This window comes from Paraburkholderia phenoliruptrix, assembly GCF_902859825.1.
GTDB lineage: Bacteria > Pseudomonadota > Gammaproteobacteria > Burkholderiales > Burkholderiaceae > Paraburkholderia > Paraburkholderia phenoliruptrix.
Genome location: NZ_CADIKB010000012.1, coordinates 57672 through 173014 on the forward strand (window position 1 = coordinate 57672; position 115343 = coordinate 173014).

A 115343-nucleotide genomic window follows, 5' to 3' on the forward strand; every position below is an offset into this window, starting at 1 on the left:
GCGAAGAGTGATCGCGACGACACGTCGATGCGCGCCAGCGTGCGGCGCAAGAGGCCGATCGTTTCGCGCACGAACCAGTGGTCCTTGTGCTGCATCAACACCGCGTCCACGGCGAGCACGTTGCGCGCGTCGCCTTCGGTGCGGAACACCCAGGTGCCGACTTCGAGTTCGTTCGTGCGCAGCGAAAGAATCGCGTCGTCGAGTTCGCGAGCGAATCGCAGCGGCCACCAGTTCGCGCCTGCAGCGACGATTGCATCGACATCGGTGGGCTGTTCGCCTTGCGGCGCTCTGGCGGTGAAGGTCGCGATGCGCTTCGCGCGGTCGATCGTCACGTCGAGCGTGTGATAACCGAGGCCGTCTTCGCGATCGGTGCGCTCGATGCGCGTCAATGTCACGCCCTGCGCGTCGGACGGACGGTCGCTTCGTGCGGCGAGTTCGAGCGCCCGGGCCTGAATGGCCGCATCGAACTGATTGGGCTTCACCACTTCGTCGACGAGACGCCACGCCTTCGCACGCTCGCCGCGAATGCCTTCCACCACGGTGCAAAAGATGTCGGCGCGATCATGGCGCACCTTGCGCTTGTCAGTGACGCGCGTGAGACCGCCCGTGCCGGGCAGCACGCCGAGCAACGGCACTTCCGGCAGCGACACCGACGACGAGCGGTCGTCGACCAGATAGATTTCGTCGCAGGCGAGCGCGAGTTCATAACCGCCGCCTGCGCACGCACCATTTACCGCCGCGAGAAATTTGAGCCCCGAATAACGCGACGAGTCTTCGAGGCCGTTACGCGTTTCGTTGGTGAACTTGCAGAAATTGACCTTCCACGCATGCGACGACACACCGAGCATGAAGATATTCGCACCCGAGCAGAACACGCGGTCCTTCAGGCTCGTCACCACGACGGTTTTCACTTCCGGATGCTCGAAGCGGATGCGCTGAACAGCGTCGTGCAGTTCGATATCGACGCCAAGGTCGTAGGAATTGAGCTTCAGCTTGTAGCCGTCGCGGATGCCGCCGTCTTCCGCGATATCGATACCCAGCGTCGCGACGGGGCCGTTGAAACTCAGCTTCCAATGCTTGTACTGCGAGGGGTCGGTGCGGTAGTCGACCGGGGCGATGGCGGTTTCTGCTGTGGACATGGGCGTCTCCTGACTGGACGATGCAAGTTGTTTATAGAACAATAGTGCATCGTCACTTCCATGTAAAGCATTTTAATGCATGTTACCGCGTAAACCCCGATGCCCGAGTGCAGTTCAGCTAGCCGGCGCTTCGTCCGGCGACTCGGACGCGAGCCGCGCGGCCAGGCGATCGCGCAGTTGCAGATAGGCGTCGGCCAACGTTTTCTCGCTGGTGTCGAACGTCATGTCGGCACGGCCGTACAGCTCGCTGCGGCCCGCGAGAATCCGCTTCAGGTCGTCCATCGCCTCCTTGTTGCCGGACATGGGGCGCAAATCGCCTTGGGCGACGACCCGGCGCATGTGCTCTTCCGGCGCCGCCTGCAGCCACACGGTGAAGCAGTGCGACAACAGCGCGTTGAAGGTGCCGGACTCCGACACGAGGCCGCCCGGCGATGCAATGACCGCGCGCTCGTGCTCCTGTATGACCGCCTCCAGCGCCCGGTGCTCGTAGCGCCGGTAAGCGCTTGCGCCGTACAGCGAGTGAATCTCCGCGGGCGGGCATCCGGCGAGCTGCTCGATCACCCGCGTGAGCTCGACGAACGGCACCTTGCGCTCCTGCGCGAGCATCCGGCCGAGCGTGGATTTGCCTGCGCCGCGCAGCCCGATCAGCGCGATCCGGTCCTTGCGATGCGGGTCGCGCGGCGCCTGCGCGAACATCTCGGCAAGCGCCATGCGCGCACGCTGCAACGCCGCCTGATCGCGCCCATGCAGCAGTTCGCGAATCAGCAGCCATTCGGCCGAAGCCGTCGTCTCATCGCCGATCACTTCGGCGAGCGGGCAGTTCAAGGTTGCCGCGATCTGCCGCAACACGAGAACCGAGGCATTGCCGACCCCCGACTCCAGATTCGCGAGATGCCGCTCGGAGAGGCCGGTCTCCGCGGCCAGCGTCTTGCGCGTCATGCCGCGCCGCGCGCGCAACAGCCGCACGCGCTCGCCCATCGCCGTGAGGAACGGGTCGCGCTCCTCCCGCTCGCCGGTGCGCTCGGCCCGCTCCGGGCGACCCGCTTGCTCATCGACCGCGTGAGGCGATGGCGGGCTGGACGGCAGCTCGGTGTAATTCCGGTTCATATTCTATACCTCCCAAACCACAATACATGTACTATAGTGCTTGACACACACCCTGTGAACGGTTAATTTTCGCCCAACATTGATCTATATACAAAGACTGCCGCGATTTTTCGCGCGGCATCACGGAGACCGCGTAGCGCGTCACATGCATTAACGTGCGTGCGCACAGCCCGGAGGCTTGCATGTCCCCAACCCATTTTCAGCGGCTGATAGCCGATGTCACCGCCCAGCTGCCCGGCCGGCCGCTGGACGCCGAACTCGCCGCCTGGCTTAACAGCACCTATGCCGCCCACAGCCCGGCCTTTCGCGATCTGGTCGACGCCTGCCGCGCCGGCGTCGCCGAAGGCTGGCTGTGCAACCGCGAGGCCGGCGGCATTCGCTATGGCCGCATTTTCAAGGCGCTGCCGGACACACACGGCTTTTCCGTCGACGTGGTCCACATGAAGGACATAGCCGGCCCGCATCACGTTCATCCGCATGGCGAGATCGATCTCATCATGCCGCTGACCGAAGGCGCGACTTTCGACGGCCACCCGGCGGGCTGGTGCGTCTACGGGCCGGGGTCCGCGCATCGCCCGACCGTGGCGAACGGCGAGGCACTCGTGCTTTATCTCCTGCCGCAAGGCGCAATCGAATTTACCGCTGCGTGAGCACTGTCATGGCCGAACTGTTGAAGAACCACGTCGCGGGCGAATGGGTCGCGGGCGCCGGAGCAGGCGTCACGCTGCGCGACCCGGTGACGGGAGAAGCGCTCGCGCGCGTGTCGAGCGAGGGACTCGACCTCGCGAACGCCTTCCGTTTCGCACGCGAAGAAGCCGGCGCGGCACTTCGCGAACTGACCTATGCACAGCGCGCTGCTCGCCTTGCCGATCTCGTCAAGCTGCTGCAAGGCAAGCGCGACGACTACTACGCCATCGCCCTCGCCAACTCGGGCACGACGCGCAACGATTCAGCGGTCGATATCGACGGCGGCATTTTCACGCTGTCTTACTACGCGAAGCTCGGCGCGGCGCTCGGCGACGTGCATGCGCTGCGCGACGGCCACCGAGGCGCGCTCAGCAAAGATCAATCGTTCAGCGCGCAGCATGTGCTGACGCCGACGCGCGGCGTCGCGCTATTCATCAACGCGTTCAACTTCCCCTCGTGGGGCTTGTGGGAAAAAGCGGCGCCCGCGCTGCTTTCGGGCGTGCCCGTTATCGTGAAGCCTGCCACTGCGACGGCGTGGCTCACGCAGCGCATGGTCGCCGATGTGGTCGACGCAGGCATTCTGCCGCGCGGCGCGCTCTCAGTGATCTGCGGCGGCTCTGCGGGCCTGCTCGATCAGATCCAATCATTCGATGTCGTGTCCTTCACCGGCTCGGCGGAGACGGCCGCGACCTTGCGCGCGCATCCGGCCTTCGTCGCGCGCGGAGCGCGGCTCAATGTCGAGGCGGACAGCCTGAACAGCGCGATTCTCTGCGCCGATGCCACGCCGGACACGCCTGCGTTCCAACTGTTCATCAGCGAAGTCGTGCGCGAAATGACCGTGAAATCCGGACAAAAATGCACCGCGATCCGGCGCGCGTTCGTGCCGGACACGGCGCTCGAGGCTGTGGTCGATGCGCTCAAAGCGAAGCTGAGCAAAGTTACCGTCGGCAATCCGCGCAACGACGCCGTGCGCATGGGCTCGCTCGTGAGCCGGGCGCAATGCGAGAACGTGCTGGCAGGAATCGCCGCCTTGCGCGAGGAAGCGGTGCTCGCGTATGACGGCTCGTCAGCAGCCCTTATCGATGCGGACGCAACAATCGCGGCTTGCGTGGCCCCGCATCTGTTCGTCGTCAACGATCCAGATAGCGCGACCTTGTTGCATGACCTCGAAGTATTCGGCCCCGTGGCGAGCGTCGCGCCGTATCGCGTCGCGAGCAATGCCGGTAGTCTGCCCGAAGCGCATGCAGTTGCCCTTGCGCGACGCGGGCACGGCTCGCTCGTCGCGTCGATCTATTCGAACGACGACGCACATCTCGGCAGGCTGGCGCTCGAACTCGCCGATTCGCATGGCCGCGTGCATGCGGTGTCGCCGTCCGTGCAGCAAAGCCAGACAGGCCACGGCAATGTGATGCCGATGTCGCTGCACGGCGGACCGGGACGCGCGGGCGGAGGCGAAGAACTCGGCGGTCTGCGCGCACTCGGCTTTTATCACCGGCGTGCCGCGGTTCAGGCGTCGGCAGCTGCGCTCGAAGCACTCGGCCACGTCACTTCTTTGCCCGCGGCCTGACGATGTCCGCTACGTCTGCAATAACCGCCAGGAAGCACGAGATGAGCGCCCTCTAACGCACCAGCGCACCAGCGCACCAGCGCACGCAAGCATTGAGCGGATCATGAGCACATAACAGCCGGACCGCCCCCACTCGATGGAGGAGACATATGGAAGCCCTGTTCGAACCGGCTGCAAGCCAACCCGCCGTAACGGCCGAGCCGCCGCCCGCGCGCTTCAATTTCGCGGCTCATCTGTTTGCATTGAACGCGTCGCGCGCCGCCAAAGCCGCTTATATCGACGATAGCGGGACGACCACCTACGGCGAACTCGAGGAACGCTCGCGGCGCTTCGCGACTGCATTGCGCGACTTGGGAGTGCATCCTGAGGAGCGCGTGCTGCTTGTCATGCAGGACAGCGTTGCACTGCCGATCGCTTTTCTCGGCGCGCTGTATGCCGGCGTGGTGCCGGTGGTGGCGAACACGCTGCTCACGCCCGCGGACTATGTTTATATGCTCACGCACAGTCATGCGCGCGCGGTGATCGCGTCGCGCGCGCTCGCGGTGCATGTCACGCAAGCCATGGAGACGGCCGAGCACGACGGCTGCCAGCTTATCGTTTCCAGACGCGCATCGGCCGCAGTAGAAGACACTCCGCTCGCCGCGCCCGTGTTCGAAGACCTCGTCGATGCCGCGGAGCCTGCCGCCAGGCCCGCTGCAACCGGCAGCGACGACATCGCGTTCTGGCTGTATTCGTCGGGCTCGACCGGCAAACCGAAGGGCACGGTGCATACGCACGCCAATCTCTACTGGACTGCGGAGCTCTATGCGAAGCCAGTGCTCGGCATCGTCGAGAACGATGTGGTGTTTTCCGCGGCCAAGCTGTTCTTTGCCTACGGTCTCGGCAACGCGTTGACGTTCCCGCTCTCGGTCGGCGCCACTGCGATTCTGATGGCGGAGCGCCCTACCGCCGACGCTGTCTTCGCACGTCTCACGCGCCATCGGCCGACCGTTTTCTACGGCGTGCCGACGCTCTACGCGAGCATGCTCGTCTCGCCGAATCTGCCCGCGCGCGAGGACGTCGCGATGCGCATTTGCACGTCGGCGGGCGAAGCCTTGCCGCGCGAAATCGGCGAGCGCTTTACGAAGCACTTCGGCTGCGAAATTCTCGACGGCATCGGCTCCACGGAAATGCTGCATATCTTCCTGTCGAATCGCGCGGGCGCGGTCGAATACGGTACGACGGGGCGCCCTGTGCCCGGCTACGAGGTCGAGCTGCGCGACGAGAGCGGCCATGCGGTCGGCGACGGCGAAGTGGGCGACCTGTACATCAAAGGGCCCAGCGCGGCCCTTATGTACTGGAGCAACCGCGAAAAGTCGCGCGCCACGTTTCTCGGCGAATGGATCCGCAGTGGAGACAAATACTGTCGCCTGCCGAATGGCTGCTATGTTTATGCGGGCCGCAGCGACGATATGCTGAAGGTCAGCGGCCAATACGTATCGCCGGTCGAAGTGGAAATGGTGCTGGTCCAGCACGACGCGGTGCTCGAGGCCGCAGTCGTGGGCGTCGATCACGGCGGTCTCGTCAAGACGCGTGCGTTCGTCGTGTTAAAGCGCGAGTTCGCCGGGTCTGAGATACTGGAGGACGAATTGAAGGCCTTCGTGAAGGAACGGCTCGCGCCGCATAAATATCCGCGCGACATCGTGTTCGTCGACGATTTGCCGAAAACCGCCACCGGCAAGATTCAGCGCTTCAAGCTGCGCGAACTATCATAAGGTGATACATGCAGAGCCCCGCCGTCGGCAGGCCGACCCTCCATTTCGCCGAGTTGCCTGGAAGCGCTTCGCGCGAGCCGCTGCGCATCGAATACCGTTGGCTCAACCCCGCGGCGGCCGGTGCGCCACTGGCGGTCTTTCTACACGAAGGACTCGGCTCGACCGCCATGTGGCGCGACTGGCCACAAGCGTTATGCGAGCGACTCGGCCTGCGTGGGCTCGTGTATTCGCGCCCCGGATACGGCTGGTCGACACCGCGTGAGCATCACGTCAAATGGCCGGTGGATTTCATGACGGACCAGGCGCGCGATATTCTGCCGGCGCTTCTGGACGCGCTCAGCGTCGACATGCATGAACGCCGGCGCATGTGGGTGATCGGCCATAGCGACGGCGGCTCCATCGCGCTGCTCTATGCGGCGCTCTTTCCTGGCGCGCTTGCGGGTGCGGTGGCCATCGCGCCGCATCTGTTCGTCGAAGACCTGTCGGTGCAAAGCATCGCGCAAACGAAAGTGCTTTACGAAACGACTGATCTGCGCAACAAGCTCTCGCGCTACCACGCGGACGTCGATTCTGCTTTCTACGGCTGGAACGATGTCTGGTTGAATCCGGCGTTCCGGCAGTGGTCGATTGCAGAGCAACTCGCGTCGATCGACAAACCGCTGCTCGCCGTGCAAGGCTATGACGACAACTACGGCACCATGGCGCAGATCGACACGATTGCGCGGTACGTCGCGCATGCGCAGCTCGCGAAGCTCGAGGCTTGTGGACATTCGCCGCATCGCGACGCCCCGGATCGACTGAACGACGTTATTGCGGCGTTCGTGTCGCGGCATGTCTAGCCGCAAACTCTCCCATCCCCAACAATTCCCCAATCCTCATCAATTCCTCAAATTTCCAAAACTTCACAAAAGTTACACAGGTAAGCGGATATTCTTTTTGCACCGCTGACCTGGGCATGCCGATGCCCGCGCGTTTCCCGTGCAGGAGAAATCGCCATGTCCTTTGTGTGGAAGCCGTGCATTGCCTCGCATGCCAAACGTTTGGCGATAGCGCTCATGACGCTGCCGCTGTGCGCACTGCTCGGCGCATGCGGCAACGACGACGCGAAGGCGCCTGAACCAGGCCAGCCTGGCCTCGTCGACAACAGCAACACCGGTGGCAACGCAAATGGCAGCCCCGGCGCCCTATCGGCCAATCCGTCTTCCGTAGCGCCCGAGCCCGCCGCCGTCACGATTCAAAGCCCTGCACTACCCGCATCAAACGCCGACCCGGCATTGTCCGCAGCCGCTTCGGCGCCGCTCGCCACACCTGTTGTCCATACCGTTGATTGAGTTCCGCGCTTCACGCAACGCGCGGCTCAGGGTCGCGCGCCGCGGGGAGTGTTCCCCCTCGAAGACCTGAAGGCTCATACCATGACCTCAAAAAATCGCCGTGATTTTCTACGCTCGGCCGCGCAGGCGGCAGGTTCCTTCACCGCGTTGAGCATGCTGCCGGCCGGCATCCGCAACGCACTCGCCATTCCGGCCAACAGCAAGACGGGCACGATCCGCGACGTCGAGCACATTGTCGTGCTGATGCAGGAAAACCGCTCGTTCGACCACTACTTCGGCACGCTGCGCGGCGTGCGCGGTTTCGGCGATACGCGCGCGATCAATCTGCCGAACGGCAAGCCGGTCTGGTATCAGCCGCTCGCCGCCGATGCCGGCTACGTGCTGCCGTTTCGTCCCAGCGCGCCGAACCTCGGCCTGCAATTCCTGCAAGACCTCGCGCACGACTGGAACACCACACACGCCGCCTGGAACGGCGGCCGCTATGATCAATGGGTGCCCGCCAAAAGCGCGACCACGATGGCCTACCTCACGCGCGAGGACATTCCGTTTCACTACCAGCTCGCCGACGCGTTCACGATCTGCGACGCGTATCACTGCTCGCTGATGGGCCCGACCGATCCGAACCGCTACTACATGTGGGCGGGCGGCGTGGGTAACGACGGCACGGGCGGCGGTCCGGTGATCGACAATTCGGAGCTCGGCTACGGCTGGTCGACGTACCCGGAAGTACTGCAAAACGCCGGCATTTCGTGGAAGATCTATCAGGACGTCGGCACGGGTCTCGATGCGAACGGTTCGTGGGGCTGGACCCAGAACGCGTACATCGGCAATTACGGCGATAACTCGCTCCTTTATTTCAACCAGTACCGCAACGCGCAGCCGGGAAATCCGCTGTACGACAATGCGCGCACCGGCACGAATGCCTTGAAGGGCGACGGCTATTTCGACATCCTCAAGCGCGACGTGCAGAACAACGCGCTGCCGCAAGTCTCGTGGATCGTCGCACCGGAAGCCTATTCCGAGCACCCCAACTGGCCGGCGAATTATGGCGCGTGGTACATCGACCAGGTTTTGCAGATTCTGACCTCGAATCCGGATGTCTGGAGCAAGACCGTACTCCTCATCAATTACGACGAGAACGACGGTTTCTTCGACCATATGGTGCCGCCGTGCGCGCCCAGCTCCAGCGCGAACGGCCTGTCCACCGTCGACACGGTCAACGAGATCTATCCGGGCGACGCAAAGAACGTCGCCGCGCCGTACGGCCTCGGCCCGCGCGTGCCCATGCTCGTCGTCTCGCCGTGGTCGAAAGGCGGCTACGTGTGCTCGCAGGTGTTCGACCATACGTCCGTGATCCGCTTTATCGAACAACGCTTCGGCGAGCAGCACAATCTTGGCGAGTCGAACATTTCGCCATGGCGTCGTGCGGTGTGCGGCGATCTGACTTCGGCATTCAACTTCAGCAATCCGAACGATGCGTTCCCCACACTACCGAGCACGAGCGGCTATGTGCCCGCGGATAAGAACCGTCATCCCGACTATGTGCCGTTGCCGCCTGCGATTCAGGCGGTGCCGCGTCAGGAACCGGGCGTACGCCCCGCTCGCGCGCTGCCGTATGAGCTCTTCGTGCGCGTACACGGCGAAGGCGCGGAGAAAACCGTGACGCTGCGCTTCGTCAACACGGGCAACGCGGGTGCGGTATTTCAGGTCTATCGCGCGAATAGTCCCGACGCGCCGTGCACCTACACCGTGGAAGCCGGCAAGCGCCTGCAGGACGAGTTCGCGCTGAACGCAGACGGCACCTACGATTTCACCGTGCATGGTCCGAACGGATTCTTGCGCCGCTTTACGGGGCGGCCGGTTGCTCGCAGCTGGTGGAACGGCTCGGATATCGCGCGTCCGGAAGTGCTCGAAGGTTACGACGTCGCGAACGGCAATCTGCAATTGCGGCTCGAGAACGTGGGCAGTGCGCACTGCAAGTTCACCATCGTCAATGCGTACGACCCGAAGCATGCGATCAAGCGCGTGGTGCGCGGCGGCGATACGGACGAGCTTTATCTCGATCTTCGCAATGCGCACGGCTGGTATGACCTGGCGATCACGGTCGACACCGACCCGCTCTTCGCGCGCCGCTTTGCGGGCCATGTGGAGACGGGCAAGAGCAGCATGAGCGATCCTGCACTGGGCGCGTGATGGTCGACTGAATTTTCATGTTGTCATGCAACGGTCGCTGCGATAGACGCAGCGGCCGTTCTTTCATGCTGCCACGGTCGCGTTTTCTCGGAACGGATTGCAATCATCAGACGTATTGCAATCTCAGGAGCGTGCGCCAAGTCCCGCGTAAACAGGGAGAAACGCGAACTCAAGTCTTTGCGCACACGAGCCGTATACAGCGTGTGAGGCGCCCGCCTCATCGACCACGACTCATTGCTCATCCGAAAAACTCCCACCATGTTCTCTTCCATTCGCGCGCGGATCGTTGCGCTGTGCGTCGCCATCGTTGTCGTTGCGCTCGCAACTAATGCGGTTCTCAACTATCTCGTCGCCAATTCGTATAACGCCGATGCCATCGACAGCAGCCTGACCGCCGTCGAGAGCGGCCATGCGGCAGGTATCAGCGACTGGGTCGCGGCCAATAGCCAGATGATCGACTCGCTGCAGGACGCCGTGCTGCAACCGGACCCCTCGGCGGCGCTCAAGCAGATCGCCGCCGCCGGCAAGTTCACCAATGTCTATGTGGGCTACGCGGACAAAACGGCAAAGTTTTCCGACCCGACCGGCATTCCCGCCGACTACGATCCGACCGGGCGTCCGTGGTACAAGCAGGCTGCGGCGGCGGGCAAACCGGTGGCGACGCCGCCCTATGTCGACGTCGGCTCTGGCAAGCTCGTGGTCGCGTTCGCCGCGCCCGTGGTACGCGACGGCGCCGTCAAAGGCGTGGTCTCGGGCGACGTCGCGATGGACAGCGTGATCGCCAATGTGAAGTCGATTCATCCGACCCCCGCGAGCTTCGGCATGTTGATCGACTCGAGCGGTCAGATCGTCGCGCATCCGGATGCAAAGCTCACATTGAAGCCGGTGTCCGACCTGGTGACGGGGCTCGCGGGCGAGAAGCTCGCGGCGCTCTTTCACGCGGAACGTCCGATACAGATGCAAGTGAACGGCAGCGCCAAGTTGTTGCGCGCGCAACCGATTCCGGGCACCGACTGGTACGTGGTCGTCGCGCTGGACAAAGCCGAAGCCACCGCCGGCATGCGCTCGCTGCTGACCGCCTCGGTCATCGCGCTGGTGCTGATTGCCGGTATTGCAGCGGCGATCGTCGCCGCCGTCACCGCGGTCTCGTTCCAGCGCCTGTCGAAAGTGCGCGATGCCATGGACGACATCGGCTCCGGCGAAGGCGACCTGACGCAACGCCTGCCCGCCGTCGGCAACGATGAAGTCGCGCAGATCGCCCGCTCGTTCAACACGTTCATCGACAAACTGAGTCACGTCATGCGGCAGATTCGCGACGCGAGCGAATCGGTGCGTGTAGCATCGAATGAAATCGCCGCGGGCAACGTCGATTTGTCCGGCCGTACCGAATCGGCCGCGGCGAGCCTGCAGGAAACCGCGGCGTCGATGGAGGAGATCACGTCGACCGTCACGCAATCGGCGAGTGCCGCAAAGCAGGCGGACACGACGGCCGTATCGGCATCGCAGGTCGCGTCGCGCGGCGGCGCCGTGATTTCCGAAGTAATTACGACGATGGCCGAGATCCAGCACGCGTCGGTGAAGGTCTCGGACATCATCGGCGTGATCGACGGCATTGCATTCCAGACCAACATTCTTGCGCTGAACGCCGCGGTGGAAGCCGCGCGCGCCGGCGAACAGGGTCGCGGTTTCGCGGTCGTGGCGGGCGAAGTGCGCAGCCTCGCGCAGCGCAGCGCGCAGGCGGCGAAGGAAATCAAGGCGCTGATCGAAGCCACCGTCGCAAGCGTCACCTCGGGCTCGAGCCAGGTGCGCCAGGCCGGGGAAACGATGAGCGAGATCGTCAGCAACGTCGCGAACGTGACGACGATCATCTCCGAGATCACGCAAGCGGCCAACGAGCAGACGCGCGGCATTCAGGAAGTGAACCGCGCAGTGAGCCAGCTCGACGAAATGGTCCAGCAGAATGCGGCACTCGTCGAACAGTCGACGGCCGCCGCCGCCGCTTTGCAGACCCAGGCCGTGAGCCTTGCCGGCGCGGTCACCCAGTTCAAGCTGGACTAGAACGCCGGCGCACAACCGCCAGTCAAACGCAGCGCGCGGGCTTACGACTCGAAGTCGAGCCCACCGATCAGCGCGACGGGCTCCGCTTGCGTATGCGACGCAAAATCGAGTTCGCGCGCGTGACGCCAGGCCGCGAGCTTGCGCGGCAGCGCCGCCAGATAGCGGGCAAATCGCGCTTGCCCTTCGTCTTTCATCAGCCGCTCGATCTCGTCGCTGTCCCACGTCAGATACAGATTCAACGGATGCGCGTAGTGAGCAATATTCACGAGCGGCGCCGCGTGAATGTGGAGTCGCGTGGGACGGCCGGGACCGCCGTACGGCAGCACTTCGGTATGCACCGTCGTGGCAAAACACGCAGCGATGGCCTCGGCAATGCGAGGCGCGAACTCTTTGTCGAAACGGTCGGCAGTGTCTGGGCGCATCTGATTCTCCGGCGTGCTGCGCAATGCAGCGGAGCATCGTAGCACGCAGGGTGCGCGCCGGCGGGCGCACTTTCTGGCAGGCGCTATCCGACGCGCTTGCCTCTTTGCGCCCGAGCGTTGCGCCTGCGAATCACAAAACTGATGAGCGCGGCAAACGCAGCCGTCGCTGCATAACCGGCAAGGCGAATGGCCTGCTCGGCCGGCAGGCGCGCCATCAGCAGCGCCGCAACCGCGCTCGCGAGCACAGCGAGCATGATGAGCAAGGCAACGGTCCACTTCATTCTGGTCTCCCCTGACGTTTCGACGTGCTGCCGGACGGCGCGTCTGCGCTCTTGTTCACAGCATACTGGGGGCAGGCAGGCGGCGGCGCAATTGTCCATAACCCGCAAGCCGCGCCGAATACTCGCAGTAAACCGCGCCCGCCACCAGCCGAAACCCTGCGAAACCGCAAACTAGGCCGCGCCGCCTCTTCCGCTCGCGCGCGCCTGTTCGAGAATGAATTCGATGAACGTCGCCGCCGCCCGCGTGTGATGGCGGTTCGGCATGTACAGCATGTACATGTTCGTGCCGAAGATGCTCAGGCGCCACTCGTCGAGCGTCGTCACCACGTCGCCTCGTTTCAGATCGTCATGCACCACGTAGTCGGGCACGATGCCGACGCCGAGACCCGCCAGCACCGCCTGCCGCAGGAACAGAAAATTCTCGGAGATGATGGTCGGTTCGAGCAGCACCTCATGACGCTCGTCGTGCAGATAAGCGGCGACGCGCAATTGCCGCCCCACCACGGCTGCCGTGATCAGCGGCGCGGTGCGCAGATCGTCGAGCTGGACCGGCATGCCGTGGCTGTCGGCGAACGAACGCGAAGCGCAGGCAACGTAGCGCACGGACCCCATATCGCGCGCGACGAGATTTTGCGGCGGCTCGGACATGATCCGCACGGCGATGTCGACTTCGTCGCGCATCAGATCCTCCACGCGGTTCTCGAACAGCACATCCAGCACAATGCCGGGATAGCGCCGCTTGAATTCGATCAACCACTCGGACATGACGAGCTGGCCGTAACCGCTCGGCACACTTAAGCGCACGCGCCCTTGCAGGCTTCGCCCCAGCGTCGTCACCGATTCGCGCGCGGCGAGCAGCGCGTTCTGGATCGCGCGGCCGTGCTCGTATAACTGCAGACCGATCTCCGTGGGCTCGACGCGGCGCGTGGTGCGCCGAACGAGTTGCAAGCCGACCGAGCGCTCCAGCTGATTCAGGTGATAGCTCACGTTCGCGCGGCTCATTTTGAGTCGCCGCGCGGCTTCGCTCAGGTTGCCCGCGTCCAGGATTTCCACCAGGAGGGTCAGCGAATTGACGTCCACGAAAAGGCCTTTGTCAAAATTACTTTGACAGTCTGTCAACCGTTCATGTGATTGTCAATGAACCTTGACCGCTCCACAATCGGCAGCATTCGCGCGAAGCGGCATCGGCGCGCGCCGACTATCAGCCAGGAGACGACACGCATGACCCCTACCCCTTCAGTCGACGTCGTGACGCGCGAATTGCGCGGCAAGGTGCTGCTCGTGACGATCGACCACGCGCCCGTCAACGCCCTTTCCGCGGACGTGCGGCGCGGCCTGCTGGCCGCGATCGAAGCCGCGGACAGCGAGCGCGCGGTGGAAGCGGTGCTGCTCGTCGGCGCGGGCCGTAACTTCATCGCCGGTGCGGATATTCGCGAGTTCGGCAAACCGCCCGTGCCGCCCTCGCTGCCGGACGTGTGCAACCGCATCGAGGCGTGTACGAAGCCGGTCGTCGCGGCGATTCACGGCGCGGCGCTCGGCGGCGGTCTGGAAGTCGCGCTGGCGGCGCACTACCGGATTGCCGTCGAAGGCGCGAAGCTCGGGTTGCCCGAAGTGCAACTCGGCCTGCTGCCCGGCGCGGGCGGCACACAGCGCACGCCGCGCCTGATCGGCGCCGCGGCCGCACTCGATCTGATGTTGAGCGGCCGCCACGCGAGCGCGAAAGAAGCCCTCGCGCTAGGCCTCGTCGACCGGCTCGGCGCGAGCGGCGACATCCTCGCTGAGGGCCTCGCCTATGCGCACGCGCTGCTGGCCGCCCATGCAACAGCACGCCGCACGCGCGACGCCGCCGCATTGAGCGACCGCGCGGCCAGCCTCGCGGCGCTCGCCGCGGCGCGTACGGAAACGGAAAAAAAGTCGCGCGGTCTGTTTTCGCCGCTGAAGATCGTCGATGCCGTCGAGGCCGCCGTCACGCAGCCATTCGAAGAAGGTTTGCGCGTCGAACGTCAACTCTTTCTGCAATGTCTCGACAGCCCGCAACGCGCGGGCCTGGTGCACGCGTTTTTTGCCGAGCGTGAAGTGCTGAAAGCGCCCGAGACGCGCGATGCGAAACCGCGCGCACTCGCGGCAATCGGCGTAGTGGGCGGCGGCACGATGGGCGCCGGCATTGCGGTGGCGGTGCTGGACGCAGGTCTGCCCGTGACGATGATCGAGCGCGACGAGGCATCACTCGCGCGCGGCCGCGCGCACATCGAGAAGGTCTATGACGGACTGATCGCGAAGGGCCGCATGAGCGCGGAGAAGAAGGCCGAACTGATGGCGCGCTGGACCGGCAGCACGTCATACGAAGCACTCGCGAACGCCGACCTCGTGATCGAGGCCGTGTTCGAAGATCTCGCGGTCAAACAGGCCGTGTTCGCCGAACTCGATCGCGTCTGCAAAGCGGGCGCGGTGCTCGCAACCAATACGTCGTATCTCGACATCGACGCGATAGCCGCCGGCATTTCGCGGCCCGCCGACGTGACCGGTCTGCACTTCTTCTCGCCGGCCAACATCATGAAGCTGCTCGAAGTCGTCGTGCCGAGGGCCGTGAGCGCTGACGTGGTCGCGACCGCGTTCGAGCTTGCGAAGAAACTGCGCAAGACGCCGGTGCGCGCGGGCGTGTGCGACGGCTTCATCGGCAACCGTATTCTGGCGGTGTATCGCAGCGCGGCCGACGCCATGATGGAAGACGGCGCGTCGCCCTATCAGATCGACGCGGCCGTGCGCGCGTTCGGCTTTCCGATGGGACCGTTCCAGGTGGTGGACCTCGCGGGCGGCGACATCGGCTGGGCCGCGCGCAAACGGCGCGCCGCGACGCGCAATCCGGCGGCACGCTATGTACAGATCGCCGACCGCCTGTGCGAGCGCGGCTGGTTCGGCCAGAAAACCGGCCGTGGATTTTATCTGTATCCCGAAGGATCGCGCAGCGGCCAGCCGGACCCGGAAGTGGAGGCGATTATCGACGCGGAGCGCGCACGCGTCGGCATCACACCGCGCTCTTTCACCGACGATGAAATCATGCGCCGCTACATGGCCGCCATGATCAACGAAGGGGCGAACGTCGTGCATGAGCGGATCGCGCTGCGCCCGCTCGACGTCGACGTGACGTTGCTGTATGGCTACGGATTTCCGCGCTACCGCGGCGGTCCGATGAAATATGCGGACATGGTGGGCCTGCCGCGCGTTCTCGCGGACATTCGCGAGTTTGCGAAGGAAGATCCGCTGTTCTGGCAGGCCTCGCCGCTCCTCGTCGAACTCGTCGAGCGCAGCGGGGATTTCGCGAGCCTCAATCAGACGGTTTGACACGGCGCTGCTGCCGGCATGGGCCGGCGCGACCGCTCAACCTCCCCACAGGGAATTGCGATGAACCTGAATTTCACGCCCGAAGAAGAAGCCTTTCGCACCGAGGTGCTCGCGTTTCTGCGCGACAAACTCCCGCAGCGTCTCGCCGACAAAGTGCAGGGCGGCCGGCGGCTCACGCGTGAAGACATGGCCGAATGGCACGCCATTCTCAACGAGCGCGGCTGGCTCGCGAACCACTGGCCGCGGGAATACGGCGGACCCGGCTGGAGCCCGGTGCAGAAATTCATTTTCGAGAACGAATGCGCGCTCGCGGGCGCGCCGCGCGTCGTGCCGTTCGGCGTCAATATGCTCGGGCCCGTGCTGATCAAATACGGCAGCGATGCGCAAAAGCGTCACTGGTTGCCGCGCATTCTCGACGGTTCCGACTGGTGGTGTCAGGGCTATTCGGAACCCGGCGCGGGTTCCGACCTCGCGTCCGTGAAAACCACCGCGGTGCGCGGCGTGGATGCGAATGGCGAGCACTACATCGTCAATGGTCAGAAGACGTGGACGACGCTCGGCCACTACGCGAACATGATTTTCTGCCTCGTGCGCACCGCGACCGACGTGCGCAAGCAGGAAGGCATCAGCTTCCTGCTGATCGACATGACAACGCCGGGCGTCGAGGTGAGGCCGATCATCACGCTCGACGGCGAGCATGAAGTCAACGAAGTGTTTTTCACCAACGTGCGGGTGCCCGTCGCCAATCTCGTCGGCGAAGAAAACAAGGGCTGGACCTACGCGAAGTATCTGCTGACGTACGAGCGCACGAACATCGCGGGCGTCGGCTTTTCGGTGGCGGCCTTCAACCGGCTGCGCAAGATCGCGGCAAAACAGCGGCGCAACGGGCGGCCGCTCGCAGAAGACGCGGCGTTTGCGGCGCGCATGGCGCGCGTCGAAATCGATCTTGAGAACATGAAGACCACCAACCTGCGCGTGATTGCCGCAGTGGCGGGCGGCGGCGTGCCGGGCGCGGAAAGTTCGATGCTGAAGATTCGTGGCACCGAGATCCGTCAGGAGATCTCGTCGCTCACGCGCCGCGCGATGGGACCGTATGCACAGCCGTTTATCGAAGAAGCCTTGCACGAAGGCTATCGGGGTGAGCCCGTGGGACCCGATGAGGCGGCGAGCGCGGCGGCGCAATACTTCAACAATCGCAAGCTGTCGATTTTCGGCGGGTCGAACGAGATCCAGAAGAACATCATTTCCAAAATGATCCTCGGACTGTAAGAGGAAACGTACGTCATGAATTTTCAGCACACTGAAGATCGCCGCATGCTCGCCGAGACGCTGAACCGTTTCGTCAGCGAACAATACGGCTTCGCGACGCGCGATCGAATCGCCCGATCGCCCGAGGGTTTCAGCCGTGAATTGTGGAATCGTTTCGCCGAACTGGGCATTACCGGCGCGCTGTTCGACGAAGCGAGCGGCGGCTTCGGCGGCGAGGGCTTCGATATTGCCGTGGTGTTCGAGAGCCTCGGACGCGGCCTCGTGGTCGAGCCGTTTCTGGACACGCTCATTGTCGGCCAGGCGATTGCTCGCAGCGGCAATGACGTGCAGCGTGCACGGCTTGGCGAATTGATCGACGGCTCGCGCATTGCCGCGCTCGCGCACGGCGAGCCGGATAGTCACTACGAACTGGCCCGCGTGACGACGCGCGCGCAGCGCAAAAGCAACGGCAGCGGCGGTGGCAACGGCAGCGGCAGTGGCAACGCGTGGCAACTGAGCGGCGCCAAGGCGGTCGTCCAGCATGGCGAGCACGCCTCCCTCTTCCTGGTGTCGGCGCGCACCGAGGGCGAAGACGATTCCGAGCAAGGCGTGAGCCTCTTTCTCGTGCCACGCGACGCGGTGGGCGTGAGCGTGCGCGGCTATCCGAAGATCGACGGCGGACGTGCGGCGGAAGTCAGTTTCGAGAACGTCATGCTCGGCGACGACGCGCTCATCGGCGAGGCAAACAACGGCTTTTCAACGCTCGAATACGCCATTGCGTGCGGAGTACTCGCATTATGTGCGGAAGCGCTCGGCGCGATGGATAGGGCGAAGGACTCCACGCTCGACTACCTGCGCACGCGCAAGCAGTTCGGCATGGCGATCGGCAGCTTTCAGGCGTTGCAGCACAGAATGGCCGACATGCTGCTGGAAATCGAGCAGGCGCGCTCGGCTGTGATCAATGCGGCGGCGGCGCTCGGCGCCGAGCGCAAGGTGCGGGAGCGAGCGGTGTCGGCGGCCAAGTACAGCATCGGCAGGATCGGCACGCTGGTCGCGCAGGAATGCATTCAGTTGCATGGCGGAATCGGCATGACGTGGGAGTTGCCGCTTGCGCACTACGCCAAGCGGCTCGTGATGATCGATCATCAGCTAGGCGATGAGGATCATCATCTGGAGAGGTTTGTCGCGTTGGGGCGCGAGTAAGATTCGCGAGCGCGCTTGTCGTTCTGGCTCGGGATCACCACTGCCAGGATGGCCGTTTCCAGCTATCAGCCCACGTCCCCCGACACTCCCCACTTTTTCGATAAGTTTGCGTTGAGACGGATAACCACTGCGATTGATGCACACCCCGACGCCGGGGGTTGTGTGGGGGCCTTCACTGTGTGGGGGTCTTCAGTCAGAAACGAAAAAGGCCTTACAAGCATTGCTTGTAAGGCCTTGATTTCTTTGGTCGGGGCGAGAGGATTTGAACCTCCGACCACCTGCACCCCATGCAGGTACGCTACCAGGCTGCGCTACGCCCCGAACAGCAAGAAATTATAACAGACACTTCATTCGATGAGAACCGCCTGCACCAACAAAGCCGCCTAACGATTCAACAGATCGATCACATGCAGCAGTTCCTTGCGCAACTGCTCGACATCGACTGCGACGGTAGTGGGCGCCGGCGGCGCGATGCCCTCGACCTGCTCGCCCGCTTCGGCCGGCGCACCGTGCGCGCCGCCGCCGTGCGAATCGAGCCGGTTGCGCGCACCGTTGATGGTGAAGCCCTGCTCGTACAACAACTCCCGGATTCGCCGGATCAGCAGCACCTCGTGATGCTGATAGTACCGGCGATTGCCGCGCCGCTTCACCGGACGCAACTGCGTAAACTCCTGCTCCCAATAGCGCAACACGTGCGGCTTCACACCGCATAGTTCGCTGACCTCACCAATCGTGAAGTAGCGTTTCGCCGGAATCGGAGGCAAGACGACTTTTTCCATCGTCGCTGTCATCGTCAGTTAGCCGTCGTGGTGGTTGCGCAGGAACGCACCAGTCGGTCAGCGCGTGAAGCTCGCTTCCGCGCCGTTTTCGACCAGAGCCTTCAGCTTTTGACTTGCATGGAACGTCACAACGCGACGCGCGGCAATCGGAATTGCCTCGCCGGTTTTCGGATTTCTGCCGGGACGCTGCGGCTTGTCGCGCAACTGGAAGTTGCCGAAGCCCGAGAGCTTGACGCTGTCGCCGCTTTCCAGCGCGTCGCGGATCACCTCGAAAAACGCCTCAACCATGTCTTTCGCTTCCCGCTTGTTGAGCCCGACATTGTCGAACAGCAACTCGGCAAGTTCCGCCTTGGTGAGCGTCGGCGTTTCGGTTGAAACGGCGGCGGGTGATGTCGGAATTTCTCGAATCATGGCGCTGCGTTGCGCCGTTAGAAGCGCTTCGAAATCACTCGAGTTCATTTCATTCATATCTATCAAATGGCGCGCGAGACAGAAAACAAAGGATGCGGAAACAGCCGTGCAATTGTTAAATGCGGGTTATCCGCGCAACCGTGCGCCATATACTCGAGCCAGACGTTCCACCAGAGTCTGAATGGCCAGATCGACCGTTTCGTCCTGAAGGGTCCCGCCAGTATCTTGCAAGGTAACCCGGAACGCAAGGCTTTTCTCGTGAGCCGCCAGACCACCGGAAGTGTTTGATTTTGGACGGAATTCGTCGAAAAGCGCAACCCTCTGAACGGTCTTGCAGGCGGGCTCCGACTGGGCCTTCTGGAGCTCGTCGAGAAGCGCCTGCACCTCGATTTTCTGATCGACAACCACCGCGATATCGCGCCGCACCGGCGGGAATTTAGACACTTCCGACGGTGTGGGCAATACGCGTTGCATTAATGCGTCCGCTTCCAGTTCAAACAGAATCGGCGCATGCGGTAAATCGTATTTTTGCATCCAGCGCGGATGCAGTTCGCCTATCCAGCCGATCGCGCGGCCGTTCAGTTCAATGCGCGCGCTGCGCCCCGGATGCAGCGCCGGATGCTCCGCTTTCACGAAGCGCGCCACCGCCGGCGCGAGCAGCGCCTCCACGTCGGCCTTGACGTCGAAGTAGTCGACCGTGCGCGCGGGCGCGCCCCACTGCTCCTCGAGCGCCGGGCCGTAAGCGAGGCCACCGATCATTTTCGGCTGCGCGAAGCCTTCGACCGTCAGTTCGCCGGCCTTGATCGACGGATCGTGAAGGAACACGCGGCCGGCTTCGAACACGCGCACGCGATCGGCGGTGCGGCGGTTCAGATTCGTGCGCAGCACATGGATCAGGCTGCCGAACAGCGTGGTGCGCATGACGGAGAGCTGGCTCGCGATCGGGTTCAGCAGGCGCACCGGCTTGTCGTTGCCGGCAAAGTCCTGTTCCCATTCGGCGTCGACGAAACTGAAGTTCACCGTTTCCGCGTAGTCGCGCGCGGCGAGCGCGTGGCGCAGAGTGTGGATCGAGCGGCGCGTTTCATGGGTGGCGCGCATTTCGCTCTTCGCGACCGGCGGCCGCGCAGGAATCTTTTCGAAGCCGTAAATGCGCGCGACTTCCTCGATCAGGTCCTCTTCGATTTCAATGTCGAAGCGGTACGACGGCGGCGTCACCGAGAAGGTGTCGCCGTCGCGCTCGAACGGAAGACCCAAGCGCGTGAAGATCTGGGCGATCTCGTCGGCGCCGATCGCGACGCCGATGATGCGGTTTGCGCGCGACACGCGCATCTTCACCGCCTGGCGCTGCGGCACGTTGACGATCTGGTCGTCGACCGGGCCCGCCTCGCCGCCGCAAATATCGAGGATCAACTGCGTGATGCGCTCAATATGCCCGACGGTCGTCGCATAGTCGACGCCGCGTTCGAAGCGATGGCCCGCGTCCGTCGAAAAGTTGTACTTGCGCGAGCGGCCGCGAATGCTGTCGGGCCACCAGAATGCGGCTTCGAGGTAGATGTTGGTGGTGTCGAGCGTGACGGCCGTGCTGTCGCCGCCCATGATGCCCGCGAGGCTTTCAATGTGCCGGTCGTCGGCGATCACGCCGACGGTTTCGTCGAGCTCGACCGTGTTGCCGTTCAGGAGCTTGAGCGTTTCGCCCTTGCGGCCCCAACGCACCTCCATGCTGCCGTGGATCTTGTCCAGGTCGAACACGTGCGACGGACGGCCCAACTCGAGCATCACATAATTGGAAATGTCGACGAGCGCCGAGATGCTGCGCTGACCGGAACGCTCCAGACGTTCGACCATCCATTGCGGCGATTTCGCACGCGCATTGACACCGCGGATGACACGACCAGAGAAACGGCCGCAGAGATCGGGCGCCGAAATACGCACAGGCAGTGTCTCGTCGAGCTTGACTTGCACCGGCTTGATGTCGAGCGGACGCAACGGCGCGCCCGTGATGGCGGACGTTTCGCGCGCCACGCCGAACACCGACAGGCAGTCCGCCTTGTTCGGCGTCAGCTTGATTTCGAAAATGGTGTCGTCGAGATTCAGCGTTTCGCGGATATTCTGGCCGATCGGCGTATCGTCCGGCAGGATCAGGAGGCCGCTATGATCTTCGGAGAGCTTGAGTTCGCGCGCCGAGCACAGCATGCCCTGGCTTTCCACGCCGCGCAGCTTCGACAGTTTGATCGCGAACGGCGCGCCGCCCTCTTCGGCCGGCGGCAGTTGCGCGCCGACCAGCGCGACCGGCACCTTGATGCCCGGCGCCACGTTCGGCGCACCGCAAACGATGTTCAGCGTCGCGCCGATGCCGGCGTTGACCTGGCAGACATTGAGCTTGTCCGCGTCCGGATGCTTGACGACTTCCAGCACCTGGCCCACTACGATTTTCGAGGTAGGCGGCGCGGCCGGTCGCAGGTCTTCCACTTCGAGACCCGCCATTGTCAATGCGTGCGACAGCTCGTCCGTCGTCAGTTGCGGATCGACAAAGGTTCTCAGCCAGGATTCCGGGAATTGCATGGTTCTGTGTACGTTCTGATCGGGTTAGGTCCGCGTGAGGCAAATGCGAGCTTCACTGCAAGTCACTGCCGGGACACCTGGCGGCATGCACTGGGTGCGTTGCCGCGCTCTATGCTTGTCGCGCCGCGCGCGGCGCGCGCTCGGTCAGGCAAACTGGCGCAGGAAGCGCAGGTCGTTTTCGAAGAAAAGACGCAGGTCCTGCACGCCGTAGCGCAACATGGTGAGCCGCTCGAGGCCGCTGCCGAACGCGAAGCCGATGTAGCGCTCGGGGTCGAGGCCCATGTTGCGGATCACCGTGGGATGAACCTGCCCCGAACCGGAAATCTCGAGCCACTTGCCCGCGTTCTTGCCCGTTTCGAACAGCATGTCGATTTCGGCCGACGGTTCGGTGAACGGGAAATAGGACGGTCGAAAGCGCACCTGAATATCGTCGCGCTCGAAGAACTTCTTGAGAAAGTCGGTATAGACGCCCTTCAGGTCGGCAAAGCTGATGTTCTCGTCGATCCACAGGCCTTCGACCTGGTTGAACATGGGCGAGTGAGTCGCGTCGCTGTCCACGCGGTACGTGCGACCCGGCACGATCACCTTGATGGGCGGCGTGTTAGTGCGCGCGTAGCGCACCTGCATCGGGCTCGTATGCGTGCGCAGCAGCAGTTGGCGGCCGTCGGCGTCTTTGCCGTCGACATAGAACGTGTCCTGCATGGACCGCGCCGGATGATTTTCCGGACTGTTCAGCGAGGTGAAGTTGTACCAGTCGGTTTCGATCTCCGGGCCGTCGGCCACGTCGAATCCGATGCTGCCGAAAATCTGTTCGACGCGCTCCCAGGTGCGCATGACCGGGTGCAGGCTGCCAACATGAGCGCCACGGCCCGGCAAGGTGACGTCGATCGCTTCGGCGGCGAGGCGCTGGTTCAGCAACGCGTCGGCCAGCGCCTGACGGCGTGCGGTCAATGCGGCTTCAACTTGTTGCTTGACGAGGTTGATCCGTGCGCCTTCGGTCTTGCGCGTGTCGGGATCGAGCTTGCCAAGGCCCTTCAACAGTTCGGTCAGCGCGCCCGACTTGCCGAGAAAGCGCGCTTTCTCGTTCTCGAGCGTGGTGACGTCGGAGGCTTCTGCGAAGGCTTTTTGCGCGTCGGCGACAATCTGGTCCAGATCCATTGATCCCATCATTTCAACGTCAGTGTTCTATCGAAACAAAACCGGTTCTACCAACAAAAACGGGGCTCGGTGAGGAGCCCCGTTTTTTGTTGCAGCGTCACCGAGACTACCGGATGTTCGCTGCAACGAACCACGCAGTGTTAATTGCCAGAAGCGCAATCAGGCTGCAACGGCGGCTTTCACCTGCTGAACGATCGCAGCAAAAGCAGCCTTGTCGAACACAGCCATGTCGGCCAGCACCTTGCGGTCCAGTTCGATCGAAGCCTTCTTCAGGCCGTTGATGAACACGCTGTACGTCATGTCGTGCTGACGCACCGCCGCGTTGATACGCGTGATCCACAGTGCGCGGAACACACGCTTCTTGTTGCGGCGGTCGCGGTAGGCGTACTGGCCTGCGCGCATGACCGCCTGCTTGGCGATGCGATAGACGTTATTGCGACGGCCGCGGTAACCCTTGGCCAGCTTGATAATCTTCTTGTGACGGGCCCGTGCGGTAACCCCACGTTTTACTCGAGGCATGTTTCGCTCCTATGAGTGTCGGTTAAGGGTTAAGCGAACGGCAGCATTGCGCGCACGGAGTTCAGATCGGAATCATGAACGGCCGTCGAACCGCGCAGATGGCGTTTGTTCTTGGTGGTTTTCTTGGTAAGAATGTGGCGCTTGAAGGCCTGACCGCGCTTGACGGTACCGCCCGGACGCACCACGAAGCGCTTTGCAGCACTCTTCTTGGTCTTCATCTTCGGCATGACAACTCCATTATTAGATGGACATGGGTGTGCGGTCGGCCAGATGGCCATGACCCGCCCTTCGAAACCCATTCCACTTGGTATGCAGACTGCCGATACCGCCGGCAGCCGCTTTTCAGGAAACGACGCGCATCTGCATAAGCGCCGCTCCGAAACCCGCTGACGCCGCACCGGACACCCGGCGCGACATCGTCAACCTGCATAACCAGAGCGCGCACCACACGGTGCGCCGCTGCTCTGGCCGTTTTACTTCTTGCTTTACTTCTTTTTCTTCGGAGCGAGCACCATGATCATCTGGCGCCCTTCCATTTTCGGCATTTGCTCGACCTGACCGACTTCGTCCAGATCGGTGCGCAAGCGTTCCAGCATGCGCATGCCGATTTCCTGGTGAGGCATTTCGCGGCCCCGGAAACGCAGCGTGATTTTCGTCTTGTCGCCGTCTTCGAGGAAGCGAACGAGGTTACGCAGCTTGACGTTGTAATCGCCGTCGTCGGTACCCGGGCGGAATTTGACTTCCTTGACCTGGATGACCTTCTGCTTGAGCTTCGCCTCGTGTTGCTTCTTCGCTTCCTGGTACTTGAACTTGCCGTAATCCATCAAACGGCAAACCGGCGGGACCGCTTGAGGAGCGATTTCGACCAGATCCACATCTTGCTGTTCCGACATGCGGAACGCATCAGCGAGTTTCACGATGCCGAGCGGTTCGTTCTCGACGCCGACCAGACGCACCTCGGGTGCCGTAATTTCACCGTTGATGCGGTGCGCAGACTTATCAGTAGCGATGTTACGTTTCCTCTAAAAATTAAAAAAGAGCCGGGCTGCCAAGTGGCTCAGTTGAACGACTGCACGTCCTGGCGCAGACGCTCAATGAAGGCATCGACAGGCATCACGCCGAGGTCGACACCGCCACGGGCACGCACGGCTACCGTTTGGGCTTCACGCTCCTTGTCGCCGACCACAAGCAGGTACGGCACCTTCTCGAGCGTGTGCTCACGTATTTTATAGCTAATCTTCTCGTTGCGCAAATCAGCCTCCACTCTAACCCCTTGTTTTTGCAACGTTTGGGCCAGAGACTGGGCGTATTCCGCCTGACTTTCGGCGATATTCATCACCACGACCTGCATCGGCGCGAGCCACGCAGGCATTGCACCGGCGTGGTGCTCGATCAGGATGCCGAGAAAGCGCTCCATTGATCCGACGATTGCCCGGTGCAGCATGATCGGCCGCCGACGGCTGTTGTCTTCCGCGACATATTCCGCGCCGAGACGCTCGGGCAGGACCATATCGAGCTGCAACGTGCCGCATTGCCACGAGCGGCCGAGCGCGTCCTTGATGTGATATTCGACCTTCGGACCGTAGAACGCGCCCTCGCCCGGCAATTCTTCCCAGCTCACGCCGCACGCGGTCAGCGCTTCGCGCAGACCCTGCTCCGCCCGGTCCCAGGTCTCGTCCGTGCCGGCGCGCGCGTCGGGGCGCAACGACAGCTTGATCTCGACATTGTCGAAGCCGAAGTCCTTGTACACGCTCATCGCGAGCGTGTTGAAGGCGATCGACTCGCTGATGAACTGGTCTTCGGTACAGAAGATGTGCGCGTCGTCCTGCACGAAACCGCGCACGCGCATCAAGCCATGCAGCGCGCCCGACGATTCGTTGCGATGGCACGAGCCGAACTCCGCGTAACGCAGCGGCAGGTCGCGATAGGAGCGCAAGCCGTGGTTGAACACCTGCACGTGCCCCGGGCAGTTCATCGGCTTGATCGCGTAGTCGCGCTTTTCCGATTCCGTCGTGAACATGTTTTCACGATAGTTCTGCCAGTGGCCCGACGCTTCCCACAGCGACCGGTCCATGATCATGGGCGTCTTGATCTCGAGGTAGCCCGCCTCGTTCACGCGGCGGCGCATGTACTGCTCGACCTGCTGCCACAACGTCCAGCCGCGCGGATGCCAGAACACCATGCCGGGCGACTCGTCCTGCATATGGAAGAGATCGAGCTGCTTGCCGAGCTTGCGGTGATCGCGCTTTTCGGCTTCTTCGAGCATGTGCAGATACGCATCCTGGTCCTCCTTCTTCGTCCAGGCCGTGCCGTAGATACGCTGCAGCTGTTCATTCTTCGAATCGCCGCGCCAGTAGGCACCCGCGACCTTCATCAGCTTGAAGACCTTGAGCTTGCCGGTGGACGGCACGTGCGGGCCGCGGCACAGGTCAGTGAAGCCGCCGTGCGAGTACAGCTTGATTTCGTCGCTAGCGGGAATCGACTCGATGATCTCCGCCTTGTACTTCTCGCCGATGCTCTTGAAGTAGTCCACCGCCTCGTCGCGCGACACGACGCGCCGCGACACCGGCTCGTCCTTCTTCGCGAGCTCCTGCATGCGCTTCTCGATCCTTTCCAGATCTTCGGGCGTGAAGGGACGGTGATAGGCGAAGTCGTAGTAAAAGCCGTTATCGATCACCGGGCCGATGGTGACCTGGGCTTCGGGATACAGGTCCTTCACCGCGTACGCGAGCAGGTGCGCCGTGGAGTGACGAATGATATCGAGACCGTCTGCGTCTTTTTCCGTGACGATGGCAAGCGCCACGTCGCGATCGATCAGCGTGGACGTGTCGACCAGCTCGCCGTCGATCTTGCCGCCGAGCGCGGCCTTCGCGAGGCCGGGGCCGATAGACGCGGCCACTTCGGCGACGGTCACCGGATGCTCGTACTGTCGAACAGAACCGTCAGGCAGACGTATCGAAACCATTGTGTTCTCCGTGGTGCCGACCGGCGGCGGCACATACAACCAGGTGAAAAAGCCAAAAAAAATGCGGCCCCGCTTTCGAGGGGCCGCATTCACATTTCCTGCAAACTGCACTGGCGAAAGTGGTCCTCGACTAGCGTCGCTCCGAAGTGGTTTCGGTCAACGTTCGCGGTGCCATAACCGTATCGCCCTTCGCCGTATTCGCCTTTTGCGCCACAGGCGCTTACTGCAGTTTGCGAAACCCCGGCCATGCCGGAATTTCTTTTTCGTTGGTAGGCTCGATTGGACTCGAACCAACGACCCCCACCATGTCAAGGTGGTGCTCTAACCAGCTGAGCTACGAGCCTGAAGAAACGAGATTATATGGAGCCCTGCACAGCTTGGCAAGTACTTTTATGCACTGAATTTTAATCCCGCCACGCGCCGGTTAATCAACAACAACGCAACAACAACGCAACAACAACGCAACAACAAGGCAACAACAACGCGCCACCAGCAACGCGCAACGACCAACCCGCCGCCTACCCGACAAACGCACCGGCTGGTCGATCGTGTCCGCCGTCAGCCCTTGCGCGAGGCCCGCACGACGCCCGTCACTTCACCGAGCAGCGTGCACGCGCGCTGTATCTGGGCGGCGCTCGAAACCTCAACCGTGAATTGCATGAACGCGGCATTACGGCGTGTCTGCGTCTTCACACCGATCACGTTCATTTTCTCGCGCGCGAACACTTCCGAGATATCGCGGAGCAGCCCCTGGCGGTCGGTTGCCTCGATCGACAGGTCGACCGGATACACGGACTGCCCACGGCCGCTCATTACGTCCGCGGACCATGCCGTTTGCAGCACGCGCTCCGGCGCCCGCTCGGCCATGCGCAAAAACGTCGGGCAGTCGCTGCGGTGAATCGACATGCCTTTGCCGCGCGTCACGAAGCCCGCGATGTCGTCGGGCGGCGCCGGCCGGCAGCAACGCGCGAGTTGCGTGAGCAATGCGTCGACGCCGACCACCAGCACTCCGGTCGACGCGCCTCGTGCCACGCTCGCGCCGCTGCTGCGCTTCTCGAACTGCTCCGGCGCCTCGACCACCGGCTCCGGCGGCGGCGCGTCGCTCAGCGCCTGCTCGATGAGCCGCAGACTGAACTCTTCCTTGCCGACGACGGAAAACAGGTCGTCGGTCGTCTTGAAGCCGAGCCTGGCGGCAAGCTGATCGAGATTGACCGACGTCTTGCCCTCGCGCTGCAAGGTCTTTTCGACCATCGCGCGGCCACTCGCAATGTGCTCCTGCAATTCGACTGCGTTGAACCACGCACGCACCTTCTGACGCGCGCGCGAGCTATGCAGATAGCCGAGTTGCGGATTGAGCCAGTCGCGCGACGGGCCGCCTTCTTTCACCGCGACGATCTCGACCGTCTGACCGTTCTGCAACTGCGTGTTGAGCGGCACCATCGCGCCGTCCACGCGTGCACCACGGCACCGGTGCCCCAGCTCGCTATGCAGGTGATACGCGAAGTCGATCGGCGTCGCGCCGTGCGGCAACGCGATCACGCGCGCCTGCGGCGTCAGCACGTAGATGTGGTCGTCGTCGAGCGTAGCCTGGCGCAGTTGCTCCCACGGCTGCGCCGTGCGCTTTTCGCCATGCTCGCCCTCGGACACGTCGTCTTTCCACGCGAGCAGTTGACGCAGCCACGCAATCTTCTCGTCGTACTTCTCATTGGCGGCGAACTGCCCGCCGTAGCCGCGCGCGCCGGCCTCCTTGTAGCGCCAGTGCGCCGCCACGCCGTATTCCGCGAACTGATGCATCTCGTGCGTGCGGATCTGCACTTCGAACGCGCGACCGTCGTCGCCGATCACGACGGTGTGCAGCGACTTGTAGCCGTTCGGCTTGGGCCGCGAGATGTAGTCGTCGAACTCCTTCGGCACCGGTTGCCACAAGTTGTGCACGATGCCGAGCACGGTGTAACAGTCCTTGATGTCCGGCACGATGACGCGAAACGCGCGCACGTCGTACAGTTCGGCAAAGTCCAGCTCCTTGCCGCGCATCTTGCGCCAGATGCTGTAGATGTGCTTCGGCCGCCCGCTCACTTCCGCGCGAATGCCGGCCGCGGCGAGTTCCCGCTGCAGGCGTTCAATGGCCTGCGCCACATAGCTTTCGCGCTCCACCCGCTTCTCGTCGAGCAGCTTCGCAATGCGCTTGTAGACAACCGGCTCCTCGAAGCGGAACGCGAGATCCTCGAGCTCCCACTTCAGCTGCCAGATGCCGAGGCGGTTGGCGAGCGGCGCGTAAATATCGAGCGTCTCGCGCGCCACGTCGGGCGAAGGCGTGAGTTTTGCCGCCGCGTAATAGCGCAGCGACTGCAGTCGCGAGGCGAGCCGGATCAACACCACGCGAATGTCCTGCGCGAATGCGAGGAGCATCTTGCGCAAGGCCTCGACCTGCGCTCGCCGCGCGGCCTGGGCGTCGCGCCCCGCTTCGGGCATGGCGTTCTGCGCGGCGCGCAAGCTCACCGTGCCGAGGCGCAGCAGCTTGCGCACGTCGCCGACGAGTTGCGCAACCTCTTCGCCGAAGTTGTCGGCGATCACACGCTCGGGCTCCTGCAGATGCGGCGTCAACGCGAAGAGCGCCGCCGCCAGCACCGCCGGCGGATCCACGTTGAGCGTGCGCATGATGGACGCGGTGCCCGCCGCATGATCGGCCAGCAATTCGCCCGATGACAGACGCACCTCGCCCGCGTGCTGCCGCACGAACGCCATCGCATCGTCGAAAGACGGGAGAGGATGCGGCGCGCTTGTAACGGTTTCGGTATTCATGGTGCGGCGGCCCAGCGGGCCCTGGCAAATCAACGGAATTTCAACTGCAACTGCTCGGTCGTGCGCGGCAGTTTAGCTGCGCTGCGCGGCGACCACGACGATTTCGACGAGGCACTTCGGATTCGCGAGCTTCGCCTCGACCGTGGCGCGCGGCGGCGTGGCGCCTTGTGCGACCCACTCGTCCCACACCGCGTTCATGCCGGCGAAGTGCACCATGTCCGAGATATAGATCTGCACGGACAGCAGATGCGACTTGTCGCTGTTTGCTTCGCCGAGCAGACGGTCGATGTGGCCGAGCACTTCGCGCGTCTGGCCGGTGATGTCCTGGTCCGCGTCTTCCGCGATCTGACCGGCGAGGTACACGGTGCCGTTGTGGACGGCGATTTCCGAGAGACGCTTGCCGACATGGTGACGAATGACTGCCATGGAAATTCCTGATAGGTGTAGAAGTGAGTTGAATGGAAATGCGGTTCGCATGACGCGCAAAGCGTCGCGCGGAACTGCATATTATGACGCGTCGGCACCCGATCCGATAAAGAACCGCCTTGCAATGTCGATCTGATCCGCCGACAGAAACGCCGGCGCGTGCCCCACACCTTTTATTTCGACGCTCGAAACGTCGCGCCCCGTCTCGACCATTTTCGCCACCGTTTCGCGCGCCAATAAATCGGACTGCTCGCCTCTCACCACGAGCACCGGGCCTTCAAAAGACGCGAGCGAATGCCACAGCGCGGCCTCGCCGAGCTTCGCGGCCTCTTCCGTGGTCGCGGCAAAAGGCTGAGCGATGCGCGGATCGTAGCGGAACAGCCACGTGCCGTTTTCCTCGCGCAGGAGCGGCGTATTGATCTCGCGCCATTCGTCCGGCGTGAGCGGGCCGAACGTCCGCGCCAGAAACGCCGCGTGATCCACGCCTTGCCGCAGCGAGTCGAACCGCACCGGCTTGCCGAGATAATCGCCAATACGCTTGACGGCCTCCGGCTCCAGGTGTGGACCGACGTCGTTCAGCAACAGCTTGCGGATAGGTGTCTCGGCGAGACCGGCGAGACCGAGCCCGATCAGGCCGCCCATCGAGGTGCCGAACCAGTCGACCGACTCCACGTCCAGGCGGGCGATCAGCGTGACCATGTCCGCGACGTATTGCGGCACGCTATACAAGTTGGGGTTGGCCAGCCACGACGACAAGCCCCGGCCCACCACGTCCGGACAGACCACGCGATAAGTGCCGGCAAATTGGGCCGCCAGCCGGTCGAAGTCGCGGCCGGAGCGCGTCAGGCCATGCACGCACAACAGCACGCGCGGATTGTCCGGATCGCCCCACTCGGTGTAAGCGACACGATGCAGGCCCGCGGCGCTCGCGCACTGCACATAACGTTGGCGAGGCGCGGGTCGCTCGCCGGCGAAGGCTGTTGTTGCGGTCATCTGGGGTCCTTGCAAAAGCGCTGCAAAACGGGCTTGCGTGCGCACGCCAAGGCGATAGCTCACGGCACGCGGCACATCGTCGAATGATGGCTTCGGACGATTGTAAACCGCTTTGGCGCGAGGCAAGGATCGGCCGGACGGCATAGGACGAACCCGCCAGAACCCCGGCCGCAGATGAAAAAACGGGCGAGACTCACGCCTCGCCCGCTTCGACACCTGCCCGGGTCAACGTCTTCCGTTCGCCGCCCCGGCCCACGCATAAGCGTCGGCACGACAGCGGCCAGGCTGACCTGAAATCAGCTCACGGCGCTGACATCCAGCGGCGCGCCCGTCTTCGCCTTGATCTCGTCGACGCTCACGCCCGGCGCCAGTTCGGTCACCTTCAGGCCGTCGTCGGTGACTTCGATCACGCCCAGGTCGGTAATGATCTGGTCGACCACGCCCACGCCCGTCAACGGCAGCGTGCATTCCTCGAGGATCTTGTGCTGATCGCCCTTCGCGACGTGCTCCATGAGCACCACCACGCGCTTGACGCCCGCGACCAGGTCCATGGCGCCGCCCATGCCCTTGATCATCTTGCCGGGGATCATCCAGTTGGCGAGATCGCCCTTCTTGCTGATCTGCATGGCGCCGAGAATCGCCAGGTTGATGTGGCCGCCGCGAATCATCGCGAACGAATCCGCCGACGAGAAAATCGAGGAACCCGGCAGCGTGGTCACCGTCTGCTTGCCCGCGTTGATGAGGTCCGGATCCACTTCCTCCTCGGTCGGCGAGGGGCCGATGCCGAGCAGGCCGTTCTCCGACTGCAGCCACACTTCGACGCCCGGCGGCACGTGGTTCGCGACCAGCGTCGGCAGGCCGATGCCGAGGTTCACGTAGAAACCGTCCTGCAATTCCTTTGCCGCGCGCGCGGCCATTTCGTCACGAGTCCATGCCATGATCAGTCTCCTTTCGCGCGGACGACGCGTTGTTCGATGCGTTTTTCCGGATGCGCATTGAGCACGATGCGCTGAACGAAGATGCCCGGCGTATGAATCGCGTCCGGATCGAGCTCGCCGACTTCGACGATTTCCTCGACTTCCGCGACGGTGATCCGGCCGGCCATCGCGCACATCGGATTGAAGTTGCGCGCGGTGCGGCGATAGATCAGGTTGCCCGACTTGTCGGCCTTCCATGCCTTGACGAGCGCAATATCCGCGGTCAGCGAATGTTCGAGCACGTAGTGGTTCTCGCCGAACTGGCGCGTTTCCTTGCCCTCGGCGATCAGCGTGCCGTAGCCGGTATTCGTGAAGAATGCCGGAATGCCCGAGCCGCCGGCGCGCAGCTTCTCAGCGAGCGTGCCCTGCGGCGTGAATTCGAGTTCGAGTTCGCCGGCCAGATACTGGCGCTCGAATTCCTTGTTTTCGCCGACATACGACGAAATCATCTTCCTGATCTGGCGCGTTTCGAGCAGCAGACCCAGACCGAAGCCGTCGACGCCCGCGTTGTTGCTGATGCAGGTGATGCCCTGCACCTTCGTGTCGCGCAACGCCGCGATCAGCGCCTCGGGAATGCCGCACAGCCCGAAGCCGCCGACGGCGAACGTCTGCCCGTCCTTGACGATGTCTTTCAGCGCATCGGCGGCGCCTGGATAGACCTTGTTCATCAGTATGTCCCTTCCTCTATGGAAACCCGAAACCGGTTTATTGCGGCTGTGACCTGCTTTCACCGCGTTCTCATGTGCCCGAAAGAGTACGCTCCTCGCGCCATGCGGCACAATACGCAAAAATACATAAGTGATTGCCGCCCGCCCATGCCAGCACTGGATTATCAAACCGCTTTTCATCTCGCGCCGATCGGGCTCGTGCTGTCGCGTGAACGGATTATCGAAGACTGCAATGACGAACTGGCGTCGATTTTCGGTTGTCCGCGCGAGGCGCTGCTCGGGCAGTCGTTCCAGATTCTGTACCCGTCGGCGGACGAATTCGAGCGGATCGGCGCACGCATTCCGCCCATCATGACCGCGCAAGGCAGCTACGCCGACGACCGCATCATGAAGCGCGCCAACGGCGAACTCTTCTGGTGCCACGTGACGGGCCGCGCACAGCGGCGCACCGACCCGCACGCGGCGGGCGTCTGGACATTCGAGGATCTGAGCGCGACGCGGCGCGTGGCCGTCGAACTGACGCCGCGCGAGCGGGAAATCGCCGCGCAACTGGTGACGGGAAAAACCAGCAAGCAGATTGGCCGCGTGCTGGACATCAGCCCGCGGACGGTGGACGTGTATCGCGCGCGGCTGATGCGCAAATACGATACGGGGAATGCGACCGAGCTGCTGCAGCGGCTGCTCGGCCACTGAGGGCCGCGCTTCGCGAACTCAGGCCGCCGGCTCGGGGGCCTTCACGAGAGCGGCGCGTTCGATCGTCGCGCGCAGCACGTCCGGAACCGGCACCGACTTGCCGGCCGCGTAGTCGATCCAGACGCAACGCGCGGCGCCGCGCGCATAGACGGTCGTCGGATCGTCGGCGCGCACCAGTTCGAAGCCGGTATCGAAACTGCTGCGCCCGGGCGTCGCGACGCTCATGCGGCCAATCACGTCGCCGGGATAATGCAGTTGCTTGAGAAATTCCATCGACGCATTGACGATCACCGGTCCCTGCCCGTCTGCGTTGCTGCCGGTCAGCCCGAGCTCTTCGAACCAGGAAATCCGCACCTGCTCCATGTAGCGGAAATAGACCGTGTTGTTGACATGGCCGAATGCGTCCATGTCGCCCCAGCGGATCGGCATAGACATCTCAAAAACTGCGTGAAAATCGCTCATTGTGCTTCTACTCTTCCTACTTCTTCAGGGAATAAATGCGGCACGCATGCCGCACCGACGTCCGGCATGGGCCGGCGAGGTCACGAGAGGCCGAAGCCGTCGTCGGCGGCGATCACCGAGCCGTTGATGAACTGCGATTCGTCGGCCGCGAGCAGCAGCAACAGGCCGTCCAGATCGTCGGGCTTGCCGACACGATGACGCGGCAGCATCGAGATGAGCTTTTGCCCCTGCTCGGTCGACCAGTGATGATGGTTGATTTCCGTGTCGATATAGCCCGGACAGATCGCATTCACATTGATGCCGTGCTTGCCCCATTCGAGCGCCATGGCCTTCGTCATGTGGACGACGGCCGCCTTGCTCATCGAATAGAGACCGATTTGCGGCAGCACGCGCAGGCCCGCCATGGACGCGATATTGATGATCCGGTACGACGGTTTCTGCGCATTGTTGCCGCGCATGATCATGCGCTTGGCCACTTCCTGCGCGACGAAGAAGGCGCCGCGCGTGTTCGTGTCGAACACATATTCGAAGTCGGCGGGCGTGACTTCGGAGAGCTTCTGCGTGGTCGACACGCCCGAGTTGTTCACCAGAATGTCGATCGTGCCCGCCTCGGTCTCCGCGTGCGCGACCGCCGATTTGATGCTTTGATAGTCGGTCACGTCGAGCGAGACCACGTGTGCCGCGCCGCCCGACGCCTCGATCTCTGCGCGCAGTTCCTTTAACCGCTCGGTGCGCCGGCTTGCCAGCACGACCTTGGCGCCCGCCTGCGACAACACTTGCGCAAAGCGCTTGCCCAACCCGCTCGAGGCGCCCGTGATCAGCGCGACTTTGCCTTCCAGATTGATCGAACGGCCCATTGTCGTTCCTTGTTCGGTGGTAGTTACGAATGCGGTTGTCAAGTTGCGGCCCCGAGCGATGCCCAGGACAATACCGTATCACACAAATAGAACGATCGTGCTAATCTCTGTTGATCCGGTTGCAGTGCAAGAATCCATCGCCCACAATACGATCCCGAAAAAAGCATTCTAACGGTAAGAGGAGCATCAATGACCCCTGCAAGTCTCATCGAGCAGTACGGCCCGCGCGAGTCGATGGAATACGACGTCGTGATCGTCGGCGGCGGCCCGGCTGGCCTTGCTGCGGCGATCCGCCTGAAGCAGCTGGCGGCCGGCAAGGGCGTCGAGCTTGGCGTCTGCGTGCTGGAAAAAGGCTCGGAGATCGGGGCGCATATCCTCTCAGGGGCCGTGATGGACCCGCGCGCGATCACCGAACTGATTCCCGACTGGAAGAAAAAAGGCGCGCCGCTTACGGTTGACGTAACCGAAGACCGCTTCCTCTTTCTCACCGAAACGGGCGCGAAGAGCGTGCCGAACTGGGCGCTGCCGGACAACTTCAAGAATCACGGCAATTACGTGATCAGCCTCGCGAATGTCACGCGCTGGCTGGGCCAGCAGGCCGAGGCGCTGGGCGTCGAGATCTTTCCGGGCTTCCCCGCGGCGGAAATCCTGTACAACGACGACGGCTCCGTGAAGGGCGTCGCGACCGGCAATCTCGGCATCGGCAAAGACGGCCAGCCGACCGAGAACTTCCAGCTTGGCATGGAACTGCACGCCAAATACACGCTGTTCTGCGAAGGCGCGCGCGGGCATCTGGGCCGCCAGCTGAACGACAGATTCAGGCTGCGCGACGGCGTCGATCCGCAGGTCTACGGCATCGGCATCAAGGAGCTGTGGGAGATCGATCCGTCAAAGCACAAGCCGGGGCTCGTCATGCACACGGCGGGCTGGCCGCTGGAAGCCGACACTTACGGCGGCTCGTTCCTCTATCACATGGACAACAACCAGGTGGTGGTGGGCTTCGTGGTGGGGCTCGGCTACACGAATCCGTATCTGTCGCCGTTCGAGGAATTCCAGCGCTACAAGACGCATCCGGCGATCCGCCACTTCCTCGAAGGCGGCAAGCGCGTGTCGTACGGCGCGCGCGCGATTACCGCGGGCGGGCTGATGTCGCTGCCGAAGCTGGTGTTTCCTGGCGGCGCGCTGGTCGGCGACGACGCGGGTTTCCTGAACGCGTCGCGCATCAAGGGCTCGCACGCGGCGATCAAGACCGGCATGCTCGCTGCCGACGCCGCTTTCGAAGCCGTTCAGGCGGGCCGCCAGAGCGACGAACTCGCGGCTTACCCGGAATCGTTCAAGACCTCGTGGCTGCACACGGAGCTCTACAAGGCACGCAATTTCAAGCAGTGGATGAGCAAGGGCCTGTACCTCGGCACGCTGATGGTCGGTATCGAGCAGAAGGTGTTCGGCGGCAATGTGCCGTGGACGCTGCACCACCAGCATTGGGATCACGAGATGCTGAAGCCCGCGTCGCAGTGCACGCCGATCGTGTATCCCAAGCCGGACGGCAAGCTGACGTTCGACCGGCTTTCCTCGGTGTTCATCTCCAACACGAATCACGAGGAGAACCAGCCCGCGCATCTGACGCTGAAGGATCCCACGGTGCCGGTCAAGGTGAACTGGCAGACGTACGCCGGTCCAGAGTCGCGCTACTGCCCGGCCGCGGTGTACGAGTTCGTGAAAAACGACGACGGCAGCGAACGGCTCGTGATCAACGCGCAAAACTGCGTGCACTGCAAGACCTGCGACATCAAGGACCCGACGCAGAACATCGTGTGGGTAACGCCGGAAGGCGGCGGCGGACCGAATTATCCGAACATGTGATGCCGCGCCGTGCAATGCAAGCCGGTGCCCGTGCGGGCGTTGCACAGCCAACTCACTCGAGTGAGCTAAGCCTTAGCCGCGCGCCATCTGTTCGATGCGCGCGCGCACCCGCTCCACCACTGGCGCCCACGCGCCCACTGCGGGTTGCCTGAACAGTTCGAGCGAATCGTACCAGGGCGTTGCCGTCGACTCGCTGCCCCAGAACCATGCCGACACGTGGTCGAGCATCAAGCACGTCGGCACGCCGAGGGCGCCCGCGAGATGAGCGGGCCCGCTGTCGATTGTGACCGTCAGATCGAGGTTCGCCAGCAACGCGGCGACATCGTCGAAGCCCGCCTGAAAGTGCGGCGTGAGGTCGACCACATCAAACCCCTTCGCGCGCCACTGGGCGACCGTCTCGCCACGCCCCGGCGACAGCGCGAAATACGTCACGCCCGCCACGCTGAGCAAAGGCCCCAGTTGTTCCGCCGGCACGGAGCGCCGCGCGTCGCGGATATGGTCTGGGTTGCCGTTCCACACCAGACCGACCGTGCGATTGCCGGGGTGGGCATACAAGCAGGCCTGCACACGCCGCCGCCACATTTCCACATGATGCGGGTCCGCACTCAAATAAGGCGCGCCCCACCCCGCCGCATCCAGAATGCCGAGGCGCAGCGGCAAGCTCATCAGCCCGCAATGAAAATCCGGCCGGGTTTCCAGACTTGTTTCGAGCCGCAGATCGGCGGGCAACGTCCGTTCGAACAGATGTCGCAACGGCCCGTCATGACCGAAGATCACTGTGCCGCCGTCGCGCCGCGCCCGTTCGGCGAGTAGCGGCAGAAAACGCACCGCCCACAGGCAATCGCCGTTGCCTTGCTCGCCATACACGACGAGCGTCTTTCCGGCGAGCGTCTCGCCTTGCCACGGCGCGCTGATCTCGGCGAGCGCGCGCTGCGCGTGATTCAGCTCGCCACCGGCGAAAGCAACGCGCGATTCGTAATGCGTCCAACCTTCTGCGAAACGCCCGCTGCGAATCTCGAGTTCGGAAAGATCGAACAACGCATGCGCATTATCCGGCGACAATGCGAGCACCTGACGCAGCAACGCCTCCGCTTCTGCAAAGCGCGCCTGCTCCTTGATGCATAACGCCAGCTTGTGCAGCGCCACCGGATTGCCCGGCACGACGCGCACGGCCTCGCGCAGCAACTGCTCGGCGGCAGCGAAGTCGTCGCGATGCTGGACGGCGGCCGCGCGCCAGACCAGCGCATTCGCATCCGCGGAATTTTGCGTGAGCAGCAGCGCGGTTGCCGATTCGACGAGGCCCCAATCGCGTACGGCAAACGCCGTCTGCGCGATGGTGTGAAGCAGCGCCGGTTCGCACGTCGGATCCGCCTCGTAAGCGCGCACCAGCGCGACAAGCGCTTCACGTTGCAGCGCTTTGTCGCGGCCCGCCTGCTGCAGCAGCGCCTGAGCGAACGCGACACAGTCGTGCGCGGTGGCATGCGCCGCCCACGCGCGTGCGCGCAACGCCGGCAGGTCAGGACCTGCCGGCTCGAGAGCAAGATGATTCATGCGAAAAACGCCGCGCGCGCAGTGCGATTGAAAAACGCTGACAGCGTGGCCTACGGCGCGCTAGCCGCGATCTTCGGCGTGCTGACGGAGACGTCGCCGCATTGGGCGCGATGGCGCAACGCGTGGTCGATCAACACGAGCGCAAGCATGGCTTCCGCGATGGGCGTGGCGCGAATGCCGACGCACGGGTCGTGCCGGCCAAACGTTTCGACAACCGCCGGCTGCCCCGCCTTGTCGATGGAGCGGCGCGGCGTGCGGATGCTGGAGGTCGGCTTGATCGCGATCGACACGGTGATGTCCTGACCGGTCGAAATACCGCCGAGCACACCGCCCGCATGATTGCCCACGAAGCCTTCCGGCGTCAGCTCGTCGCCGTGCACGGAACCGCGCTGCGCGACGCTCGCAAAACCGGCGCCGATCTCCACGCCCTTCACCGCGTTGATCCCCATCATGGCGTGAGCGATGTCCGCATCGAGGCGGTCGAACAGCGGCTCGCCGAGGCCGACGGGCACGCTCGAAGCCACCACGTTGATGCGCGCGCCGATCGAGTCGCCGTCCTTGCGCAGCGCGTCCATATACGCTTCGAGCTGCGGCACGATATCCGCGTTCGGCACGAAAAACGGGTTTTCGCGCACCTGCGCCCAATCGACGAAGGGCACGTCGATCGCGCCGAGCGCCGCCATATAGCCGCGCACCTCCGTGCCGAATTTCTCGCGCAGCCATTTCTTCGCGACCGCGCCGGCCGCGACCGTGGGCGCAGTCAGACGCGCCGACGAACGGCCGCCGCCGCGATAGTCGCGGATGCCGTACTTTTGCCAGTAGGTGTAGTCGGCGTGGCCCGGACGGAAGGTATCCGCGATATTGCCGTAGTCCTTGCTGCGCTGGTCCGTGTTGCGAATAAGCAGTGCAATCGGCGCGCCGGTGGTCTTGCCCTCGAACACGCCCGAGAGAATCTCGACCTTGTCTTCTTCCTGACGCTGCGTGACGTGGCGCGAAGTGCCCGGCTTGCGGCGGTCGAGTTCGAGCTGGATGTCGGCTTCGCTGAGCGCCATGCCCGGCGGGCAGCCGTCGATCACGCAGCCGATAGCCGGGCCGTGCGATTCGCCGAAGGTCGTGACAGTAAAGAGCGTACCGAGGGTGTTGCCGGACATGAGCGTCGTCCAAAGGATGCGGGGAAGACGCTATTATGCCAGCCCGCCGGGCGCGAGACCGCGCCGGGCGCCGGCTTATGACTTCTGGACAAGGCCGTCCTACTTCCGCGCGCCGCGCAATTCCATGACGACGCTCTGAAGCCGTTCCGGCGTGGCAAGCGCCGGTTCTATCGGCTCGCCGACAGCGAGTGTCAGACGGCTCATCACGCCTTTTTGCACCGGCCGCGGCCAGCGCGCGTCGTCTGCGCGGGAAAACACGCTGCCCCACAGCCCGCGCAGCGCCATCGGAATGACCGGCGCCGGCGTGCGGCGAATGATTTCGGTGACGCCATGACGGAACGGATTCATGTCGCCGGTTCGGGTCAGCTTGCCTTCGGGGAAAATGCACACCAACTCGCCCTCGGCAAGCGCCTGCGCGCAGCGCTCGTAGGCGCTTGCCAGAAGCTGGGCGTCCTGATGCGCGGGCGCGATCGGAATGGCCTTCGCATGACGAAACACCCAGCCGGCGAACGGCGTGCGGAAAATCTGATGGTCCATCACGAAGCGGATGGGCCGCGGGCTTTCGGCCATGATCACGAGCGCATCCACGAAACTCACGTGGTTGCACACGAGCACGGCCGCGCCCTCCTCGGGAATCCGCTCGGCATGCACAAGGCGAATCCGGTAAAACGTATGCACCAGCAGCCACGCGATAAAGCGCAGCAGGAACTCCGGTACGAGCGAATAGATGTAGGTCGCCACCACGATATTCAAAAGCGCGGTCACAAGAAAGATGGCCGGAATGCTGAAGCCCGCCGCGGTCAGCGCGACCGCCATGAGCGCCGACACGATCATGAACAGCGAATTCAGAATATTGTTCGCGGCAATGATGCGCGCGCGGTGGCTCGGCTGGCTGCGGCTCTGGATCAGCGCATAGAGCGGCACGCTGTAAAAGCCGCCGAACATGGCGAGCAGGAACAGATCGGCGAGCACGCGCCAATGCGCGAGGCGCCCGAGAAACTCGCCCACGCTCAACAGGTGCCCGGCGGGCGGCAATGCGTGGCTCGCGAAAAAAAGATCGATGGCGAACACGCTCATGCCGATCGAGCCGAGCGGCACGAGGCCGATTTCGATACGCCGCTTGGAGAGCTTTTCGCACAACAGCGACCCAAGGCCGATACCGATGGAGAACGTGCCGAGCAGCACCGTGACGACGTCCGGATTCGCTGACAACACGTCTTTGGCGAAGCTGAAGAACGACGACAGAAACGTGGCGCCCACGAACCAGAGCCACGAAATGCCGAGCAGGCTCAGGAACACCGTGCGGTTTTCGCGCGCGAGCCTGAGATTGCGCCACGTCTCGCTGACCGGATTCCAGTTGATGCGCAAGTCCGGCTGCGGCGCCGCCGTCACCGGCACGAAGCTCGACACCACGCGCCCGACGAGCGCAATCGCCACGCACGCGCAGGCGAGCACGAGCGCGCCGTGCTCGACGAAACCGGCGCTTGCGCCGCCGACAATCGTGCCGACGAGAATCGCGACGAACGTGCCCATCTCGACCATCCCATTGCCGCCGACCAGTTCCTGGCTCGACAGATGTTGCGGCAAGTACGAATACTTGACTGGGCCGAATACGGTTGAATGCACACCCATCAGAAACGTGCACAGATACAGAAGCGGTGCGCTGTGCAGCAGAAAACCCGCGCCGCCGATCAGCATGACGACGATCTCGAAAGTCTTGACGAAACGCGTCAGCATCGCCTTGTCGTACTTGTCGGCGATCTGGCCGGAAGTGGCCGACAACAGCACGAACGGCAGGATGAAAATGGCCGAGATCAGAAACGCCGCGGTTTTCGCGTCGACACCCGAGAAGCGCGCCGCCTGAAATGTGACGAGCGACGTAAAGCCGATCTTGAAGACGTTGTCGTTCATTGCGCCGAGAAACTGCGTCCAGAAAAACGGCGCGAAACGGCGCTCGCCCAACAATCTGAACTGCGAATCATGGCTGCTACGCTCGCGCGCGGCGCGGCGGGCGGCCGGCAGCGTAGGCGTGGGAGGCAAGGGGCTCTGACTCATGAAGTTCGCCAACGGATTGAGAAGTGGGCGCGTGCGCAAGATCGCCGCAGGCCGTGCGACGAGCCATGGCGGCGCGCACAAAAAAGGCGCGCGCTTTCGCGCACGCCTTCACTCGATGCTAACTCGCGCCGCGCGTCAACGCGCCGGCTGCTGCCCCTGCTCTTCCGGCCAGTCGCGGATATACGCCTTCAGCATGCGGTTTTCGAAGCCCTGCTCTTCGACCACGGCCTTCGCCACGTCGTAGAACGAAATTACGCCCATCAGCGTGCGGCTTTCCAGCACGGGCAGATAGCGCACGTGATGCTCGAGCATCATGCGGCGCACTTCGTTGACGTCCGTTTCCGGCGTGCAGGTAAGCGGATGATCGTCCATGACCTTACGGATGGTGGACGTGCCCACGCTGCCGCCATTCTCCTTGAGCGTGAGAATGATTTCGCGGAAGGTCAGCATGCCGACCAGGTCGCCGTATTCCATTACGACAAGCGAGCCGATGTCGTGCTCGGCCATGGTGACGACTGCGTCGTGCAGCGCGGTATCCGGCGTAACCGTGAATAGGGTGTTGCCTTTGACTTTAAGAATGTCGCTGACTCGCATGATCTGTCTCCCGAAATACCCGCTAGGCATGTAATGCATCAATGACTTTCGATCCTAGCGGAAAGGCCCATAAAAGGAAAGCGGCCCGCCCATCAAGGCGCGGCGGGCGCTCGCCGTTCCGCGCCGTTGCCGCGGGCGCCGCGCGGCACGCGCTTGCCGCTGCCGCGCAGGCGCGCGCATGGGGAAAACCGCGCTTGAAGCGATACGTGCCGGTGATACGATGGCCGCCACCTTGACCTTTCGCGAGGCTGTCCGTGGCCTCGCCGACCAGCATGTCCGCCAACCGTTTCGATACGCTTGCGCTGCACGCCGGCGCCGCCCCTGATCCCGCCACCGGCGCGCGCGCCACGCCCATCTACCAGACCACCTCGTTCACGTTTCGCGACGCCGACCACGCCGCCGCGCTCTTCAATATGGAGCGAGCCGGACACGTCTACTCGCGCATTTCGAATCCGACCGTGGCCGTGTTCGAAGAGCGCGTCGCCGCGCTGGAAAACGGCGCGGGCGCGATCGGCACGGCGAGCGGCCAGGCCGCGCTGCATCTCGCGATCGTCACGCTGATGGGCGCAGGCTCCCACATCGTCGCATCGAGCGCGCTATATGGCGGCTCGCACAATCTGCTGCATTACACGTTGCGCCGCTTCGGCATCGAAACGAGCTTCGTCAGACCCGGCGATATCGACGGATGGCGGGCGGCCCTGCGCCCGAACACGCGCCTCCTGTTCGGCGAAACGCTCGGCAATCCGGGCCTCGACGTGCTCGACATCGCCACCGTTGCGCAGATCGCCCACGAGCACCGGGTGCCGCTTCTGGTCGACTCGACCTTCACCACGCCTTACCTGATCAAGCCGTTCGAGCACGGCGCGGACTTCGTCTACCATTCGGCGACCAAATTCCTCGGCGGCCACGGCACGACCATCGGCGGCGTGCTGGTGGACGGCGGCACGTTCGACTTCGACGCCTCCGGACGCTTTCCCGAATTCACCGAGCCCTACGACGGCTTTCACGGCATGGTGTTCAGCGAGGAAAGCACCGTTGCGCCGTTCCTGCTGCGCGCGCGCCGCGAAGGCTTGCGCGACTTCGGCGCGTGCCTGCATCCGCAAGCCGCCTGGCAGCTTCTGCAAGGCATCGAAACCTTGCCGCTGCGGATGGAACGGCACGTCGCCAACACCCGCCGCGTGGTCGAGTTTCTCGCCGGACAGGCGGCGGTCGAAGCGGTCGCCTATCCCGAGCTGCCGACGCATCCCGATCACGCGCTCGCGCAGCGGCTGCTGCCGCGCGGCGCGGGTGCCGTGTTCAGCTTCAATCTGCGCGGCGATCGGGACACCGGCCGCCGCTTTATCGAGGCGCTGTCGCTGTTCTCGCATCTGGCCAACGTCGGCGACGCGCGCTCGCTGGTGATTCATCCTGCTTCCACCACGCACTTCCGGATGGACGCCGCCGCGCTGGCCGCGGCGGGCATCGCGGAAGGCACGATCCGGCTCTCGATCGGCCTCGAAGATCCCGACGATCTCATCGACGACCTGAAGCGCGGTTTGAGAGCGTCACAAAAAGCCTCGCAGAAAACAGCCCACCAAGCAGCCCCCAAAGCAGAACCCGAAGCGGCCCAAAAAGCTCCGCAGAACGGCGCGCCGACGCCAGGCGGCTTCCCCACCTCGCAACCGCGCCCGGAGTCCGCATGATCCTGACCGTTCAAGGCAAGCCCGCCTACGCCTACACCGGCGGCAAACCGTTCGATGCCACTCTGCCGACGGCCGTCTTCATTCACGGTGCCGAGCACGACCACAGCGTGTGGGCGCTGCAAACGCGCTACTTCGCGCACCACGGCTTCGGCGTGCTGGCGGTGGATCTGCCCGGACACTGCCGCAGCGCCGGTCCCGCGCTGCGTACCATTGCGGCGCTGGCGGACTGGCTCGCCGCCCTCTTCGACGCCGCGCGTGTCGCGCGTGCATTCGTGGCCGGCCATAGCATGGGCTCGCTCGTCGCACTCGACTTCGCCGGCCGTCATGCCGAGCGGACCACGCATCTCGCCCTCCTCGCCACCGCCTTGCCCATGGCGGTCTCCGAGACCCTGCTAGCAGCCGCGCTCCACGACGAGCCCGAAGCCATCGCCATGGTCAACCAGTGGTCGCATTCCACGCTCGCGGCGAAACCCTCGTGCCCCGGTCCCGGCTTCTGGCTGCACGGCATGAACCAGCGGCTCATGGAGCGGGTTTCGGCGAGGGGCGAAACGCAGCTCTTTCACACCGATTTCATGGCCTGCAACAGCTACGCGGACGGCCTCGTGCGTGCCGCTCACGTGCGCTGCCCGACGCGCCTCCTGGTTGGACGCCGCGATGCGATGACGCCGCCGCGCGCCGCCAAAGCGCTCGCCGATGCGCTCGCGCAGGCCGGCGCGCCGGTCGACACCGTCACTCTCGAGGCCGGACACGCGCTGATGACCGAGCAGCCCGATGCCACGCTCGACGCGCTGTTCAGTTTCGCTTCGCGTCCGGCTCGCGAAGCGGGCTAGCACGAGCGCCCCGCCAGACCTTCGATGCCTTCACGATAACGGCTGCGAAGCGGCGACGCCATCGTCCGAATGGCCAGGTTGCGCGTGGCACACGATAGCCGCACAATGGATCGAGCCTGTCCTGTGCCGGGCGCGCGGGCGCGCCGCGAACAACCAAGGCAAAGCGACAGGCGCGCAACCGCAACGCGTAGCCATCCGGAGGCCGTTATGGCTCATACCGCGCATACCGATCACTTCGCGAACTTCGCGGAGTTTTATCCGTACTATCTGAGCGAGCATCGCAACGTGGTCTCGCGGCGGCTGCATTTCGTCGGATCGCTCGGGGTGATCGGCTGCCTCGCCATGGCGCTCGCCACCGGCGACTGGCTGTGGCTGCCGGCGGCCGTCGTCTGCGGATACGGCTTTGCCTGGGTCGGCCATTTTTTCTTCGAAAAGAACCGGCCGGCAACTTTTCGCCATCCGCTCTATAGCCTGATGGGGGACTGGGTGATGTTCAAGGACATCTGCGTCGGCAAGATTTCGTTGTAAAGCGACCCGCGGGGCTCAAACCGCCGCCGCGCCCGGCCTGCGGGCTACGCCGCCTGATGCGGCATGGAAGAGGCACCGCGCTCGTCGTGCTCGGCGGTCGCCGCGCGCGCGGCGGCGCGGGCCGCGAGCAGCGTGGAGAGCGTCACCTTCAGCCGGTCGTTTTCGAGCGCGGCGAGCAGCGTGGCGCCGTCCACGCGAGTAGACGCGAGCTGCAACTGATATTCGAGCTCCGCGCGATCCATCACGAACAGGTCGTAGAGCTGCTGCACGGTGATCTGCGCCGGGTTCGCGAGCAGCAGAAAATGCGGGCGCGAGGCGTCTTCCTGCAACTGCGCGATCCATTCCACCTGTTCGAGCTTTTGCAGGAGATTGACCGTCGTATCCATATCGCGGCGAAGCATGCGCGAAAGCTCGGGCACGGTGTAGCCGCGCTTGCCGGCCTCGCGCGCTTCGCTAAGCCGCGCAAGCAGTTCGAGCGAATCGAAGAGATTGCTGCCCTCGAAGGTCGGGCGATGGAACTGGCCGATGCGGATGGCCGGCAACGCCGACGCGATCATCGCGCCCGCCAGCGTGATGAACCAGCACAGGTACATCCACAGCAGGAAGAGCGGCACGGCCGAGAACGCGCCGTACACCGCGGTGTAGGTGGGCATGCGGCGCACGTAATAGCCGAAGCCGCGCTTGGCGAGCTCGAACGCGATGGCTGCCGTCACCCCGCCAATCACCGCGTCGCGCCATTCCACGCGGCAGTTGGGCAGATAGACGTAGAGAATCGTGAAAGCGAGCGCCGTGAGCGGCAATGCGGTGCCCGCCAGCGCCCATTCGATCACCGGCGTCATGCGTTGGGCCGCGCTGAACGTCATGGACTGCGTGAACAGATACGACGAGATGGAAAGACTCACGCCGATCAGAATCGGACCCAGCGTGATGATCGCCCAATACACAAGGATGCGCTGCGCGATGGGCCGCGCCTTGCGCACGCGCCAGATCACGTTGAACGCGGATTCGATCGTCATCATCGTCATGACGCCGGTGAGAAACAGCAGCACCATGCCGATGGTGGTCAAGCCCTTCGCCTTCGACGCGAACTGATTCAGATATTTGAAGATCTGGCTGTTCAGTTGCGCGGGCATCAGGTGATCGGCGAGGAAAAACTGCAGCGACTCCTGGAACGAACTGAAGAGCGGAAACGCCGTAAAGAGCGCGAACGCCACGGTGGCGAGCGGCACCAGCGCGAGCATCGTGGTGAACGTGAGGCTGCCGGCCACTTGCGCAATACGGTCTTCGCCGCTGCGCTTGGCAGCGAACTGCGCGAGCCGTTTGAGCGTATCGAGATCGAAACGCGCCTTGGACAACAAACCTGCCTCCTTGCTTCGTCAACCGGTGTTTGCGGACCGCCTGGCAGAACCTGCAACGCACCCTGCGCGAGGCCTGGCCGAATGGCTATGAACGGCTGGGAACGGCCTGTAGAGCGGCCCCAAGCCCTATAATACCCGTTCACCGATGAGGCTTATGAAAGACATTCTCGTGCTCTATTACAGCCGTCACGGCGCCACGCGCGAACTCGCGCTCGCGATCGCGCACGGCGTGGACAGCGTCCCCGGCATGCAGGCGCGCGTGCGGACCGTGCCGCCCGTCTCGACCGTCTGCGAGGCGACGCTGCCCGACATTCCCGCTGAAGGACCGCCTTACGTCGAACTGCGCGATCTCGAGGAATGCGCCGGTCTCGCGCTCGGCTCGCCCACCCGTTTCGGCAACATGGCGGCTTCTCTCAAATACTTTCTGGACGGCACCACGCCGCAGTGGCTCGCGGGCGCGCTCTCCGGCAAGCCGGCCTGCGTGTTCACGTCGACCGGCAGTCTGCACGGCGGCCAGGAATCCACGCTGCTGTCCATGATGCTGCCGCTTTTGCACCACGGCATGCTGATCGTCGGCATTCCGTACACGGAAACGGCGCTCACCACCACGCAAACCGGCGGCACGCCGTACGGCGCGTCGCACTTCGCGCGCGCGGGCAGCGCCGCCCAGGGCATTTCTGCCGACGAAAAAACGCTCGCCGTTGCGCTCGGCGCACGCGTCGCGCGCACGGCGGCTTCCATGAGCGAAAGGCCGTGAGCAGCGCGCCACTGCGGCACAACCGCGCTGCGGCGCTCGGCGCGACCGCCTCGCTCGTCGCGCTGATTGCGTTGTCCATTGCCTGGGAGCTGTGGCTCGCGCCGCTGCGCTCCGGGGGCTCGGCGCTCGTGCTCAAGGCCGTGCCGCTGCTGCTCGCGCTACCGGGCGTGTGGCGGCAGCGTCTCTACACGCTCCAATGGGCGTCGATGCTGATCCTGCTCTATTTCGCCGAGGGCGTCGTGCGCGGCTGGAGCGACCGTGGTTTGAGCGCCGGCCTCGGCTGGCTCGAAGCCGCGCTCGCCATCGTGTTCTTCGTCGCTGCGCTCGCCTACGTGGCGCCCTTCAAGCGCGCGGCAAAGAAGGTCGCGAAAGACGCCGCCCCAAACCCGGCGAACGAGGCGACAAAAGAAGCAGCGAAAGAAGCGACGAGAGACTCGGCGAAAAGCGGGGCGAACAACGCCGCCCTGCACGCCGCCGCGCCGCGCGGCGAACGTCCGGGCAGCGCGGACGTCTGACAGTCATCCACCTCGCTTCCCCGCCCGAACCCGCTCACCGACCGACATGACCCAAACCGCTTTTCTCGCAGCCTGCCGCGATGCCATCGGCGCCGCCCACGTGTTGACCGACGCGCACGACACGGCGCCCTATCTGACCGACTGGCGCCGCCGCTACACCGGTGCGGCCTGCGCGGTGTTGTGCCCCGCCTCGCCCGCCGAGGTCGCGGCGCTCGTGCGGCTCGCCGTCGAACACGGCGTGCCTCTCGTGCCGCAAGGCGGCAACACAGGTCTCGCCGGCGGCGCCACACCGGACGCGAGCGGCGCGCAGGCGGTCGTCAGCTTGCGGCGGCTCAACCGGGTGCGCGACATCGACCCGCACAACAACACGATCACGGTCGAAGCTGGCGTGATCCTCGCCGAAGTGCAGCAGCACGCGGATGAAGCCGGGCGCCTCTTCCCATTGAGCCTCGCGGCGGAAGGCAGTTGCACGATCGGCGGCAATCTCGCGACCAACGCGGGCGGCACCGGCGTGCTGCGCTACGGCAACACGCGCGAGCTGTGCCTCGGCCTCGAAGTCGTCACGCCGCAAGGTGAACTGTGGGACGGCCTGCGCGGGCTGCGCAAGGACAACACCGGCTACGATCTGCGCGACCTGTTCATCGGCGCCGAAGGCACGCTCGGCATCATCACCGCCGCGGTATTGAAGCTGCATCCGCAACCCGCGGCGCGTGTCACGGCGCTTGCCGCGCTCGCCTCGCCGCATGCGGCACTGGATTTTTTGTCTCTTACACAAAGCATCGCCGGGCCGCTTCTGACCGGCTTCGAACTGATGTCGGACTTTTGCCTGCGGCTGGTGGGCCGGCACTTCGAGCACATGCGCTATCCGTTCGCCGAACCGCACGCGCAAATCGTGCTGCTCGAATTGTCCGACAGCGAGAGCGAGGACCACGCGCGAGCACTCTTCGAGCGTCTGATGGAAAAGGCGCTTGAAGACGGCGTGGTGCAGGACGCGGTTGTCGCTGAAAGTCTCGCGCAGTCGCGGGCGTTCTGGAATCTGCGCGAACATATCCCGCTTGCGCAGGCTGAGGAAGGCCTGAACATCAAGCACGACATTGCGGTGCCGATTTCGCGCATCGGCCACTTCATCGAGGAGACGGACGCCGCTGTCGCAGAGGCCGCGCCCGGCTCGCGCATGGTGACGTTCGGCCATCTCGGCGACGGCAACCTGCATTACAACGTGCAGGCGCCCGAAGGTGTCGACGCGAAAGCGTTCCTCGCGCAGTACCAGAGCCCGATTAACCAGATCGTGTACGACAGCGTGCATCGGCATCGCGGCAGCATCAGCGCGGAACACGGGCTCGGTCAGTTGAAGATCGACGAGGCGATGCACTACAAGCAGGACGTCGAGGTCCAGTTGATGCGCACGCTCAAACATGCACTCGACCCACTCAACCTGATGAACCCGGGCAAAGTGCTACGCTGAGAGCGTGAGGCGACGGGCCGATATTCAGCGCTGCAAGGAGCCGTGTTCGTGAAAATTCGTGTCCTGTCCGATCTGCATCTGGAGAACGACGAGCCGGAACTCATTCCGCATGCGCAGGCGGATCTGATCGTGCTGGCCGGGGACATCCACAACCACGCGGCAGGTCCGCGCTGGGCCGCGCAAACCTTCGACGGCGCCGCGCCTGTCGTCTACGTGCCGGGCAATCACGAGTACTACGACGGCGAGTTCGGCGCGCTGGAGGCCGCGTTGCACGACGCGGCCTCGCAGGTCGAGAACGTGCACGTGCTGAACAACGCCGCGCTTATCGATCCGCACGGCCGCTGGCGCGTGCTCGGCACGACATTGTGGACGGACTTCGCGCTATTCGGCGCGGACCACGCGGCGCTCGCCGAATCCATCGAGGCGGCGCGGCGTGCCATGCTGGACTTTCGCGGCCTCATTCAGATGAACTGGCCGCACGGTGTGGAAAACTGCGCACGCGACGAAGCGCGCGACTTCGCACCCGCCGACGCGCTCGCGCTGCATCGCCAGGCGCGTGCCTGGCTCGAGAACGAGCTCGCGAAGCCGTTTGCCGGCCAGACGATCGTGGTCACGCATCACGCGCCGCATCGTTTGAGTCTGGCTGAGCGTTACGCACACGACCGCGTGTCGGCGGGCTTCGTCAACCACCTGCCCGAGCTCGTGCGTGCGCCCGTCGCGCTGTGGATTCATGGACACACGCATACGTCGTTCGACTACACGGTGAACGGCACGCGCGTAGTCTGCAATCCGCGCGGCTATTTCGATCGCCGCAGCGGGCAGTGGGAAAATCCGCTTTTTGCGTGGGACAAGGTCGTCGAAATCTAGCGCGGCGCCCTCTGTCAGCGCTTCAGGCAACCACCGCCCACACACTGGACCGGTGAAAAGCCTACTGACGGTCCCGCTGCTTGCCGTTTTCAGGACGCTCGACCTTGATCGGCGCAAGTTGCGGCTGCTGCTCGCGCAGGCGGCGCAGCAGGTCGCGCGATGCGGCAATGCCGATCAGTCCAAACATGACGGCCACGCCGATCATCAGATGCGTATCCATGAAATCCTCGTCCTTCGGTGAGTGCGATTGCTAAACAGTGACGGCGGAAACAGAAGCGCCGGTTGAGCACGCAGCGCATGAACGACACGGTAGCAAATCGAGCCGGGCGCGGAAGTAAGGAAATGTTGCGGCGGGGCGCCGATGTCACTGGCGGCGCGGCAAAACGCCGCCGCTCATGCCCAACCGGCCAACGGGCCGAGCGGGCCAACGCACCCAGAGGACTGCGGCGGCCGGCAGCCAACTGGCGGTCAGGCCGCGCGCCGCCTAGGTCCGCGCAAACTCCCGCAACTCGGCCCGGTCGACCGCGAGCGTCGTCGGCAGCTCGTCGCGCAGATGCTCGATCCACGTGCGGATCTTGGCGTCCAGATACTGGCGCGACGGATACAGCGCATACAGATTCATTTCCTGCGATGTGTAGTCGGGCAAGAGCCGCACCAATTCGCCCTTGCGCAGGCCGCTGATCGCCGAGTAGATCGGAATCAGGCCGACGCCCATGCCGCTCGCCACCGCGACGGCCATGGCTTCCGCCACGTTCACCTGGAAGGTGGCCGGGCCGAGCGTGATGGTTTCCTCGCCGTTCGGGCCGTCGAACGTCCATTTGTCCGGCGGAAACACCGGCGTAACCATTTGCAGGCAGCTGTGGTGCTCCAGGTCGGCGGGCGTGTGCGGCACGCCGTGCTTTTCCAGATAAGCCGGCGACGCGCACGCCACGCTGAACGCGCTGCCGAGGCGCTGCGACACGAGCCCCGAATCGGGCAGGCCGGTGGCGAGCGTGAGCGACACGTCGAAACCCTCGTCGAGGAGATCGGGCATTCGCTGCGCGAGCGTGAGCTCCACGTGCACTTCCGGGTAACGCTCCTGATAGCGGCCCACGGCCGGCACGACGTAATGCTGGCCGAAGCTCGTCATGGCGTGGACCTTCAGCTTGCCGGACGGACGCGCATGCGCGTCGCTGGCCTCGGCTTCCGCCTGATCGACATAGGCGAGAATCTGCTCGCAGCGCTGCAGATAGCGCTCGCCGGCTTCGGTCAGCGCGATGCGGCGCGTGGTGCGGTTCAGAAGGCGCGTGCGCAGATGCGCTTCAAGATCGGACACCGCCCGCGACGCGTAGGCGGTCGTCGTATTGAGGTGCTGCGCGGCACCGGTGAAACTGCCCGCTTCGACGACGCGGACAAATACGCGCATGTTCTGAAGCGTATCCATACCTTTCCTTTGCAACTATCCAGTCCCAACCCTGCCGATTGTTACACGATCCGCAAAACCGATTATCACGCGTTCCGTAAAAATCCCTTGCATCTTTACCGGTTATTCCTCAATCCATCAAAAAATATAATTGGCCGATCGCTTCTATAGTCAGTTCTGGAGGAAATCGTGCAGTCTCCGGTATCGAAATGGATCACCGCTGCCGCGGTTCTTGCGATCCCATTAACAATTGCCGGCTGTGCAAGTACCGGGGGCATCGCCCCGCAAACGAACCGCACCGACCCCGCGTCACTCGATGCGGGTAGCGCGATCCGCGCGGCGGATGCCGACGCCGGCTGGCCCGCTGCCGACTGGTGGCGTGCCTATCGCGATCCGCAACTCGACGCCTGGATCGAAGCGGCGCAGGCCAACAATCCCAGCCTCGCAGCCGCCCAGGCGCGCGTGCGCGAAGCCATGTCGATGGCGGGCGTGGCGCGTTCCGCGCTCGCGCCGCAAGTAAACGGCGAACTGTCGATCAAGCGCCAGCAATGGGCCGACAACCTGTACTACGGCCCGGGACCGCTCGCGGGCGAGCAATCGTGGAACAACACCGGCACGCTCGCGCTGTCGTATCACCTCGACCTGTGGGGCAAGGACCGCAACGCCGCGGAGCGCGCCCTCGACGCGGCGCACGCGCGCGCCGCCGACGCCCGCGCCGCGCAACTCGAACTGCAGGCGAACGTGGTGCGGACCTACATCCAGATGTCGCTCGATTACGCGCTGCTCGACATCGCCCGCGCAACCTTGCAGCAACAGCAGCAAATCGCCGACCTGGCCAGCCGGCGCCTGAAAGGCGGCATCGGCACGCAACTGGAAGTGAGCCAGGCACAGACGCCGCTGCCGGAATACGAGCGCGAAATCGACGCCCTCGAAGAAAAAATCGCGCTCGGGCGCAACCAGCTGGCGGCGCTCGCGGGCAAAGGCCCGGGCGCGGGCGACGCGATCCAGCGGCCGGTGCTCTCGCTCGCCGCGCCCGCCGGCCTGCCGAGCGCGCTGCCTGCGGAGCTGATCGGCCATCGGCCGGACGTGGTCGCCGCGCGTTGGACCGTGGCGGCGCAGGCACGCGGCATCGACGTCGCGAAGGCCGGGTTTTATCCGGACATCGACCTGCTCGCGTCGATTGGCGGCTATGCAGCGATGGGGCCGCTCTTCCAGTTCCTGAAGAATCCGTCGCATAGCTGGAGCGCCGGGCCGGCGCTGTCGCTGCCGATTCTCGACGGCGGCCGCCTGCGCTCGGAGCTCGGCGCGGCATCGGCCGGTTACGACGAGGCGGTGGAGCACTACAACCAGACGATCGTCGGCGCGCTCAAGGACATTTCGGACCAGGTCATCCGCATCCGCTCGCTCGACACGCAGGCAGAGGACGCACGACGGTCCGAGGCCGCCGCGCGTAAGAACTACGAACTGTCGCGCGAGGGTTATCGCCGCGGTCTGACAGATTACGTGAACGTACTGATCGCGCAGAACCAGTTGCTGCGCGCGCAGGAAGGCGTCGCGAAGGTTCAGGCGGAGCGCCTCGGCGCGCATGCGTCGCTGGTCACGGCTCTGGGCGGCGGCCTCGACGATCCCGCCAACGGCCCGGTGGCCAGCGCGACGCTGCCGGGGCACGGCAAGGGCGAGCAGAAGAACACTGCCGCAGCCGTCACGTCCGCAGCCGAGTGAGGAAGCCCGTCATGTCGACAACCTCTGCCCGCGCCTCGCGCCCCGCGTCGTTGGCCGCCTGGTACAGCGCCGCCTCCGACTGGGCGCGCACCGACGGCCTCACGTGGACCTACCTTTTCAAGGCGCTCGCTGCGTGCTTTCTCGCGCTCGGCATCGCGATGAAACTCGACCTGCCGCAGCCGCGCACGGCCATGACCACCGTCTTCATCGTGATGCAGCCGCAAAGCGGCATGGTGTTCGCGAAGAGCTTCTACCGGATCTGCGGCACGCTTGTCGGCCTCGTCGTGATGCTCGCGTTGATCGGGCTGTTCGCGCAGCAGCCGGAGCTGTTCATCGCGACCACGGCGATCTGGGTCGGCATCTGCACCGCCGGCGCCGCGCGCAACCGCAACTTCAGGTCTTACGGCTTCGTGCTGGCCGGCTACACCGCCGCACTGATCGGCATTCCCGCCTCGCAACATCCGGACGGCGCGTTTCTCGCCGCGCTCACGCGCGTCGCGGAGGTCGTGCTCGGCATCGTCTGCGCGGGCGCCGTGAGCGGCCTCGTATTTCCACAGTTCGCCGGCCTGCAGATGCGCGGCGCCGTGCGCGCGCGTTTCTCCGCGTTTGTCGACTACGTGTCGGCGTCGCTGGCCGGCCGCAACGACCGCGCGCAGATCGAGGCGACCAATGCGCGCTTCGTCGCGGACATCGTCGGCTTCGAGGCAGCGCGCAGCGTCGCGGTGTTCGAAGGCCCGGATTCGCGGATGCGCGGCGGCCGCCTCGCACGCCTGAACAGCGAGTTCATGACCGCGTCGACGCGCTTTCACGCGCTGCATCAGCTGATGAACCGCTTGCGCGAGGCCGGCACGCACGGCGCGGCGATCGCCATCGACGCGCTCGAACCTTACTTCAGGGAAATCGCGCCCTTGCTCGCGAAGTCCGGTGAGCCGGTGCTGAGCGCCGCCGATGCCGCGCACGCCGCCGCCCAGCTCGACGCGTACAAGACCGAGCTGCCGCGCCGCGTGCGCGCCACGCGCGCCGCGCTCGAGGTACATCCCGATGCGCCGCTGCTCGACTTCGATACGGGCGCGGAACTGCTGTACCGCTTTATCGACGATCTGCATGCCTACGCCGCCACGTATGCGTCGCTCGCGGTGGACACGCATGAGCGCGAGCGCTGGGTCGAGCGCTACGAGCCGAAGACGAACGCTATCGCGGCCGGCGTCGCCGGTCTGCGCGCGGCGCTCGTGATGATGGTGCTCGGCGCGTTCTGGATCGCCACCGCGTGGCCGAGCGGCTCGACGCTCACGCTGAACGCGGCGGCGGTGTGCGCGCTGGCATCGTCGTCGCCGGATCCGAAACGTACCGTGTTCCAGATGGCCGGCGGCACGCTCGCCGCCTCGGCGATGGGCCTGCTCGCGGTCTACGGCGTGTTCCCGCGCATCGACGGATTTGCGCTGCTGTGCGCCACGCTCGCGCCGTTCCTGCTGCTCGGCGTGTTCATGACGACGCGGCCCGCGCTGGCCGGCTACGGCGTCGGCTATTGCATTTTCTTCTGCTTCCTGGCCGGCCCGGACAACGTGGTCCACTACGACCCGAGCAGCTTTATCAACGACGCCATGGCGCTCGTGCTGTCCATGCTGGTGTCCTCCGTCGCGTTCGCCGTGCTGCTGCCGCCGTCCACGCCGTGGCTGCGCAACCGGCTGCTCGCCGACCTGCGCCGTCAGGTCGTGCTCGCGAGCCGGGCGCGTCTCGCCCGCGTGCGTTCGCGGTTCGAAAGCGGCGCTCGCGATCTGATGTTCCAGATCAACGCTCTCGCGCAGGACGATCCGGCGGCGCGGCGCGACACGTTGCGCTGGCTCTTCTCGGTGCTCGAAGTGGGCAACGCGGTGATCGACCTGCGCCGCGAAGTCGCCGCGCTGCCCGCCGAGGCGCGCTACGCGAACACGATGGCGTGGCGCATGTCGCTGCGCGCCATGTGCGACGCGCTGAGCGCGCTCTTCGAGCGCCCGCGTGCGGAGCGCCTCGACCGCGCGCTCGCCGCGACCGTCGACGCGATCAGTGCCGTGCAGTCCCTGCTTGCGGCATTCGCACCGCCGCGCGAGGAGCGCCATCAACTGCAGCGCATTCTGAGTCAGCTGCATTTCATCCGTACCGCGTTGCTCGATCCGCAGTCGCCGCTCGCGCCGTTGACGGCTGCGCGGGCCGACGCATCTGAAGGAGTGGCTCATGCCGCGTGACATTGCCGTTTTCGACGCCTACGTGCCCTCTATCGTGCTGCTGTTCGTCGCGGGCGCCGCGCTCACCTGGGTGCTGGATCGCGTGATCGCCTATACGGGCGTCTATCGCGTGGTGTGGCATCCGTCGCTTTTCCGGGCCAGCCTGCTCGTGTGCGTGTGCGGCCTGCTGGGACTTGCCGTTTATCGTTGATCAGAGCCGAAACATGACTATCCGAAATCTTATTGGCTTCGTTGCGACAGCCGTTATTTTTATCGTCGCGATCGTGTTGGGGCGCATGCTGTGGGTCCATTACATGGACGAACCGTGGACGCGTGACGCGCGCGTGCGCGCCGAAATAGTGAACGTTGCGCCGGACGTCTCGGGCGCCGTGGTCGATCTGCCGGTCAAAGACAATCAACTGGTGAAGAAAGGCGACCTGCTGATGCAGATCGATCCGTCGCACTACGAGATCGCCGTCGAGCAGGCGCAGGCCGCGGTGGCCGCGCGCAAGGCCGAGCTGCAGATGAAGCGCGACGACGCGCGGCGGCGCGCGGACATGGATTCGCTCGTGGTGTCCAAAGAGAGCCAGGAGAATGCGGCGCACACGGCGTCGGCTGCCGAAGCGGCGTATCAGCAGGCGCTCGCCGCGCTCGACGCCGCGAAGCTCAACCTCGCGCGCACGCGCGTCGTCTCACCCGTCGACGGCTACGTGACCAACCTGAACGTGTTTCGCGGCGACTACGCGACGGCCGGCGCGGCGAAGCTCGCCATTGTCGACAGTCACTCGTTCTGGGTGTACGGCTACTTTGAGGAAACCAAGCTGCCGCACGTGCGTATCGGCGACAAGGCCGAAGTGCGCCTGATGAGCGGCGGCACGCTGCAAGGCCATGTGGAAAGCATCTCGCGCGGCATTTACGACCGCGACAATCCGCAAAGCCGCGAACTGCTCGCCGACGTCAACCCGACGTTCAACTGGGTCCGCCTCGCGCAGCGCGTGCCGGTGCGCGTGAAGATCGACTCGGTGCCCGACGGGGTCATGCTGGCGGCGGGCATTACCTGCACCGTGGTCGTCAAGGAGAGCTGAGGGAAGGCCGTGAGCGGGCCGTGAGCTGCCTGGAGCGGGCCGCGCGCACTCTCAAGATCGCGGCAGGCCGCGCGCCTGCCGCACCGTCTTTAGAGCCGGAACTTGCCCACCATCTGCTTGAGGCCATGCGCCTGATCGTCGAGCGATCTCGCCGCGGCGGTCGCCTGCTCGACAAGCGCCGCGTTCTGCTGCGTGCCCGAATCCATCTGCGCGACGGCCAGATTGATCTCCTCGATGCCCGCGCTCTGCTCCGACGAAGCCGCCGAAATCTCGCCCATGATGTCGGTCACACGCTTCACCGCCTTGACCACTTCGTCCATGGTCTGGCCGGCGTCCTGCGCGAGGGTCGAGCCGTTGCTCACGCGCTCCACCGACGTGCTGATCAGCCCCTTGATCTCCTTCGCGGCGGCGGCGCTGCGTTGCGCGAGGTTGCGCACTTCCGCGGCCACGATCGAAAAGCCGCGGCCTTCCTCGCCGGCCCGCGCCGCCTCGACCGCCGCATTCAGCGCCAGAATGTTGGTCTGGAACGCGATTCCCTCGATCACGCCGATGATGTCGCCGATGCTGCGCGCGCTCTCGTTGATCTCGTTCATCGTCGCGACGACGCGGCTCACCACCTCGCCGCCCTTCTCCGCGATCTCCGACGCGTTGTTGGCAAGCGTGCTCGCCTGCTTCGCGTTGTCCGCGTTCTGGCGGACTGTCGAGGTCAACTGCTCCATGCTGGTCGCGGTGCGCTCGAGCGCCATCGCCTGCTGCTCGGTGCGCTGCGAAAGATCGGCGTTGCCCATTGAAATTTCGCTCGATGCGGTCGCGATCGCGTCTGCACTCGACGCAATGTCCGACACCGTGGTCGCAAGACCGCTTTGCATATCGGAAAGCGCGTACAGCACGCTCGACTTGTCCTTACGCCCCAGCGTGATGTGATTCGACAGATCGCCCGCCGCGATCCGGCTCGCGATTTCCTTCGCGTAGGCCGGCTCGCCGCCCAGCTGGCGCGCGAGGCGCCGCACCACCCACTCGCTGATGGCGGCCGCGAGCACGATCAGCCCGATCGTCATCACCGCCAGCATCACGAACGACGAGTGGTAAATGAAGCCGGAGGCGTCGATGGTCGCCTTCGCCGCCGTGCCGCGCTCCGCGACCAGTTCGTCGACGAGTTTTTCGAGCTTGCCGGTTTCGACCAGCAGCGACACGTCCTGCGTGCCGACCTGCCAGTTCATTTGCGACAGGTCGAGCGGCTGCGCTTTCACGAGCGTGACGAAGTCCCGCAGATGGGTGCTCCAGGTGGTGACGGCGGCGGCAAACTTCTTCTGATTCTCGACGGCTTTCGCGTTCGATTTGTCGACGTACTGCTGCAGCGTGCCGAGCTCGGCGGCAAGGCCGTTCAAGCCCTTCTCGATGTCGGCGCCCAGTTCGTCGCGCTCCTTCGCGGTGGTCGCGGTCAACAGCATTTTTTGCGCGCGGCTCGCGCGCAGCATGTGGCCGCGGGCTTCCTCGGCGGCGCGGCTCGCGACGTGCCCTTGGTCGTAGATGGATTGCGCGGAGGCGTTCAGGCGGCTGATCTGCGTGAGCGAAAACACGCCGATGGCAAGCGTGCCGACCAGCAGCACCGCAAAAGCGAGGCGCAACATAGCCTTGACGGACAGGCCCTTGAGCCGCGCGACCCGCGCACGGCTACCCTTTCCCCGCGACGGCAACCTCCCCGCCGCTTCTGCGTCCGGAACGAACCCCGCGCTTTTCCGGCTGCCCAGCGAAACTGCTTTCATATTCCCCGTCCCCACGTTTAGAACCTGCCGCAAAGGTCAATTCCGGCATTGCTTCTTTTCCTTCCGGGTCTACGGCATCGGCGTCCGCGATCTTTAGTGTGGTTTGCCCCGGTGTTGCCCGTACCGACGATCGTGTATCACCCGGTCCTCGGCACGCCGCTTTGTGAGCGCGCGCCGCGCCCGTTTTATACATGGCCAAAAATCCGTCTGACTTATTTATTGGGACGCACCGCCGGGCCGAACGACCCATGTCCGATTCGCGACAAAACTTGTCCTTACAATTCAGCCGAGCCACATTACACTTCGACGGATAGCTGAGCACACGCGACGCCGCGTCGTTATGCCGCAACGACGCCGGTCAGCATGGCGACGCGCCGCCAGCCAGGGATTGCCCCGTCCTCTCTTCTAAAAAACGTATGGAAACCAGCCTCGATAAACGCGCACTTGCCAGCGCGTCAGCCCGTCCCGGCAGTACCGCGCCTGCCGCCGCCGCTTCGGCTGCCTCACCCTCGGGCGCGCAACCGGCCGCCACCGTGCAGCGCACCGTGTATTCGGTGCTCGGCGCGATCAGCTTTTCCCATTTGCTCAACGACATGATCCAGTCGTTGATTCTGGCCATTTACCCAATGCTGAAAGACAACTTCTCATTGTCGTTCGGACAGATCGGCCTGATCACGCTGACATATCAGATCACCGCGTCGCTGCTGCAGCCGCTCGTCGGCATTTACACCGACAGGCATCCGAAGCCGTACTCGCTACCCGTCGGCATGGGCTTTACGCTCGCCGGGCTGCTGCTGATGTCGATGGCGCCGAATTTCGGCGTGCTGCTGGTGGCCGCGGCGCTGGTCGGCTGCGGCTCGTCGGTGTTTCATCCGGAGTCGTCGCGCGTTGCACGCATGGCGTCCGGCGGCCGCCACGGACTCGCGCAGTCGCTGTTCCAGGTGGGCGGCAATGCCGGATCGTCGCTCGGGCCGCTGCTCGCCGCGCTGATCGTGATTCCGCACGGCCAGCGCAGCATCGCGTGGTTCTCGGTAGCGGCGCTCGTCGCGATGGTCGTGCTCACGCAGATCGGCCGCTGGTACAAGCAGCATCCGTCGGTGAAGAAGGCGCGCAGCCAGACCGCTCACGCGACGCTGTCGCGCAACCAGGTGATGTTCGCGATGGGCGTGCTGATCCTGCTAGTGTTTTCGAAGTACTTTTACCTCGCGAGCATTAACAGCTATTTCACGTTCTATCTGATCGACAAGTTCCATCTGCCGGTGCAGGCGGCGCAGGTGCATCTGTTCGTGTTCCTCGCCGCCGTGGCAGCGGGCACGGTGATCGGCGGTCCGGTGGGCGACAGGATCGGCCGCAAATATGTGATCTGGGTGTCGATTCTCGGCGTCGCGCCGTTCACGCTGCTGCTGCCCTACGCCAACCTGTTCTGGACGGGCGTGTTGACGGTGATTATCGGCGTGGTGCTGGCTTCGGCCTTCTCGGCGATTCTCGTCTATGCGCAGGAGCTGATTCCGGGCAAGGTCGGCATGGTCGCGGGGCTCTTTTTCGGCTTCGCGTTCGGGCTCGGCGGTATCGGCGCGGCGGTGCTCGGCGAACTCGCCGACGCGACCAGCATCGCGTATGTCTACAAGGTCTGCTCGTTCCTGCCGCTGCTCGGCGTGCTGACGGTGTTCCTTCCGGACGTGGAAGGCAAGCGCGCCAAGGCGTAAGCGGTTCGTCCTGAAGGCATGAGAAAAAGGCGCTGCGGCGCCTTTTTCTTTTGGCGCACTGGCGGACTGGCGCACTGGCGGGCGGCGGGGCGCGCCGCGTCGGCGTGCCGCGAACGGACGCCTGCATGCACAACGTCAGGCGAGGCGCCGCGTTTTGGGGCGGCCCGTCGACCCTCGCGGGCCGCTCGTCCCGTGCCGCTCATGGTGAACCCGCGTTGTCCGCCACGCGGCGCGTACTCTATGCTTCCTTGACATGGCTCGCGCCGCCGCCATCCGCGGCCGCGGTGCGCCGCGTCTTCCACGTTTGCTCACCCGCACCCGAAGGATCGCCGCCGATGACCCGCTACCGCGACTTCCACCGCCGTTCGATCGGCAACCCCGAGGCGTTCTGGCGCGACGAGGCGCGGCGCATCCATTGGGAAACGCCGTTCGAAACGGTGCTCGACCGCTCGAATCCGCCGTTCGCGCGCTGGTTTGTCGGCGGGCGCACGAACCTGTGCCATAACGCGGTGGACCGGCATCTGGCCGAGCGCGCGCAGCAGAACGCGCTCGTGTATGTGTCGACCGAAACGGGCATCGAGCGGCGCTACACTTACGCCGAACTGCACGCCGAGGTCAACCGGATGGCCGCGGTCATGCGCTCGCTCGGCGTGAAGCGCGGCGACGTGGTGCTCATCTATCTGCCGATGATCCCCGAAGCGCTCTTCGCGATGCTCGCGTGCGCGCGCCTCGGCGCGATTCACTCGGTCGTGTTCGGCGGGTTCGCGGCGCCGAACCTGGCCGCGCGCATCGACGACGCGAAGCCGGTGCTGATCGTGACCGCCGACGCCGGTGCGCGCGGCGGCAAGGTGATCGACTACACGCCGCTCGTCGACGAAGCGCTCGCGCGCGCGAGCCACAAGACGCCGCGCGTGCTGCTGATCGACCGGCAGCTCGCGCCGGAGCGCCTGAACGCGAGCTATCTGGTCGACTACGAGCCGCTGCGCGAACAGTTCTTCGACGCCCATGTGCCGTGCGAATGGCTCGAATCGAACGAGCCCTCCTACGTGCTCTACACGTCCGGCACGACCGGCAAGCCCAAGGGCGTGCAGCGCGACGTGGGCGGCTACGCGGTCGCGCTCGCGGCGTCGATGGAATATATCTTCGAGGGCAAGGCCGGCGACACGATGTTCACCGCGTCGGACGTCGGCTGGGTAGTCGGCCATAGCTACATCGTCTACGCGCCGTTGCTCGCGGGGCTCACCACCGTCATGTACGAAGGCACGCCGATCCGCCCCGACGGCGGCATTTGGTGGCGCCTTGTCGAACAGCATCGGATCAACCTGATGTTCACCGCGCCGACCGCGCTGCGCGTGCTGAAAAAGCAGGACCCGGCGCTGCTGAAGAAAGCCGACCTGTCGAGCCTGCGCACGCTGTTTCTGGCCGGCGAGCCGCTCGACGAGCCGACCGCCTCGTGGATCGCCGGCGCGCTCGGCAAACCGGTGATCGACAATTACTGGCAGACCGAAACCGGCTGGCCGATGCTCGCGATTCCGCGCGGCGTCGAAGCGCTGCCGACCAAGCTCGGTTCGCCAGGCGTGCCCTCGGCCGGTTTCTCTCTGACCTTGCGCAACGAGCTGACGGGCGACCCGTGCCCGCCCGGCGAGAAAGGCGTCCTGACGCTGAACTACCCGTTGCCGCCGGGTTGCATGTCCACGGTTTGGGGCGACGACCAGCGCTTTCTCAGCACCTACTGGTCGAGCATTCCGAACCACCAGGTGTATTCCACGTTCGACTGGGGCATTCAGGACGAAGACGGCTACGTGACGATCCTCGGGCGCACGGACGATGTGATCAACGTCGCGGGTCACCGGCTCGGCACACGCGAGATCGAGGAGGCGCTGTCGAGCCACCCGGCCGTGGCGGAAGTCGCCGTGGTGGGCGTGACCGACTCGCTGAAGGGTCAGGCGGCGATGGCCTTCGTGGTGTTGCGCGACGCGCAGGCCTACGCGGAGGGACACGCGCGCACGAAGCTGCAAGACGATCTCATGACGACGGTCGACCGCCAGCTCGGCGCGATTGCGCGGCCCTCGCGCGTGGTGATCGTCTCGATGCTGCCGAAGACGCGCTCCGGCAAATTGCTGCGCCGGGCCATCGCGGCGCTCGCGGAGGGACGCGAGCCGGGCGATCTGCCGACCATCGAGGATGCCTCGGCGTTGCAGCAGGTGCGCGAAGGCTTGCAGGGCTAGCGACCGCCGCTGCGTGCCTGAAGAAACCGCGTGAGAATCGCGTTCGAATACGCCGCCGCGATCTCCGTCAAAAACGAAACGAACGAAGCCGGCGCGTGGTCGTCGGCGGTATCGGAGATGGTACGCACCACCGCGCACGGCACGCCGTACTCGTGACAGACCTGGGCGATCGCCGCGCCTTCCATCTCGACGGCGAGCGCATCGGGCAAGGCTTCGCGCAGCGCCTCTACGCCCGCCGAGCTCGCCACGAACTGATCGCCGCTGATGATCAGCCCGCAATGCACCTGCGGCTCGCGCGTGCCGAACCGTGCCGCCGAGGCCGCGCCCTCTTCCGCGACGAACCGCTCGCACGCTTGGGCAAGTTGCGCGGCGAGCGCCGCGTCCGCTGCAAAACGCGACATGCCGAGCAACGGCACTTCGAAGCGCGGAAAGAGCGGCGACGCGTCGAGATCGTGTTGCAAGAGCGCATTCGCCACGACGATGTCGCCGACCCGGACCTGCTTGCCGACACCGCCCGCGACACCGGTGAACACCACCGCTTCGACGTCGAAGGCATGAATCAGCGCGCTGACCGTGGCCGCCGCCGCGACCTTGCCCACGCGCGCGAGCGTGACGACGCACGGCGCGCCGTGCACGGTGCCGACGTGATAATCGCGCCGGCCATGCGTGACGGTGCGCACGCCGGACTCCGCGCGCATTGCTTCGATCAGGTCGCCGAGCTCCTGCGGCAAGGCCGCGAGAATGCCGAACGGTCTCTCGGGAACGCTCGCGGCGCTGCCTTGCGCGGCGTGCTCCTCGCTTCCGATGCCGGCCGCACCCGCGTTGCCCGCCGTGGTGGGCCCGACCGCGGCCGCCGCGCTTGCCACTGAATTTGCCGCCGAATTTGCCACTGAACTCGCCGCGGCATTTGCCACCCCACCTGCCGCCGAATCTGCATTCGCGCTCATTCGACCGCCTGCAATTTCGCGACCGCGAGCGCGAGCCATTTCTCGCCGTGGCGCTTGAATTTGACCTGCGCCTTGGCATCGGTGCCGCCGCCTTCGAGCGCAGTGATCGTGCCCTCGCCGAACTTGGTGTGGAACACCTGCTGGCCGACGCGGAAACCGGTTTCCGCCGCGCGCTGCTCGTTGGCGAAAGCCGGCAACGGCGCCGCCGGCGCCGAAGCCCCGCCGCCGTAGCCCTGCTGACGGTCGGGCCGCGCGAACCAGTCGCGCCCGTAGCCCGCGTTATCCGAGCGGCCGCCCCAGCGCGCGCCCGCCTCGACCTTCGGCGTGAGCCACTTGAGCGTTTCCTGCGGCAATTCGTCGAAGAAACGCGAGCGGATGTTGTAGCGCGTCTGGCCGTGCAGCATCCGGCTTTGCGCGAACGACAGGTACAGCCGTTCCTTCGCGCGCGTAATGGCCACATACATGAGACGGCGCTCTTCCTCGAGCCCGTCCGACTCCATCGCGCTGTTCTCGTGCGGGAAGAGCCCCTCTTCGAGGCCCGTGATGAACACAGCCGTGAATTCCAGACCCTTGGCCGCGTGCACCGTCATCAGCTGGACGGCTTCCTGGCCGGCTTGCGCCTGGTTGTCGCCCGCTTCGAGCGACGCGTGCGACAGGAAGCCGGCGAGCGGCGTCATGGTGTCCGGGTTTTGCGCCGGGTCCGCGATGCCGGGCGCGTCCAGCACGACGGTGTTGGGGTCGTCGGTGGCGACGGCCAGTTCCGGCGCGGCGGTCGCACCGGGGCGCAGCGGAATGGAGCGCGCGGGCGTGTCCATGCCGTAGCCCTCTTCGCTGACGAACGCCGCCGCTGCATTGACCAGTTCCTGCAAGTTCTCCAGCCGGTCCTGGCCTTCGCGCTCGTTCTGATAAAAATCGGCGAGGCCGCTTGCGCGCACCACGTATTCGACGGTTTCCGGCAGGCTCATCTGCTGCGTTTCCGCGCGCATCTTGCCGATCAGGTTGGCAAACGCCGACAGGCTCGACCCCGCTTTCCCGGCGACGTACGGAATCGCCGCGGCCATCGAGCAGTTGTAGAGCCGCGCGGCGTCGGCAAGCTGCTCAATGGAGCGCGCGCCGATGCCCCGCGTCGGAAAATTGACGACGCGCGCGAACGCCGTGTCGTCGTTCGGATTGTCGATCAGGCGCAGATAGGCGAGCGCGTGCTTCACTTCCTGACGCTCGAAAAAGCGCAAACCGCCATACACGCGGTACGCAATGCCCGCATTCACGAGCGTGTGCTCGATGGTGCGCGACTGCGCGTTGCTGCGATAGAGCACCGCGATTTCGCTGCGCGAGGTGCCGGTACTGATGAGCGCCTTGATTTCCTCGACGATCCAGCCGGCTTCCTGCGTGTCCGTGGCGGATTCGTAGACGCGCACCGGCTCGCCGTGGCCTGCGTCCGTGCGCAGATTCTTGCCGAGACGCCGCGAATTGTTCGCGATCAGCTGGTTGGCGGCGTCGAGAATATGGCCGTGCGAGCGGTAATTCTGTTCGAGCTTGATCAGATGCCGGACATTGAACTCGTGCTCGAAGTCGCGCATGTTGCCGACATTCGCGCCGCGGAACGCGTAAATGGACTGGTCGTCGTCGCCGACCGCGAAAATCGCGTTCGTCTGACCCGCGAGCAGCTTCAGCCACGCGTATTGCAGCTTGTTGGTGTCCTGAAACTCGTCGACGAGAATGTGCCTGAAGCGCGCCTGATAGTGCGCGCGCAACGGCGGATTGTGCGCGAGCAGTTCATAGCAGCGCAGCAGCAGCTCGGGGAAATCGACGACGCCTTCGCGCTGGCACTGCTGGTCGTAGGCTTCGTAGAGTTCGACGAATTTGCGGTTGAAATTGTCGGTGGCGTCGACGTCTTTCGGCCGCAGGCCCTGTTCCTTCGCGTTGTTGATGAAGTACTGGAGGTTTTTGGGCGGGTACTTTTCGTCGTCGATGTTCAGGCCCTTCATCAGACGCTTGATCGCGGAAAGTTGATCCGCGGTGTCGAGAATCTGGAACGTGGCGGGCAGACCGGCGTCGCGATGATGCGCGCGCAGCATGCGGTTGCACAGACCGTGGAAGGTGCCGATCCACATGCCGCGCGTGTCGATGGGCAACAGCGCCGAAAGGCGCGACATCATTTCGCGCGCGGCCTTGTTGGTGAAGGTCACGGCCAGAATGGTGGCAGGCGACGCAAGGCCATGCTGGATGAGCCACGCGATGCGCGTGATGAGTACGCGGGTTTTGCCGCTGCCCGCGCCGGCGAGAATCAGCGCGGGCTCGTTGGGGAGCGTGACGGCGGCGTGTTGTTCGGGGTTGAGATTGGCTAGCAGGTCGGGCATTTTTTCGGAGGGACGGCGGGGTGTTCGTCATTATATGCCCCGGCGGGGATGCAGTTTTTTTGCCTGCCCGCGCCCCCGGCGCCCCGTATAATCGAACATTCTCCGCATTTACCAGCCGATCGACACATGAGCGAGACCCCGAGCGACACCCAGCGCGATACCTCTTCCACTCTTGCCAAGAGCTTCGAGCCGCACACCATTGAAGCTCACTGGGGCCCCGAATGGGAAAAGCGCGCCTACGCGGCGCCCGTTTTCGACGGCAGCAAAAAGGATTTCTCGATCCAGTTGCCGCCGCCGAACGTCACGGGCACGCTGCACATGGGCCACGCGTTCAATCAGACCATCATGGACGGCCTCGCCCGCTATCACCGCATGCTCGGCGAAAACACGCTGTGGGTGCCGGGCACGGACCACGCGGGCATCGCCACGCAGATCGTCGTCGAACGGCAGCTGGACGCCAAGGGCGTGTCGCGTCACGATCTCGGCCGCGAGAAGTTCGTCGAACGCGTCTGGGAATGGAAGCAGGAATCCGGCTCGACCATCACCAATCAGGTGCGGCGTCTCGGCGCCTCCATCGACTGGTCGCGCGAATACTTCACGATGGACGACAAGATGTCGGCCGCCGTGCGCGACGTGTTCGTGCGCCTCTATGAGCAGGGCCTCATCTATCGCGGCAAGCGCCTCGTCAACTGGGACCCGGTGCTGCTCACCGCGGTATCCGACCTCGAAGTCGTCAGCGAGGAGGAAAATGGCCACCTGTGGCATATCCAGTACCCGCTCACCGACGGCTCCGGCCACCTGACCGTGGCCACCACGCGCCCCGAAACCATGCTCGGCGACACGGCCGTGATGGTCCATCCGGAAGACGAGCGCTACGCGCACCTGATCGGCAAGACCGTCACGCTGCCGCTGTCCCACCGCGAAGTGCCGATCATCGCCGACGATTACGTGGACCGCGAATTCGGCACGGGCGTCGTCAAGGTCACGCCCGCGCACGACTTCAACGACTACCAAGTCGGCCTGCGCCACAAGCTGCCGCAAATCGAAATTCTCACGCTCGACGCGAAGATCAACGCGAACGCGCCGGAAAAATACCGCGGCCTCGACCGTTTCGAAGCCCGCAAGCAGGTGGTCGCCGATCTCGAAGCGCTCGGCGCGCTCGAATCGGTCAAGCCGCACAAGCTGATGGTGCCGCGCGGCGACCGCACCGGCGTCGTGATCGAGCCGATGCTCACCGACCAATGGTTCGTCGCGATGAGCAAGCCGGCGCCGGATGCGACCTTCGGCACGTTCAATCCGGGCAAATCGATTGCCGAAACCGCGCTCGACGTGGTTCGCAGCGGCGAGATCAAATTCGTGCCGGAAAACTGGACCACCACGTACTACCAGTGGCTCGAAAACATTCAGGACTGGTGCATCTCGCGCCAGTTGTGGTGGGGCCATCAGATTCCCGCGTGGTATGGCGAAAACGGCGAAATTTTCGTCGCGAAGACCGAGGAAGGCGCGCGCGAAAAAGCGGCCGAAGCCGGCTACACCGGCCCGCTCAAGCGCGACGAAGACGTGCTCGACACGTGGTTCTCGTCGGCGCTCGTGCCGTTTTCCTCGCTCGGCTGGCCGAACGAAACGCAGGAACTGAAGCACTTTTTGCCGTCGTCGGTGCTGGTCACGGGCTTCGACATCATCTTCTTCTGGGTCGCGCGCATGGTCATGATGACCACGCACTTCACCGGCAAGGTGCCGTTTCACACGGTGTACGTGCACGGTCTCGTGCGCGACGCCGAAGGCCAGAAAATGTCGAAGAGCAAGGGCAATACGCTCGACCCTATCGATATCGTCGACGGCATCGGGCTCGACGCGCTCGTCGCCAAACGCACCACCGGCCTCATGAATCCGAAGCAGGCGGCGTCGATTGAAAAGAAAACCCGCAAGGAGTTTCCGGACGGCATTCCGGCCTTCGGCACGGACGCGCTGCGCTTCACGATGGCGTCCATGGCGACGCTCGGGCGCAACGTCAACTTCGATCTGGCGCGCTGCGAGGGTTACCGCAACTTCTGCAACAAGCTGTGGAACGCCACCCGCTTCGTGCTGATGAACTGCGAAGGCCACGACTGCGGCTTCGGTCAACCGGCACAGTGCGGCGAATGCGGGCCGGACGGCCATCTGCATTTCTCGTCGGCGGACCGCTGGATCGTGTCCCTCCTGCAGCGGGTGGAAGCCGAGGTCGCCAAGGGCTTTGCCGACTATCGCTTCGACAATGTGGCCAACGCCCTATACAAGTTCGTGTGGGACGAATACTGTGACTGGTATCTCGAACTCGCGAAGGTGCAGATCCAGACGGGTCAGCCGAACCAGCAGCGCGCGACGCGGCGCACCCTGTTGCGCGTGCTCGAGACGGTGTTGCGCCTCGCGCATCCGGTGATTCCGTTCATTACCGAGGCGCTGTGGCAGAAAGTTGCACCGTTGGCCGGGCGTTATCCCGCGGACAAAGCCGAGGGCGAAGCGTCCATCATGGTGCAGCCGTACCCCGTTGCCGACCTGTCGAAGATCGACGAAGAAGCAGAGCAATGGGCGGCCGACCTGAAGGCCATGATCGATGCGTGCCGGAACCTGCGCGGCGAAATGAATCTGTCGCCGGCGGTGAAGGTGCCGTTGCTCGCCACCGGCAACGCGGAGCGTCTCGCGACTTTTGCTCCGTACGCCCAGGCATTGGCCCGTCTGTCGGAAGTGCAGATCATCGGCGACGAAGCAACGCTCGACGCGCAGGCGGATGGCGCGCCAATTGCTATCGTAGGAAGTGACAAGCTCGTGCTGAAGGTGGAGATCGACGTCGCGCTGGAGCGCGAGCGTTTGTCGAAGGAAATTGCGCGGTTGAGCACGGAAATCGTCAAGTGCAATGGCAAACTGCAGAACGAGAGTTTCGTCGCCAAGGCACCGCCCGCAGTCGTCGAGCAGGAGCAGAAACGGCTGGCGGATTTCGAAGCGACTGTCGGCAAGCTGAAAGCGCAACTCGCGCGCTTGCCGGCCTGATCGACGCTCCATGCCCGCCCGCGCGGCGGGCGCGGACTGATAGCTAAACCAGAGGACTCAGGGTAAATCACATGCTAAAAGTTACAAAGGCGGTATTTCCGGTAGCAGGTCTTGGCACCCGGTTCCTCCCTGCCACGAAGGCAAGCCCGAAGGAAATGCTGCCGATCGTCGACAAGCCGCTGATTCAATACGCGGTGGAAGAAGCGATGGCGGCCGGCATCACCGAAATGATCTTCGTCACGGGCCGCAGCAAACGGGCGATCGAGGACCATTTCGACAAGTCATACGAAATCGAAGCCGAGCTCGAGGCACGCGGCAAGGACAAGCTGCTGGAACTCGTGCGCAGCATCAAGCCGAGTCACGTCGACTGTTTCTACGTGCGTCAGCCCGAAGCGCTCGGCCTCGGCCACGCGGTGCTGTGCGCGGAGAAGCTGGTGGGCGACAACCCGTTCGCCGTGATTCTCGCGGACGACCTGCTGTACGGCACGCCGCCCGTCATGACGCAGATGATCGAGGTGTTCGACCACTATCACAGCTCGGTGATCGGCGTCGAAGAAATCCCGCCGCAGGACACCAGGTCGTACGGTATTGTCGACGGCAAGGAATGGGAAGACTCGATCATCAAGATGTCGGGCATCGTCGAGAAGCCGGAGCCGAGCGTCGCGCCGTCCAATCTCGGCGTGGTGGGCCGTTATGTGCTGAAGCCGCGCATTTTCGACCACATTCGCTCGCTCAAGCCGGGCGCGGGCGGCGAACTGCAGCTCACGGACGCCATCCAGTCGCTGCTCGCCGACGAACAGGTGCTCGCATACAAGTATCACGGCACACGCTTCGACTGCGGCAGCAAGCTCGGCTATCTGAAGGCGACGGTGGAATTCGCGCTGCGCCATCCGGAAGTGGCCGCGGATTTCGAGGAATACCTGCGTACGCGCTCGCCGGTGCTGGAAGGCTAAGCGGCGTTTGACGCAAAGAGGCCGCCGCGCGCGCGTCGGGCTCACGTAAAAAAAGGCGCTGTGCTCCGCTTTCGCGGGCACAGCGCCTTTTGTTTGAGCGCGTCAGCTTTCCGAGTACTTTTGAGCGAAATTTCAGCGACGCTTCATCAAAAACGTGAACACCTTGTCTTGCGCCGAAGTCTCGACGATCTCGTTGCCCGTCTGCTTCGCGAACGCGGCGAAATCGCGCTGCGAGCCGGGGTCGGTGGCGAGCACCTTGAGGATCTGACCGCTTTCCATATCGGCAAGCGCCTTCTTGGCGCGCAGGATGGGCAGCGGGCACATCAGCCCGCGCGCATCGACTTCCTTGTGAATCTGAATTTGCATCGACGATGACCTTCGGGACAAGGCGCCGTATGCGACGCCGGACAGAGGTTCAAATTCTACCGCAGCCGCAGCCGGCTTGCCGGTAGCCGTCGACGCCAGCGCCGCGAACCACGCCGCCCATAGCGTCGCCGCACGGTCAGGAAAGCGCTATAGCGTCACCGCCTGCCCACTGTGCAACGAAAGCCGCAACGCATTGCCGATCCGCGTGGCTTCGAGCGCGTCGGCGAGCGTCGCGCCGGCCTCACGCTGCGCCCCCGCCCCGCCCTGCACCGCCGCGACGAAAGCACGCGCCTCGTGCAGGAACGCTTCCTCGAACCGATCGAAGAAAGTCGGCGTGCACTCGTTGCGAATGCCGGACGCATCGACAATCTCCACACGATTCGCGCGCGGATTGCGGCCGATTACGAGCGCGCCGGCGGTGCCGATTACTTCGCTGTGCGTATCGTTGCCGTGCGCCTGGGTGCGCGACGCGTAGAACATCGCGAGCTTGCCGCCCTCGAATTCGCAGATCGCCACACCGTTGTCGACATCGCCGAATTCACGCAGACCTTCGTGCAGCGCGACCGCGCCCGCCGCGAACACGCGGGTCGCGCGCGGCTTGCCGAGCAGCCAGCGCGCGACGTCGATGTCGTGCACCGTGCAATCCAGGAAAATGCCGCCCGAGGTCGCCGCGAAGCGCACGAAGAAACCGTCGGTATCGTTCTTGTCGGTGGTTTGCGAGCGCACCAGAAACGGCCTGCCGATCGCGCCTGCCGCGATCTTTTCGAACGCGTCCTTGTAGCTCGGATCGAAACGCCGCATGAAGCCGATCGTCGCCTGTAAATGCGGAAAGCGCTCGGCCTCGGCCAGCACGCGCTCGCATTCGGCGAGATCGAGCGACAACGGCTTTTCGCAGAACACGTGCTTGCCCGCACGCAGGGCGTCCACGATCTGCTGCGCGTGCAGCGACGACGGAGTGACGAGCCACACCGCGTCCACGGCGCTGTCGTCGAGCAGCTGCGCGTAATCGTCGTAAAGACGCGGCGCCGGCAAGGCCTCGCGCGCCCATGCGCGCTCGTCGTCGAGCGGACTGCACGCGGCAACCAGTTCCGCGCCCGGCACGCGATACGCGAGATTCTCCGCGTGGCGCTTGCCGAGCCGCCCGAGGCCCACCACGCCGACGCGAAGCCGCTGCGTCCTCGCCGTCGGCGCGCTCATCGTGCGTCCTCATCGAGCTTCACCGCGCGGCCTTCACGCCACGACCGTGTGGCGGCCTCGGCGAGTTCGAGTGCCTTCACACCGTCGGCGATAGTCGTGCGCACCCGCTTGCCTTGCGTCACCGCATCGAAAAAATGCGCAATTTCGAGCGCGTAGGCCGCGCGGTAACGTTCGAGGAAAAACGCCTCCGGCACGTCGCTGGATACTTCGGTTTTCGAATACGCCGTCACTTCGGTGGGCCTCACATTGCCTGCTTGCAGCATGCCGGTGCTGCCGAGCACTTCGAAGCGCTGATCGTAGCCGTACGCGGCGCGGCGCGCGGTGTTGATCTGGCACAGACGGCCGCGCTTCGTGCGAATAGTCACTGCGGTGGAGTCGATGTCGCCCGCGTCGGCAATCGCCGGATCGGCAAGGCAGCTGCCGGTGGCATGCAGCGTGTCGGCGGCGTCGTCGAGAATCCAGCGGAAAATGTCGAAGTCGTGAATCAGCATGTCCTTGAAGATGCCGCCCGAATGACGAATGTACTCGACGGGCGGCGGCCCCGGATCGCGGCTCGTCACGACCAGCATTTCCGGCGTGCCGATCTCGCCCGCGTCGAGACGCGCCTTCAGCGCGGAAAACGTCGGGTCGAAGCGCCGCTGAAAGCCGATCATGCACACCACGCCCGCGCGTTGCACCGCATCGGCGCAGACACGCGCGCGTTCGAGCGTGAGGTCCACCGGTTTCTCGCAGAACACATGCTTTTTCTGCGCGGCCGACTTCACGATCAGATCGGCATGCGTGTCGGTGCTCGAACAGATCACCGTGGCGCCTACCGACGCGTCGCCCATGGCGCCGTCGATATCCGCCACCTGCGCGCCGTGCTCGGCGGCCAACGCCGCGGCCGCCTCGCGGTTCACATCCACCACGTACTTGAGCCGCACGCCCGGCTGCCGCGCGAGATTCGCCGCATGAATCCTGCCGATGCGGCCCGCGCCGAAGACCGCGACGTCGATGGGTTTTGCTGCGTCAGTCATCGTATCCTCCAGTGTCTTTGGATTCTTCTACGTTCAATTCGAGCTTGTACGCAAGCGCGATGAAAAGCGCCTGGCACAGGCAGATCGTGCTGGTGAGCGAGCGGAACGCGAATGCGCTGCCCTCTTTCACATACAGTTGGGTGCTGGCGTAGCGCGCCAACGGAGATAGTTGGCTGTCCGTAATAACCAGCGTCTTCGCTTGATGATGATGCGCGACGCGCAGGCAATACTGGGTTTCCTTCGCATAGGGCGCGAAACTGATCGCGATGACCACGTCGCCCTTTTTCACGCTGCGAATCTGCTCGCGATACATGCCGCCGAAACCGGAGACGAGATGCACTCTCTTGGGCGTGTGCTGCAACGCATAGACGATGTAGCTCGCCACCGGAAACGAGCGCCGCACGCCGATCACATAGATGTTGTCCGCCTGCTGAAGCATCTTCACGGCGGCGTCGAACTGCTTGTCGTCGAGGCCCGCTTCGAGTTCTTCCAGGCCGCCGCGCGAAGCCGCAATGAATTCGCGCGCCACCGCGCCGCCGGACAGCGCGCCCGGCTTTTCGTCGATCAGTTTGCGAATGCGCTGCTGATAACTGGGCGACGACGCGCCCTGCCCCGTGTAAGCCTGGCGAAACACCGCCTGCAAGTCCGAGAATCCGGAAAAACCGAAGCGCTGCGCAAAGCGCACCACCGCCGACGGATGCACACCGCAGCTCGCGGCGATATCGCTCGTGCGATCCACCATCACGCTGGAACGATGCTGCTCGATATACGTCGCGACATTCTTCAGTTGACGCGGCAGCGCCTCGTAGTTTTCCGCGATGCGCTGCATCAATTCTTCGACGCTCGGCAATTCTTCCGTGCTGTCTTCCGCCATGGCTCTCTCTTTCGTGCTTTATCGCAGTGCGGCAGAGCGTCACAAAGGCGCGCCGCACGGCAGGTTGACGTTGCCGATTATAGGCAGCGCACCGCATAAATGGAACGTATTTTCCATTTTTATTCACCGTGAAATTTCTGTTGCACCACCCTCGAAGATGACCTAATCTTGGTTGTGAGCGATGGCGCTTCGGCGAACGTGCGTCGCTCCCTTCAATAACGACAGACCGAGAAAGGTGGAGACATGAGACTTTGCAAGGGCAAGGCTACGCTCAGGGTTCTGGTGACGGCATTGACGTTGGCAACGGGATTCGGAGCGGCCTCGGCCGCCCGCGCGGCCGACGCTCATTTCGTGCTGATCAGCCACGCGCCGGACTCCGATTCGTGGTGGAACACCATCAAGAATGCGATCAAGCAGGCGGACGAAGACTTCAACGTCGAGACCGACTATCGCAATCCGCCCAACGGCGACATCGCCGATATGGCGCGCCTCGTCGAACAGGCCGCGGCGCGCAACTACGACGGCGTGATCGTCACCATCGCCGATTACGACGTGTTGAAGAGCTCCATCAACAAGGTCACGGCCAAGAAGATTCCACTCGTCACAATCAATTCCGGCACCGAGGAACAGAGCGCGCAACTCGGCGCGATCATGCACGTGGGCCAACCCGAATATGTGGCGGGCAAAGCCGCGGGCGAGAAAGCGAAAGCCGCCGGCGTGAAGTCGTTTCTGTGCGTGAACCACATTGCGACCAACACCGTTTCGTTCGACCGTTGCCGCGGTTTCGCGGACGCGCTCGGCGTCGACTACAAGGCCTCTACCATCGATTCCGGCCAGGACCCGACCGAAATCCAGTCGAAGGTGAGCGCCTATTTGCGCAACCATCCGAACACCGGCGCGATTCTTACCCTGGGACCGACGCCCGCCTCGGCCACCTTGAAAGCGGTCCAGCAAATGGGCCTCGCCGGCAAGATCTATTTCTGCACGTTCGACTTCTCCGACGACATCGCCAAGGCCATTCAGAACGGCACGATCCAGTTCGCGATCGATCAGCAGCCCTATCTGCAGGGCTATATTCCGGTCGCCGTGCTCGCCATCGTGAAGAAGGACCATACCACCGACCCGGCGAAAATCCGCCAGATTCTCGAAGCGAATCCGAAGTTCAAGGCGCGGCTCGCCACTTACGGTCTCGCGCCCTCGTATGGGCCGAAGAACATTCGCTCGGGTCCGGGCTTCATCACGAAGGACAACCTCGACAAGGTCATCAAGTACGCGGGGCAGTACCGCTGATTCTTTTTCCTAGCTAGTCACGCGCGCGGCGGGCTTCGCTCCCGCCGGGCGGCTTCGCCGCCAGCGCGCATTTCACCGGCTGTCGCTCTCGCACCGCATTCCCGCTGCCCAGACGCACAGCCGGCTCCAAGGAGACATCATGGGTGTAGCCGGCAAACACTTCCCACCGCACGTCGATTCGAACAGCGCCGCGCCGCGCCCCGATACCGACGAGCGCGTGCGCAAGGAATCCTGGTTCGGTCATTTGCTGAACCGCCCCGAATTCGCCGCGATTTCCGGCGCGGTACTGGTGTTTCTCGTTTTCGCGCTCACAGCCGGCAGCTCCGGCATGTTCAATCTCGACGGTGTGATGAACTGGTCGCAGGTGTCGGCTTACCTCGGCATCCTCGCGGTCGGCGCGTGCCTGCTGATGATCGCGGGCGAATTCGACCTTTCCATCGGCTCGATGATCGGCTTTGCCGGCATGATGGTCGCGATCCCGACTGTCTATTTTCACTGGCCTATTTCGCTTGCCATCCTGTTTGCATTCGCGGGCTCAATGCTGCTCGGCGCGCTGAACGGCTATCTCGTGATGCGCACGCGGCTGCCGTCGTTCATCGTCACCCTCGCTTTCCTGTTCATTCTGCGCGGCCTCACGCTCGCGCTGTCGATCATGTTCGCGGACCGCACCATCGTCTCCGGCGTCGGCGATCTCGCACAAAAGGACTGGTTCGCCAACGCGCTCTTTCACGGCGTTGCGCTGAAAGGCCTCTTCACGATGCTCGCGCATCACGGCATCGGCACGCTGCTCGACAACGGCCACGCGCTCGTGCCCGGCATTCCGAAGGTGATTCTGTGGTGGTTCGGCCTCGCCGCGATCTGCGCCTTCGTGCTCGCGAAAACGCGCGCCGGCAACTGGATTCTCGCGGTCGGCGGCGACGCCAATGCAGCCAAGAACGTCGGCATTCCGGTGCGTCGCGTGAAGATTCTGCTGTTCGTGCTGACCGCATTCTGCTCGTGCCTCTTCGCCGTGCTGCAAGTGTGCGACATCGGCTCGGCGGCGGCGGACCGCGGGCTGCAGAAGGAATTCGAAGCGATCATCGCCGCGGTGATCGGCGGGACGCTGCTCACGGGCGGTTATGGATCGGTGATCGGCGCCTGCTTCGGCGCGCTGATTTTCGGCGTGGTGCAGATCGGCATCACCTACACGAATGTCAGCTCCGACTGGTTCCGCGTATTCCTCGGCGTGATGCTGCTGATCGCAGTGCTGTTCAACCACTACGTGCGCCGTCGCGTGTCGCAATCGTAACGAGGAGACGACCATGTCCGATACGAACTCTATGCCCCATGAAGCGCCGGTGGCGGCCGCCGCCGCACCTCAGGACGACGTAATCCTCGCGCTGGAAAACGTCAGCAAGTACTTCGGCAAGGTCATCGCGCTAAGCGGCGTGACCCTGCGACTTAGGCGCGGCGAAGTGCACTGCCTGCTCGGCGACAACGGCGCGGGCAAGTCGACGCTCATCAAGACGCTGGCCGGCGTGCATCAGCCGTCGTCGGGCCAGTATCTGGTGGACGGCAAGCCGGTGCTGTTCGAGTCGCCGAAAGATGCGCTGGATCTCGGCATTGCCACCGTCTATCAGGATCTCGCGCTCGTGCCGCTCCTCTCCGTCGCGCGCAACTTCTTCATGGGACGCGAACCGCAAAAGAAACTATTCGGTTTCCTGAACGTCATGGATCTGGAAACGAGCGCGACCACCGCGCGCGACAAGCTGGCCGAAATGGGTATCAATGTGCGCGATCCGCATCAGCCGATCGGCACCATGTCGGGCGGCGAAAAGCAGTGTCTGGCGATTGCGCGCGCGATTCACTTCGGCGCCCGCGTGCTGATTCTCGACGAACCGACCGCCGCGCTCGGCGTGAAGCAGAGTTTCAACGTGCTGAAGCTGATTCACAAGGCGCGCGCGAAGGGCATCTCGGTCATTTTCATCACGCACAACGTGCACCACGCGTATCCGATCGGCGACTCGTTCACGCTGCTCAATCGCGGCAAATCGCTCGGCACGTTCACCAAGGAGACCATCAGCAAGGATGAAGTGCTCGACATGATGGCGGGCGGCGCCGAGATGCAGAAGATGATCGGCGAACTCGAAGGCGCAACGATCTGATTCATTCGCGCGGCGGCTGCTGCCGTGGCACCGGCTGCCGCGCTCCGTCATTCAGGACTATTCATGGCTCATTCCAGTACATTCAGCGGCATGCCGGCGCAGACCCCGCACGCAGCGCACGAGAGCACGGGCGCAGGCATCTCCGGCGCGAACACCGGCAGCCGCTTCGCGGCGGGCCGCAGCCGCGACGTCGTGTGCCTTGGCCGCCTCGCCGTCGACCTTTACGCGCAGCAGGTCGGCGCGCGCCTCGAGGACGTGTCGAGCTTCGCGAAATATCTCGGCGGTTCGTCGGCGAATATCGCGTTCGGCTGCGCGCGTCTCGGGCTGGCAGCAGCCATGCTCGCGCGCGTCGGCAACGACCATATGGGCCGCTTTCTCACGGAGACCTTGACGAAGGAAGGCTGCGACGTGAGCCACGTGCGCGTCGATCAGGAGCGTCTGACCGCCCTCGTGCTGCTCGGACTGAAGGACCGCGATACGTTTCCGCTCATCTTCTACCGCGAGAATTGCGCGGACATGGCCGTGGACGAAGCCGATTTCGACGAGGCATTCATCGCGTCGTCGAAAGCACTGCTGATCACCGGCACGCATTTCTCCACCGAGCAGGTGAACCGCACCAGCCGCCGCGCGCTCGACTATGCGCGGCGCAACCAGGTGCGCACCGTGCTCGACATCGACTATCGCCCGGTGCTGTGGGGCCTCACCGGCAAGGCGGACGGCGAAACGCGCTTTGTCGCGAGCGAAGGCGTCACCGCGCATTTGCAGCGCATTCTGCCGCTGTTCGATCTCGTCATCGGCACTGAGGAAGAGTTCCGCATTGCCGGCGGCAAGAGCGACCTCGCCGACGCGCTCGCGATGGTGCGCGCCGTCACGCCCGCCACGCTCGTGCTCAAGCGCGGGCCGCTCGGCTGCCAGATCTTCGACGGCAAGGTGCCCGCGTCGCTCGACGAGGTGCCGGTTCACGGCGGCGTGGAAGTTGAAGTGCTAAACGTACTGGGCGCGGGCGATGCGTTCGCCTCGGGCTTTCTCTCAGGATGGTTGCGCGATCAACCACTCGACGCCTGTGCGCGCGCCGCCAACGCCAGCGGCGCGCTCGTCGTCTCGCGCCACGCGTGTGCGCCGGCCATGCCGACGCCCGCCGAACTCGAGTACTTCCTTCGCGAGGCGAAAGCCGATCCCGAACGCATGCGCCGCCCGGATCGCGACGCGACGTTGGCGCGCCTGCATCGGGTGACGCCCGCGCGCAAGCAGTGGCCCGAAGTGCTTGGCTTTGCGTTCGACCATCGCAATCAGTTCTTCGAACTCGCGCAGCAGACGGGCGCGAGCGATGCGCGCATCGCGAAGCTCAAAGGCCTTCTCGTCGATGCGGTCGCGCAGACCGAAAGCGCACTGGGCCTGCAAGGCCGCATCGGCGTGCTGATCGACGACCGCTATGGCCAGGACGCACTCAACGCTGCCACCGGCCGCGGCTGGTGGATTGGCCGCCCGGTGGAATTGCCCGGCTCCGTGCCGCTCGTGTTCGATCATGGTCGCTCGGTAGGCACGACGCTCGTGACGTGGCCGCAGGAACATGTCGCGAAATGCCTCGTGCAGTTTCATCCCGACGAACCCGTCGAACAGCGCCTCGAACAGGAAGCGCAATTGCGCGCGCTTTACGATGCGACGCAGGCAAGCGGCCACGAACTGCTGCTCGAAGTGATTCCGCCGAAGCACGCGAACCTGCCGCAAGCACCGGACGTGGTGTACCGCGCGTTGAAGCGCCTCTACAACATCGGCATCTACCCGGAGTGGTGGAAGCTCGAACCGATGGACGAGGCGCAATGGCGCGGCGTCGACGCACTGATCGCGGAACGCGATCCGTATTGCCGCGGCGTGGTGCTGCTCGGTTTGTCCGCGGGCGTCGAGCAGTTGAACGAGGGCTTTCGCGCGGCGGCGCGCTCGTCGACGTGCCGCGGCTTCACCGTGGGCCGCACGATCTTCCACGAGCCGAGCCATGCGTGGCTCGCCGGTGAAATCGGCGACGACGAGTTGATCGCGCGCGTACGCCGCACTTTCGAAACGCTGATCGCATCGTGGCGCGCGGCGCGCGAATCCGCCGCTGCGAGGCGCGATGCCAATCCGCATGTTCATCAGGAGCAGGCTGCATGAACCAGCGCTTTTCAGATCATCAGGACGAGCAGCGCGCAGCGACATCCTCGAGCGGCGCGGTGCCGGGCGACACGATCCGCCTGACCACCGCGCAAGCGCTCGTGCGCTACCTGGCCGCGCAACGCGTTGCGACGGAGGACGGCACGGGCACCGAGCCGCTCTTCGGCGGTGTGTTCGCGATCTTCGGTCATGGCAACGTAGCAGGCATGGGCGAAGCGTTGTATCAGCATCGCGACACGTTGCCCACGCTGCGCGCGCACAACGAACAGGCGATGGCGCATAGCGCGATTGCGTATGCGAAGGCGCATTTCCGCCGCCGCATGATGGCGGTCACGACGTCCATTGGACCAGGCGCAACTAATTTGCTGACCGCCGCCGCGCTCGCGCATGTGAACCGTCTGCCGGTGCTGCTATTGCCCGGCGACATTTTCGTTTCGCGTGCGCCGGATCCCGTTCTTCAGCAGGTCGAAGATTTCCACGACGGCGGCGTCTCCGCGAACGACGCGTTCAAGCCCGTGTCGCGCTACTTCGACCGCATCGTGCATCCCGCGCAATTGTTGAGTGCGCTGCCGCGCGCGCTGCGCGCACTGACCGACGCCGCGTCGTGCGGCCCTGTCACGCTCGCGCTGCCGCAAGACGTGCAGGCGCAGGCGTGGGACTTCCCCGCCGATTTCTTCGCGCCGCGCGTCGTGACGTTTTATTCGCCCGCGCCGCGCGTCGACGAAATCAGCACTGCAATTGAACGCCTGCAGCGAGCGCGGCGTCCGTTGATCGTCGCGGGCGGCGGCGTGCTGTACGGCCGCGCGACTCACGCGCTGCAACGCTTTGCCGCCGCGCACGGCATTCCCGTCGCGGAGACGCAGGCGGGCAAGGGATCGCTCGCGTGGGACGATCCGTTGAACGTGGGTGCATTGGGCGTAACGGGTTCGCCTGCCGCGAATGCGCTCGCGCGCGAGGCCGATTGCGTGCTCGCGCTCGGCACGCGCCTCCAGGACTTTACGACCGGCTCCAATACGCTTTTTACGCAGGCGGACGTGATCGGCATCAACGCCAATGCATTCGACGGCCTCAAGCATCGCGCGCTCGTGGTCGAAGCAGACGCGCGCCTTGCGCTCGAGGCGCTCGACTCGCTCAATGCGGGCCTTCAAGACTGGCATGCCGATCGCACATGGACCGCGAAGGCGCACGAACTCGCGGCAACCTGGCGCGACACGGTGCACGCACTCACGCATGCGCCGCAGCGCGCTGCCGTGCTGCCCTACGAGGGCGATGTCATCGGCGCCGTGCAACGTTCGGGCGCCGACTCGGCGGCGAACGACATTGTGGTGTGCGCAGCCGGCACTTTGCCCGCGGAACTGCACAAGCTGTGGCGCGCGGCGAGGCCGGGCGCGTATCACGTCGAATACGGCTACTCGTGCATGGGCTATGAAATCGCGGGCGGCCTCGGCGCAAAGCTGGCACGGCCCGAGCGCGAAGTGATCGTGATGGTTGGCGACGGCAGCTATCTGATGATGAACAGCGAGATAGCGACCTCGGTGATGCTCGGCGCGAAGCTCATCGTGGTCGTGCTCGACAATCGCGGCTACGGCTGCATCAACCGGCTGCAGCAGGCATGCGGCGGTGCGCCGTTCAACAATCTGCTCGAAGACTGCATGCAAGGTCCGCTCGGCGCGCCGCGCATCGACTTCGCCGCGCACGCGCGAGCGCTGGGCGCTCATGCCGAACACGCAGCGGATATCGGCGAACTCGAGGCCGCGCTGCAACGTGCGCGGGCCGCGGATCGCACCTACGTCATCAGCATCGACACCGACCCCGCGCGCACCACCACGGAAGGCGGCTGGTGGTGGGAAGTCGCGGTGCCCGAAGTATCGCCGCGAGCGAGCGTGCGCGACGCGCGGGCCCATTACGACGCGCAGATCGCGGCCCGCGGCCACCGCAACGACAACGACAACGAAAACGCCAACGCCAACGCCCATAACGACTGAGGATCGCTCGCATGACCGCTTTCAACGTACGCATCGGCATCAATCCGTTGTCGTGGATGAACGACGACCTGCCTTCGCTCGGCGGCGAGACGCCGCTCGACGTGGCGCTCACCGAGGGTCGCCAGATCGGCTATCAGGGCTTCGAACTCGGCAACAAGTTTCCTCGTGAGCCGCAGGCTTTGAAGACGCTGCTCGCGCAATACGATCTGGCGCTCGTCTCCGGATGGTATTCGGGCCGCCTCGCGCGGCGCAGCGTCGAACAGGAAATCGCCGAAGTCGGCCCGCATCTCGAACTGCTCGCGCAAAACGGCGCGACTGTGATGGTGTATGGCGAGGTGGCCGATTCGATTCAGGGCGCGCCGAAGCCGCTGTATCAACGGCCGCGTTTTTTCGGCGACGCGCAATGGGCCGCGTATGCCGCCCGCGTGGAGGAATTCGCGCGCTATACGTTAAGCCGCGGCGTGCGGCTTGCGTACCATCATCACATGGGCGCCTATGTGGAAACGCCCGCCGACGTCGATCAGTTGATGTCGCGCACGAGCGACGCCGTCGGCCTGCTGTTCGACGCGGGTCACATCACGTTTGCAGGCGGCGATCCGATCAGCGTGCTCGATAAGCACATCGGCCGCGTTTGCCATGTGCATTGCAAGGACGTGCGCCCCGCCGTCATGAAGCTCGCGCGCAACCGCAACTGGAGCTTTCTCGACGCGGTGATCGCAGGCGCCTTCACCGTGCCGGGCGACGGTGCGGTCGATTTTCCGTCAATCATCGCGCGTCTGAAGCAGCATGGTTATTCGGGCTGGCTCGTGGTGGAGGCCGAGCAGGACCCGGTCGTCGCGCCGTCGTTCGAATACGCGCAAAAGGGCTTCAGAACATTGCGTGCGCTCGTCGATGCGCCGCCCGGAACGAGCGGCAACGATGCCGGGCGCAACCCGCAGAACACGCAGGAGGCAGCATGAGTCTATTGGTGAAGGCCGAGCGCGAGGGCCAGACGATCGCGCGAGTGACACCCGAATCGGCGTGCTGGCGATACGTCGGCTTTGCCGCTTATCGCCTCGGCGCGAGCGAAGTCGTGCACGTTTTCGAGCCGTCGCGCGAAGTCTGCATTGTCGTGCTCGCGGGTGCGGTGGACCTCGAAACGCCGGACGCGAAATGGACCTCGCTCGGTTCGCGCGACAGCGTGTTCGAAGACGCCGCGCCGTATGCGGTCTATTTGCCGCCCGGTGTGCGCGCCGCGGTGCGTGCCTGCCGCGACGCCGAGATCGGCGTGGCGAGTGCGCCTGCAAAAGGCGAGTTTCCCGCGCGCCTGATCGAGCCCTCTTCGATGAAGCGCTCGACACGCGGCAAGGGCCTGAATACGCGATACGTATGCGACATTCTTCCGCAAACCGAACCGGCCGAGTCGTTGCTGGTGGTCGAGGTGCGAACGCCGGGCGGGCATGCGTCGAGCTATCCGCCGCATAAGCACGATACCGACAACGTGCCGCACGAGAGTTCGCTGGAGGAGACGTACTACCATCGGTTGAACCCGCCGCAAGGTTTTGCGTTTCAGCGCGTGTACACGGACATGCGCGACATCGACGAATCCATGGCGGTTGAGGATCACGACGTCGTGATGGTGCCGCGCGGCTATCATCCCGTCGTCGTGCCTTATGGCTACGATTCGTATTATCTGAACGTGATGGCGGGTGCGCAGCGGGTCTGGCATTTCCGCAACGATCCCGCGCACGAGTGGATCGTCAACAAGGAAGATTGAGCGGTACGGCTCGCCGCGTCATTGGCTGCGCGCGGCGAGATCCACAGCGAGCGCACCGTCGGTTCCCATTCGTACAGTCCCTTTCGCCACATCCCGGCGATAACCGTACAGATCGAACTTCATCGCGCCGGAATTTGAGCTGTCCTGAATGAACGTCCGCGCGTTGGTGACGAGCGAGTTGAACATCTTGACGTCGCCAGACTCGATCCATACATAGCTCTTTGCAGCGTTGGGCGGCGGCTTCGCGACCGCCGCACCGGCGTCGCGTCTGAATTTGAGAACGAGGCCCTCGTTGGTCACCGTCGCGCTGCCGAGCCGCCCCTGCAAAACAGGCGGCGGAAATACGGTGTACTGATCAAATACGAGTTCGTTGCCTTGCAACACCACGCCCTTGCGCGCGAAGGGCGTCAACGAGGCGAGCGGAATGTCGAGCGCGCGCAGCAGTCCGGCCTGCGGCACGCCCAGCACTTTTACGGAGGTCGGCTCATAGACGAGATGCCGCTCGTCTCGCGCGACAAGGGTGCCGCTCATCGTCGTCGGCAGCCAGATGCCAGGGAAGTGATTCCACAGTTTGATGCCGCCCGTGACTTCGAGCTTGCCGTCCATGGGCTTCAGCTGCAGGTCGTTGAGCGAACGCGGCTCGTAATCGAGCAGATAGTCGTTGAACAGCGCGGCCATGGCCGGCCACGGCTCGACCACCTCGCCGCCGATAATGCGAATGTCGTACTGCGCCGGATCGTCGAGATCGACCGGCTGTCCCGCTGTCTTCGGAATCATTTGCGCGTCGAGTGAGCGCACATGAAAGCCGATGCGCCCGGCCACGTAGAAGTCGACGTTCTCGACGTGAATGAGCGGAGCCGGCCCGAGCGAATGCCGCTCGTCGCGAGGTGCAGGGGTTCGAGTCTCCTCCCCCTTTGTCGCACGCGAAAACGCCGTGCGCAGGCTGACAGGCATCGCGCGCGCCGCCGACGCGGCTTGCAGACTCTGCGGCACGCGTTGCCACACGAGCCGCGCTTCGGCAAGCGCCGCCTGCTGCGCGCGAATGAAGCTGTCGTTAAAGCGCGCACTCGCGCTGCCCACTTGCAGCGGCGCTTGTTTCGCCGCGCTCGCGAGCGTCGCGTAGGAAGGCAGGTGCACGTCGAGCGCGCCGGCTTGGTCGAATGTGAAATAGCCGGCGGCCATCTGCTCGCGATAGTGGTACAGATCGAGCACGAACGGCACGCTCGCGTCGAGCGGCGTCAACGCCATGTCGATATTCATCGGCATCGAGCGCATGAATTTCACGTCGCCGCCTCGCACCAGCATGCCGCGCGCGGGCATGGTCGCGGGCCAGTCGATGTGCTGCAGCGTGCCGTCGTCGAGCGTGAAGCGCACGCCCGCCGCACTCGTGACGATGGTCGCGATCCGCATGCGCAGCGCAGGCGGCGGCGTCAGCTTGGCGACCTGCATCACGACGTCGTCGCCGTCGAGCCGCGCAATCGGCGTATCCACTTTCAGCAGATCGGCCATCTTCACGTGCGCGGCCTCCATCAATCTGTCGGCGGCAACGCCTGCGACCTCGATGTGATCGGCATGGAACACGAGTTCGTCGGCGCTACGCATCGCGAGCGATCCGGCGAGCGTGATCGGCACCCATGAGCCGCGATGCATCTCGCCGGTGATGCGCAAGCTGCCGCCGTCCTGCGGCACGACACGCATATTGCGCAGCGGCGAGCCCTGATACTGGAACAGATAGCGGTTGAAAATGGCCGTGAGCTTCGCGCTGTCGAGCGTGACCTCGCCGCGATGCACGTCGATGGTCACGCTCGTCGGGTCGTCGAATACGATGGGCTCGCCGGCATGCGCGGGCACGAGCGTCGCCGCCATGTCGTGAATCATGAAGCCGATGTCGCCGGTCACGCGAAAGTCGACATCGCGCGCGAACATCAGCGAGCCGTCGATGCCCGAGTCGCGCAGCGTCAGCGCCCGGCTGCGCGTGACGCTCATGCCGCTCGCCGACGGCACGCGTGCCGCGATGCCTTGTTCGAAGGCAAGTTGTCTGGCTTTTGCAGCTTCGATCGCGGGACGTGGCGATGAGGCGGACTGCGCGTCTGAGGCACTTGCAGTTTGTGCGTCTGCGGGAGTCGCCGCTTGCGGAGCCAGGCTCGCCGCTTTTGAAGCCGGGTTCGCCGTTGCACTTGCCGTCGAACTCGCATCGGCGCACGCCGACATGCACAGCGCCGCGGCGAGCAGCACGGTACCTGCGCCGAGCGGCATGCCCCATCCACGCCTCGGTGCCCTGCACGGCTCGCAAGCGGGCCTGCCGTCGAAAGCGCCGGTCTCTTTCATGATGTCTCCTCCCTGAACCCGCGACGGGTGTCGCCGCGCGTCTTCGAATGATTGTCTTTATTTGTCCGCGCGCTGCCGACAAGATTTCTGGAGGGCGCTCACCAAACGACCAAGCGTTTGAATCGCGGTGCAAAGTCGCTGCGAAGCCGCGTGCGCTGGCCGCAAGCCGGGTGCCGGCGACAAAGATTCAAACGCTAATTACCGCGCCGTTTTCCGGCGCGACGTCGGACCGCCGGGCCGGCGAGCGAAGAAAGCTCACGAGAGCCGGTTCAACCCACGCCGAGCCATTCGCGCATCACATCCGTGCGCTGCAGGAACTGGTCGAGCTCGCCTTCGAAGACGATTTCGCCGTGCCCCATCACCGCGACGCGGCTCGCCATGTCCCGCGCAATGATGAGACGCTGCTCGATCAGGAGCATCGCCATGCCGCGCTCGCGCAGCACACGCAGACATTGCGCGACCTGCTGCATGACGAGGCTCGCGAGGCCTTCGCCGGGTTCGTCGATCACCAGCAGATCGGGATCGCGAAGCAGCGCCCGCGCAAGCGCGAGCATCTGCTGCTCGCCGCCCGACAGCGCGCCCGCCCGCGTGCGCTTGCGCTCATGCAGCACGGGAAAGAGCGTGTATGCGTCGTCGAGCGAAAAGCGCGGCGTGCGAGCTCGAGGGCCATCGCCGGGCGCGATGCCGAGTTGCAGATTCTCGCCGACGCTCAGCGTGGGAAACACATCGCGATGCTCCGGCACGTAACCGATGCCGAGCCGCGCGATTTCAAAGGTCCGCAGCCCGGCCAGCGAGCGGCCCGCGAAGCGTAATTCGCCGTCGCATTGCACGAGGCCCATGATCGCGCGCGCGAGCGTGGAGCGGCCCGAACCGTTGCGACCGACAAGCGCGAGCACTTCGCCCGCGTGGATGCGCAGGCTCACGCCGTGCAATGCCTGGCTCGGGCCGTACCACGCGTCGAGGCCGCGAATGTCGAGCAACGGCGTCATGCACCGCCTCGTTCGTCGAAACCTTCGCCGAGGTAGGCGGCGCGCACCGCGGCGTCCGCGCGAATCGCCGCAGGCGCACCCGTTGCGATAATGCGCCCTTGTACAAGCACTGAAATGCGATCGGCGATCGCGAAGACGGCGTCCATGTCGTGCTCGATCATCAGCAGTGTGCGGCCTGCGGTGGTCTCGCGGATCAGCTCGATGGTGCGCGCCGCTTCCGCGCGATTCATGCCCGCGGTCGGCTCGTCGAGCAGCAAGGTATGCGCGCCGCCCGCGAGCGCGATGCCGAGATCGAGCGCGCGTTGTTCTGCATAGCTAAGCGTCGCCGCCTCGTCGCGAGCGCGATCGCCGAGGCCGACGGCTTCGAGCACCTGCCACGCGCGTGCATCGACCGTGGATGAGCCCGCGAAACGCTGCCACCAGCGCAGACGGTCGCGCTCCGCGAGCAGCGCGGCGCAGCGCAGGTTGTCGAACACGGAGAGGCACGCGAACACGCTCGTACTCTGGAAACTGCGCGCGAGGCCGCGGCGCGCGATAGCCGCCGGCGCAAGCCGTGTAATCTCTGCGCCGAACAGATCGATGCGTCCCGCGTTCGGCCGCGCGCCGCCGGCGATCAGATTGAACAGCGTCGATTTGCCCGCACCGTTCGGGCCGATCAGCGCATGGCGTTCGCCGGGCTCGATCGCGAGATTCACGCCACGCAGAATCTGCGTGGCGCCGAAGCGTTTTGCGACGCCATACAGCGCGAGCGCCGGGATCATCGCGCGTCTCCGGTGTTTTGCAGCGCGCGCGTGCGCGCGGCCAGCCGGGTTTGCGCGCGGTTTGCCGCAAGCGCCGCCAGCGCGCCGCCGCCAACCAGCGCACCGACCGCGACGGCGAGCCGCCACGGTGACGCCAACACGAACGACACAAGCGAAGGCCCTGCCGGGACGCGCAGTGCGGCGCCTTCGTCCGCGCCGAATTGCACGGCGTAGGCCCACTGCACCGCCAGCACGACGGCCGCACTCCACAGCACAAGCGCAGCCGCGCCGGCCACATAGACAGCCGCGCACGCACGCCAGCCGCACTGCGCGAGCCGCGCCGCATGCCGCTCGGCGAAGCCGGCAAGCCCATCGGGCGAGGTCACCACGATCACGATAAACAACAGCCCGAGATAAAAGAGCCACGCCCGCGTGACGCTGGCCACCGCCACGCTGAAAAACGTCAGCACGACCGCGCCCGCGACCGGCCCAAAAAAAGCACTCGTACCGCCGATCACCGTCGCAATCAGCACCGAGCCGGAGCGCACCATGCTCACGCTTTCCGTCGACACCAGCTCCACGTTGATCAGCGCGAGCGTGCCCGCGACGCCCGCAAAAAACGCCGACATGACGACGACGCCATGACGAATCCGGCGCGGGTAGCAGCCGATTGCCGCCGCACGCGCCGGGTTGTCGCGGACCGCGTTGGCAAGGCGCATGAACGGTGTGCGCGAGAGCGCAAACATAGCCGCGCTTGCAAGCAGGCACCACAGCGCGATCAATGTGTAGGCTTCGCGCGCCGGGCCGAAGGTCCACGCGCCGAACGTGGGCCCGCTTGCGCGGTCGATCGCGACGCCGGCCTCGCCGCCAAACCAGTCGGGCAAGCTCCACGCGGCGGCGGAAACAAGCTCGCCGATGCCGAGCGTGATCATGGCGAAAGCCGTACCCGCGCGGCGCGTCGCTATGAACCCGAGCAGCGCGCCGCATAGCGCTGCCCCGATTCCGCCGATCAGCGGCAGCAGCGCAAGCGGCACGCCGGCCCGGTTGAACACCTGCGCGGCAATCAGCGCGCCGAAGCCGGCATACGCCGCATGTCCGAACGACAGCAACCCTGTTTCGCCGAGCAGCAGATTGTACGAAAGCGCGAACACGATCATCGTCGCGGTCTGCGCGAGGTAGGCGAGCAGCCAGCTTTGCTGCGAGACGAGAGGCGGCAGCGCCAGCAGCAGGACCAGCGCGAGCCACGGCAAGAGACGGTGCCTGCGCGCGGCGTCGGGTCGCGCACGGGCCGCGGGCGTTGCCGTCCCGACTCGCGTGGTCGGCCTGAACAGTTCACGCATGGTCGTCGCGCCGTCCGAACAGTCCGCGCGGGCGCAGCGCCAGCATCGCGACGAGCAGCAGATACGGAATCAGCGGCGCAAGCTGCGCGAGCGTCAGCGCGTCCCATTCGCGCGGCAGAGAAGCATCGAACGCGGCGAGCACGTCGCCGAGCGAAAGGTCGCTCGCCACCGCCAGCGTCTGCACACAGCCGATCAGCAGCGATGCGGCCAGCGCGCCGCCGAGCGATCCGAGCCCACCGATCACGACGACGACGAACACGATCGAGCCCAGCGATTCCGCCATCGCCGGTTCGATTACGGAAAGCGGCGCGCCGATCACGCCGGCCAGCGCCGCGAGCGCGGTGCCCGCCGCAAACACGCCGGTAAAGACGCGCGGCACATTGTGGCCGAGCGCTTCGACGGCGCTTGCATGCGTGAGCGCCGCGCGCACGATGAGGCCCGTCTTCGACACGCGCAGCACCGCGTACAACAGCGCCAGCATGACGAGCGAGACCGCCATCATGAACGCGCGATAACGCGCGAAGCTCGCGCCGTACAGCGTGAAGAGCGGACCGTCGAGCGCCGCCGGCACATTCGCGCCGAGCGGGCTCAGCCCCCAGCCGAGTTTGACGAGTTCGCCGATCATATACGCCGCGCCGAACGTCAACAGCAACTCGGCGAGATGCCCGTGACTGCGTACGCGCCTCAGCAGCCAGCGCTCGAGCGCCGCGCCGATCAATCCGACGACGAGCGGCGCGACCACGAGCGCCACCCAGAAACCGGCTCGCGCCGCCACCGAATAGCCGACGTAAGCGCCGAGCATATAAAAGCTCGCGTGCGCGAAGTTGAGCACGCCGAGCATGCTGAAGATCAGCGTCAAGCCGGCCGACAGCATGAACAGCAGCAGCCCGAAGCTGATTCCGTTCAGCAGATTGATGACGAACGCCTGCACGTGTCTAGTCCGCCGCCGCATTGCCGGCGACGCCGAGCGGCGCAAGCGCCGCACGCAGCGGGTCCGGCAGATTCACCGGCCGGCGCGTCGTGCGGTCCACGTACACATGCACGAAGTGTCCTTGGGCGGCGGCTTCGTCGTCACCCTCCCGGAACAGGCCGACTTCATAGCGCACGCTGGAACCGCCGAGCCGCGCGACGCGCAGGCCTGCGTCGACGCGTTCGGGAAACACGAGCGGTGCGAAGTAATTGCAGTGTGTTTCGACCACGAGTCCAATGGTCGCGCCGCGCTCGAAATCGAGCACGCCGGTGCGGATCAGATACTCGTTCACGACCGTGTCGAAGTAGCTGTAATAGACCACATTGTTCACGTGGCCGTAGACGTCGTTGTCCATCCAGCGCGTGGTGATGGTCAGGAAGTGCGGGTACGCGCTGCGCGCGGTGAGTGTGGGTTTGGACATCGCGTGGGCTCGGATAGGTGGGCTACGGTCTGGACTCAGGCTTTGCGGCGAAGCGCGGCGGCGTCCCATTGGCTTGCGAGGCGAAGCTGACGAACGCGCACGCTTACTGCCCCGGCTTGTCGACGAATTCGAACGGCAGGCCGCGCCGCCGCATCCATTCGCCGAGCGCCTGGCCGGTGCCCGCGCGCCACGGCCGCAGCTTCGCCGGCTCGATGAGCCGGTATTCGAGCAGTTCCGGCGACAGCGAAACCGTGCCGTGCGCTTTCACGTGATACGCAATGATCAGTTCGTTCTTGCGGATGAATTCATACACGCCGATCAGTTCGACCGACTCCGCGTGCAGCGACGTTTCTTCCCACACTTCGCGCGCAATGCCCTCTTCCGGCGTCTCGCCGTTTTCGAGAAAGCCCGTGATCAGCGCGAACACGCCTTCCGCCCACGCGGCGTTGCGCGCGAGCAGGATTTTGCCTTCGTATTCGACGATGGCCGCGACGACCGGCAGCGGATTGTTCCAGTGGACGTAACCGCATTGCGCATCGGGACAGGTCTGGCGGATGCGGCCGCCTTCATGCTCGGCGTCGGCGCGCTCGATGAGGGGCGTCGCACAGCGCGGGCAAAATCGGTAGTCGGTCATGGTGGAGGTTGGTTTTTTATGCCGCGCACAACTCGCGGACTTCCGCCGCGAAGCGCTCGACTGTCTCGGGCTGCGTGTCCCACGCGCACATCAGCCGGCAACCGCCCGCGCCGATGAATTCGTAGAACTTCCAGCCGCGCGCACGCATCGCCTTGGCGGCTTGCGCCGGCAACTGCGCGAACACGGCGTTCGACTCGCGCGGGAACATGATGCTCACGCCGGGAATTTCCTGCAAGCGCGTTTGCAGCCGCTCGGCCATTGCGTTCGCGTGACGCGCGTTGCGCAGCCACACGTCGTTATCGAGCAGGCCGAGCCAGGGTGCGGAAATGAAGCGCATTTTCGACGCAAGCTGACCCGCCTGCTTGAGCCGGTAGGCGAAGTCGGCGGCGAGCGCACGGTCGAAGAACACTACCGCCTCGCCCACCGGCAAGCCGTTCTTCGTGCCGCCGAAACAGAGCACATCGACGCCGGCTCGCCAGGTGATTTCCGAAGGATGCACGTCCAGCGCGGCGACCGCGTTCGCGAAGCGCGCGCCGTCCATATGCACCTTCAGATGACGCCGCTTGGCGATCGCCGCAATCGCGCGGATTTCCTCGACGGTATAAACGGTGCCGACTTCCGTGGACTGCGTGAGCGTGACCACCTTCGGCTTCGGATAGTGGATGTCCGCGCGGCGCGTGACGACCGCCTCGATCGCATCAGGTGTGAGCTTGCCGCCGACGCCCGCCGCCGTCAGCAGCTTCGAGCCGCCGGAGAAGAACTCCGGGCCGCCGCATTCGTCGGTTTCGATGTGCGCGAGCTCATGGCAGATCACCGAGTGATACGACTGGCAGAGCGATGCAAGCGCAAGCGAGTTGGCCGCCGTGCCGTTGAACACGAAGAACACTTCGCAGTCGGTCTGGAACAGTTCGCGCAGACGGTCGCATACCTGGCTCGTCCAGGAGTCGTCGCCGTAGGCCGGCTCGTGGCCGCTGTTGTTGGCGGCGATCAGCGCGTCGAGCGCTTCGGGACAGATGCCGGCATAGTTGTCGGACGCGAAATGTTGCATGACGGGCGGCGCGACCGGCGACAGGCGCGCGGGGATGACGGAAAGCGGTCATTTTAGTGCGCCTGCGTTGTTTTGCCACGGTGGGGGTTAGGGGGCTCCGGCGGCTCAGGTGGCTCAGGTGGCTCAGGTGGCTCAGGTGGCTCAGGTGGCTCGGGGGCTCGGGCGGCTCAAGCGGCCCAAGCGACTCAGGTGCCACGGCCGCCACCCCGGCTCAGGCGCAGCCGCAGTCCGGCATGCGTCCCCGTCCGCGAGGCATCCGCGCGACGCCGACGAGGCCCGCCGCGCCCAGCAGCAGCGCGCCCGCCGCGAGCCACAACGCGGGCGAAAACGAGCCGGTGCGCGCGGCAATGGGCGCGGCCACCAGTGGGCCGACGATCTGGCCGAGGCCGTAGGCGGCCGTCGCGTAGCCCATGAGACCGGCCGCCTCGTTGCCGCGCAGACGCCGCGCTTCACGCATCGCGAAGAGCGTGATTGCGGTGAACGGCACGCCAATCAGGATGCTTCCCAGCGAAAAACCGCCCGCCGTCGGCCAGATGATGCCAAGCGCGATACCGACAGCCTGCAACACATAGCTGCCGGCCAGCAGCACGCGGTTGTCGAGATGCAGCGGCAAGCGCGCGGCCAGCAGCGCACCGACGATCAGCGCTGCGCCGAACATCGGCCAGAACAGGTCCGGCCACGGCGAGCCGGGCAACGCATGGCGCGCGATCACCGGCAGAAACGTCGCGGTGATGATATAGCCGAATCCGGGCACACCATAGAGAACAACGAGCCAGAAGGCGTCCGCGCGATGGGTGGGGGCGAGCTTGTCGATTGCGGGGTGGCTTGCCTCGCGGTGTATCGCGGCCGCGGCATGGTTTGGGGCGCTTGTGCTTGTGCTTGCATCGGCCGTCACCGGGCCCGGGTTCGACGGGAAGGCGCGGCCAGTCGTCTGAGTGGCGCCCGCTTGCCCCGCGCGGGCCGCTTGACCATCGCGCCCGGCTTTGACGAACTCCCCCGAACCGCGCCGAGCCGTTTCGCGATCCGACGCAGCCACCGCGCCGAACGCGGGCCAGACAATCGCCGCCAGCACCGCCGAAATCAAACCGAAGCCGATCCATCCCGCCGTCGCGCCATAACCGCCCGCGGCGCTCACGAGCAACCCGGTCCCGACGATGCCCACGCCAGGCCCCGTGTAAATCACGCCGCTCCATGCCGGCTGACCGAGTTCCGCGAGCCGCCGCAAGCCCCACTGCGACGCGAACACGAAAGTCCACGCGCTGACCGCCCCGGCGACGAAACGCACCGCCGCCCAGACCCAGAACTGACTCGCGACGCCCATTGCCAGCGTCAGCAGCACCGTCAGCGCGAGCCCCGCGCGCACCATCCGGGCGGGCTCGACGCGCAACGCCGCGCAGGTGAGCGCGCCGAGGAAGTAGCCCGCGTAATTGAAGGACGCGAGCCAGCCGCCATGCTGAATGTCGATGGGCGGCTGACCGAACGCGCCGCCGTGGAGCATCAGCGGCAGGAGCGGCGTGAACGCGAACCGCCCGACGCCAAGTGCAACGGCGAGCGTCACCATGCAGGAGAGCGCGGCTGCAAGCGCGGCGCGCCGGGCCGCGCGCGGCTCGGCCGGAATGCGTTCGGCGTGGGAAGCGAGATCGTTCATGGCCAGCTGCTCACGAAAATTGAAGAAGCGGAGGACACCGTGCCGGGATCGCACGGCAATCGCAGGGACCGTCGGCCGTGCAAGGCAATGCAAGGCAATGAGATGCGATGGAATGCACCCGCTGCGGCTGCGACCGCCCGTCGGGAGCCGCGGAGAGCCTCCAGGCAGCCCGGATTCCAGCGGACCACCTCATATTAGCTTGACGATTGAATCATGGAAAATGAATAATTTGGATACCATCCATCGCAATGAGAGAATTATGGACTTGGCCGCCTTGACGATATTTCGGGCCGTTGTGCGAGAGAACGGCGTGACGCGCGCTGCCGCAAAGCTCAACCGCGTGCAGTCCAACGTCACCACGCGCATCAAGCAGCTCGAAGAGCAGCTCGGGGCCGAGCTTTTCATCCGCGACGGGCGGCGCCTCGTGCTGACGCCCGCGGGCGAGACGCTCCTGCCCTATGCCGAAAGGCTGCTCGCTCTCGCCGACGAAGCGCGGCACGCGGTGCGCGCGGACCGTCCGAGCGGACGCCTGCGTCTCGGCACGATGGAAAGTGTTGCGGCGACGCGTCTTCCCGGCCTGCTCGCCCGCTATCACCAGCAATGGCCCGATGTGGCGCTCGAACTCGAGACCGGCACGACCGGCAAACTGATAGAGCGGGTGCGCGAATTCGAGGTGGATGCCGCGCTCGTCGCCACCCCGCTCGACCCGGCGAGCCTCGGCGAATTGTTCGAGACTGTGCCGGTGTTCACGGAGGAACTCGTCATGCTGACTCCGCGCGGGCATCGGCCGATTCGCGAAGTGCGCGACGTCTCGCTGTCGACACTGGTGGCGTTCGAGCGCGGCTGCGCGTACCGGGCTTATATCGAGAAATGGTATCTGGAGCACGGCGTGAGGCCGGCTCGGGTGCTGGAACTCGGCTCGTACCACGCCATCGTGGCTTGCGTGGCCGCCGGCGCGGGTGTCGCGGTGGCGCCCCGCTCCGTGCTGGGATTGGCTGCGGATGCAAGCAATATCGCCGTGCATGACCTGCCCGACATCGGCGCAGTGGATACGCTGCTCGTCTGGCGACGCGGGCATTTTTCCTCAGCGCTCAATGCGCTGAAGCAGACGCTGACGGGGCAAAACGGCATCCGCGATGCCGAAGATGAGGAGCACGCGGGTACGGATACGCTGGCCAATGCACGTCTTCACGCCAGCGCGGGGGCCGATGACATCGGCTGATTTTCTTGCTCACATGCCGCGGGATGTCGGGGGCTCGGCATGACGCGCCGGCATCAGACGGGCGCGTGACGCTTTTACGATCAGGCGCCCAGCGGAGTCACGGTGGAATCACGGCGGAAAAAACACAGAGTCACGTAATGCGCCGGCAAGTTGGCGCGCCGCGAGACCCTGTGGATGTTGCTTCAAGCTCAGGCCTGTTTCATATTCCAGCCAACAGGCCATTGTCGGCTGGCGCCCAAGCCCCGGCCTGGCAGCGATTCAAAGCTGGGATTCAAAGCTGCGCTTCGACCCAGCCCTTCACGCCGGCAAGCGCTGCCGGCAGATTCGCCGGCTCCGTGCCACCGGCTTGAGCCATGTCCGGCCGGCCGCCGCCCTTGCCGCCTACCTGCTGCGCCACGAAGTTGACGAGCTCGCCGGCCTTGACCTTCTTGCTCGCGTCCGCCGTCACGCCGGCAATCAGGCTGACCTTGCCGCCTTCGACGGAAGCGAGCACGATCGCCGCGCTCTTCAGCTTGTCCTTGAGCTTGTCGACCGTTTCGCGCAGCGTCTTGACGTCGGCGCCTTCGAGCGTGGCGGCGAGAACCTGCACGCCGGCGACTTCGATCGCCTGGCCGGCCAGTTCGTCGCCCTGGCTCGACGCCATTTTCGACTTGAGCGCGCTCAATTCTTTTTCCAGCTGCTTCACCTGGTCCTGGACCTGGGTGATGCGTTGCGTGAGCTCGGACGGCTGCGCCTTCAGCACCGACGCGGCGGCGTTGATGCGCGCATCGAGGTCCTGCACGAAGCGCACCGCGTTATCGCCGGTGATGGCCTCCACGCGACGAATACCGGCCGCCACGCCGCCTTCCATCACAATCTTGAAAAGGCCGATATCGCCGGTGCGATGCACGTGCGTGCCGCCGCACAACTCGCGCGAAAAGCCCAGGTCGAGCACGCGGACTTCGTCGCCGTACTTTTCGCCGAACAGCGCCATCGCGCCGCCCTTCACCGCTTCGTCGAACGGCATGACGCGCACGATGCCCGGCGCATTGGCCAGCACTTCGGCGTTGACGATTTCCTCGACGCGGCGAATCTGTTCGTCCGTCATGGGCGCGTTATGTGCGAAGTCGAACCGCGTCTTGTCCGGATCGACGAGCGAGCCCTTTTGCTGCACGTGCGAACCGAGCACTTCGCGCAGCGCCTTGTGCATCAGGTGCGTGGCCGAGTGGTTGCGAGCCGTGCGCGCGCGGCGCACCGCGTCGATTTCAGCCTTCACCACGTCGCCCACTTTCAGGATGCCCTGCTCCAGCGTGCCGTGATGACCCACCACGTCGGCCTGAACCTTCAGCGTGTCGGCCACCGCAAAGCGCACGCTCGCGTTGGCGAGCAGGCCCTGGTCGCCGACTTGGCCGCCCGACTCGGCGTAGAACGGCGTGTGGTCGAGCACCACCACAGCCTGCTGACCCTGCGCGACTTCCTGCACCGACGCGCCGTCCACATACAGTGCGACGACCTTCGCGTCGTCGAAGACGATTTCCTCGTAGCCGTGGAACGTGGTCTTGGCGCCCGAGTACTCGAGGCCTTGCGCCATCTTGAACTTGCCGGCCGCGCGGGCCTGCTCGCGCTGACGCGCCATAGCTTCGTCGAACGCGGATTCGTCGACCGTCACTTCGCGCTCGCGGCACACGTCCGCCGTCAGGTCGAGCGGGAAACCGTAGGTGTCGTGCAGCTTGAATGCGAGTTCGCCGTCGAGCGTCTTGCGCCCCTTCTTTTCCAGCTCGGCCAGCGCGTTTTCGAGAATCGACATGCCGTGTTCGATGGTCTCGAAGAAGCGCTCTTCTTCCTGACGCAGCACGTCGGTCACGCGCTGCTGCGCGTCTTTCAGTTCCGGATAGGCGCTCCCCATCTGCTCGACGAGGTCGGCCACCATGCGATGGAAGAACGAGCCCTTCTTGCCCAGCTTATAGCCATGGCGGATAGCGCGACGCACGATACGGCGCAGCACATAGCCGCGGCCCTCATTACCGGGAATCACGCCGTCGACGATCAGGAACGAGCACGCGCGAATGTGGTCGGCAATCACCTTCAGCGAATTGTTCGTGAGGTCGCTCACACCCGTTTCGCGCGCCGCAGCCTTGATGAGCGCCTGGAACAGATCGATCTCGTAGTTGCTGTGCACGTGCTGCAGCACGGCTGCAATACGCTCGAGACCCATGCCGGTGTCGACGCACTGCTTGGGCAGCGGCGTCATGTTGCCTTGCGCGTCGCGATTGAACTGCATGAACACGAGATTCCAGATCTCGATGTAGCGGTCGCCGTCTTCCTCGGGCGATCCCGGCGGGCCGCCCCACACTTCCGGGCCATGGTCGTAGAAGATTTCCGAGCACGGTCCGCACGGGCCGGTGTCGGCCATTTGCCAGAAATTGTCCGACGCGTAGCGCGCGCCTTTGTTGTCGCCGATACGGATGATGCGCTCCACCGGCACGCCGACTTCCTTTGCCCAGATGTCGTGCGCTTCGTCGTCTTCCTGATAGACGGTCACCCACAGCTTTTCTTTCGGCAACTGGTAGACGCCTGTCAGCAATTCCCACGCATAGTGGATGGCGTCACGCTTGAAGTAGTCGCCGAACGAGAAATTGCCCAGCATTTCGAAGAACGTGTGATGACGCGCGGTGTAGCCGACGTTTTCCAGGTCGTTGTGCTTGCCGCCTGCGCGCACGCTGCGCTGCGCAGTCGTGGCGCGCGAATACGGACGCGATTCTGCGCCGAGGAACACATCTTTGAACTGCACCATTCCCGAATTGGTGAAGAGCAGTGTCGGGTCGTTGCCGGGCACAAGGCTCGACGAGCGAACGATCGTATGGCCCTTCGATTCGAAGAACTTGAGGAATTTCTCGCGGATTTCGGCGGCTTTCATGGCGTGCGGGGGACGGTCCTGACTATTCCTGACTTTTACCGGCGGCATCGTGAGATGCGCCAACTGTTTGTTTCTTAAACGTCTGATTATACGGGATCGGCGCCCTTGCGCGGCAGCGCCGCGGGCTTGCTGGCCATTCGGCCAGGTCGGGCCGGGCAGTTTGCCGGGCTGATTGAAGATACCCGCCGTCGCCGGTGTGGTGAGCCGATCCGGCGGTCGTGCATACGGTGGCGCTTCTGGCACACCGCCGCGAGAGTCGCGTGTGAATCGTCCTATGACGTTCGGCCGACTGCGCCGGCCCGCGCGAATCGCTTAAGATGGCCCACATCCGCGGCGCCTCGCGCGCCGAACGCTTACATGGGAGACACTTGCAGACATGGGCGCTCTTAGTCATATCCGCGTGCTGGACCTCACGCGCGTGCTCGCCGGCCCCTGGTGCGCGCAGACGCTTGCCGATTTCGGTGCGGACGTCATCAAGATAGAACGCCCGCAGGTGGGCGACGACACGCGCCACTGGGGCCCTCCGTACCTCAGGACGCCGGAAGGCGCGGACACGCGCGAGGCGGCCTACTACCTCGCGGCGAACCGCAACAAGCGCTCGGTGACCGTGGACATCGCCTCGCCCGAAGGGCAGCGGATCATCCGTGAACTGGCCGCGCAAAGCGACGTGGTGCTGGAGAACTACAAGGTCGGTCAGTTGAAGAAGTACGGACTCGACTACGCGTCGCTGAAAGAGGTGAAACCCGATCTGATCTACTGTTCGGTGACGGGCTTCGGGCAGACCGGACCGTATGCGCAGCGCGCGGGCTACGACTTCATCGTGCAGGGCATGGGCGGCTTCATGAGCATTACCGGCGAGCGCGACGGCCAGCCGGGCGGCGGTCCGCAAAAGGCCGGCGTGGCAATTGCGGACCTGATGACCGGCATGTATTCGACCATTGCGGTGCTCACCGCGCTCACGCACCGCGACCGTACGGGCGAGGGTCAATATATCGACATGGCGCTGCTCGACGTGCAGGTCGCGATGCTCGCCAACATGAATTCGAATTACCTCGCAAGCGGTCAGCCGCCGGTGCGCTGGGGCAATGCGCATCCGAACATCGTGCCGTACCAGACGTTCCAGACGAGCGACGGCTGGATCATCGTCGCGGTCGGCAACGACGGGCAGTTTCGCAAGTTCGTCGAGGTCGGCCAACGCCCGGAACTCGCCGACGACGCGCGTTTCGCGACGAATCCGGCACGTGTGCGTCACCGTGACGTGCTTGTGCCGATACTCGCGGAGATGGTCCGCCTGCAGGGCAAGCAGCAATGGATCGCAGCGCTCGAAGCCGCGGGTGTCCCGTGCGGGCCGATCAACGATCTCGCGGAAGTGTTCGAAAACGAGCAGGTGGTGGCGCGCGGCATGCAGGTGGACCTGCCGCACCCGTCCGGCGGCACGGTCAAGCTGGTGCGCAACCCGATCAATATGACGGGCACGCCGCCGCAGGCGCTGACGCATCCGCCAACGCTCGGTGAACACACGGAAAGCGTGCTGCGCGAGATGCTCGGTTACGACGACGAACGGATCGCGGCGTTGCGCGCGCAGGCGGTGATTTGAGGCTGCACGGGCGTCGGCGTGGCGGCGAGCCGCGGGTCAGAGGGAAGCAGGTGGCTCTTCGGCTCTTCGGCTCTCTCGGCTCTCTCGGCTCTCTCGGCTCTCTCGGCTCTCTCGGCTCTCGCGGCGCACGGCGGCCCACCGCAACTCGCGGGCCCATGACGCAATAACACTTCGCTGGCGTGCGCCCGCCGCTGGCCGGCCTGACTCCCCGACTACGCGACTACCCGACCACCCGCCTCGCGCTCCGTCGCGGCCTTTTCAGACCGGGTTGCCGAGAGAGGCGAGCCATCTGCGCGCCTCGTCCCAGTCGCCGAGTCCGCTGTCCGCATTGATGTGTCCGCGCGCGCCCACGTCGAGCCAGCGGCTGCCCCATGCGTGTGCGCACGATTGAGAGAACGGCACGCCGCCGTAGGGATCGTCGGCGCTGGAAACGACGATGCTCGCAAACGGCAAGCGCGCGAGCGGCAACGGCGCGAAGCCACTCGCATCCTGCGGAAAATGCGGCCCCGCCGGGTCGGGCACGGCCACGAGCAGCGCGCCAGCGACCTTGGCAAATTGTGCGGCGCTCGCGTACTGTGCGGCCCAGAAGGCGGTCGTCAGGCAGCCCAGGCTGTGGGCCGCCAAGAGCACCGGCGCGTCGGCGGCGGCCACCGCGGTGTCGAGCGCGCGGCACCACGCGTCGCGCACGGGATGATCCCAGTCGGGCATCTGCACGCGGGTGAATGACCGGTCGAGCGCCTCCCAACGAGTCTGCCAATGGCCGGCGCCCGAGTTCTGGTAACCCGGCAGCACCAATACGTGTGGTTTTCGTGCGTTCATGATGTTCCCCGTAGTGTTGTTTTTGGCGTTGCCATTGCGAACAGTTCAATTGCGCGGAAACAGACGGCGAGACCGCCCGGACCGCCAGGGCGGCGACCGCCGTCGTGAGCGGCTGCCATTGCGAGCGTGATCAAGGTATCACGCGGGACACGCCGATGCCGCGCGGATCGGAAGCCGGCTCGGGCGTGGTGCCGTCGATGCGGATCATCTGCACGTCGCCGTTGAACGACTGCCCTTCCAGCGCGTAGCCCATCGCTTGCAACTGCGCGGCGAGTTCGCCGCCAATCGGACGATACGGCTCGAAGTAGATCGTCTTTTGCGGCAGCAACTGATGGTGAAAGCGCATCGCCGCGAGCGCGTCGGCGGGCGTCATGTTGAAGTCGTAAAGGTCGGTCATGACCTGGAAGATCGAGCTCAGAATGCGCGAGCCGCCCGGCGTGCCGATCACGAGCGACACTTTGTTGTCCTTCAGGACGATGGTCGGTGTCATCGACGAAAGCGGACGGCGGCCCGGCAACACGCTGTTGAGATCGGTACCGCTCGCACCGCTCCCGCCCGGCGCGCTCACGGCGGCGGGCTTCGTGACGAAGTCGTCCATCGCGTCGTTGAGCAGAAAGCCCGCGCCGTCGACCACGACGCCCGAGCCGAATTCGCCGTCGAGCGTCATGGTGTTCGACACCGCGTTGCCCCATTTGTCCACCACCGAGAAGTGCGTGGTCTGTGCCTTTTCCGGCGCCGCCTCGCCCAAGCCCGGCTTGACCGGCGCCGCGCCCGGCACTTCGTCGGCTTTGACTTCGTCGGCGCGTTGTGCGAGGTAGGCGTCGTCGAGCAGCTTGTCGACAGGCAATGTAGACGAGTCCGGGTCGCCCAGGTACTGCTGGCGGTCAGCGAACACGCGGTCTTCGATTTGCGCGACGAGATGAATGTACGGCGCCGAATTCAGCTCGAGCCCATCGAAAGCCTGCTTCAGATCGGCCTTCATTTTCAGCATCTGTATCAATCCCACGCCGCTCGAACCGGGCGGCGGCGCGCTCAGCACCTGGTAGCCGTTCCAGTTCGCCGACAACGGCTGGCGCCAGATGGCCTTGTACTGCAGCAGATCGGCCTTCGTCACGAGACCATGGCCGTACATCTGCTGTGCGATCAGATCCGCGGTGCGCCCCTCGTAGAACTCACGGCCGCCGTCGCTCGCAATACGCGCGAGCGTTTGCGCGAGCTCGGGCTGGCGGTACATGGCCCCCGCCTTGAGGCTCGCGAAATATGCATCGAAATTGGTCTTGCCGGCAAACGTCTTCGCCGTGGCGTCGCGCCGCTGCTGTAGCCACGGGTCGACCTGAAAGCCCTCCGTGGCATAACGGATCGCGGGCGCAAGCACCTGTTTCCACTTCAGCTTGCCGAAACGCTGCTGCGCCTGCCACATGCCGTCGACGGTCCCCGGCACGGCCACCGCGCGATGGCCGACTGCGCTCATGCCCGGCACCACGTTGCCCTTGTCGTCGAGATACATGTCGCGGGTCGCCTGTTGCGGCGCGCGCTCGCGATAGTCGAGGAAATACGGTTTGCCGTCGACGAAGAGGGTCATGAATCCGCCGCCGCCCAGATTGCCTGCATCGGGACGGGTCACGGCGAGCGTGAAGGCGATGGCCACGGCCGCATCGACCGCGTTGCCGCCGGCAGCGAAGATCTGCTGGGCGGCGTCGGCGCTGTAGCGGTCCGGCGTCGCGACCGCGGATGCAGCGAATACGGCCTTGGGCGGCGCGGTCTTCGCAAGCGCCGGAGCAGGCGCGAGCACACCGACGGTAAAGGTCGCGCACAGCGCGGCGAGCGCGAGGCGTCGGGCGAAAGAAGTGAAGACATCGGGCGCGCGAGGCGCGTCGTGCGTCGGCATTGACATCCGAAAAACTCCGGCACTGAGGGAGACTGGCGGTAAAGCGAGGGCAAACCGAAGGCAAACTGAGGCGCCATATTAGCGTCCGCGCGAATGCGACGGCTCACAGAGGCGTCGTCGAGGGCGGGCAAGCTCCACGGGCCGCCCGCGAGAACGGGCGCGAAAAACGCAGCAACCACACCCGCCGCACGCCGCACGCCGCACGCCGCACGCATCCTAAGTCGCCTGGCCGCGCCGGAACAAACCGATTTACCTCCTGTTACAGCACCCGTTCGCGCGCCGCCGCGTGGCCGCAGCGCGTCCACATCGGCCTCAAAACCCCCACCCGAGCCGCGCGAGCGTCGGTTGCACGCCGCACTCGTCTGTCGCATCGAGCCTCGTCAGGTAGAATTACCGGATAAGTGGGCGCACTGCGCGCCCCCGACAGACTTTCACCACCTCGCATGAATACCGAACGCAACGACGCGCCAGCGGCATCCAATTTCATCCGCAACATCATCGACGACGATAACCGCTCCGGCAAGTGGGGCCAACGCGTCGAAACGCGCTTTCCGCCCGAGCCGAATGGCTATCTGCACATCGGTCACGCCAAGAGCATCTGCCTGAACTTCGGCGTGGCGCGCAGCTACGGGGGCGTGTGCCACCTGCGTTTTGACGACACCAATCCGGAAAAGGAAAGCGTCGAATACGTCGACTCGATTATCGACGCCGTGCGCTGGCTCGGCTTCGAATGGCAGAAAGACGGCAAGGAGCACCTCTATTACGCGAGCGACTACTACGACAAGCTGTACGAATTCGCCGAGCTGCTGATCGAGCGCGGCAAGGCGTATGTGGACAGCCAGTCGGCGGAAGAAATGCGCGCGAACCGCGGTTCCGCGACCGAAGTCGGCACGCCCTCGCCTTTCCGCGAACGTTCGGTGCAGGAAAACCTCGACCTGTTCCGCCGCATGAAGGCCGGCGAGTTCAAGGAAGGCGAGCACGTGCTGCGCGCGAAGATCGACATGTCGTCGCCCAACTTCAATATGCGCGATCCGGTGCTCTACCGCATTCGCTTCGCCCATCACTACCGTACCGGCGACACATGGTGCGTGTATCCGATGTACGACTACACGCACTGCATTTCGGACGCGCTGGAAAACATCACGCATTCGCTGTGCACGCTCGAGTTCGAAGACCACCGTCCGTTGTACGACTGGATTCTGAACGAGCTCGCCGAAGCCGGCATTTTCACGCGCCCGCTGCCGCAGCAAATCGAATTCTCGCGCCTGAATCTGACCTACGCGATCACCAGCAAGCGCAAGCTGCTGCAACTCGTGACCGAAGGCCACGTGGACGGTTGGGACGACCCGCGCATGCCGACCATCGTCGGCGTGCGTCGGCGCGGCTTCACGCCCGAGTCGATCCAGCTGTTCTGCGAGCGCATCGGCGTGACCAAGGTCGATTCGTGGATCGACATGAGCGTGTTCGAAGGCGCGCTGCGCGACGATCTCGACGAAAAGGCGCCGCGCATTGCGGCCGTGCTGGACCCGCTCAAGCTCGTCATCGACAACTTCCCCGAAGGCCTCACCGAGCCGTGCAGCGCGCCGGTGCATCCGCACCATCCGGAACAGGGTGTGCGCGAGTTTCCGATTTCGCGCGAGCTGTGGATCGAACGCGACGACTTTACTGAAACCCCGCCGAAAGGCTATTTCCGTCTCTTCCCGGGCAACAAGGTGCGCTTGCGGTACGGCTATGTGATCGAGTGCACGGGTGCGGAGAAGGACGAGAACGGCAACATCGTCGCGGTGCATTGCAACTACTTCCCGGACAGCAAGTCGGGCACGGAAGGCGCGAACAACTACAAGGTCAAGGGCAACATCCACTGGGTCAGCGCGGCAGCCGCGTGCCCGGCCGAAGTGCGCATCTACGACCGCCTGTTCAAGGAACCGCAACCGGACGCGGGCGGGCGCGACTTCCTGGAAGCGCTGAACCCGGACTCGAAGCGCGTGGTCAACGCCTACCTGGAGCCGGGCGCGCACGGCGCGTTGCCCGAGCAGCGCTATCAGTTCGAACGGCACGGCTACTTTGTCGCGGACCGCGTCGACTCGAAGCCGGGCAAGCCTGTGTTCAACCGGATCGTCAGCTTGCGCGACAGTTGGGGCAAGCCAGCTTGAACGGCTAAGGACTCAGCGCGCATTCGCGCGCGGGATGACCGAAGAGGGCGTGCATCGCGTTTATCGGATGCACGCCTTTTTCTTTGCGCGGGCTGGCTTCGCCGTTCGGGCGGGTCGTGAGCGTCGCTACAGAGACGAATGCAGCGACCGATGCAGCTCGGTGAGCGAAAGCGTTGTCTGAAAGAGCCGCGCGAGGCTGCGGCTCGCGTACTTTTCCACCTCATCGGGCGCAGTCCAGCGATACGCGTCCATCTCGGGGATCAGCGTGCCGTCCGAGCGGCGCGGAAACAGCGACGTGCACGTGCATGAACCCAGGTCGAGCTCATCGGCGGTGGCGCGCGCCGCGAACAGGTGCAGATCCTTGTCGCGCCGATAAACAAACAGCCCCAGGTCTTTTAGACGCTCGGGCGCGAGCGCGATTCCGGTCTCCTCGACCATCTCGCGCAAAGCGGTGACCGCCGGCGCCTCGCCTTCTTCGCCGTGGCCTTTCGGAATATCCCAGTGCGACGTGTCGGTCGCGTGCGCGAGCAGCACGCGTCCTTCGGGATCGAGCAGCACGATACCGCACGAGACGACCCGTGGGCTCATCACCGCACCGGCCGCAACAACCACGACGACCACATCGGCCGGATCCGGCGCGCGGCTCGCAGAGGCGCCCCGCGACCGCCCACGCGCGTGTTCGCGACTGCGCGCATGCTCAACGCTTTTTCTGCAATTGCCATTTGCCGTCGCCCTCTTTGCAGAACTGCGGACGCAGCGTCATGGACTGCCCTTTCGCATTCAGCACGACGCCCACGTCGCGGCAGGTGCGCTCGCCGTCCTTCGACGTGCTCGCGACGGTGATGGCGGCGTCGATCTTCACACTGTTGCGGGTGCCTTCGTTGACCCAGTTGGTGCTTTCCCCATCCTGCTTTTCATCGAGCGCGGTAAAGACAGCCTGCTTGATCGAGTCGACGTCGCGCTGCTTCATATAGCTGATCGGCGTGTCGCTGAGAAAGCCGAGGTTCGCCGCTTGCGCGCAAATGGCCGCGCCAAGCAGAAGCGCCGCGGCGGTGACTTGACGGAAGGCACGGTGTCGCATCGACATGAAGAGTTCTCCTCTGAAACGTTTCGGGCGATCACGCGCGCTAATTGCGGCTCGCGATCTGGACCCCAAAAGCATAGCACGCCCCTTTGCGACAGCCGGGCGCGCGCGTGGACCTGCCCCACAGCGTCTGAGAATTTTTAGGATGACTCCCATATCCCCGCCCGGGGCGTCTTCCTATGATTGGCCGTATTGCGCGCTCGCGCTGAATGACTTCAAACGCCTCATGATGGAATTGTCCGTTGCGCTGGAAATCTTCGCCGTCGCACTTGCGCTGCTGTGCGTCGCGCTGGTGCCCGTGGCGATTCGACGTGACCCCGGTCTCGCGCTCCCAATCGTTCGCATCGACGGATTTCGGCGCCCACGCTGGCCGAACGTCGTGACGCGCGTCGGCGTGGCGTGCCTGCTCGTCTCCTTTGTGCTGCTGCTGTCGGCCTGTTATTGCATGCTCGCGGCCCCGCGAGCGTGAGCCCGATCGCCGCGGCTGTGTCGATGCCGCCGCGCAGTCGCCCGTTCAGTGCGACGCTGCGCCCTCACTCAGTGCCCAGCCTTGTAGCCGTCGGTGAGCGTGTTCAGAAACGCCACCATGTCTTTGATCTCGGCCTCGTCGAGCGCGGGCTGGTCGCCGGGCTTGCGGTCGAACGGCGGCTCGGTGTTCAGATTCGCCCAATAGCGCTTCGGCAAATCGTCGAACTTCTGCACCTTGCCCTTCACGACCGGATAGAACTTCCCGGGATTCGTGTCGCGCTCGGCATAGAAGTGCAGCACCTCTTCGAGCGAGTGATAGATGCCGTTATGAAAGAAGCTCTTTTTCAACGCGACGTTGCGCAGCGTCGGCGTGCGGAAGATGCCGCAGAACTCCGCGCGTCCCTTGAGATCGGTGCGCTCCGGACCGCACGCGCCCAAGTCGTAGAAACGGGGATCGCGATTCACGGCGAGCGCGCGGTTGCGCGGCACGCCGATCGCGATCAGGCCGAAGTCGCTGAACTGCGGCGGCGCGCCGTCCCGGCTGCGCTGGCTGATGTGGCAGCTCGCGCAATTGCCCTTCTTTTCGTCGTTGAAAAGTTGCAGACCGTGCAGCTCGGCCCGGCTGAGCTGCGCCTTGCCCGCCAGATAGGCGTCGTATTTGCTGCTGTACGGGTAGAACAGTCCCGGCGTCTGCTCGAAGGTTTCGAGCGCCTGCAGGACCGCCTTGAAGGTCGCGTCGTCGCTATCCAGAATATGTTCGCCAAATGCCGCGCGAAAATCGGCGGCATAGGGCGCCGCCTTGATTGCCGCCGTCACCTTCGCGGGCGAACTGCCCATCTCGAACGACGACAGCAGCGGAATGCGCGCCTGGTCGCCGCCACGATCCACGCGGCCGTCCCATGTGAGCCCGCCGGTGGGGCCCGCGTCGACGCTCTCGTCGCCTTCGTCGTCGGACTCGTGATAGTGCTCGGCGAACGCCGGCACCGCTTGCAGATACTTGAGCGTCGGCGCGGCGCGCATGCCCGTGCGATGCATGTCGTTGCCGCCCAGTTGCACCGACAACGCGTTGGCCGGCGCAAACCCGTGGTCCGGGCTGTGGCACGACGCGCACGCGAGTTTGCCCGAACCGGACAGCGACGGGTCGAAGAACAATTGCTTGCCGAGCGCGGTCATCTTGCGCACCGATTCGTAGACTTGCGCGCGCGTTTGACCGCCGTCCGGCGCCGCTTCGCGAGCGGCCACTTTCAGCGCCTGCGCGGCACTCGCCACCACAAGCGGATTCGCCGGCGCGTGCTGGGCGCTCGCGCCCACGTCCGCGGCAACAGCCGGTGCGCCCGAATCGCAACCGGCGAGCCCGGCGCTCGCCGCCACCGCCGCCAAGCCGAAGCGGCACAAAAACCCGAACGCAAATCCGGCGGACGCCGGTTCGGCGCGCCCGCCTTGCGCGGCCCCCGCTTGCGCACGCCCTGCTGTTTTTCGGATCCCCGTCAGACCGAGTCGCATAGGAATGTGGTGAATGTGCGATATCGAAGCTCGCGAGCGTATTTCATCAGTATGTCGTCGACATGACATCCAGCCGACGGAAATCGCCGACCCAAAGCGATCCGTAATGAATACATCGTTCTGTCAAATTGCGTCGCCACACTTTCGCACGCGGTCAACGAGCGATGCCCTGCACGCGGCCCGTCCCCAACGAGAGAGAGAACTCCCAACATGAACAAGAAACTGATCTGCGCGACGCCGCTGGCGATCGCCGCAGCGCTGAGCCTGTATGCATGCGGCGGCAACGAGGTCACGCAACCCGACATCACGTCGATCAAGACCGTGGTGGTGATCTACGCGGAAAACCGCAGCTTCGACAACCTGTACGGCAACTTCCCGGGCGCGAACGGTTTGCAGAACGTCACGGCGGCATCCGCGAAGCAGCTGGACCGCGACGGCTCGACGCTCGCGACGCTGCCGCAGGTCTGGAACGGCCTCACGCAAACCGGCGTGACGCCAGTCGTCACGCAGGCGATGACGGCCAATCTGCCCAACAGCCCGTTCGCGATCGACGACCCCAACGGGTTCAACACGCCGATCACCGCGACGACGCGCGATCTGTATCACCGCTTCTATGAAAACCAGATGCAGATCGACGGCGGCAAGAACGACAAGTTCGCCGCGTGGGCGGATTCGGGCGGCCTCGTCATGGGCCATTACACGCTCAATGCCGACAAGCTGCCGCTGTGGAAGATCGCGCAGCAATACACGCTCGCCGACAACTTCTTCATGGGCGCATTCGGCGGCTCGTTCCTGAATCACCAGTGGCTCGTGTGCGCGTGCACGCCTGTCTATCCGAATGCGGACAAGAGCCCGGCGGCCGGCTCCATTTCGGCCGTGCAAAGCGACGGCGTCACGCTCAAGCTCGCGTCGAACTCGCCGGCTTCGGCGCTGAACGGTCCGCCCAAGTTCGTGCTGTCCGGCAATCTCACGCCTGACTTCTTTGCGGTCAACACGATGCAGCCGCCGTATCAGCCGAGCGGCAACAAGCCGGCTTCGGGCGGCGACGCGAATCTCGCCGATCCGGGCGCGGCCACGACGTTGCCCGCGCAGACGCAGCAGCATATCGGCGATCTGCTGAACAACGCGAAGGTGTCGTGGGCCTGGTATGGCGGCGCGTGGGGCGCGGCGTTGTCGGCGGCACAAAGCGGTACGTCGAATGTGATTTACGGCGCGAATCTGAGCACGCCGAACTTCCAGCCGCATCACCAGCCGTTCAACTACTTCGCCGATCTCGCGCCGGGCACCGCCAACCGCACGCAGCATCTGCTCGACGGCGGCCTGGGCGGTTCCGAGTTCATCAAGGCGATCGACAGCGGCACGCTGCCGCAAGTCACGTTCTACAAGCCGCAGGGCAACCTGAACGAGCATCCGGGTTATACGGATGTCGCGTCGGGCGATCAGCACATTGCCGATGTCATTTCGCATCTGCAGAAGAGCCCGCAGTGGAACAACATGCTGGTGGTCGTCACCTACGACGAAAACGGCGGCTTCTGGGACCACGTCGCGCCGCCGAAGGCCGACCGCTGGGGTCCGGGCACGCGCATTCCGGCTCTCATCATCTCGCCGTTCGCGAAGAAGGGTTTTGTCGATCACACGCAGTACGACACGACCTCGATTCTGCGCTTCATCACGCACCGCTTCTCGCTGCCGACGCTGCCGGGCATCGCGGCGCGCGACGCGGCGCTCGTCGCCAACGGCGGCAAGCCGATGGGCGATCTGACGGCGGCGCTCGACATCAAGCAGTGAACGGGTGATGGCCAGGCAACAACGGTAAGCAACAGCCGCCCGCGCGGGCGGCTTTCGACGGGCAGCTTCGGCTGCCCATTTTTATTGGGCATAAAAAAATCCCATCACCGAATTGCGGTAGATGGGATTCTTCATGCAGACAATGGCGCGGCGGGCGAGGATCGAACTCACAACCTCAGGTTTAGAAGACCTGTGCTCTATCCAATTGAGCTACCGCCGCACAAGGCTGGGCCCGGATTATAACCGATCGCCCCGCACCCGCCAGCACGCCAGCAAGCGGCGGGCACGCCCAACATGATCAGACCGGCTGCGGATGCAGCACAAACCAGCCGAGGAACGCGATGCCCGCGATCACGCAGTAAAGGCCGAACGACGCGAGACGTCCGCGGCCCTCGAAATAGCGCATCAGGAAGCGCACGCTGAGATATGCGGCGATGGCCGTCAGCACGCCGCCCAGCAGCGCGTCGGCAAGCTGGCCCGGTGCATGAAAGAGCTTCGGCAGTTCGAGCAGTCCGGCCGCGAAAATGATCGGCGTACCGAGCAGGAACGAAAACTCCGCGGCCTTTTCGGCGGTGAGGCCTGCTGCATTGCCGGCGATCATCGTAAGACCGCTGCGCGAGAAGCCCGGAATCAGCGCGCCGATCTGCGCGAGGCCGACAAAAAACGCCTGGCGGAAATTCATCTTCTCCGGCGCCTGATGCGCGCGCGAGCGTTGCAAGCGGTCGCCGAGCCACAACAGCACGCCGTTGACGATCAGCGCAATCGCGACAATGCGCAGGTCGTGGAAAATCAGTTCGAGCCGCTTTTCGAGCAGCAGCCCGACGAGCCCGGCCGGAATCGTGCCGATGATGAGCGCCCACATCATGTGTGCGTCGTCATTGCGGCGTCCGCCGAACGACGAGAAAAAGCCGCGCACGAGCGCGCACCAGCGCTCGCGGAAATACCACAGCAACGCGAATGCGGTGCCGAGGTGCAAGGCGACGAGAAAGGGCAGCAACTGCGGCGCGTGTTTATCGATATGCATGCCGAACAATGCGGGCACCAGCAGCGTATGGCCGAGACTGCTCACCGGGAAGAGTTCGGTCACGCCTTGCAGCACGCTCAGGAAAATCAGAAACGACAGGTTCACGCGGCAGTCCTTGTAAGGAAAATGTCGGGGACAGCGCGCCGCACAAACGAGTTCCGGCGCGTCAAAAGGCGCACCGATTATGCCTGGCTGCCAGGTCAGCGCCAAGCGTTTGGGCCGTATTAGGGGAAATTTTGACGCGCTGCGTCACGATCCGACAGGATCTTGACGCGAAACGCCCATCAGAAAGAGCCGCCCGTCAGTCGCAGCCCTTGAATCATCCAATGGCGAGAGGCGAGATCAGCGCGCTCGGGAGGCCACCATGCTGACGAACTGCAAGCCATGCATCGCGTGAGCGTCGGGCGGCGCAGCGGCGAGCCGCGCGGATCAACGCTCGAGCTTGTAAAAGAAGTAGACGGTGCTGGCGGTGAACATGCCGAACAGCGCGACACCCATTGCCATTGCGAGATCCATGACGCCTCCTGAGCGATCTCGCCCGGCGGTAGATATCACCGGGCAGTGAGACGGATTATCGGCAAGAACGGCCAAGTCGCGACACTCGCAATTTCCCGAGAAGGGTTTCCCCGTAGCGCAAAGCAGAGCAAAATCGTCGTCTCGGCCGGCCCGGCTTGCCGGTGAGGCGGGCAGGAAATCGTCTGAAAGAGGGAGGCAGCGCCGCTGCCGGGGCCCGCCTCTCCCGCCGCCGAAGCGCCGTCAGCCGGGCCTGCCCCGGGCTCAACCTTTTTTCATCACGCCATCGACCATGCCTCTTTCACCGCAGCAGGACATTCTCGAAATCGCCCAGGACGCCTCCGTGCTCCGCTTCGCGCCGCAAGCCGGCGGCCGTCTGCTTTCGTGGATCATCGACGGCGAGGAAGTGATTCATTGGCCGGAACACGCGGATTGGAGCCAGCCTGCGCGCATTCGCGGCGGCAACCCGCTGCTGTTTCCGTTTCTCGGACGCCATCGCGTGGACGGCAAGATCGGTTACTGGCGCGACGCGCAAGGCACGGTGCGCGAACTGCCCATGCACGGCTTTGCGCGCGACCTGCCCTTCGACGCGCACGCGGACGTGCACGGCGCCGGCCTGCGCCTCGTGCTGACCGACAGTGAGGCGACGCGCGCCGGCTACCCGTTCGGCTTTCGCTTTGAAGCGGCGTATACGCTCGTCGACGCGCACACACTCGACGTCACGCTGACCACCGCCAATACCGGCGACGCACCGTTGCCCTACTACGCCGGCCATCACTTCTACTTCACGCTGCCGCACACGCAGCGCGCGCAGACGTCGCTCGAATTGCCACCCACCGAACGGCGCTTCCAGCAGGCCGACGGTTCGATCAGCGCGGCCGAGCCGGGCGAAGCGCGCTATACACTCGACGAAGCGCGTATCCACGACCGCTTTCATTGCCTGACCGGCGTGCCGGATCGGCCGGTTAAACTGATCGCGCCGGGCCTTGACCGCGTCATCACGATCGACCTGCAGCGGCCGAACTCCGTGCCGTGGTACTGCGTGACCACGTGGACCGAAGCGCCGGAGTCCGACTTCTATTGCGTCGAGCCCTGGCTCGGCTTGCCCGATGCGATTCATAACGGGATGGGGCTGCGCTGGCTCGATCCGGGCCAAACCGAAGCCGCCGCGTTGCGCATTCATGTGGGCAAACGCGGCTGAACGGCGAGTGACGCCGCGCGCGGGCCGGTGCGCCCAAAATGGCGCCTTTGCCCGTTTTCGCGATGCTGCAACGCAAAACCGTTAGAATCGGACGCTTTGTCTCTACCTGCCGCGTGATCGGGATCGGCGCGCGGCAGCGCTTTGCGAGGTCCAATGCCTGGAACAACAAGAATGATCAAACGACTCGCCTGCGTGTCGTTGGTGGCGCTCGTCGCCGCGTGCGGGTCGGCGCCGGTGGGGCCGGGGTTCTATCGCGTCGAACGGGGCGACACGCTGTCGAAGATCGCGCGCAGTCACCGTCAATCGGTGCAAAGCATCGCGCGCTGGAACAACCTGACCAACCCGGACAGCATCGAGGTTGGACAGGTACTGCGCGTCCAGCCGCCCAATGGCGCGGCCGCGACGAGCGGCGCCGTGCGCACCAACGGCACCGGCAGCGCGACTGCCTCGGCGGGTTCAGCGGCGGGTTCGTCTGCGGGTTCGGCTTCCTCGCGCTCTGCGGCCGCCGACAATGCGCCGTCCGCGCCCGCGTCGTCCATTTCCCTCGTGTGGCCGACTAGCGGCAGCGTGATTCGCGGCTTCGACGGCGCGAACTCCAAGGGCATCGACATTGCCGCCCCCGCGGGCACACCGGTGGTGGCGGCGGCAGCGGGCACGGTGGTGTACGCGGGCAATGGGCTGCGCGGTTACGGCAACCTGCTGATTCTCAAGCACAACGCCGAGTATCTGACCGCGTATGCGCACAACCGCGCGCTGTTCGTGAAGGAAGGCGAAACCGTCGCACAAGGCCAGAAGATCGCCGAGATGGGCGATACCGATACCAACCGCGTCATGCTGCACTTCGAGTTGCGCTATCAGGGCCGCTCGATCGACCCGTCGCGCGCCTTGCCGCCGCGTTAGGCGAGTCGGCGGCCTGGGGAACCCCGCGTGCTATAAACGCTCAATCCGGCACACGTGGCCTCGCGCCACGCCTTTCATGTCATCTGTAAGGAATTCTGCAATGAAGAGCGCATTGGCGTCCGTCGCAACGGCCGCGGCGATCGGCGTCGGCCTGTTGACACTCGGCAGCCTCGCGGGCTGCTCGACGACCACCACCATGACCTACCTGCCGAGCGGCGACACGGGCTTCGCGATCAACTGCAGCGGCAGCGACGCAAGCACGAGCTGGGCGGAATGCTACAAACGCGCGGGCGAGGTGTGCGGCAACTATGGCTACGACGTCGTATCGAAGGACGTGGATAACGGCGCCACTTCCGGTGGTACCGTCGGCGGTATTTTCGGTGCGAACGTGAAAAACCGCTCGATGGTGGTTCGCTGCAAGCAATGACGTGGGTGGGCTGCGCCGCCGGATGGCGGCGACTCCGGGCGGCCGCGCCGCCAGCGCCCGGAACGCGGTTCGATGCGCACGGCGAAGGCGAGCAGCGCCGCGAACCCCATGGGCCACAGCGCCACGAAAATGATGACCCCGTTCATAATCGGCGAAAGAAAATGTAAGCTTCATGATCCGCCTCGCCTGTGTACTCGCAATGACTGCCGTAAAAACCGCACAAAAAAAGCCCGGCGCGAAGCCGGGCTAACGGGGGTTCGGCGCATATCGGCAAAGGACCGGTTCACCATGCGCCAGAACCAAATTTAACAACGGGGTTTTACAAGCGCAATATATTAATTTCCTGAACAATGTGATGCGACGCACGGATTTCGCGCTCTGTGAACCGGAAATCGCTCAAATAAACGGCAATGGCGGGCCGCCATTCCGGTCACTGCAGATTGATTAACAGCGCGATTAAAGCGGCTTAACCAGCTGGAAACCCGCATGTAGCAAGGCGGATGCCACCGAGCGGCAATTAGGCTGAAGAAAACCCGGCCCCGCCCCGCGGCACGTGCAGTCGCCGTAATTCGGCGGCTCAATGCGGGTTGAAGGGCTTAGTGCGCCAGCGCACCTTTTCTATGAAATAGCCGCATTCACCGAAACTCTCTTCAAAAATGTCGCAACCGCACATTCGCAAATTGCGAATTACCGTTCTCTAATCCGCCGACGAATTATCGAGTTTTAAATCATCCACTCTCTTTGCCAATAATCTGATGTTATTCATTCGCCTCGCCAGGCGCAAACCAGCCGAAAGTGATAGCCGGCTCTTCGGCAATCGTTTTACATGATGTGCAATCGCCAATTCCGAGCCGTTGAACCGGGCAGCGTGAAGGTTCAGAATCGGACGCAGGCTGCCATCGCCGATGGTTTATAGTAACGACCCCGCCAGAATCCGCTTACGATGACTTCCCACGACGCCACCCACACTCCCCTGTACGCCAAGCTCCTCGCCGAAACCGCCAAAATCGGCTGGCCGGAACTGGAGCGCTTTTTTGCGCGCGGCATGCTGCTGCGCGTCGCGAGCGACCTCGATCTCGTGAGCGTGGCGGAAGCCATCGCCAACGACGACACCGCGCAGGTCACTCAATGGCTGTCGGCCGGGCTGGTCGAGCGCGTGCAAGCGGAAACCGCCGCCGACTTCGCCGCGCGCGACCCGGACCTGTGGGCGGTGGTCGTCTCGCCGTGGGTGTGCGTGCAGGAGCGCCATTGAGCGAAGCGGCGCCCGCGCTGCCTGTCAGCTGGCACCGCCGCGTGCTGGCACTCGCGTTTCCGATTGTCCTTGCCAACCTGACTCAGCCGATTCTCGGTGCCGTCGATACCGCCGTCGCCGGCCATCTGAACGGCGCGTCGTATCTGGGCGGCGTGGCGCTCGGCGGCCTTTTTTTCAACTTCGTGTTCTGGAGCTTCGGCTTTTTGCGCATGGGCACGACGGGGCTTGTCGCGCAGTCGCACGGCGCGGGCGACCACGCCGGATTGCGCGATAACGTGGTCCGGGCGCTGTTGCTCGCGGCGGCAATCGGCGCCGTGGTGCTCGCGCTGCACGTGCCACTGAGCGACTACGCGTTGCGCGCGCTCGGCGGCAGCGACGCGGTGCAGCGCAACGCCCGCCTCTACTGCCACGCGCGCATTTGGGCCGCGCCGCTCGCGCTCGGCAACTATGTGGTGCTCGGCTGGCTGTTGGGCACGCAGCGCGTGAGGCTCGCGTTGCTGTCGCAAGTGTTCATCAATGGCGTGAACATCGCCGCCGTGTTTCTGTATGTGTATGGCTTCGATTGGGGCGTCGCTGGAATCGGCGCGGCGACCGCGACGGCGGACGCGCTCGGCTTCGTACTGGGAGCCGCGCTGCTGTGGCGCGCGAGGCCGCGCGGACTGCCACCGCTGACGCGCCCCGCACTCTTCGATGCGGCAGCACTGCAGCGGCTCGTCGCCCTGAATCGCGACATCTTCGTGCGCACGCTGTGTTTGCTGCTCTCGTTCGGCTGGTTCGCACACCTGGGCGCGCGGCAAGGCGACGCCACACTCGCCGCGAATGCGCTGCTGCTCAACTTTCAGACCTTCATGGCTTATGGGCTCGACGGCTTCGCGCACGCCGCGGAGGCGCTGGTCGGCGCGGCAATCGGCGCGCGCGACCGGCATGCGTTCGTGCAGGCGGTCAAGGCGACGGCGTGGTGGTCGGCGCTCGGCGCGGTCGGCTTCGCGCTCGTCTACGCGGGCGCCGGTGCGTGGATCGTCGAACGTCTGACGGATCAGCCAAACGTGCGAGTGGCCGCCGAACGCTATCTGCCGTGGGCGGCGCTGTCGCCGATGGTGTCGGTGGCGGGGTATGTACTCGACGGTGTGTTCATCGGCGCGACGCGCACACGCGAACTGATGACGTCGATGATCGTGTCGTTCGCGATCTTCGTGGGCGCATCGTGGCCGCTCCTCGCTCTCTACGGCAACCACGGACTGTGGGCCGCCATGCTGCTCTTCATGGCCGCGCGCGGCGTGACGCTGGCGCGCCATCTGCCGCAGCTCGTTCGCGCGCTGGCCGATCCCGGCGCTCAGCGTGCGACGGGCGCGGGCACCATCGCGGGCGGGTGAGTGTCCGTCGGCACGCCGTGGTAATCGGCGGGATCCTGCGGCGGCCCGGCGCGGCGCCCGGACGGGCCATTCGTACAACCGGCGACACTCGCGGCGAGCAGCAATGCAATCATCGAAACGCGGAACATGGACGCAAATCTCTCTAACGAAAAGGAAACCTAAGACGGGAGCGCGGAAGTCTACCCGCAACGGGCATTCCACGACGCCGCGCGCGCAGCCGCCGCTGCCATTTCGCGATGCGTGACCTACTATGAAGTCACAGCCGGACGTCAAAGGAGACTGCCATGGACGCTGAATCGATTGCAGGTCTGGTCGGACTCGCAGTAGGTCTCGCGGTGCTGCTCGCCCTGTCCATTTTCGAATCGCGGACTTATCGCCGCGAACACGGCGAAGGCATGCTGCATCACTGGGTGACGCATCAGCACATGCACATGCCGCACTGGATGCGCCGGCGGCATTGAACCCCGCGGTTGCGCGATTCGTCTGCAGGTCGTCCCGCGCCCGCGGGTGGGATCTCGTGTGCGCGCGCTTTTGTCTGGCTTGACGAGGGCGCCCGGTCTCGGGCACGCGCGTTGCTGATCCGGTCGCTGCAAGAAGCGCGTGCGTTGTGCGTCGCTTGCGGTGGCACACAGCGTGCGTCGGATCAACTATGCGGCCCACTATCCGTCGGGGCCGGACAGGGAGAACTCAAATGACGATCGGAACCATCCTGCTCATCGTGCTTATCCTGCTGCTGATCGGTGCGCTGCCGACCTGGCCGTATAGCAGCGGTTGGGGCTACCGCCCGACCGGCGTGCTCGGCGTCGTGCTGATCATCGTTATCGTGCTGCTGGTTCTGGGACGCATATGACGCGGCGCGCCTCGCTCCGACGCAATTCGCGATTGACTCTGGCATCTGTTGCCCCTTAGAATCTCGGATTCGTCGGAGCGTAGCGCAGCCTGGTAGCGCATCTGATTTGGGATCAGAGGGTCGAAGGTTCGAATCCTTTCGCTCCGACCACGAAACAAGCAATACAGAAGCAAAATACATAGGCAACAAGTGCATCACAAAACCCGCGCAGGCTTCGGCTTCGCGGGTTTTTGCGTTTCTGGGCTGGTGCTTTGCACCCGATGGGGTGATGAAC

The 115343-nt window shown here is 64.6% G+C and carries 98 protein-coding genes and 4 tRNA genes (1 of these 102 only partly in view); 47 read left to right on the top strand and 55 right to left on the bottom strand.

Annotated features, from left to right (window positions below; genetic code table 11):
- Together boxC and HV711_RS14785 are read right to left on the bottom strand one after the other, a co-directional pair.
- A protein-coding gene (boxC, locus tag HV711_RS14780; protein ID WP_035481403.1) for a 2,3-epoxybenzoyl-CoA dihydrolase crosses the window boundary here: on the bottom strand, positions 1 to 1139 show its 5' portion. 532 nt of this gene lie to the left of the window's left edge; only the first 1139 of its 1671 coding nucleotides appear in the window; it begins with the start codon at positions 1137 to 1139; the stop codon falls past the left edge of the window.
- A gap of 114 nt (positions 1140 to 1253) precedes the next feature.
- A complete protein-coding gene (locus tag HV711_RS14785) occupies positions 1254 to 2246 on the bottom strand; it encodes a helix-turn-helix transcriptional regulator (protein WP_035481401.1) in 993 nt (330 codons plus the stop codon).
- A gap of 182 nt (positions 2247 to 2428) precedes the next feature.
- Here HV711_RS14785 and HV711_RS14790 point away from each other — a divergent pair, with 182 nt between their 5' ends.
- From HV711_RS14790 to HV711_RS14805, 4 genes are all read left to right on the top strand, one after another.
- Positions 2429 to 2896 carry a DUF4863 family protein gene (locus tag HV711_RS14790; protein ID WP_035481400.1) on the top strand — a complete coding sequence of 156 codons (468 nt, stop codon included), beginning with the start codon at positions 2429 to 2431 and terminating at the stop codon, positions 2894 to 2896.
- An 8-nt stretch (positions 2897 to 2904) separates the two neighbouring features.
- Positions 2905 to 4500 (top strand): 3,4-dehydroadipyl-CoA semialdehyde dehydrogenase, encoded by a 1596-nt coding sequence (locus tag HV711_RS14795; protein ID WP_035481398.1) that lies wholly within the window; start codon positions 2905 to 2907, stop codon positions 4498 to 4500.
- Between the two features lie 149 nt (positions 4501 to 4649).
- Positions 4650 to 6254, top strand: a complete 1605-nt coding sequence (locus HV711_RS14800; RefSeq protein WP_035481396.1) for a benzoate-CoA ligase family protein — start codon at positions 4650 to 4652, stop codon at positions 6252 to 6254.
- Between the two features lie 8 nt (positions 6255 to 6262).
- Entirely contained in the window at positions 6263 to 7093 is an 831-nt protein-coding gene (locus HV711_RS14805) for an alpha/beta fold hydrolase (RefSeq protein WP_035481394.1), read from the top strand.
- 47 nt (positions 7094 to 7140) lie between these two features.
- Here HV711_RS14805 and HV711_RS14810 read toward each other — a convergent pair whose 3' ends face one another.
- Positions 7141 to 7311 (bottom strand): hypothetical protein, encoded by a 171-nt coding sequence (locus HV711_RS14810; RefSeq protein ID WP_175145125.1) that lies wholly within the window; start codon positions 7309 to 7311, stop codon positions 7141 to 7143.
- Between HV711_RS14810 and HV711_RS14815 the strand changes: the two genes are divergently transcribed.
- The 3 genes from HV711_RS14815 (at position 7250) to HV711_RS14825 (ending at position 11836) form a co-directional block, all read left to right on the top strand.
- Entirely contained in the window at positions 7250 to 7585 is a 336-nt protein-coding gene (locus HV711_RS14815) for a hypothetical protein (protein WP_035481392.1), read from the top strand. The genes HV711_RS14810 and HV711_RS14815 overlap by 62 nt on opposite strands.
- 81 nt (positions 7586 to 7666) lie before the next feature.
- A complete protein-coding gene (locus tag HV711_RS14820) occupies positions 7667 to 9778 on the top strand; it encodes a phosphocholine-specific phospholipase C (RefSeq protein WP_035481390.1) in 2112 nt (703 codons plus the stop codon).
- Positions 9779 to 10036: 258 nt separating this feature from the next.
- Positions 10037 to 11836, top strand: a complete 1800-nt coding sequence (locus tag HV711_RS14825; RefSeq protein ID WP_035481387.1) for a methyl-accepting chemotaxis protein — start codon at positions 10037 to 10039, stop codon at positions 11834 to 11836.
- Positions 11837 to 11877: 41 nt separating this feature from the next.
- Here the strand turns inward: HV711_RS14825 and HV711_RS14830 are convergent, their stop codons facing one another.
- From HV711_RS14830 to HV711_RS14840, 3 genes are all read right to left on the bottom strand, one after another.
- Complete coding sequence (locus HV711_RS14830) at positions 11878 to 12258, bottom strand: DUF5594 family protein (protein WP_013589024.1); 381 nt, start codon at positions 12256 to 12258, stop codon at positions 11878 to 11880.
- An 83-nt stretch (positions 12259 to 12341) separates the two neighbouring features.
- Entirely contained in the window at positions 12342 to 12539 is a 198-nt protein-coding gene (locus tag HV711_RS14835; protein WP_028363550.1) for a hypothetical protein, read from the bottom strand.
- A gap of 171 nt (positions 12540 to 12710) precedes the next feature.
- The gene (locus HV711_RS14840) at positions 12711 to 13619 is read right to left on the bottom strand and encodes a LysR family transcriptional regulator (protein ID WP_035481385.1); all 909 of its coding nucleotides are present in this window, start codon (positions 13617 to 13619) and stop codon (positions 12711 to 12713) included.
- Positions 13620 to 13760: 141 nt separating this feature from the next.
- Here HV711_RS14840 and HV711_RS14845 point away from each other — a divergent pair, with 141 nt between their 5' ends.
- The 3 genes from HV711_RS14845 to HV711_RS14855 are packed head-to-tail and all read left to right on the top strand — an operon-like array spanning position 13761 to position 18332.
- Positions 13761 to 15881: a 3-hydroxyacyl-CoA dehydrogenase NAD-binding domain-containing protein gene (locus HV711_RS14845; RefSeq protein ID WP_035481384.1), complete on the top strand. Its 2121-nt coding sequence runs from the start codon at positions 13761 to 13763 to the stop codon at positions 15879 to 15881.
- Between the two features lie 60 nt (positions 15882 to 15941).
- Entirely contained in the window at positions 15942 to 17150 is a 1209-nt protein-coding gene (locus tag HV711_RS14850) for an acyl-CoA dehydrogenase family protein (protein WP_035481382.1), read from the top strand.
- 15 nt (positions 17151 to 17165) lie between these two features.
- Positions 17166 to 18332, top strand: coding sequence for an acyl-CoA dehydrogenase family protein (locus HV711_RS14855; RefSeq protein WP_035481380.1), 1167 nt, complete (start codon positions 17166 to 17168; stop codon positions 18330 to 18332).
- Between the two features lie 244 nt (positions 18333 to 18576).
- Here HV711_RS14855 and HV711_RS14860 read toward each other — a convergent pair.
- The 15 genes from HV711_RS14860 to HV711_RS14930 form a co-directional block, all read right to left on the bottom strand.
- Positions 18577 to 18653, bottom strand: a tRNA-Pro gene (locus HV711_RS14860).
- A 62-nt stretch (positions 18654 to 18715) separates the two neighbouring features.
- The gene (locus HV711_RS14865; protein WP_028363555.1) at positions 18716 to 19123 is read right to left on the bottom strand and encodes a MerR family transcriptional regulator; all 408 of its coding nucleotides are present in this window, start codon (positions 19121 to 19123) and stop codon (positions 18716 to 18718) included.
- 45 nt (positions 19124 to 19168) lie between these two features.
- A complete protein-coding gene (locus HV711_RS14870; RefSeq protein WP_006052505.1) occupies positions 19169 to 19579 on the bottom strand; it encodes an integration host factor subunit alpha in 411 nt (136 codons plus the stop codon).
- 69 nt (positions 19580 to 19648) lie between these two features.
- Entirely contained in the window at positions 19649 to 22084 is a 2436-nt protein-coding gene (gene pheT / locus HV711_RS14875) for a phenylalanine--tRNA ligase subunit beta (protein WP_035481377.1), read from the bottom strand.
- Between the two features lie 144 nt (positions 22085 to 22228).
- A complete protein-coding gene (pheS, locus tag HV711_RS14880) occupies positions 22229 to 23242 on the bottom strand; it encodes a phenylalanine--tRNA ligase subunit alpha (protein WP_013589032.1) in 1014 nt (337 codons plus the stop codon).
- A gap of 159 nt (positions 23243 to 23401) precedes the next feature.
- Entirely contained in the window at positions 23402 to 23761 is a 360-nt protein-coding gene (gene rplT, locus HV711_RS14885; RefSeq protein ID WP_006052502.1) for a 50S ribosomal protein L20, read from the bottom strand.
- Between the two features lie 29 nt (positions 23762 to 23790).
- Positions 23791 to 23988, bottom strand: coding sequence for a 50S ribosomal protein L35 (rpmI, locus tag HV711_RS14890; protein WP_006052501.1), 198 nt, complete (start codon positions 23986 to 23988; stop codon positions 23791 to 23793).
- Between the two features lie 258 nt (positions 23989 to 24246).
- Positions 24247 to 24771, bottom strand: coding sequence for a translation initiation factor IF-3 (gene infC, locus HV711_RS14895; protein WP_175145133.1), 525 nt, complete (start codon positions 24769 to 24771; stop codon positions 24247 to 24249).
- 47 nt (positions 24772 to 24818) lie between these two features.
- Positions 24819 to 26726 carry a threonine--tRNA ligase gene (thrS, locus tag HV711_RS14900; RefSeq protein ID WP_013589033.1) on the bottom strand — a complete coding sequence of 636 codons (1908 nt, stop codon included), beginning with the start codon at positions 26724 to 26726 and terminating at the stop codon, positions 24819 to 24821.
- A 267-nt stretch (positions 26727 to 26993) separates the two neighbouring features.
- Positions 26994 to 27070: transfer RNA gene (locus tag HV711_RS14905), tRNA-Val, on the bottom strand.
- 214 nt (positions 27071 to 27284) lie between these two features.
- Positions 27285 to 29528, bottom strand: a complete 2244-nt coding sequence (locus tag HV711_RS14910) for a RelA/SpoT family protein (RefSeq protein WP_035481449.1) — start codon at positions 29526 to 29528, stop codon at positions 27285 to 27287.
- A 72-nt stretch (positions 29529 to 29600) separates the two neighbouring features.
- Positions 29601 to 29954, bottom strand: a complete 354-nt coding sequence (locus HV711_RS14915; RefSeq protein ID WP_013589035.1) for a RidA family protein — start codon at positions 29952 to 29954, stop codon at positions 29601 to 29603.
- 81 nt (positions 29955 to 30035) lie between these two features.
- Positions 30036 to 30947, bottom strand: coding sequence for an alpha/beta fold hydrolase (locus tag HV711_RS14920; RefSeq protein ID WP_028363559.1), 912 nt, complete (start codon positions 30945 to 30947; stop codon positions 30036 to 30038).
- Positions 30948 to 31243: 296 nt separating this feature from the next.
- On the bottom strand, positions 31244 to 31885 hold the full coding sequence (locus HV711_RS14925) for a CoA transferase subunit B (RefSeq protein WP_013589037.1): 642 nt from the start codon (positions 31883 to 31885) through the stop codon (positions 31244 to 31246).
- 2 nt (positions 31886 to 31887) lie between these two features.
- A complete protein-coding gene (locus HV711_RS14930) occupies positions 31888 to 32592 on the bottom strand; it encodes a CoA transferase subunit A (protein ID WP_028363560.1) in 705 nt (234 codons plus the stop codon).
- A 147-nt stretch (positions 32593 to 32739) separates the two neighbouring features.
- On the opposite strand from HV711_RS14930, the gene HV711_RS14935 reads away from it, so the two are divergent.
- Entirely contained in the window at positions 32740 to 33285 is a 546-nt protein-coding gene (locus HV711_RS14935) for a LuxR C-terminal-related transcriptional regulator (RefSeq protein WP_013339932.1), read from the top strand.
- Positions 33286 to 33303: 18 nt separating this feature from the next.
- Here the strand turns inward: HV711_RS14935 and HV711_RS14940 are convergent, their stop codons facing one another.
- Together HV711_RS14940 and HV711_RS14945 are read right to left on the bottom strand one after the other, a co-directional pair.
- Positions 33304 to 33747 carry an acyl-CoA thioesterase gene (locus HV711_RS14940; RefSeq protein ID WP_013589039.1) on the bottom strand — a complete coding sequence of 148 codons (444 nt, stop codon included), beginning with the start codon at positions 33745 to 33747 and terminating at the stop codon, positions 33304 to 33306.
- An 80-nt stretch (positions 33748 to 33827) separates the two neighbouring features.
- A complete protein-coding gene (locus tag HV711_RS14945) occupies positions 33828 to 34604 on the bottom strand; it encodes an SDR family oxidoreductase (RefSeq protein WP_013589040.1) in 777 nt (258 codons plus the stop codon).
- A 189-nt stretch (positions 34605 to 34793) separates the two neighbouring features.
- Between HV711_RS14945 and HV711_RS14950 the strand changes: the two genes are divergently transcribed.
- Positions 34794 to 36467: an electron transfer flavoprotein-ubiquinone oxidoreductase gene (locus HV711_RS14950; RefSeq protein WP_035481375.1), complete on the top strand. Its 1674-nt coding sequence runs from the start codon at positions 34794 to 34796 to the stop codon at positions 36465 to 36467.
- 72 nt (positions 36468 to 36539) lie between these two features.
- Here HV711_RS14950 and HV711_RS14955 read toward each other — a convergent pair whose 3' ends face one another.
- The 4 genes from HV711_RS14955 to HV711_RS14970 form a co-directional block, all read right to left on the bottom strand.
- On the bottom strand, positions 36540 to 38018 hold the full coding sequence (locus HV711_RS14955; RefSeq protein WP_035481373.1) for a tetratricopeptide repeat protein: 1479 nt from the start codon (positions 38016 to 38018) through the stop codon (positions 36540 to 36542).
- A 50-nt stretch (positions 38019 to 38068) separates the two neighbouring features.
- Positions 38069 to 39169 (bottom strand): chorismate synthase, encoded by a 1101-nt coding sequence (gene aroC / locus HV711_RS14960; RefSeq protein ID WP_035481371.1) that lies wholly within the window; start codon positions 39167 to 39169, stop codon positions 38069 to 38071.
- A gap of 99 nt (positions 39170 to 39268) precedes the next feature.
- Entirely contained in the window at positions 39269 to 41224 is a 1956-nt protein-coding gene (locus HV711_RS14965; RefSeq protein WP_035481447.1) for an MFS transporter, read from the bottom strand.
- Positions 41225 to 41359: 135 nt separating this feature from the next.
- The gene (locus HV711_RS14970) at positions 41360 to 41818 is read right to left on the bottom strand and encodes a CBS domain-containing protein (protein ID WP_013589045.1); all 459 of its coding nucleotides are present in this window, start codon (positions 41816 to 41818) and stop codon (positions 41360 to 41362) included.
- A gap of 272 nt (positions 41819 to 42090) precedes the next feature.
- On the opposite strand from HV711_RS14970, the gene HV711_RS14975 reads away from it, so the two are divergent.
- The 3 genes from HV711_RS14975 to HV711_RS14985 all read left to right on the top strand — a co-directional run bounded on the left by HV711_RS14975 (position 42091) and on the right by HV711_RS14985 (position 44858).
- Positions 42091 to 43500 (top strand): O-acetylhomoserine aminocarboxypropyltransferase, encoded by a 1410-nt coding sequence (locus HV711_RS14975; RefSeq protein ID WP_035481368.1) that lies wholly within the window; start codon positions 42091 to 42093, stop codon positions 43498 to 43500.
- Complete coding sequence (locus HV711_RS14980; RefSeq protein ID WP_035481366.1) at positions 43497 to 44330, top strand: alpha/beta fold hydrolase; 834 nt, start codon at positions 43497 to 43499, stop codon at positions 44328 to 44330. The genes HV711_RS14975 and HV711_RS14980 overlap by 4 nt, the downstream gene beginning before the upstream one ends.
- 207 nt (positions 44331 to 44537) lie before the next feature.
- Positions 44538 to 44858, top strand: a complete 321-nt coding sequence (locus tag HV711_RS14985; RefSeq protein ID WP_015003302.1) for an Mpo1-like protein — start codon at positions 44538 to 44540, stop codon at positions 44856 to 44858.
- Positions 44859 to 44902: 44 nt separating this feature from the next.
- Here HV711_RS14985 and HV711_RS14990 read toward each other — a convergent pair whose 3' ends face one another.
- Positions 44903 to 46216 (bottom strand): YihY family inner membrane protein, encoded by a 1314-nt coding sequence (locus tag HV711_RS14990; RefSeq protein WP_082201472.1) that lies wholly within the window; start codon positions 46214 to 46216, stop codon positions 44903 to 44905.
- A gap of 154 nt (positions 46217 to 46370) precedes the next feature.
- Here HV711_RS14990 and wrbA point away from each other — a divergent pair, with 154 nt between their 5' ends.
- Genes wrbA through HV711_RS15010 form a run of 4 tightly spaced genes read left to right on the top strand, consistent with a single transcriptional unit; the run spans position 46371 to position 49820 of the window.
- Positions 46371 to 46973 (top strand): NAD(P)H:quinone oxidoreductase, encoded by a 603-nt coding sequence (wrbA, locus tag HV711_RS14995; RefSeq protein ID WP_035481365.1) that lies wholly within the window; start codon positions 46371 to 46373, stop codon positions 46971 to 46973.
- A complete protein-coding gene (locus HV711_RS15000; protein ID WP_035481364.1) occupies positions 46970 to 47488 on the top strand; it encodes a DUF2069 domain-containing protein in 519 nt (172 codons plus the stop codon). Before wrbA ends, HV711_RS15000 begins: the two co-directional genes overlap by 4 nt.
- Positions 47489 to 47534: 46 nt before the next feature.
- The gene (locus HV711_RS15005; protein WP_035481363.1) at positions 47535 to 48953 is read left to right on the top strand and encodes an FAD-binding oxidoreductase; all 1419 of its coding nucleotides are present in this window, start codon (positions 47535 to 47537) and stop codon (positions 48951 to 48953) included.
- A 48-nt stretch (positions 48954 to 49001) separates the two neighbouring features.
- Positions 49002 to 49820 (top strand): metallophosphoesterase, encoded by an 819-nt coding sequence (locus HV711_RS15010; RefSeq protein WP_035481445.1) that lies wholly within the window; start codon positions 49002 to 49004, stop codon positions 49818 to 49820.
- Between the two features lie 61 nt (positions 49821 to 49881).
- Here HV711_RS15010 and HV711_RS15015 read toward each other — a convergent pair whose 3' ends face one another.
- Both HV711_RS15015 and HV711_RS15020 read right to left on the bottom strand, forming a co-directional pair.
- Positions 49882 to 50040 (bottom strand): hypothetical protein, encoded by a 159-nt coding sequence (locus HV711_RS15015; protein WP_013589054.1) that lies wholly within the window; start codon positions 50038 to 50040, stop codon positions 49882 to 49884.
- Positions 50041 to 50304: 264 nt separating this feature from the next.
- A complete protein-coding gene (locus HV711_RS15020; RefSeq protein WP_013589055.1) occupies positions 50305 to 51243 on the bottom strand; it encodes a LysR family transcriptional regulator in 939 nt (312 codons plus the stop codon).
- 168 nt (positions 51244 to 51411) lie between these two features.
- On the opposite strand from HV711_RS15020, the gene HV711_RS15025 reads away from it, so the two are divergent.
- Genes HV711_RS15025 through HV711_RS15040 form a run of 4 tightly spaced genes read left to right on the top strand, consistent with a single transcriptional unit; the run spans position 51412 to position 56230 of the window.
- Positions 51412 to 52944: an efflux transporter outer membrane subunit gene (locus HV711_RS15025; protein WP_035481362.1), complete on the top strand. Its 1533-nt coding sequence runs from the start codon at positions 51412 to 51414 to the stop codon at positions 52942 to 52944.
- Between the two features lie 11 nt (positions 52945 to 52955).
- On the top strand, positions 52956 to 55166 hold the full coding sequence (locus tag HV711_RS15030; RefSeq protein ID WP_035481360.1) for an FUSC family protein: 2211 nt from the start codon (positions 52956 to 52958) through the stop codon (positions 55164 to 55166).
- Entirely contained in the window at positions 55156 to 55356 is a 201-nt protein-coding gene (locus HV711_RS15035) for a DUF1656 domain-containing protein (protein ID WP_035481358.1), read from the top strand. Before HV711_RS15030 ends, HV711_RS15035 begins: the two co-directional genes overlap by 11 nt.
- A 13-nt stretch (positions 55357 to 55369) precedes the next feature.
- Positions 55370 to 56230: an efflux RND transporter periplasmic adaptor subunit gene (locus HV711_RS15040; protein ID WP_013589059.1), complete on the top strand. Its 861-nt coding sequence runs from the start codon at positions 55370 to 55372 to the stop codon at positions 56228 to 56230.
- Positions 56231 to 56319: 89 nt separating this feature from the next.
- Here HV711_RS15040 and HV711_RS15045 read toward each other — a convergent pair whose 3' ends face one another.
- Positions 56320 to 57996 (bottom strand): methyl-accepting chemotaxis protein, encoded by a 1677-nt coding sequence (locus HV711_RS15045; RefSeq protein WP_035481356.1) that lies wholly within the window; start codon positions 57994 to 57996, stop codon positions 56320 to 56322.
- A gap of 416 nt (positions 57997 to 58412) precedes the next feature.
- Between HV711_RS15045 and HV711_RS15050 the strand changes: the two genes are divergently transcribed.
- Positions 58413 to 59702 (top strand): MFS transporter, encoded by a 1290-nt coding sequence (locus HV711_RS15050; RefSeq protein WP_035481354.1) that lies wholly within the window; start codon positions 58413 to 58415, stop codon positions 59700 to 59702.
- A gap of 335 nt (positions 59703 to 60037) precedes the next feature.
- Positions 60038 to 61930 carry a propionate--CoA ligase gene (locus HV711_RS15055; RefSeq protein ID WP_013589062.1) on the top strand — a complete coding sequence of 631 codons (1893 nt, stop codon included), beginning with the start codon at positions 60038 to 60040 and terminating at the stop codon, positions 61928 to 61930.
- Here HV711_RS15055 and HV711_RS15060 read toward each other — a convergent pair.
- Positions 61927 to 62877 (bottom strand): 5'-methylthioadenosine/adenosylhomocysteine nucleosidase, encoded by a 951-nt coding sequence (locus tag HV711_RS15060; protein ID WP_035481352.1) that lies wholly within the window; start codon positions 62875 to 62877, stop codon positions 61927 to 61929. The genes HV711_RS15055 and HV711_RS15060 overlap by 4 nt on opposite strands.
- Positions 62874 to 65237 (bottom strand): UvrD-helicase domain-containing protein, encoded by a 2364-nt coding sequence (locus HV711_RS15065; RefSeq protein ID WP_035481350.1) that lies wholly within the window; start codon positions 65235 to 65237, stop codon positions 62874 to 62876. Before HV711_RS15065 ends, HV711_RS15060 begins: the two co-directional genes overlap by 4 nt.
- Before the next feature lie 126 nt (positions 65238 to 65363).
- Here HV711_RS15065 and HV711_RS15070 point away from each other — a divergent pair, with 126 nt between their 5' ends.
- Positions 65364 to 68264: a valine--tRNA ligase gene (locus HV711_RS15070; protein WP_035481348.1), complete on the top strand. Its 2901-nt coding sequence runs from the start codon at positions 65364 to 65366 to the stop codon at positions 68262 to 68264.
- Positions 68265 to 68335: 71 nt separating this feature from the next.
- The gene (gene galU, locus HV711_RS15075) at positions 68336 to 69217 is read left to right on the top strand and encodes a UTP--glucose-1-phosphate uridylyltransferase GalU (RefSeq protein ID WP_013589066.1); all 882 of its coding nucleotides are present in this window, start codon (positions 68336 to 68338) and stop codon (positions 69215 to 69217) included.
- 132 nt (positions 69218 to 69349) lie between these two features.
- On the opposite strand, the gene HV711_RS15080 is transcribed toward galU, so the two are convergent.
- The 4 genes from HV711_RS15080 to HV711_RS15095 all read right to left on the bottom strand — a co-directional run bounded on the left by HV711_RS15080 (position 69350) and on the right by HV711_RS15095 (position 72670).
- Entirely contained in the window at positions 69350 to 69577 is a 228-nt protein-coding gene (locus HV711_RS15080) for a sulfurtransferase TusA family protein (RefSeq protein WP_028363579.1), read from the bottom strand.
- A 153-nt stretch (positions 69578 to 69730) separates the two neighbouring features.
- On the bottom strand, positions 69731 to 70780 hold the full coding sequence (locus HV711_RS15085; protein ID WP_175145131.1) for a Gfo/Idh/MocA family oxidoreductase: 1050 nt from the start codon (positions 70778 to 70780) through the stop codon (positions 69731 to 69733).
- Positions 70777 to 71796 (bottom strand): inositol 2-dehydrogenase, encoded by a 1020-nt coding sequence (gene iolG, locus HV711_RS15090; protein ID WP_035476719.1) that lies wholly within the window; start codon positions 71794 to 71796, stop codon positions 70777 to 70779. Before iolG ends, HV711_RS15085 begins: the two co-directional genes overlap by 4 nt.
- Positions 71789 to 72670: a MurR/RpiR family transcriptional regulator gene (locus HV711_RS15095; RefSeq protein WP_035476721.1), complete on the bottom strand. Its 882-nt coding sequence runs from the start codon at positions 72668 to 72670 to the stop codon at positions 71789 to 71791. Before HV711_RS15095 ends, iolG begins: the two co-directional genes overlap by 8 nt.
- 243 nt (positions 72671 to 72913) lie before the next feature.
- Between HV711_RS15095 and HV711_RS15100 the strand changes: the two genes are divergently transcribed.
- The 7 genes from HV711_RS15100 to iolB all read left to right on the top strand — a co-directional run bounded on the left by HV711_RS15100 (position 72914) and on the right by iolB (position 81993).
- Positions 72914 to 73960: a sugar ABC transporter substrate-binding protein gene (locus HV711_RS15100; protein ID WP_013589071.1), complete on the top strand. Its 1047-nt coding sequence runs from the start codon at positions 72914 to 72916 to the stop codon at positions 73958 to 73960.
- A gap of 139 nt (positions 73961 to 74099) precedes the next feature.
- Complete coding sequence (locus HV711_RS15105; RefSeq protein WP_035476723.1) at positions 74100 to 75248, top strand: ABC transporter permease; 1149 nt, start codon at positions 74100 to 74102, stop codon at positions 75246 to 75248.
- Positions 75249 to 75261: 13 nt separating this feature from the next.
- Positions 75262 to 76104: an ATP-binding cassette domain-containing protein gene (locus HV711_RS15110; protein WP_013589073.1), complete on the top strand. Its 843-nt coding sequence runs from the start codon at positions 75262 to 75264 to the stop codon at positions 76102 to 76104.
- Between the two features lie 63 nt (positions 76105 to 76167).
- A complete protein-coding gene (locus HV711_RS15115; protein WP_051223892.1) occupies positions 76168 to 78252 on the top strand; it encodes a bifunctional 5-dehydro-2-deoxygluconokinase/5-dehydro-2-deoxyphosphogluconate aldolase in 2085 nt (694 codons plus the stop codon).
- Complete coding sequence (iolD, locus tag HV711_RS15120; RefSeq protein WP_035476728.1) at positions 78249 to 80237, top strand: 3D-(3,5/4)-trihydroxycyclohexane-1,2-dione acylhydrolase (decyclizing); 1989 nt, start codon at positions 78249 to 78251, stop codon at positions 80235 to 80237. The genes HV711_RS15115 and iolD overlap by 4 nt, the downstream gene beginning before the upstream one ends.
- Before the next feature lie 11 nt (positions 80238 to 80248).
- The gene (iolE, locus tag HV711_RS15125) at positions 80249 to 81196 is read left to right on the top strand and encodes a myo-inosose-2 dehydratase (protein WP_035476730.1); all 948 of its coding nucleotides are present in this window, start codon (positions 80249 to 80251) and stop codon (positions 81194 to 81196) included.
- On the top strand, positions 81193 to 81993 hold the full coding sequence (gene iolB, locus HV711_RS15130; RefSeq protein ID WP_013589077.1) for a 5-deoxy-glucuronate isomerase: 801 nt from the start codon (positions 81193 to 81195) through the stop codon (positions 81991 to 81993). The genes iolE and iolB overlap by 4 nt, the downstream gene beginning before the upstream one ends.
- Before the next feature lie 18 nt (positions 81994 to 82011).
- On the opposite strand, the gene HV711_RS15135 is transcribed toward iolB, so the two are convergent.
- The 9 genes from HV711_RS15135 to HV711_RS15175 form a co-directional block, all read right to left on the bottom strand.
- On the bottom strand, positions 82012 to 84321 hold the full coding sequence (locus tag HV711_RS15135) for a hypothetical protein (RefSeq protein WP_035476731.1): 2310 nt from the start codon (positions 84319 to 84321) through the stop codon (positions 82012 to 82014).
- A 269-nt stretch (positions 84322 to 84590) separates the two neighbouring features.
- Positions 84591 to 85310 (bottom strand): ABC transporter ATP-binding protein, encoded by a 720-nt coding sequence (locus tag HV711_RS15140; protein ID WP_035476733.1) that lies wholly within the window; start codon positions 85308 to 85310, stop codon positions 84591 to 84593.
- A complete protein-coding gene (locus tag HV711_RS15145; protein WP_028363587.1) occupies positions 85307 to 86071 on the bottom strand; it encodes an ABC transporter ATP-binding protein in 765 nt (254 codons plus the stop codon). The genes HV711_RS15140 and HV711_RS15145 overlap by 4 nt, the downstream gene beginning before the upstream one ends.
- Positions 86068 to 87390, bottom strand: coding sequence for a branched-chain amino acid ABC transporter permease (locus tag HV711_RS15150; protein WP_035476737.1), 1323 nt, complete (start codon positions 87388 to 87390; stop codon positions 86068 to 86070). Before HV711_RS15150 ends, HV711_RS15145 begins: the two co-directional genes overlap by 4 nt.
- Positions 87383 to 88342 (bottom strand): branched-chain amino acid ABC transporter permease, encoded by a 960-nt coding sequence (locus tag HV711_RS15155; RefSeq protein ID WP_425195024.1) that lies wholly within the window; start codon positions 88340 to 88342, stop codon positions 87383 to 87385. Before HV711_RS15155 ends, HV711_RS15150 begins: the two co-directional genes overlap by 8 nt.
- Positions 88326 to 88781 carry an acyl-CoA thioesterase gene (locus tag HV711_RS15160; protein ID WP_035476741.1) on the bottom strand — a complete coding sequence of 152 codons (456 nt, stop codon included), beginning with the start codon at positions 88779 to 88781 and terminating at the stop codon, positions 88326 to 88328. Before HV711_RS15160 ends, HV711_RS15155 begins: the two co-directional genes overlap by 17 nt.
- Before the next feature lie 103 nt (positions 88782 to 88884).
- Positions 88885 to 89415: an NUDIX domain-containing protein gene (locus HV711_RS15165; RefSeq protein ID WP_015003336.1), complete on the bottom strand. Its 531-nt coding sequence runs from the start codon at positions 89413 to 89415 to the stop codon at positions 88885 to 88887.
- Between the two features lie 16 nt (positions 89416 to 89431).
- The gene (locus HV711_RS15170) at positions 89432 to 90463 is read right to left on the bottom strand and encodes a threonine aldolase family protein (protein WP_013589085.1); all 1032 of its coding nucleotides are present in this window, start codon (positions 90461 to 90463) and stop codon (positions 89432 to 89434) included.
- 211 nt (positions 90464 to 90674) lie between these two features.
- A complete protein-coding gene (locus HV711_RS15175; protein WP_035476744.1) occupies positions 90675 to 92111 on the bottom strand; it encodes a YbfB/YjiJ family MFS transporter in 1437 nt (478 codons plus the stop codon).
- Between the two features lie 259 nt (positions 92112 to 92370).
- On the opposite strand from HV711_RS15175, the gene HV711_RS15180 reads away from it, so the two are divergent.
- The gene (locus HV711_RS15180; RefSeq protein WP_028363592.1) at positions 92371 to 93333 is read left to right on the top strand and encodes a LysR family transcriptional regulator; all 963 of its coding nucleotides are present in this window, start codon (positions 92371 to 92373) and stop codon (positions 93331 to 93333) included.
- Positions 93334 to 93604: 271 nt separating this feature from the next.
- On the opposite strand, the gene alaS is transcribed toward HV711_RS15180, so the two are convergent.
- Positions 93605 to 96229 carry an alanine--tRNA ligase gene (gene alaS, locus HV711_RS15185; protein WP_035476746.1) on the bottom strand — a complete coding sequence of 875 codons (2625 nt, stop codon included), beginning with the start codon at positions 96227 to 96229 and terminating at the stop codon, positions 93605 to 93607.
- Positions 96230 to 96605: 376 nt separating this feature from the next.
- On the opposite strand from alaS, the gene HV711_RS15190 reads away from it, so the two are divergent.
- Positions 96606 to 97826 (top strand): CaiB/BaiF CoA transferase family protein, encoded by a 1221-nt coding sequence (locus HV711_RS15190; protein WP_028363594.1) that lies wholly within the window; start codon positions 96606 to 96608, stop codon positions 97824 to 97826.
- A gap of 258 nt (positions 97827 to 98084) precedes the next feature.
- Here HV711_RS15190 and HV711_RS15195 read toward each other — a convergent pair whose 3' ends face one another.
- On the bottom strand, positions 98085 to 98645 hold the full coding sequence (locus HV711_RS15195) for an RBBP9/YdeN family alpha/beta hydrolase (RefSeq protein ID WP_035476747.1): 561 nt from the start codon (positions 98643 to 98645) through the stop codon (positions 98085 to 98087).
- A 130-nt stretch (positions 98646 to 98775) separates the two neighbouring features.
- A complete protein-coding gene (gene ggt, locus HV711_RS15200) occupies positions 98776 to 100539 on the bottom strand; it encodes a gamma-glutamyltransferase (protein ID WP_035476749.1) in 1764 nt (587 codons plus the stop codon).
- A 437-nt stretch (positions 100540 to 100976) separates the two neighbouring features.
- On the opposite strand from ggt, the gene HV711_RS15205 reads away from it, so the two are divergent.
- Positions 100977 to 102686 (top strand): glutamine--tRNA ligase/YqeY domain fusion protein, encoded by a 1710-nt coding sequence (locus HV711_RS15205; RefSeq protein ID WP_013589092.1) that lies wholly within the window; start codon positions 100977 to 100979, stop codon positions 102684 to 102686.
- A gap of 126 nt (positions 102687 to 102812) precedes the next feature.
- On the opposite strand, the gene HV711_RS15210 is transcribed toward HV711_RS15205, so the two are convergent.
- Both HV711_RS15210 and HV711_RS15215 read right to left on the bottom strand, forming a co-directional pair.
- The gene (locus tag HV711_RS15210; RefSeq protein ID WP_013589093.1) at positions 102813 to 103274 is read right to left on the bottom strand and encodes an NUDIX hydrolase; all 462 of its coding nucleotides are present in this window, start codon (positions 103272 to 103274) and stop codon (positions 102813 to 102815) included.
- Positions 103275 to 103383: 109 nt separating this feature from the next.
- Entirely contained in the window at positions 103384 to 103773 is a 390-nt protein-coding gene (locus tag HV711_RS15215; protein WP_035476751.1) for an RT0821/Lpp0805 family surface protein, read from the bottom strand.
- Between the two features lie 142 nt (positions 103774 to 103915).
- Here HV711_RS15215 and HV711_RS15220 point away from each other — a divergent pair, with 142 nt between their 5' ends.
- A complete protein-coding gene (locus tag HV711_RS15220; RefSeq protein WP_244142695.1) occupies positions 103916 to 104239 on the top strand; it encodes a hypothetical protein in 324 nt (107 codons plus the stop codon).
- Positions 104240 to 104307: 68 nt separating this feature from the next.
- Here HV711_RS15220 and HV711_RS15225 read toward each other — a convergent pair whose 3' ends face one another.
- Positions 104308 to 105741: a cytochrome-c peroxidase gene (locus HV711_RS15225; RefSeq protein WP_035476753.1), complete on the bottom strand. Its 1434-nt coding sequence runs from the start codon at positions 105739 to 105741 to the stop codon at positions 104308 to 104310.
- 210 nt (positions 105742 to 105951) lie between these two features.
- Here HV711_RS15225 and HV711_RS15230 point away from each other — a divergent pair, with 210 nt between their 5' ends.
- On the top strand, positions 105952 to 107529 hold the full coding sequence (locus HV711_RS15230; protein WP_013589097.1) for an acid phosphatase: 1578 nt from the start codon (positions 105952 to 105954) through the stop codon (positions 107527 to 107529).
- A 143-nt stretch (positions 107530 to 107672) separates the two neighbouring features.
- On the opposite strand, the gene HV711_RS15235 is transcribed toward HV711_RS15230, so the two are convergent.
- The 3 genes from HV711_RS15235 to HV711_RS15245 all read right to left on the bottom strand — a co-directional run bounded on the left by HV711_RS15235 (position 107673) and on the right by HV711_RS15245 (position 109144).
- Positions 107673 to 107749: transfer RNA gene (locus HV711_RS15235), tRNA-Arg, on the bottom strand.
- 78 nt (positions 107750 to 107827) lie between these two features.
- The gene (locus tag HV711_RS15240) at positions 107828 to 108658 is read right to left on the bottom strand and encodes an undecaprenyl-diphosphate phosphatase (protein ID WP_013589098.1); all 831 of its coding nucleotides are present in this window, start codon (positions 108656 to 108658) and stop codon (positions 107828 to 107830) included.
- A 324-nt stretch (positions 108659 to 108982) separates the two neighbouring features.
- On the bottom strand, positions 108983 to 109144 hold the full coding sequence (locus tag HV711_RS15245) for a hypothetical protein (protein ID WP_175145127.1): 162 nt from the start codon (positions 109142 to 109144) through the stop codon (positions 108983 to 108985).
- 214 nt (positions 109145 to 109358) lie between these two features.
- Here HV711_RS15245 and HV711_RS15250 point away from each other — a divergent pair, with 214 nt between their 5' ends.
- The 8 genes from HV711_RS15250 (at position 109359) to HV711_RS15285 (ending at position 115219) form a co-directional block, all read left to right on the top strand.
- Positions 109359 to 110267 carry an aldose epimerase family protein gene (locus HV711_RS15250; RefSeq protein ID WP_028363602.1) on the top strand — a complete coding sequence of 303 codons (909 nt, stop codon included), beginning with the start codon at positions 109359 to 109361 and terminating at the stop codon, positions 110265 to 110267.
- A gap of 153 nt (positions 110268 to 110420) precedes the next feature.
- On the top strand, positions 110421 to 111167 hold the full coding sequence (locus HV711_RS15255; RefSeq protein ID WP_035476755.1) for a peptidoglycan DD-metalloendopeptidase family protein: 747 nt from the start codon (positions 110421 to 110423) through the stop codon (positions 111165 to 111167).
- Between the two features lie 100 nt (positions 111168 to 111267).
- Positions 111268 to 111594 carry a hypothetical protein gene (locus HV711_RS15260; protein WP_013589101.1) on the top strand — a complete coding sequence of 109 codons (327 nt, stop codon included), beginning with the start codon at positions 111268 to 111270 and terminating at the stop codon, positions 111592 to 111594.
- Between the two features lie 943 nt (positions 111595 to 112537).
- Positions 112538 to 112846, top strand: a complete 309-nt coding sequence (locus HV711_RS15265) for a DUF2288 domain-containing protein (protein ID WP_013589102.1) — start codon at positions 112538 to 112540, stop codon at positions 112844 to 112846.
- Entirely contained in the window at positions 112843 to 114219 is a 1377-nt protein-coding gene (locus HV711_RS15270; protein ID WP_035476759.1) for an MATE family efflux transporter, read from the top strand. Before HV711_RS15265 ends, HV711_RS15270 begins: the two co-directional genes overlap by 4 nt.
- A 284-nt stretch (positions 114220 to 114503) precedes the next feature.
- Entirely contained in the window at positions 114504 to 114680 is a 177-nt protein-coding gene (locus tag HV711_RS15275; protein ID WP_013589105.1) for a hypothetical protein, read from the top strand.
- A gap of 230 nt (positions 114681 to 114910) precedes the next feature.
- Positions 114911 to 115069, top strand: coding sequence for a DUF3309 family protein (locus HV711_RS15280; protein WP_006051997.1), 159 nt, complete (start codon positions 114911 to 114913; stop codon positions 115067 to 115069).
- Between the two features lie 73 nt (positions 115070 to 115142).
- Positions 115143 to 115219, top strand: a tRNA-Pro gene (locus HV711_RS15285).
- Positions 115220 to 115343 lie beyond the last annotated feature (124 nt).

What these genes read in the sequence shown, in the direction of transcription:
- HV711_RS14785 (WP_035481401.1), bottom strand. Translation starts at nt 2,246, where the DNA reads ATGAACCGGAATTACACCGAGCTGCCGTCCAGCCCGCCATCGCCTCAC.
- HV711_RS14790 (WP_035481400.1), top strand. Translation starts at nt 2,429, where the DNA reads ATGTCCCCAACCCATTTTCAGCGGCTGATAGCCGATGTCACCGCCCAG.
- HV711_RS14795 (WP_035481398.1), top strand. Translation starts at nt 2,905, where the DNA reads ATGGCCGAACTGTTGAAGAACCACGTCGCGGGCGAATGGGTCGCGGGC.
- HV711_RS14800 (WP_035481396.1), top strand. Translation starts at nt 4,650, where the DNA reads ATGGAAGCCCTGTTCGAACCGGCTGCAAGCCAACCCGCCGTAACGGCC.
- HV711_RS14805 (WP_035481394.1), top strand. Translation starts at nt 6,263, where the DNA reads ATGCAGAGCCCCGCCGTCGGCAGGCCGACCCTCCATTTCGCCGAGTTG.
- HV711_RS14815 (WP_035481392.1), top strand. Translation starts at nt 7,250, where the DNA reads ATGTCCTTTGTGTGGAAGCCGTGCATTGCCTCGCATGCCAAACGTTTG.
- HV711_RS14810 (WP_175145125.1), bottom strand. Translation starts at nt 7,311, where the DNA reads ATGAGCGCTATCGCCAAACGTTTGGCATGCGAGGCAATGCACGGCTTC.
- HV711_RS14820 (WP_035481390.1), top strand. Translation starts at nt 7,667, where the DNA reads ATGACCTCAAAAAATCGCCGTGATTTTCTACGCTCGGCCGCGCAGGCG.
- HV711_RS14825 (WP_035481387.1), top strand. Translation starts at nt 10,037, where the DNA reads ATGTTCTCTTCCATTCGCGCGCGGATCGTTGCGCTGTGCGTCGCCATC.
- HV711_RS14830 (WP_013589024.1), bottom strand. Translation starts at nt 12,258, where the DNA reads ATGCGCCCAGACACTGCCGACCGTTTCGACAAAGAGTTCGCGCCTCGC.
- HV711_RS14835 (WP_028363550.1), bottom strand. Translation starts at nt 12,539, where the DNA reads ATGAAGTGGACCGTTGCCTTGCTCATCATGCTCGCTGTGCTCGCGAGC.
- HV711_RS14845 (WP_035481384.1), top strand. Translation starts at nt 13,761, where the DNA reads ATGACCCCTACCCCTTCAGTCGACGTCGTGACGCGCGAATTGCGCGGC.
- HV711_RS14850 (WP_035481382.1), top strand. Translation starts at nt 15,942, where the DNA reads ATGAACCTGAATTTCACGCCCGAAGAAGAAGCCTTTCGCACCGAGGTG.
- HV711_RS14855 (WP_035481380.1), top strand. Translation starts at nt 17,166, where the DNA reads ATGAATTTTCAGCACACTGAAGATCGCCGCATGCTCGCCGAGACGCTG.
- HV711_RS14865 (WP_028363555.1), bottom strand. Translation starts at nt 19,123, where the DNA reads ATGACAGCGACGATGGAAAAAGTCGTCTTGCCTCCGATTCCGGCGAAA.
- HV711_RS14870 (WP_006052505.1), bottom strand. Translation starts at nt 19,579, where the DNA reads ATGAATGAAATGAACTCGAGTGATTTCGAAGCGCTTCTAACGGCGCAA.
- pheT (WP_035481377.1), bottom strand. Translation starts at nt 22,084, where the DNA reads ATGCAATTCCCGGAATCCTGGCTGAGAACCTTTGTCGATCCGCAACTG.
- pheS (WP_013589032.1), bottom strand. Translation starts at nt 23,242, where the DNA reads ATGGATCTGGACCAGATTGTCGCCGACGCGCAAAAAGCCTTCGCAGAA.
- rplT (WP_006052502.1), bottom strand. Translation starts at nt 23,761, where the DNA reads ATGCCTCGAGTAAAACGTGGGGTTACCGCACGGGCCCGTCACAAGAAG.
- rpmI (WP_006052501.1), bottom strand. Translation starts at nt 23,988, where the DNA reads ATGCCGAAGATGAAGACCAAGAAGAGTGCTGCAAAGCGCTTCGTGGTG.
- thrS (WP_013589033.1), bottom strand. Translation starts at nt 26,726, where the DNA reads ATGGTTTCGATACGTCTGCCTGACGGTTCTGTTCGACAGTACGAGCAT.
- HV711_RS14910 (WP_035481449.1), bottom strand. Translation starts at nt 29,528, where the DNA reads ATGAATACCGAAACCGTTACAAGCGCGCCGCATCCTCTCCCGTCTTTC.
- HV711_RS14915 (WP_013589035.1), bottom strand. Translation starts at nt 29,954, where the DNA reads ATGGCAGTCATTCGTCACCATGTCGGCAAGCGTCTCTCGGAAATCGCC.
- HV711_RS14920 (WP_028363559.1), bottom strand. Translation starts at nt 30,947, where the DNA reads ATGACCGCAACAACAGCCTTCGCCGGCGAGCGACCCGCGCCTCGCCAA.
- HV711_RS14925 (WP_013589037.1), bottom strand. Translation starts at nt 31,885, where the DNA reads ATGGCATGGACTCGTGACGAAATGGCCGCGCGCGCGGCAAAGGAATTG.
- HV711_RS14930 (WP_028363560.1), bottom strand. Translation starts at nt 32,592, where the DNA reads ATGAACAAGGTCTATCCAGGCGCCGCCGATGCGCTGAAAGACATCGTC.
- HV711_RS14935 (WP_013339932.1), top strand. Translation starts at nt 32,740, where the DNA reads ATGCCAGCACTGGATTATCAAACCGCTTTTCATCTCGCGCCGATCGGG.
- HV711_RS14940 (WP_013589039.1), bottom strand. Translation starts at nt 33,747, where the DNA reads ATGAGCGATTTTCACGCAGTTTTTGAGATGTCTATGCCGATCCGCTGG.
- HV711_RS14945 (WP_013589040.1), bottom strand. Translation starts at nt 34,604, where the DNA reads ATGGGCCGTTCGATCAATCTGGAAGGCAAAGTCGCGCTGATCACGGGC.
- HV711_RS14950 (WP_035481375.1), top strand. Translation starts at nt 34,794, where the DNA reads ATGACCCCTGCAAGTCTCATCGAGCAGTACGGCCCGCGCGAGTCGATG.
- HV711_RS14955 (WP_035481373.1), bottom strand. Translation starts at nt 38,018, where the DNA reads ATGAATCATCTTGCTCTCGAGCCGGCAGGTCCTGACCTGCCGGCGTTG.
- aroC (WP_035481371.1), bottom strand. Translation starts at nt 39,169, where the DNA reads ATGTCCGGCAACACCCTCGGTACGCTCTTTACTGTCACGACCTTCGGC.
- HV711_RS14965 (WP_035481447.1), bottom strand. Translation starts at nt 41,224, where the DNA reads ATGAGTCAGAGCCCCTTGCCTCCCACGCCTACGCTGCCGGCCGCCCGC.
- HV711_RS14970 (WP_013589045.1), bottom strand. Translation starts at nt 41,818, where the DNA reads ATGCGAGTCAGCGACATTCTTAAAGTCAAAGGCAACACCCTATTCACG.
- HV711_RS14975 (WP_035481368.1), top strand. Translation starts at nt 42,091, where the DNA reads ATGTCCGCCAACCGTTTCGATACGCTTGCGCTGCACGCCGGCGCCGCC.
- HV711_RS14980 (WP_035481366.1), top strand. Translation starts at nt 43,497, where the DNA reads ATGATCCTGACCGTTCAAGGCAAGCCCGCCTACGCCTACACCGGCGGC.
- HV711_RS14985 (WP_015003302.1), top strand. Translation starts at nt 44,538, where the DNA reads ATGGCTCATACCGCGCATACCGATCACTTCGCGAACTTCGCGGAGTTT.
- wrbA (WP_035481365.1), top strand. Translation starts at nt 46,371, where the DNA reads ATGAAAGACATTCTCGTGCTCTATTACAGCCGTCACGGCGCCACGCGC.
- HV711_RS15005 (WP_035481363.1), top strand. Translation starts at nt 47,535, where the DNA reads ATGACCCAAACCGCTTTTCTCGCAGCCTGCCGCGATGCCATCGGCGCC.
- HV711_RS15015 (WP_013589054.1), bottom strand. Translation starts at nt 50,040, where the DNA reads ATGGATACGCATCTGATGATCGGCGTGGCCGTCATGTTTGGACTGATC.
- HV711_RS15020 (WP_013589055.1), bottom strand. Translation starts at nt 51,243, where the DNA reads ATGGATACGCTTCAGAACATGCGCGTATTTGTCCGCGTCGTCGAAGCG.
- HV711_RS15030 (WP_035481360.1), top strand. Translation starts at nt 52,956, where the DNA reads ATGTCGACAACCTCTGCCCGCGCCTCGCGCCCCGCGTCGTTGGCCGCC.
- HV711_RS15035 (WP_035481358.1), top strand. Translation starts at nt 55,156, where the DNA reads ATGCCGCGTGACATTGCCGTTTTCGACGCCTACGTGCCCTCTATCGTG.
- HV711_RS15040 (WP_013589059.1), top strand. Translation starts at nt 55,370, where the DNA reads ATGACTATCCGAAATCTTATTGGCTTCGTTGCGACAGCCGTTATTTTT.
- HV711_RS15045 (WP_035481356.1), bottom strand. Translation starts at nt 57,996, where the DNA reads ATGAAAGCAGTTTCGCTGGGCAGCCGGAAAAGCGCGGGGTTCGTTCCG.
- HV711_RS15050 (WP_035481354.1), top strand. Translation starts at nt 58,413, where the DNA reads ATGGAAACCAGCCTCGATAAACGCGCACTTGCCAGCGCGTCAGCCCGT.
- HV711_RS15055 (WP_013589062.1), top strand. Translation starts at nt 60,038, where the DNA reads ATGACCCGCTACCGCGACTTCCACCGCCGTTCGATCGGCAACCCCGAG.
- HV711_RS15060 (WP_035481352.1), bottom strand. Translation starts at nt 62,877, where the DNA reads ATGAGCGCGAATGCAGATTCGGCGGCAGGTGGGGTGGCAAATGCCGCG.
- HV711_RS15065 (WP_035481350.1), bottom strand. Translation starts at nt 65,237, where the DNA reads ATGCCCGACCTGCTAGCCAATCTCAACCCCGAACAACACGCCGCCGTC.
- HV711_RS15070 (WP_035481348.1), top strand. Translation starts at nt 65,364, where the DNA reads ATGAGCGAGACCCCGAGCGACACCCAGCGCGATACCTCTTCCACTCTT.
- galU (WP_013589066.1), top strand. Translation starts at nt 68,336, where the DNA reads ATGCTAAAAGTTACAAAGGCGGTATTTCCGGTAGCAGGTCTTGGCACC.
- HV711_RS15085 (WP_175145131.1), bottom strand. Translation starts at nt 70,780, where the DNA reads ATGAGCGCGCCGACGGCGAGGACGCAGCGGCTTCGCGTCGGCGTGGTG.
- iolG (WP_035476719.1), bottom strand. Translation starts at nt 71,796, where the DNA reads ATGACTGACGCAGCAAAACCCATCGACGTCGCGGTCTTCGGCGCGGGC.
- HV711_RS15095 (WP_035476721.1), bottom strand. Translation starts at nt 72,670, where the DNA reads ATGGCGGAAGACAGCACGGAAGAATTGCCGAGCGTCGAAGAATTGATG.
- HV711_RS15100 (WP_013589071.1), top strand. Translation starts at nt 72,914, where the DNA reads ATGAGACTTTGCAAGGGCAAGGCTACGCTCAGGGTTCTGGTGACGGCA.
- HV711_RS15105 (WP_035476723.1), top strand. Translation starts at nt 74,100, where the DNA reads ATGGGTGTAGCCGGCAAACACTTCCCACCGCACGTCGATTCGAACAGC.
- HV711_RS15110 (WP_013589073.1), top strand. Translation starts at nt 75,262, where the DNA reads ATGTCCGATACGAACTCTATGCCCCATGAAGCGCCGGTGGCGGCCGCC.
- HV711_RS15115 (WP_051223892.1), top strand. Translation starts at nt 76,168, where the DNA reads ATGGCTCATTCCAGTACATTCAGCGGCATGCCGGCGCAGACCCCGCAC.
- iolD (WP_035476728.1), top strand. Translation starts at nt 78,249, where the DNA reads ATGAACCAGCGCTTTTCAGATCATCAGGACGAGCAGCGCGCAGCGACA.
- iolE (WP_035476730.1), top strand. Translation starts at nt 80,249, where the DNA reads ATGACCGCTTTCAACGTACGCATCGGCATCAATCCGTTGTCGTGGATG.
- iolB (WP_013589077.1), top strand. Translation starts at nt 81,193, where the DNA reads ATGAGTCTATTGGTGAAGGCCGAGCGCGAGGGCCAGACGATCGCGCGA.
- HV711_RS15135 (WP_035476731.1), bottom strand. Translation starts at nt 84,321, where the DNA reads ATGAAAGAGACCGGCGCTTTCGACGGCAGGCCCGCTTGCGAGCCGTGC.
- HV711_RS15140 (WP_035476733.1), bottom strand. Translation starts at nt 85,310, where the DNA reads ATGACGCCGTTGCTCGACATTCGCGGCCTCGACGCGTGGTACGGCCCG.
- HV711_RS15145 (WP_028363587.1), bottom strand. Translation starts at nt 86,071, where the DNA reads ATGATCCCGGCGCTCGCGCTGTATGGCGTCGCAAAACGCTTCGGCGCC.
- HV711_RS15150 (WP_035476737.1), bottom strand. Translation starts at nt 87,390, where the DNA reads ATGCGTGAACTGTTCAGGCCGACCACGCGAGTCGGGACGGCAACGCCC.
- HV711_RS15155 (WP_425195024.1), bottom strand. Translation starts at nt 88,342, where the DNA reads ATGCGGCGGCGGACTAGACACGTGCAGGCGTTCGTCATCAATCTGCTG.
- HV711_RS15160 (WP_035476741.1), bottom strand. Translation starts at nt 88,781, where the DNA reads ATGTCCAAACCCACACTCACCGCGCGCAGCGCGTACCCGCACTTCCTG.
- HV711_RS15165 (WP_015003336.1), bottom strand. Translation starts at nt 89,415, where the DNA reads ATGACCGACTACCGATTTTGCCCGCGCTGTGCGACGCCCCTCATCGAG.
- HV711_RS15170 (WP_013589085.1), bottom strand. Translation starts at nt 90,463, where the DNA reads ATGCAACATTTCGCGTCCGACAACTATGCCGGCATCTGTCCCGAAGCG.
- HV711_RS15175 (WP_035476744.1), bottom strand. Translation starts at nt 92,111, where the DNA reads ATGAACGATCTCGCTTCCCACGCCGAACGCATTCCGGCCGAGCCGCGC.
- HV711_RS15180 (WP_028363592.1), top strand. Translation starts at nt 92,371, where the DNA reads ATGGACTTGGCCGCCTTGACGATATTTCGGGCCGTTGTGCGAGAGAAC.
- alaS (WP_035476746.1), bottom strand. Translation starts at nt 96,229, where the DNA reads ATGAAAGCCGCCGAAATCCGCGAGAAATTCCTCAAGTTCTTCGAATCG.
- HV711_RS15190 (WP_028363594.1), top strand. Translation starts at nt 96,606, where the DNA reads ATGGGCGCTCTTAGTCATATCCGCGTGCTGGACCTCACGCGCGTGCTC.
- HV711_RS15195 (WP_035476747.1), bottom strand. Translation starts at nt 98,645, where the DNA reads ATGAACGCACGAAAACCACACGTATTGGTGCTGCCGGGTTACCAGAAC.
- ggt (WP_035476749.1), bottom strand. Translation starts at nt 100,539, where the DNA reads ATGTCAATGCCGACGCACGACGCGCCTCGCGCGCCCGATGTCTTCACT.
- HV711_RS15205 (WP_013589092.1), top strand. Translation starts at nt 100,977, where the DNA reads ATGAATACCGAACGCAACGACGCGCCAGCGGCATCCAATTTCATCCGC.
- HV711_RS15210 (WP_013589093.1), bottom strand. Translation starts at nt 103,274, where the DNA reads ATGAGCCCACGGGTCGTCTCGTGCGGTATCGTGCTGCTCGATCCCGAA.
- HV711_RS15215 (WP_035476751.1), bottom strand. Translation starts at nt 103,773, where the DNA reads ATGTCGATGCGACACCGTGCCTTCCGTCAAGTCACCGCCGCGGCGCTT.
- HV711_RS15220 (WP_244142695.1), top strand. Translation starts at nt 103,916, where the DNA reads ATGACTCCCATATCCCCGCCCGGGGCGTCTTCCTATGATTGGCCGTAT.
- HV711_RS15225 (WP_035476753.1), bottom strand. Translation starts at nt 105,741, where the DNA reads ATGCGACTCGGTCTGACGGGGATCCGAAAAACAGCAGGGCGTGCGCAA.
- HV711_RS15230 (WP_013589097.1), top strand. Translation starts at nt 105,952, where the DNA reads ATGAACAAGAAACTGATCTGCGCGACGCCGCTGGCGATCGCCGCAGCG.
- HV711_RS15250 (WP_028363602.1), top strand. Translation starts at nt 109,359, where the DNA reads ATGCCTCTTTCACCGCAGCAGGACATTCTCGAAATCGCCCAGGACGCC.
- HV711_RS15255 (WP_035476755.1), top strand. Translation starts at nt 110,421, where the DNA reads ATGCCTGGAACAACAAGAATGATCAAACGACTCGCCTGCGTGTCGTTG.
- HV711_RS15260 (WP_013589101.1), top strand. Translation starts at nt 111,268, where the DNA reads ATGAAGAGCGCATTGGCGTCCGTCGCAACGGCCGCGGCGATCGGCGTC.
- HV711_RS15265 (WP_013589102.1), top strand. Translation starts at nt 112,538, where the DNA reads ATGACTTCCCACGACGCCACCCACACTCCCCTGTACGCCAAGCTCCTC.
- HV711_RS15275 (WP_013589105.1), top strand. Translation starts at nt 114,504, where the DNA reads ATGGACGCTGAATCGATTGCAGGTCTGGTCGGACTCGCAGTAGGTCTC.
- HV711_RS15280 (WP_006051997.1), top strand. Translation starts at nt 114,911, where the DNA reads ATGACGATCGGAACCATCCTGCTCATCGTGCTTATCCTGCTGCTGATC.